At 50.0% G+C, this 115,343-nt stretch carries 84 protein-coding genes and 1 tRNA gene (2 of these 85 cut by a window edge); 40 read left to right on the forward strand and 45 right to left on the reverse strand.

The window, feature by feature from the left end; translation table 11 throughout:
• Positions 1-1,633, forward strand: partial view of a protein kinase domain-containing protein gene (locus ACN0YR_RS06690; protein ID WP_417848422.1) — the 3' portion only. The gene continues 266 nt to the left of window position 1, outside the view; the window shows 1,633 of its 1,899 coding nt (coding positions 267-1,899); its start codon lies off the left edge, out of view; it ends in the stop codon at positions 1,631-1,633.
• Positions 1,634-1,696: 63 nt separating this feature from the next.
• Here ACN0YR_RS06690 and mutM read toward each other — a convergent pair whose 3' ends face one another.
• Positions 1,697-2,536 (reverse strand): bifunctional DNA-formamidopyrimidine glycosylase/DNA-(apurinic or apyrimidinic site) lyase, encoded by an 840-nt coding sequence (mutM, locus tag ACN0YR_RS06695; protein WP_417848423.1) that lies wholly within the window; start codon positions 2,534-2,536, stop codon positions 1,697-1,699.
• Positions 2,537-2,920: 384 nt separating this feature from the next.
• On the opposite strand from mutM, the gene ACN0YR_RS06700 reads away from it, so the two are divergent.
• The 5 genes from ACN0YR_RS06700 to ACN0YR_RS06720 all read left to right on the forward strand — a co-directional run bounded on the left by ACN0YR_RS06700 (position 2,921) and on the right by ACN0YR_RS06720 (position 8,695).
• Positions 2,921-4,468: a DUF1598 domain-containing protein gene (locus tag ACN0YR_RS06700; protein ID WP_417848424.1), complete on the forward strand. Its 1,548-nt coding sequence runs from the start codon at positions 2,921-2,923 to the stop codon at positions 4,466-4,468.
• A gap of 53 nt (positions 4,469-4,521) precedes the next feature.
• Positions 4,522-5,280, forward strand: a complete 759-nt coding sequence (locus ACN0YR_RS06705; protein ID WP_417848425.1) for a hypothetical protein — start codon at positions 4,522-4,524, stop codon at positions 5,278-5,280.
• A 354-nt stretch (positions 5,281-5,634) separates the two neighbouring features.
• Positions 5,635-6,510: an SDR family NAD(P)-dependent oxidoreductase gene (locus ACN0YR_RS06710; RefSeq protein ID WP_417848426.1), complete on the forward strand. Its 876-nt coding sequence runs from the start codon at positions 5,635-5,637 to the stop codon at positions 6,508-6,510.
• A gap of 71 nt (positions 6,511-6,581) precedes the next feature.
• Positions 6,582-7,550 (forward strand): NAD-dependent epimerase/dehydratase family protein, encoded by a 969-nt coding sequence (locus tag ACN0YR_RS06715; RefSeq protein ID WP_417848427.1) that lies wholly within the window; start codon positions 6,582-6,584, stop codon positions 7,548-7,550.
• A 200-nt stretch (positions 7,551-7,750) separates the two neighbouring features.
• Positions 7,751-8,695, forward strand: coding sequence for a UDP-glucuronic acid decarboxylase family protein (locus ACN0YR_RS06720; protein WP_417848428.1), 945 nt, complete (start codon positions 7,751-7,753; stop codon positions 8,693-8,695).
• Positions 8,696-8,739: 44 nt separating this feature from the next.
• On the opposite strand, the gene ACN0YR_RS06725 is transcribed toward ACN0YR_RS06720, so the two are convergent.
• From ACN0YR_RS06725 to ACN0YR_RS06750, 6 genes are all read right to left on the reverse strand, one after another.
• On the reverse strand, positions 8,740-9,150 hold the full coding sequence (locus ACN0YR_RS06725; protein WP_417848429.1) for a hypothetical protein: 411 nt from the start codon (positions 9,148-9,150) through the stop codon (positions 8,740-8,742).
• A 309-nt stretch (positions 9,151-9,459) separates the two neighbouring features.
• A complete protein-coding gene (locus ACN0YR_RS06730; RefSeq protein ID WP_417848430.1) occupies positions 9,460-10,764 on the reverse strand; it encodes a phenylacetate--CoA ligase family protein in 1,305 nt (434 codons plus the stop codon).
• A gap of 427 nt (positions 10,765-11,191) precedes the next feature.
• Positions 11,192-12,478, reverse strand: a complete 1,287-nt coding sequence (locus ACN0YR_RS06735) for a beta-ketoacyl-[acyl-carrier-protein] synthase family protein (RefSeq protein ID WP_417848431.1) — start codon at positions 12,476-12,478, stop codon at positions 11,192-11,194.
• A 412-nt stretch (positions 12,479-12,890) separates the two neighbouring features.
• Complete coding sequence (locus ACN0YR_RS06740; protein WP_417848432.1) at positions 12,891-14,183, reverse strand: DUF1501 domain-containing protein; 1,293 nt, start codon at positions 14,181-14,183, stop codon at positions 12,891-12,893.
• Between the two features lie 158 nt (positions 14,184-14,341).
• Positions 14,342-15,946, reverse strand: a complete 1,605-nt coding sequence (locus ACN0YR_RS06745) for a DUF1549 domain-containing protein (RefSeq protein ID WP_417848433.1) — start codon at positions 15,944-15,946, stop codon at positions 14,342-14,344.
• A 267-nt stretch (positions 15,947-16,213) separates the two neighbouring features.
• A complete protein-coding gene (locus ACN0YR_RS06750; RefSeq protein WP_417848434.1) occupies positions 16,214-16,702 on the reverse strand; it encodes a DinB family protein in 489 nt (162 codons plus the stop codon).
• A gap of 314 nt (positions 16,703-17,016) precedes the next feature.
• Between ACN0YR_RS06750 and ACN0YR_RS06755 the strand changes: the two genes are divergently transcribed.
• Positions 17,017-18,039: a DMT family transporter gene (locus tag ACN0YR_RS06755; protein ID WP_417848435.1), complete on the forward strand. Its 1,023-nt coding sequence runs from the start codon at positions 17,017-17,019 to the stop codon at positions 18,037-18,039.
• Here the strand turns inward: ACN0YR_RS06755 and ACN0YR_RS06760 are convergent, their stop codons facing one another.
• The 6 genes from ACN0YR_RS06760 to ACN0YR_RS06785 form a co-directional block, all read right to left on the reverse strand.
• Positions 18,040-20,268, reverse strand: a complete 2,229-nt coding sequence (locus ACN0YR_RS06760) for a hypothetical protein (protein WP_417848436.1) — start codon at positions 20,266-20,268, stop codon at positions 18,040-18,042. It abuts the gene before it with no gap.
• Positions 20,269-20,337: 69 nt separating this feature from the next.
• The gene (locus ACN0YR_RS06765) at positions 20,338-22,365 is read right to left on the reverse strand and encodes a BatA domain-containing protein (RefSeq protein ID WP_417848437.1); all 2,028 of its coding nucleotides are present in this window, start codon (positions 22,363-22,365) and stop codon (positions 20,338-20,340) included.
• A gap of 75 nt (positions 22,366-22,440) precedes the next feature.
• Positions 22,441-23,334 carry a DUF58 domain-containing protein gene (locus ACN0YR_RS06770; protein ID WP_417848438.1) on the reverse strand — a complete coding sequence of 298 codons (894 nt, stop codon included), beginning with the start codon at positions 23,332-23,334 and terminating at the stop codon, positions 22,441-22,443.
• A 54-nt stretch (positions 23,335-23,388) separates the two neighbouring features.
• A complete protein-coding gene (locus ACN0YR_RS06775; protein WP_417848439.1) occupies positions 23,389-24,417 on the reverse strand; it encodes an AAA family ATPase in 1,029 nt (342 codons plus the stop codon).
• 258 nt (positions 24,418-24,675) lie between these two features.
• Entirely contained in the window at positions 24,676-26,187 is a 1,512-nt protein-coding gene (locus ACN0YR_RS06780) for a hypothetical protein (protein WP_417848440.1), read from the reverse strand.
• A 251-nt stretch (positions 26,188-26,438) separates the two neighbouring features.
• Complete coding sequence (locus ACN0YR_RS06785; RefSeq protein WP_417848441.1) at positions 26,439-28,130, reverse strand: hypothetical protein; 1,692 nt, start codon at positions 28,128-28,130, stop codon at positions 26,439-26,441.
• 516 nt (positions 28,131-28,646) lie between these two features.
• Here ACN0YR_RS06785 and ACN0YR_RS06790 point away from each other — a divergent pair.
• Positions 28,647-29,072, forward strand: coding sequence for a carboxypeptidase-like regulatory domain-containing protein (locus ACN0YR_RS06790; RefSeq protein WP_417848442.1), 426 nt, complete (start codon positions 28,647-28,649; stop codon positions 29,070-29,072).
• Positions 29,073-29,123: 51 nt separating this feature from the next.
• Positions 29,124-30,050 carry a DUF1559 domain-containing protein gene (locus tag ACN0YR_RS06795; RefSeq protein WP_417848443.1) on the forward strand — a complete coding sequence of 309 codons (927 nt, stop codon included), beginning with the start codon at positions 29,124-29,126 and terminating at the stop codon, positions 30,048-30,050.
• A gap of 241 nt (positions 30,051-30,291) precedes the next feature.
• Here the strand turns inward: ACN0YR_RS06795 and ACN0YR_RS06800 are convergent, their stop codons facing one another.
• Positions 30,292-30,921: a hypothetical protein gene (locus tag ACN0YR_RS06800; RefSeq protein ID WP_417848444.1), complete on the reverse strand. Its 630-nt coding sequence runs from the start codon at positions 30,919-30,921 to the stop codon at positions 30,292-30,294.
• A 569-nt stretch (positions 30,922-31,490) separates the two neighbouring features.
• On the opposite strand from ACN0YR_RS06800, the gene ACN0YR_RS06805 reads away from it, so the two are divergent.
• The 6 genes from ACN0YR_RS06805 to ACN0YR_RS06830 all read left to right on the forward strand — a co-directional run bounded on the left by ACN0YR_RS06805 (position 31,491) and on the right by ACN0YR_RS06830 (position 37,328).
• The gene (locus tag ACN0YR_RS06805) at positions 31,491-32,813 is read left to right on the forward strand and encodes a DUF5690 family protein (protein ID WP_417848445.1); all 1,323 of its coding nucleotides are present in this window, start codon (positions 31,491-31,493) and stop codon (positions 32,811-32,813) included.
• A 42-nt stretch (positions 32,814-32,855) separates the two neighbouring features.
• Entirely contained in the window at positions 32,856-33,998 is a 1,143-nt protein-coding gene (locus ACN0YR_RS06810) for a zinc-binding dehydrogenase (protein WP_417848446.1), read from the forward strand.
• Entirely contained in the window at positions 33,976-34,539 is a 564-nt protein-coding gene (locus ACN0YR_RS06815; protein WP_417848447.1) for a phosphonate degradation HD-domain oxygenase, read from the forward strand. The genes ACN0YR_RS06810 and ACN0YR_RS06815 overlap by 23 nt, the downstream gene beginning before the upstream one ends.
• Entirely contained in the window at positions 34,536-35,672 is a 1,137-nt protein-coding gene (locus tag ACN0YR_RS06820) for a TIGR03364 family FAD-dependent oxidoreductase (protein ID WP_417848448.1), read from the forward strand. The genes ACN0YR_RS06815 and ACN0YR_RS06820 overlap by 4 nt, the downstream gene beginning before the upstream one ends.
• On the forward strand, positions 35,669-36,487 hold the full coding sequence (phnX, locus tag ACN0YR_RS06825; protein ID WP_417848449.1) for a phosphonoacetaldehyde hydrolase: 819 nt from the start codon (positions 35,669-35,671) through the stop codon (positions 36,485-36,487). The genes ACN0YR_RS06820 and phnX overlap by 4 nt, the downstream gene beginning before the upstream one ends.
• Before the next feature lie 109 nt (positions 36,488-36,596).
• Complete coding sequence (locus ACN0YR_RS06830) at positions 36,597-37,328, forward strand: 3-keto-disaccharide hydrolase (RefSeq protein ID WP_417848634.1); 732 nt, start codon at positions 36,597-36,599, stop codon at positions 37,326-37,328.
• Between the two features lie 81 nt (positions 37,329-37,409).
• On the opposite strand, the gene ACN0YR_RS06835 is transcribed toward ACN0YR_RS06830, so the two are convergent.
• From ACN0YR_RS06835 to ACN0YR_RS06850, 4 genes are all read right to left on the reverse strand, one after another.
• Positions 37,410-37,835 carry a hypothetical protein gene (locus ACN0YR_RS06835; RefSeq protein WP_417848450.1) on the reverse strand — a complete coding sequence of 142 codons (426 nt, stop codon included), beginning with the start codon at positions 37,833-37,835 and terminating at the stop codon, positions 37,410-37,412.
• Positions 37,836-38,184: 349 nt separating this feature from the next.
• Positions 38,185-38,580 (reverse strand): Minf_1886 family protein, encoded by a 396-nt coding sequence (locus ACN0YR_RS06840; RefSeq protein ID WP_417848451.1) that lies wholly within the window; start codon positions 38,578-38,580, stop codon positions 38,185-38,187.
• A gap of 147 nt (positions 38,581-38,727) precedes the next feature.
• Positions 38,728-39,603, reverse strand: coding sequence for a PSP1 domain-containing protein (locus ACN0YR_RS06845; protein WP_417848452.1), 876 nt, complete (start codon positions 39,601-39,603; stop codon positions 38,728-38,730).
• Positions 39,604-39,726: 123 nt separating this feature from the next.
• Entirely contained in the window at positions 39,727-41,163 is a 1,437-nt protein-coding gene (locus tag ACN0YR_RS06850) for a sulfatase-like hydrolase/transferase (protein ID WP_417848453.1), read from the reverse strand.
• Positions 41,164-41,409: 246 nt separating this feature from the next.
• Here ACN0YR_RS06850 and ACN0YR_RS06855 point away from each other — a divergent pair, with 246 nt between their 5' ends.
• From ACN0YR_RS06855 to ACN0YR_RS06865, 3 genes are all read left to right on the forward strand, one after another.
• Entirely contained in the window at positions 41,410-42,111 is a 702-nt protein-coding gene (locus ACN0YR_RS06855) for an HAD family hydrolase (protein WP_417848454.1), read from the forward strand.
• A 55-nt stretch (positions 42,112-42,166) separates the two neighbouring features.
• Positions 42,167-42,844: a glycerol-3-phosphate 1-O-acyltransferase PlsY gene (gene plsY, locus ACN0YR_RS06860; RefSeq protein WP_417848455.1), complete on the forward strand. Its 678-nt coding sequence runs from the start codon at positions 42,167-42,169 to the stop codon at positions 42,842-42,844.
• 404 nt (positions 42,845-43,248) lie between these two features.
• Positions 43,249-43,539, forward strand: a complete 291-nt coding sequence (locus ACN0YR_RS06865) for a putative quinol monooxygenase (protein WP_145197732.1) — start codon at positions 43,249-43,251, stop codon at positions 43,537-43,539.
• 111 nt (positions 43,540-43,650) lie between these two features.
• Here ACN0YR_RS06865 and ACN0YR_RS06870 read toward each other — a convergent pair whose 3' ends face one another.
• From ACN0YR_RS06870 to rsmH, 8 genes are all read right to left on the reverse strand, one after another.
• Positions 43,651-44,697 carry a sigma-54 interaction domain-containing protein gene (locus tag ACN0YR_RS06870; protein ID WP_417848456.1) on the reverse strand — a complete coding sequence of 349 codons (1,047 nt, stop codon included), beginning with the start codon at positions 44,695-44,697 and terminating at the stop codon, positions 43,651-43,653.
• A gap of 234 nt (positions 44,698-44,931) precedes the next feature.
• Positions 44,932-46,368 (reverse strand): aldehyde dehydrogenase family protein, encoded by a 1,437-nt coding sequence (locus ACN0YR_RS06875; protein WP_417848457.1) that lies wholly within the window; start codon positions 46,366-46,368, stop codon positions 44,932-44,934.
• Between the two features lie 295 nt (positions 46,369-46,663).
• Positions 46,664-47,098, reverse strand: a complete 435-nt coding sequence (locus tag ACN0YR_RS06880) for a hypothetical protein (protein ID WP_417848458.1) — start codon at positions 47,096-47,098, stop codon at positions 46,664-46,666.
• Positions 47,099-47,182: 84 nt separating this feature from the next.
• A complete protein-coding gene (locus tag ACN0YR_RS06885; RefSeq protein WP_417848459.1) occupies positions 47,183-48,211 on the reverse strand; it encodes a DUF1559 domain-containing protein in 1,029 nt (342 codons plus the stop codon).
• Positions 48,212-48,568: 357 nt separating this feature from the next.
• Positions 48,569-50,251: a peptidoglycan D,D-transpeptidase FtsI family protein gene (locus ACN0YR_RS06890; protein WP_417848460.1), complete on the reverse strand. Its 1,683-nt coding sequence runs from the start codon at positions 50,249-50,251 to the stop codon at positions 48,569-48,571.
• The gene (locus tag ACN0YR_RS06895; protein WP_417848461.1) at positions 50,244-50,588 is read right to left on the reverse strand and encodes a hypothetical protein; all 345 of its coding nucleotides are present in this window, start codon (positions 50,586-50,588) and stop codon (positions 50,244-50,246) included. Before ACN0YR_RS06895 ends, ACN0YR_RS06890 begins: the two co-directional genes overlap by 8 nt.
• Before the next feature lie 288 nt (positions 50,589-50,876).
• On the reverse strand, positions 50,877-52,313 hold the full coding sequence (locus ACN0YR_RS06900; protein ID WP_417848462.1) for a LysM peptidoglycan-binding domain-containing protein: 1,437 nt from the start codon (positions 52,311-52,313) through the stop codon (positions 50,877-50,879).
• A 14-nt stretch (positions 52,314-52,327) separates the two neighbouring features.
• Positions 52,328-53,230 carry a 16S rRNA (cytosine(1402)-N(4))-methyltransferase RsmH gene (gene rsmH / locus ACN0YR_RS06905; protein ID WP_417848463.1) on the reverse strand — a complete coding sequence of 301 codons (903 nt, stop codon included), beginning with the start codon at positions 53,228-53,230 and terminating at the stop codon, positions 52,328-52,330.
• Positions 53,231-53,784: 554 nt separating this feature from the next.
• Here rsmH and ACN0YR_RS06910 point away from each other — a divergent pair.
• The gene (locus ACN0YR_RS06910) at positions 53,785-54,147 is read left to right on the forward strand and encodes a hypothetical protein (protein ID WP_417848464.1); all 363 of its coding nucleotides are present in this window, start codon (positions 53,785-53,787) and stop codon (positions 54,145-54,147) included.
• A 114-nt stretch (positions 54,148-54,261) separates the two neighbouring features.
• On the opposite strand, the gene ACN0YR_RS06915 is transcribed toward ACN0YR_RS06910, so the two are convergent.
• The 3 genes from ACN0YR_RS06915 to ACN0YR_RS06925 are packed head-to-tail and all read right to left on the reverse strand — an operon-like array spanning position 54,262 to position 59,348.
• Positions 54,262-55,254: a hypothetical protein gene (locus ACN0YR_RS06915; RefSeq protein ID WP_417848465.1), complete on the reverse strand. Its 993-nt coding sequence runs from the start codon at positions 55,252-55,254 to the stop codon at positions 54,262-54,264.
• 4 nt (positions 55,255-55,258) lie between these two features.
• A complete protein-coding gene (locus ACN0YR_RS06920) occupies positions 55,259-56,626 on the reverse strand; it encodes a tRNA modification GTPase (RefSeq protein WP_417848466.1) in 1,368 nt (455 codons plus the stop codon).
• A gap of 31 nt (positions 56,627-56,657) precedes the next feature.
• Positions 56,658-59,348: a HEAT repeat domain-containing protein gene (locus ACN0YR_RS06925; protein WP_417848467.1), complete on the reverse strand. Its 2,691-nt coding sequence runs from the start codon at positions 59,346-59,348 to the stop codon at positions 56,658-56,660.
• Between the two features lie 294 nt (positions 59,349-59,642).
• On the opposite strand from ACN0YR_RS06925, the gene ACN0YR_RS06930 reads away from it, so the two are divergent.
• From ACN0YR_RS06930 to ACN0YR_RS06945, 4 genes are all read left to right on the forward strand, one after another.
• Complete coding sequence (locus ACN0YR_RS06930; protein ID WP_417848468.1) at positions 59,643-60,587, forward strand: HEAT repeat domain-containing protein; 945 nt, start codon at positions 59,643-59,645, stop codon at positions 60,585-60,587.
• Between the two features lie 382 nt (positions 60,588-60,969).
• Positions 60,970-62,529 (forward strand): FAD-dependent oxidoreductase, encoded by a 1,560-nt coding sequence (locus ACN0YR_RS06935; RefSeq protein ID WP_417848635.1) that lies wholly within the window; start codon positions 60,970-60,972, stop codon positions 62,527-62,529.
• A gap of 52 nt (positions 62,530-62,581) precedes the next feature.
• The gene (locus tag ACN0YR_RS06940; RefSeq protein WP_417848469.1) at positions 62,582-63,274 is read left to right on the forward strand and encodes a DUF6882 domain-containing protein; all 693 of its coding nucleotides are present in this window, start codon (positions 62,582-62,584) and stop codon (positions 63,272-63,274) included.
• A gap of 129 nt (positions 63,275-63,403) precedes the next feature.
• Positions 63,404-63,964, forward strand: a complete 561-nt coding sequence (locus ACN0YR_RS06945) for a TIGR00730 family Rossman fold protein (RefSeq protein WP_417848636.1) — start codon at positions 63,404-63,406, stop codon at positions 63,962-63,964.
• A 41-nt stretch (positions 63,965-64,005) separates the two neighbouring features.
• On the opposite strand, the gene ftsH is transcribed toward ACN0YR_RS06945, so the two are convergent.
• Together ftsH and ACN0YR_RS06955 are read right to left on the reverse strand one after the other, a co-directional pair.
• Entirely contained in the window at positions 64,006-66,129 is a 2,124-nt protein-coding gene (ftsH, locus tag ACN0YR_RS06950; protein WP_417848470.1) for an ATP-dependent zinc metalloprotease FtsH, read from the reverse strand.
• 267 nt (positions 66,130-66,396) lie between these two features.
• Positions 66,397-69,309 (reverse strand): c-type cytochrome domain-containing protein, encoded by a 2,913-nt coding sequence (locus ACN0YR_RS06955; protein WP_417848471.1) that lies wholly within the window; start codon positions 69,307-69,309, stop codon positions 66,397-66,399.
• Between the two features lie 87 nt (positions 69,310-69,396).
• Here ACN0YR_RS06955 and ACN0YR_RS06960 point away from each other — a divergent pair, with 87 nt between their 5' ends.
• Complete coding sequence (locus tag ACN0YR_RS06960) at positions 69,397-69,771, forward strand: response regulator (RefSeq protein ID WP_417848472.1); 375 nt, start codon at positions 69,397-69,399, stop codon at positions 69,769-69,771.
• Positions 69,772-69,960: 189 nt separating this feature from the next.
• Here ACN0YR_RS06960 and ACN0YR_RS06965 read toward each other — a convergent pair whose 3' ends face one another.
• The 3 genes from ACN0YR_RS06965 to ACN0YR_RS06975 form a co-directional block, all read right to left on the reverse strand.
• Entirely contained in the window at positions 69,961-70,947 is a 987-nt protein-coding gene (locus ACN0YR_RS06965; RefSeq protein ID WP_417848473.1) for a PEP-CTERM sorting domain-containing protein, read from the reverse strand.
• A 453-nt stretch (positions 70,948-71,400) separates the two neighbouring features.
• Positions 71,401-72,132, reverse strand: coding sequence for a DUF6985 domain-containing protein (locus tag ACN0YR_RS06970; RefSeq protein WP_417848474.1), 732 nt, complete (start codon positions 72,130-72,132; stop codon positions 71,401-71,403).
• A 443-nt stretch (positions 72,133-72,575) separates the two neighbouring features.
• Entirely contained in the window at positions 72,576-73,346 is a 771-nt protein-coding gene (locus ACN0YR_RS06975) for a hypothetical protein (protein ID WP_417848475.1), read from the reverse strand.
• A gap of 438 nt (positions 73,347-73,784) precedes the next feature.
• Between ACN0YR_RS06975 and aspS the strand changes: the two genes are divergently transcribed.
• The 3 genes from aspS to ACN0YR_RS06990 all read left to right on the forward strand — a co-directional run bounded on the left by aspS (position 73,785) and on the right by ACN0YR_RS06990 (position 78,826).
• Complete coding sequence (aspS, locus tag ACN0YR_RS06980) at positions 73,785-75,554, forward strand: aspartate--tRNA ligase (RefSeq protein WP_417848476.1); 1,770 nt, start codon at positions 73,785-73,787, stop codon at positions 75,552-75,554.
• 563 nt (positions 75,555-76,117) lie between these two features.
• Entirely contained in the window at positions 76,118-77,749 is a 1,632-nt protein-coding gene (locus tag ACN0YR_RS06985; protein ID WP_417848477.1) for an alkaline phosphatase, read from the forward strand.
• Between the two features lie 282 nt (positions 77,750-78,031).
• Positions 78,032-78,826 carry a metal-dependent hydrolase gene (locus tag ACN0YR_RS06990; protein ID WP_417848478.1) on the forward strand — a complete coding sequence of 265 codons (795 nt, stop codon included), beginning with the start codon at positions 78,032-78,034 and terminating at the stop codon, positions 78,824-78,826.
• Positions 78,827-79,004: 178 nt separating this feature from the next.
• Here ACN0YR_RS06990 and ACN0YR_RS06995 read toward each other — a convergent pair whose 3' ends face one another.
• Positions 79,005-79,973: a hypothetical protein gene (locus ACN0YR_RS06995; RefSeq protein WP_417848479.1), complete on the reverse strand. Its 969-nt coding sequence runs from the start codon at positions 79,971-79,973 to the stop codon at positions 79,005-79,007.
• 291 nt (positions 79,974-80,264) lie between these two features.
• On the opposite strand from ACN0YR_RS06995, the gene cysK reads away from it, so the two are divergent.
• Positions 80,265-81,197 carry a cysteine synthase A gene (cysK, locus tag ACN0YR_RS07000; RefSeq protein WP_417848480.1) on the forward strand — a complete coding sequence of 311 codons (933 nt, stop codon included), beginning with the start codon at positions 80,265-80,267 and terminating at the stop codon, positions 81,195-81,197.
• A gap of 352 nt (positions 81,198-81,549) precedes the next feature.
• On the opposite strand, the gene ACN0YR_RS07005 is transcribed toward cysK, so the two are convergent.
• Together ACN0YR_RS07005 and ACN0YR_RS07010 are read right to left on the reverse strand one after the other, a co-directional pair.
• Positions 81,550-81,900: a cupin domain-containing protein gene (locus ACN0YR_RS07005; protein ID WP_417848481.1), complete on the reverse strand. Its 351-nt coding sequence runs from the start codon at positions 81,898-81,900 to the stop codon at positions 81,550-81,552.
• A 70-nt stretch (positions 81,901-81,970) separates the two neighbouring features.
• On the reverse strand, positions 81,971-84,226 hold the full coding sequence (locus tag ACN0YR_RS07010; protein ID WP_417848482.1) for a nitric-oxide reductase large subunit: 2,256 nt from the start codon (positions 84,224-84,226) through the stop codon (positions 81,971-81,973).
• Positions 84,227-84,507: 281 nt separating this feature from the next.
• On the opposite strand from ACN0YR_RS07010, the gene ACN0YR_RS07015 reads away from it, so the two are divergent.
• Positions 84,508-84,930, forward strand: a complete 423-nt coding sequence (locus tag ACN0YR_RS07015; RefSeq protein ID WP_417848483.1) for an RrF2 family transcriptional regulator — start codon at positions 84,508-84,510, stop codon at positions 84,928-84,930.
• 199 nt (positions 84,931-85,129) lie between these two features.
• Entirely contained in the window at positions 85,130-85,747 is a 618-nt protein-coding gene (locus ACN0YR_RS07020; protein WP_417848484.1) for a c-type heme family protein, read from the forward strand.
• Between the two features lie 314 nt (positions 85,748-86,061).
• Here the strand turns inward: ACN0YR_RS07020 and ACN0YR_RS07025 are convergent, their stop codons facing one another.
• The 3 genes from ACN0YR_RS07025 to ACN0YR_RS07035 form a co-directional block, all read right to left on the reverse strand.
• Positions 86,062-88,683, reverse strand: coding sequence for a PVC-type heme-binding CxxCH protein (locus tag ACN0YR_RS07025; protein WP_417848485.1), 2,622 nt, complete (start codon positions 88,681-88,683; stop codon positions 86,062-86,064).
• Between the two features lie 303 nt (positions 88,684-88,986).
• On the reverse strand, positions 88,987-89,451 hold the full coding sequence (locus ACN0YR_RS07030) for a hypothetical protein (protein ID WP_417848486.1): 465 nt from the start codon (positions 89,449-89,451) through the stop codon (positions 88,987-88,989).
• On the reverse strand, positions 89,451-90,680 hold the full coding sequence (locus tag ACN0YR_RS07035) for a DNA polymerase Y family protein (RefSeq protein ID WP_417848487.1): 1,230 nt from the start codon (positions 90,678-90,680) through the stop codon (positions 89,451-89,453). Before ACN0YR_RS07035 ends, ACN0YR_RS07030 begins: the two co-directional genes overlap by 1 nt.
• Before the next feature lie 321 nt (positions 90,681-91,001).
• Between ACN0YR_RS07035 and ACN0YR_RS07040 the strand changes: the two genes are divergently transcribed.
• Positions 91,002-92,516, forward strand: a complete 1,515-nt coding sequence (locus ACN0YR_RS07040) for a hypothetical protein (RefSeq protein WP_417848488.1) — start codon at positions 91,002-91,004, stop codon at positions 92,514-92,516.
• 106 nt (positions 92,517-92,622) lie between these two features.
• Here the strand turns inward: ACN0YR_RS07040 and ACN0YR_RS07045 are convergent.
• The 4 genes from ACN0YR_RS07045 to ACN0YR_RS07060 form a co-directional block, all read right to left on the reverse strand.
• Positions 92,623-92,696, reverse strand: a tRNA-Arg gene (locus ACN0YR_RS07045).
• A gap of 394 nt (positions 92,697-93,090) precedes the next feature.
• Positions 93,091-93,981, reverse strand: a complete 891-nt coding sequence (locus ACN0YR_RS07050) for a hypothetical protein (protein WP_417848489.1) — start codon at positions 93,979-93,981, stop codon at positions 93,091-93,093.
• 225 nt (positions 93,982-94,206) lie between these two features.
• Positions 94,207-95,682, reverse strand: a complete 1,476-nt coding sequence (locus ACN0YR_RS07055) for a hypothetical protein (protein ID WP_417848490.1) — start codon at positions 95,680-95,682, stop codon at positions 94,207-94,209.
• 86 nt (positions 95,683-95,768) lie between these two features.
• The gene (locus ACN0YR_RS07060; protein WP_417848491.1) at positions 95,769-97,220 is read right to left on the reverse strand and encodes a sulfatase; all 1,452 of its coding nucleotides are present in this window, start codon (positions 97,218-97,220) and stop codon (positions 95,769-95,771) included.
• Positions 97,221-97,640: 420 nt separating this feature from the next.
• On the opposite strand from ACN0YR_RS07060, the gene ACN0YR_RS07065 reads away from it, so the two are divergent.
• From ACN0YR_RS07065 to ACN0YR_RS07100, 8 genes are all read left to right on the forward strand, one after another.
• Positions 97,641-99,449: a M3 family oligoendopeptidase gene (locus tag ACN0YR_RS07065; RefSeq protein WP_417848492.1), complete on the forward strand. Its 1,809-nt coding sequence runs from the start codon at positions 97,641-97,643 to the stop codon at positions 99,447-99,449.
• A gap of 234 nt (positions 99,450-99,683) precedes the next feature.
• Positions 99,684-100,259 carry a c-type heme family protein gene (locus ACN0YR_RS07070; protein ID WP_417848493.1) on the forward strand — a complete coding sequence of 192 codons (576 nt, stop codon included), beginning with the start codon at positions 99,684-99,686 and terminating at the stop codon, positions 100,257-100,259.
• A 351-nt stretch (positions 100,260-100,610) separates the two neighbouring features.
• Positions 100,611-101,354, forward strand: a complete 744-nt coding sequence (locus ACN0YR_RS07075; protein ID WP_417848494.1) for a glycosyltransferase family 2 protein — start codon at positions 100,611-100,613, stop codon at positions 101,352-101,354.
• A gap of 68 nt (positions 101,355-101,422) precedes the next feature.
• Complete coding sequence (locus ACN0YR_RS07080; protein WP_417848495.1) at positions 101,423-103,075, forward strand: hypothetical protein; 1,653 nt, start codon at positions 101,423-101,425, stop codon at positions 103,073-103,075.
• Between the two features lie 333 nt (positions 103,076-103,408).
• The gene (gene rimI, locus ACN0YR_RS07085) at positions 103,409-103,945 is read left to right on the forward strand and encodes a ribosomal protein S18-alanine N-acetyltransferase (protein ID WP_231739955.1); all 537 of its coding nucleotides are present in this window, start codon (positions 103,409-103,411) and stop codon (positions 103,943-103,945) included.
• 415 nt (positions 103,946-104,360) lie between these two features.
• Positions 104,361-105,236, forward strand: coding sequence for an acetylglutamate kinase (argB, locus tag ACN0YR_RS07090; RefSeq protein WP_417848496.1), 876 nt, complete (start codon positions 104,361-104,363; stop codon positions 105,234-105,236).
• Between the two features lie 173 nt (positions 105,237-105,409).
• Positions 105,410-106,612 carry an aspartate aminotransferase family protein gene (locus ACN0YR_RS07095; protein ID WP_417848497.1) on the forward strand — a complete coding sequence of 401 codons (1,203 nt, stop codon included), beginning with the start codon at positions 105,410-105,412 and terminating at the stop codon, positions 106,610-106,612.
• Positions 106,613-106,839: 227 nt separating this feature from the next.
• A complete protein-coding gene (locus ACN0YR_RS07100) occupies positions 106,840-108,369 on the forward strand; it encodes an HTTM domain-containing protein (RefSeq protein WP_417848498.1) in 1,530 nt (509 codons plus the stop codon).
• A gap of 155 nt (positions 108,370-108,524) precedes the next feature.
• Here the strand turns inward: ACN0YR_RS07100 and ACN0YR_RS07105 are convergent, their stop codons facing one another.
• Positions 108,525-111,071 carry an inverse autotransporter beta domain-containing protein gene (locus tag ACN0YR_RS07105; RefSeq protein ID WP_417848499.1) on the reverse strand — a complete coding sequence of 849 codons (2,547 nt, stop codon included), beginning with the start codon at positions 111,069-111,071 and terminating at the stop codon, positions 108,525-108,527.
• Between the two features lie 1,002 nt (positions 111,072-112,073).
• Here ACN0YR_RS07105 and ACN0YR_RS07110 point away from each other — a divergent pair.
• Positions 112,074-115,343, forward strand: the 5' portion of a protein-coding gene (locus tag ACN0YR_RS07110) for a PVC-type heme-binding CxxCH protein (protein ID WP_417848500.1). 1,659 nt of this gene lie beyond the right edge of the window; only the first 3,270 of its 4,929 coding nucleotides appear in the window; the start codon lies at positions 112,074-112,076; its stop codon lies beyond the right edge, outside the window.

The raw sequence follows: 115,343 nt of genomic DNA on the forward strand, positions 1-115,343 counted from the left end.
TGGTCTGCAGCGTTGTAAGATGCTCGTCATGAGTGCAGCGATTCAAGCCTCAATGAGCAAGTGCTCGGGCTCGCAAAAGCAGATGAGAAATCTGCTCTTAGAGTCTCAGGAACGTGCGTTGTACGCTCGGCGAGTTTGTGAAATGACCGGAGGTGATCCAGAAGTGGCCTACATTTCCGCCCTGTTGCAAGATCTATTGCTTCCACATTTAATGGATGCTCATTCTGAACTCTACGAGACCTATCGGCCCGAGCAAATCAGGCTTGTCGAACTTGAGACTGGTCAGCTCAAAGGTGATCACTCAATTTTTACGGCTGCGTTGCTCTCACAATGGAACTTCGCTGAAGGGGTCGTCGCAAGTGTGATAATGCACCATTCACACGATGAGATCCTGCAAAACGAGTTGCTTGTTCGCTCAGAAATTGGAGCTGTGGCTGTCAGCGGATTACTCCCCGGGACGCTCCAACAGGAGCCAAGGGGGATTTCGCTTTTACTGGAGTATCAGAAGCAGATTCCGGAGTTTGATTTTTTGCAGGTCGCTGCAGATGTGGATGAAGAGTTTGCTTCGTTGACCGGAACATCGTCCATGAGAACAACACTCGGCGACCGCCTGAGCCGGCTCGCCTGTGCCGCCATCGAAGAGAATCAGGAGCAGGTGAACTGGGTGGAGCGAACTCTTGGAAGTTATACGTTGGAAGAGAAGATTGGACAGGGAGGAGTCGGAGTCGTTTACCGTGCGCGACATTCCATGTTGCGACGACCGGCAGCCGTGAAGATGTTGAAGACAGCAACATTAAGTCAGCAGGTTCTGGAGCGTTTTGAAGTTGAAGCACACATCACCAGCGAACTCTCAAGTCCCCATACAGTTCAGGTCTATGACTACGGAATGACATCCGATGGAACGCTGTACTATGTGATGGAATATCTGAAAGGGATGAGCTTGAGTGAGCTCGTTACGGATTACGGTCCTCTGCCGGAGGATCGCGTCATCCATCTTCTCTGTCAGGTTTGCGGTTCGTTAGCAGAAGCTCATTCAAAAGGGCTAGTACATCGTGACATCAAAGCAGAGAATATTGCTTTGACAGTCTGTGGGGGAGCTTACGATTTTGTGAAAGTTCTCGACTTTGGACTGGTCGCCGTGAAAGATGAAATTCCTCATTTACCGGACGCTTGCAAGATCATGGGGACGCCGGCATATATGGCTCCCGAAGCAATTCAGTCTCCCGATCTCGTTGACGAGCGTACGGATCTCTACGCATTGGGAGCCGTGGCCTATTTCTGCATTACCGGAAAGTTGCTGTTCGAAAATCTGTCGTTGCCTCAACTTCTACGAGCACAGATCTCGGAGACTCCAAAGTTCAGCGCGATGCCCTGCTCTGAGGAGTTTCGAGTGATTATTCAAAGCTGCCTTGAAAAAAAATCGGCAGATCGACCACAAGGAGTAATGGAACTGGCCAGCCAACTTGGACGCTGTCAGGCTGCGAACTCCTGGTCGTTTGACGAGGCTCAACAATGGTGGGAAGAGCATGTGAACAGTTCTCGAAAGAATGCGTCCCAGGTATTGATTCCGAGCCTTGGAACTCAGCTCGCTCCGACCAAGGATCAGGACGAAACGGTGATCTTCGGTGACTGATCATCTTTCGCAATCAGACTGGATTGCGAGTCGGTCGTTTTGGGCGAGGCTGGGAACTGCGGGTTATCTCTTCTGGCACTTCGGGCAGTAGAAAGTTGAACGTTGAGCCTGAACGATTCGCCGGATTGATGAGGTCTCACAAGTTTTGCATGGCTCTCCTTCCTTCGCGTACACACAATGTTTGTTCTGGTAAGATCCATTCTGATTCAGAGCATTTCGATAAGTTCCATCGTTGAGTGTCGAGCCTTCATACTGAATGGCTTCGCGAAGAATGCGATTCATCGCTTTGTGAATCCGGTCAACTCGTTGACGCGAAAGCTTCGAAGCTTCTGCTACAGGAGAGATCTTCGCTTCGTGAAGAATCTCACTGGCATAAAGATTCCCGACTCCCGCGATCAGCTTTTGGTCCAGCAACGCAACCTTGATTGCGCGTTTCGTTTCTTTCAGTCGCGCCAACAGTTCGTCGACTGAGATCTCCAATGCATCCGGTCCGAGAACGTTTTCTCCAAGGGCAACGTCAAATTCCTGATGAGACATCAATCGCAATGTCCCAAGACCTCGCCGGTCCCAAATCCAGACAGACTGCTTTTGCTTTCCGCGAGTGAGACAAAACTCGAACCGCAAATGTTCGAGGCTCGGTGGATCGGTCAGCAATGCCAAACCGGTCATTCGAGGTTCAAAGACTATCACGTCCTCTTTGAGCCGAATGACGATCCGCTTTGCCTTTCTCTCCACAGCCTCAACCTTCTGTCCGCGAACACGCTGAGTGAACTCTTCAAGAGCCGGAGTGACGTTGAGCGGTTTTTTTGTACAGGGGCAGGCCCGCAACTCTACGAGCTTGGATCCTTGCATCGCGGGGCGGATTCCGCGGACCATCGTTTCAACTTCTGGAAGTTCGGGCATGAAAGTAACTTTTTGGGGCAATTTTGGGGCTCGAACGTCGTTTCGATCTTGAGGACCTGATGATCGTCAAATGCGTTTCATCCGAACATTCGTAACAAACCTCACAACACTTGTAGCTTCTTAAGGAATTGTATCGACTGTTCTCATTCTTTTGACCCGTTTGAACAGTCTCTGCCGTAGCGATAAACTTTCCTCAAAAGTTCTTGACGTGTGCATGACATAAGACGATGCTAGGAAATGGTGTCGGTTCACATGTTCAATCGTATGCACTGATATTCTGCCGTCGCGACCCTTCTACCATTCCGTTGGAGTGACTGAACAATGAGATTTGAAATTCTAAAACAGCGCACATGTTCCGCAATGCAAATTGCGGCAGTATTGACGATGAGCGTTGTGTTCAATGTCCCGGTGTTCGCTCAGGATGCAGATGTCGCTGATGGATTCTTTGCAGCTGGCGAATTTGCCGCTGGAAATGAAGCAACCACTCGACGAACAGCCGTTGTCGAGAAAGCTCGTCGTCAGACCCTTCAAGGGGGGACGGGAGCCGATTTCGATTCGCTGATCGAATTGATTCAGGATCAGACGTCCGGACCTTGGTTCGAGATTGAGCAAGAAGGGGGAACAATCAGCGAATTCGAAAGTGGAGTTCGCGTTGATCCAAACGGTGTTCTTGCAATGACATCGAAGAAAGATCTGAGCGGCGTTCTTGCTGCAATGGGTGTTAAGGCTCGTAAAGCTTCACTGAATGAAGAGATGGCACGCCAGTCAAACTTGCGTCTCGTTTCATTGACTCGACTCGAAAAGTTGATCGCAGAGCGAATCGCCAGCGGCAAACCTGTTTTAGAATCGATGCAACAACTGGCTGGTCTTTCTCAGGTTGAATACGTTTTCGTTTATCCTGAAACCGGCGAAGTCGTCATCGGTGGTCCAGCAGAAAGTTGGGAATACAACGAGTACGGTACTGCCGTTGGAACCGAAAGCGGTCGCCCAATTCTTCAGCTCGATGACTTGGTGACTGTCATGCGAACCTTCAGCCCTGAAGGAATGAACATCTTCGGCTGCTCGATCGATCCGAAGCCAGAGAACATCAAAGCTGTGAAAGAATACGCAGCCACGTCACAAGCTCGCGGACCATTGAGCCCTGCCGGTGTGCGTCGCTGGTCCAGCAAAATTGGAGAGATCCTCGGATTGCAAGACATCACTGTTTACGGTGTTCCTGCTAATAGTCGAGTCGCCCGCGTTTTGGTTGAAGCTGACTATCGAATGAAGCTGATCGGCATCGGCCAACTTGAAGCTGGTTCAAACATTCCTGACTATTTCGAACTTCTCAAGAAAGACCCTGCTCTTGCGAGTGGTGGACTGGATGCCATGCGTTGGTGGATGACCATGAAGTACGACGAAGTTCTTCACTCCGAAAACCAGAATGTGTACAAAATCCGTGGCTCAGCTGTGAAATGTCTTTCAGAGAATCAGTACCTGAACGACAAAGGCGAACGAGTCAACACCGGAAAAGCAGAGCCTGTGAATCGATTGTTCGCACAAAACTTCACCGAGCACTATCCAGAACTTGCTGAAAAAGATTCCATTTTTGCAGACCTGCAAAGTGTCTTCGATTTGGCTTTGGTCGCTGCTTTGATCGAAAAAGATCAGCTTGATGACAAAGCGGGTTGGAACCGTGGAGTCTTCGCTGTGAACGGAGCCTACAATCCTGAGACATACGCCGTCCCACAACAGACCGAGTCTGTTGTGTCACACCGTGTCTTCAACGGCAAAGATGTTGTTCTCCAGGTCGCAGGTGGAGTCCGAGCCGATTTGGCTTCAGTGTTGAAAGACACACAAGTCGTCAAATCATCGCCAAGACTCGACGGAATCGCTGATGCCGCAATGGCAGTCGATGTCCCGCAGAACCGCTGGTGGTGGGACGCCAGGTAATTGGTGGCCGCATCTCAAGTGCGAAGCAATGTGATCTCACCAGGGAGGGAGACTTGAAATTTCAATTAACGAGGGGCGTTTGCCTCTCGTTTTTTCTTTGGATGTTCACGGTCGGAGCTTCTTTCGCAGAGGAATCGGCACCAGAATCTCAGCCTCCAGTTGCTCCAAATCTTGAAGAACTCGTCCGTTTTGTGGTCATCGAATCTTCGAATGAACCGTACCTCAACGACAAGTATTGGAACAAGACTTCAGGACGGTTTGATGGATTTCGGGTCCGTGGGCTAAGAATCTCGAAACGAGAAAAAGAAGTGCGACATGGGTTCTGTCGAAAGTACTCCGCATCGCTGGTGAATCCTGAAAAGCACTTTCGGTTCGAGATCAAAGAAACAACACTCCCCAAATTTGATGGGCAGGCCTATCTCATTGAGACCAATTTACGTGCACGATGCGAAGGGACATTTGCTCATTATGTCTACGGCGCGAAAGGAATCAATGGGACAACTATCGCCGATGCTGATGTCCGGGTTCGACTCGTGGTGACGCTAAAACCAACGGCTCAATTCTCGATTGCCGACCCGATCCCGAAGTTCTCCCTCAATGCTGAGGTACGGGATGTTGATTTCAAGCTGAAAGATATCGATGTTCGCAAAGTGGGCGTTTTAGATGGAAAATTTGTCGAGGTCTTGGGAGACGGCTTCCAGGAAGTTTTCGAGCAACTGATCCAGAATCAGGAAAAAAACGTGAAGAAAAAGCTGCAAAAAGAACTCGATGATCTTCAGGGCAAATCTCGCAAAGTCCCTCCAGAAAAATAAGACTCGATACCCTGGGGAAATTGGAATTTGTGCTGAGGGCAATGCTGATTCCGTCGGGGAAAAGCTCGATTGAGCAATGTACTGCCTCAGAGACTTTCGCTCTGCGAAGTCCCCTGCCATTCCGGTCTTTCCCGCTCTCTATGGGAAACAGCGATGTGGAATAAGTGAATTCCTGGCATGACGAGTGTTACATCAGGCGTTTCCCAGTTGGAGTAGCATCCTTCGGTGTCCCTATTCTCCAAAATTTCAGAATAGGCGAGTTCGTGGCAAGTTTGGGTATTGTACGGTTTGGGAGGTTCTGAGAAGATTGCCAATTGTATTGTCATTGGAGGACAGTCTTCAGGAGCAGGACGCTTGAACGGTCGATATCAAGATCAAGTTGTAGTCATCACGGGTGTGAACGACCGAGGGATCGGTGGTGCGATCGCTGAGCGCTTGGCTGAAGAAGGAGCAAAGCTCGCGATCCTCTGGCGCGAACGCCCAAAACGGCTTTTCAATCGCCTGAATAAACGTGGTGCCGAATACATTGAGCTTGCGTGTGATGTCACTCAGCAAACCTCCGTCGACGCAGCGATTTCCGCAATCGTCGAACGTTTCGAGCGTATTGACGTCTTAGTGAATAACGCAGGTGTTGAACATTCTGCAACGTTGGAAGAAACAAACGACGACCAATGGCAGCAGGTTATCGATGTAAACCTGACTGGAGCAATGCGAGTCATCCGTTCATCGATTCCGCATTTCACCGAGCAGTCCGGTGCGATCGTGAATCTTGCTTCAGTTCTTGGGATTGCAGGCTGTGGTGGTTTCCCAGCGTACTCTGCGACGAAAGCGGGAATCATTGGGCTGACTCAGTCGCTTGCAATGGAATTGGCTCCGCGTGGAATCCGAGCCGTTTGTGTTGCCCCTGCCCTGGTTCATACCCCTATGATCCATAAATACGTCGCCAATATGACCAGCGAATCAGAAGAACAGATTCGACAGGCCCACCCCCTGGGAATTGGCTCTCCGCAAGATGTGGCTGCTGCGGTGGCTTTTGTTGCCTCGCAAGAAGCACGCTGGATTACCGGGATTACCCTTCCCTTGGGGTGGTCGGCAGCGTTTCCACTTCCTATGCAACAGTTTCTACCAACGAAAGCTGAAGAGCCGGACTCAAGTGCGAAGCTTTTGAAGTTCGACGAATGGGCAGCTCCGGTCGAAGAAGAAAAACCTCTCCGACGCGCCACTGGCTGACGTTCATTTCGCTGCTGCGGTTCGTTATAGTTGCACTTTTCTTCGGGGCAGCTGGAAGCGAATTGAAAACGATGCGTATTCTAATTACTGGCGGTGCGGGATTTATTGGCGGGCATATTGCCGAGGAACTTGTTGCTCAAAAGCACGATGTCGCGGTCCTGGACGATCTCTCTTCGGGCGAAAGAGCAAACGTTCCAGAGTCTGCCAAGTTCTATGAAGCAGACATCACCAATGCCAAAGCGGTTTCAAGCATTCTCCAAGAGTTCCAACCAGAGAGTCTCTGCCATCAAGCTGCTCAAATGTCGGTTTCTCGTTCAGTTCGAGAACCTGATTTTGACGCAAACGTGAATATTCTCGGCTTGGTCAATGTGCTGAAGTCGGCAGCCGAGGTGGGAACAAAACGCTTTGTTTTCGCCTCGTCGGGAGGAGTCCTGTATGGAGAGGTAACCGAACCTGCTCCGGAAACGACACCTGCGAATCCAATTTCTCCATACGGAATCAGCAAGTGGGCAGGCGAGCAATACCTGAAATTTTTCACTCGTGAACATGGTATGGAAACGGTTGCACTTCGCTACTCAAATGTTTTTGGGCCGCGCCAAAACCCGCACGGAGAAGCGGGAGTTGTGGCGATCTTCTGTACGAAGATGCTCGCGGGGGAACCGGCGCGCATCAACGGAGATGGCAAGTATGTCCGGGATTACGTTTACGTGACCGATGTCGTTGATGCGAATGTGAGAGCTCTGACATCCGCAAGCCCGGGCTTCGTCGCCTACAATGTTGGGACCGGAGTTCCGACAGATGTGAATCAGATCGCATCCGCCTTGCACGCGAACTGTCAGGCAGAGCTCCGACAACGTGAAATGGAACGCACGGTTCCGAACGTCGACAACGGTCCAGCCCGTCCAGGAGACTTGCGATCAAATCTTATTTCAGCAACGAAGATTCAATCCGAACTCGGTTGGTCTCCAAGGACAGACGTTACAACCGGATTACAGCAAACCTCAGCATGGTTTGCCCAAAAACTTCTCGATCAACATTGATTTTCACAAGTCAGCTGAGTTGATAGATTATGCTGCGAAGAGTGAATCAACGAGAAGAATCCGAGATCATATTCAATTTGTCTTTTCACGTACTTGCCTCGTCACGAGCAGTGTCATGAAATCATGAGAGTGGTCTTCGCGGGCACGAAAAACAATATAATTCCACACATTCGACAGTCACTGCTGATTAAGAGGTCAATATGTCAACGATTTTAGTTACCGGTGGAGCAGGTTTTTTAGGCAGCCATTTGTGTGACCGGTTGCTAGAGCAGGGAAATGATGTCATTTGTGTTGATAACTTCTTCTCCGGGCGAAAAGAAAATATCCGACACCTCATCGGGAATCCTAAATTCGAAGTGATTCGCCACGACATCGTTCATCCTCTGTATGTCGAAGCGGATCAGATCTACAACTGTGCTTGCCCCGCGTCTCCGGTGGCCTACCAATACAACCCGATTAAAACAATCAAAACGTCGACGGTTGGAATGGTCAATATTCTGGGACTGGCGAAACGCTGCGGAGCGCGAATTCTGCATACCTCGACATCAGAAGTTTATGGTGATCCGGACGTTCACCCACAAACTGAAGACTATTGGGGCAACGTGAATCCATTGGGCCCTCGAAGTTGCTATGACGAAGGAAAACGAGTAGCCGAGTCGCTGTGTGTCAACTATCACCTTGCTCATGATGTTGAAGTGCGAATCGTGCGAATCTTCAACACGTATGGACCACGCATGGACCCCAACGATGGACGGGTTGTTTCCAACTTCATCATGCAGGCATTACGGGGCGAAGACCTCACTGTCTACGGCGACGGCTTACAAACCCGCTCGTTCTGTTTTGTCTCAGACTTGATCGAAGGATTCATTCGATTGATGAATCAGGACAAAGCAATTGGCCCCGTCAATATCGGGAATCCGACTGAGAACACGATGATCGAACTCGCCGAAGCTGTGCTGGAAGTGACGGGGTCCTCTTCCAAAATCGTTCGAGCACCTCTTCCTGAGGATGATCCGAAGCGTCGCTGTCCAGATATTACGCTCGCCAAATCATTATTGGATTGGACGCCACAGGTTGATTTGAAGTCGGGCTTGAAAGAGACAGTCGACTACTATCAGCGAACGCAATTCAACACAGAAAACTGAAACAATATCTTCGAGGCAATGAGTGTCGCTGACGATTTGAGAAGTTACGCAGCTCTTTTGCCAGAGTGATTCCTCTTGAGAATTTCAAGAAACGGATCGATCTCGTCATCGGCTTCGACAGCTGATGTACTACCGGCGGTCCGTATTTTTGAAGTCTGCGCGACTGTTGGTTTCAGAGGAACGGTTTCGTTCGCTGAATCAAACTCTTCGGACAGGTTCCAGCGTTGACTGGCGCCGAGTGCCTGCATGCAAAGCAAGCCGAGTAGAATTCCGCCCACAAAAAAGACGAGCATCAGTGACACCTGCATCAGCGTGACCACCGCATCAGGCCCTTGTGCTCGCGCGATCAGGAAAGCTCCCCCAGCGACAAAAACTCCGAAAGCTCCCATAGCCCACCAGCCGGAGAGTTCCAGTTCAATGTCGTCCTGGCGATTAGATTCAGATTGCGTCTTCATTGCGGAGTCCTTTCCTGCAAACGGGCGCGCTCATCTTGAGCACAGCTTTGTAGACTTCGATATCACGAAATCGCCGAAATTGACAAGACCAAACGCTTCTGTTCAGCAATTTTATGAACAGGTGGCAACCATTGCCGATAACCTTGCTGGAGCAAGTTTGGTTTGGAACTTCACTGTCCCATTCAGAGCAGTTTGCCCTCCCGTGCGCCCGTGAAGAACGCGGTTGAATAATAAAATTGCTGTTCGCCACGTGGCAGAACCTGCACACCAATTCGAAAGTTGCTCAAGCACCCGGTGAGTCGAAGCTTCTCAGCCATTTCGAAAGAAGCGACGGCCTTTCAACTCAAATCGTGGAAGTGCATTTTCAGAGACAAGGATCACTTCTGCATGGAAATTGAGGCGGTCTTTAATTCCCTGCTCGACCTGCTCTCTTAATGCATCCAGAGATTCGGGGACGCTGAGTCGGTGTGGAGCCGGTTCAATTTCTATTTTCATGTGCGGCATCGAGCGTCGCGTAATCACATTGACCTGGTATTCGATGATGTCAGGGATCTCACGGATGATTGCGTCTAAACTCGAAGGAAACACATTGTTTCCTCGAATGGTGACCATGTCATCAACTCGGCCTAGAATTCCCCCCTCAAGCCTCATGAGTTCGTATCCGCTCTTGCATGGTTGGGTTGCCACCTTGACGAGATCGCCTGTTCGATACCGGATTACCGGCTGGCTGGTTCGCCCGAAATTTGTGATGATCAGTTCACCAGTTTGTCCCGCTGGTACAGGAGCGTTGGTCTCTGGATCGAGCACTTCAGCGAGGCACTCAGTTTCTAAGATGAGTAAGCCGCCAGGAGCATTGGCTGGTTCCACACCTAGTGAGCCGATGTCTGTCATGCCCCAGTGATCGATGACTCGGGCTCCCCAACTTGCTTCGATTCGATTTCGAACCGCTGGAATTGCCCCTCCCGGTTCACCCGCGACAATGATCATTCGAACCGCACTTTCCGCGAGCGGAATCCCAAGTTGTTCCGCGACATCGGCGAGACGCATCGCATAGGTCGGCGTGCAGCAGACGATTGTCGCTTTCATCTCCATGATCAAGCTGAGCCGAGCTTCACTTGTCATTCCACCCATTGTCAGCGACAGGTTCCCGAGTCGTTGTGCGCCTTCAAAGGCGGCCCAGAACCCAATGAAGGGACCGAAGGAAAATGGAAACGCAAAGATATCCTCTGGAGTAATTTCGCAAATTCGATAAATCTGAGCCCAGCAATCCATGAACCAGTTCCAGCTCTCTGGGGTATCCAGCCAGCGCATCGGTTTTCCGGTCGTTCCGGAAGTTTGATGCAATCGAGAATAGCCTGTCATGGGGGCCGAAAGGTTGGTTCCGAATGGTGGAAAGGCATTCTGGTTCTCAACCAGCTCCTGTTTCGTCAGCAACGGGAGTTTCAATAGATCGTCCGGAGATTGAAACTCCGCCGCTTTCAGTCCACACGATTTAAAACGTTCCTGCCAAAATGGATTGGTCTGCTCGACAAGCGAAAGCAATTCCTTAAGCCGAGATGTTTGATAGTCAATCAGTTCGGTTCGCGAGAGCGACTCAGGATGTGGTGAGGTCATGGGACTTACTGCGGATCCAGAAACCGAGCATCAAAATGCTCTCACCTTTTGAGAGACAAAATGCAGGTTTTCGGATTAGTTCTTAGAGTGTTATCCAATGCCAGTCCTGCGTATGAGGATCATCTCGATGACTTCATAGATTGCTCGCCACGAGGCAGAACATGAAGACCAGGATTGGTTTTGCTCCAGGTTTGTGTGTATGAAAAAACGTTCTCGATCAATCTGATAATTTAGTGGAACTGGTTCGCAGACGAAATGCGACTCGTTCGTGTCACACATAGAAATGAAAAAACACCCCAACACAATTGTTGTGCTGGGGTGTTTGAGAGAGTCTTTTCAATGCCGGTCGTGCACGTTCTGCCTTTGAGGTCAGAGCGATTCATCACACAAAACCGCTCTTCACGGATATTGTAAGTGCGAAAGTGCTCTAAACTGCTCGCAGGATGGCTGCTGCACTTTGTCCCATTGTGGTCCGATTCACGCTCATTGCGACTGAAGTTTTTAGTCTTTCCGGTTCACGAACAACGTTGAGACGGCAGTTCGGGTCAGGATGTTTGTAATTGAGCGTCGCAGGGAGGACACCATGCTTGAGTGCCAAGACACTACCGGCAAGTTCAACAGCTCCTGAGCCGGCTTCAAAGTTTCCAAAGTAACTCTTCAAGGCAGTCACTGGGATTTTTTCTGCGTCGACACCAAAAGTGTTGTGGTAAGCCTTGGCTTCAACATAGTCGTCTCGGCGTGTGCTTTTACCGTGTGCGTTAATGTGACCCACTTCGCTCGTGGAGATGCCTGCTCGCTTCATTGCGGCATTCATCGCATTTGTGAGTCCACGGCCACCTGAGCCGTTCTCATAACCACGTCCATCACAGCCTGATCCAACTCCGAGGACTTCGCAGTAAATTTCAGCACCACGAGCAACGGCGTGGCTATATCGTTCGACAACAAAGACTGCAGATCCTTCTCCGACGATCGTTCCGTCACGATCTCGGTCAAACGGTCGGCAGGCACTTTCCGGATCACTTTGTGATGACAGATTGTCGTACAAACTGATTCGGGCGATATCAACAGGATGAATGTTCGAACTGCATGCACCGACGATCATGACGTCGGCAGAGTCTCGCTGAATGCAGCGGACAGACTCTTGAAGTGCCAGAATCATGGATGAATCGGCACTTGTGATTGTGTTATTTGGGCCACGAGCGTCGTTCTCAATGGCAACATGGCACGCAGGCATGTTGGGGAGTTGTCGCAGCATCCAAAGTGGTGCAATTTTTCCGAGTCCATCTTCACCCCAGCGGGTGTAACCTTCTCGTTCCGATGGATCTGCAAAATCGCGAGCAGCCTCAGCCAACTCGTCAGGCGTAAATGAAATGTGTCCTGAGCCGAATTCGACACCTAGACGTTCGGGTGAAATTTGTCCGCTTCGGATCGCGGCATCTTTCATCGCCAAAGAGGCTGCAGAAACCCCGAGTTGAATGTCGCGAGACATCACCTTCAGGAATTTCTTTTCATAAACGTGTTCAAGAGGATCGAAATCATGGATCTCTGCGGCCAGTTTGCAAGGGAAACTGTCTGCGGAGAAAGAACGGAGTGGGCTAATACCTGAACGCCCGGATACTAGATTGCTCCAGAACCGTTCATTTCCAATTCCGACCGGTGAGACAACCCCAACGCCAGTGATGACGACCTGAGGAGCCTTTCTTCCAGCCTTCATAGCTAGACCTCGCATACGGAAACTAAAAACTCAAATACTTATTACTAAATATCGGAGTTCGACCGTCGCTTCGATGAGCGACACCAGCGTGATTCAAGATTCTCGAGCAATACGTTCCACGCAACCGAGAAAATCGACCACAACGGTGCAACCTTATTATGAGCAAACGTCCACTTATCCCACGTACGTTTGACTCGGTTCCACGAGCTTAATCTTCAGAACGTTACTGACCCCTCAGCAACGACAAATCAAAGAATAAGCAACTTTTCAAGTCATGTGAGCCTTTTTCCTGACCCCTCAGGGACTCACAAGCCTTGCATTCTATTAGACGTCAAGTACTCAGGAAAGTCAACGAGTCTTTATGGGTTTCCTGAATTCAGAAATCAGAATGTCGTCATTTACAAAATTTCAATTAAATCAATATCTCGTCGATGAGAAGACCTTCGTCCACGATCCGTAGTGGTCTTCCCCCCGGAGTGATGAGTTCTTCGTTAGGATCAATCGTCAAAGAAGTGCAAATCGTTGCGAACAGGTCGTCAACGCTTATCGGACGGTCGGTAATCTCCATTCCATCCGGACTGGTCTTCCCAACGCAAACGCCCCCCTGCACTCCACCTCCGCCGATTAACAGATTGAAGTTCTTTGCCCAGTGATCGCGGCCGACAGACGGTGTTCTTTGATTGATTTTTGGCGTTCGGCCGAATTCGCCGAGGCAAATGACTAATGTTTTTTCCAGCATCCCTCTTTGTTTGAGGTCGGTGAGCAGTGTTGAGAGAGCTTGATCAACTTCACCGGCAGTTCTCGGCATATTTTGCCACAAGTTCTGGTGCATGTCCCAGCCGCCTCGCTGAACTTCAACAAACGGAACGCCTGATTCAACAAGGCGCCGGGCAACAAGGCAGCTCTGTCCGAACGGGTTCGATCCGTATTCCTGTTTGGTTTTGTCTGATTCGCCCTCAAATGTGAACGCTTTCAAACGAGAGGAGGTCATCATCCGAGATGCTTTTCGGTAGAGCTCTTGATGTTCGCGGCCAATCGATTCTGCCCCGGCTTTGACGAATTCGTTGTCCTGCTGCCGCAGCATCTCCATCCGTCGACTTGCCCGCGATCCTGCTACGGAGCCCCTCATGTTCGCAGGTAACTGCCCTGCTCGATCGATTACAAAAGGGGCGACCTCAACACCAAGGAATCCAGAACTGACAGTCTCTCCAATGCTCACGAAATTCGGAATATCGGATTCCGGATCACCCAGTTTATGTGCGACCAGTGAACCAATGTGAGGAAACTTGTTTGGACCGAGCAAACGATGCCCTGTTCGCAAATGATAACGCCCACGGTCGTGGGCAGCTTCCTTACCAGCCATGCTGCGGATGACTGAAACGTCTTTCATCATCTTCGCCATCTTGGGCCAGTATTCGGCGAACTCGACTCCCGGGATTGCCGTCTGAATTGTTTTCGTTGGCCCACCGTTCGTCGTTCCCGGTTTCGGATCCCAGGTCTCCAGCTGACTGGGGGCGCCGCTCAGAAAGACCATGATGCACGAGCGGCCTTCCTTTTTAATTTCTTCGGCATTGATTCCGATGGAGCGTAACAGGCCGAGGCAACTCATGGAGGCGAAGCCACCCCCGGCAAGTCGCAATAAATCGCGACGGGTGACGTCCCCATGACGATTCAAATTCACGTGCAGAAGATTATTGTTGAGCATGTCGTTTCCGATTCAACGTAAGTGAATGATGTTTTTGAATTGATCCAGAAATCTGAATGTGGCCTCTCAAGTCTTGTGAGTTCCCTACAATCCAGAGGTTTCAGACAAAGGTCCTGTTGACGCTGACTACATCGTTGGTCGAGACTGCGTGCTTTGTTTTATCGTTTGGTTACGAACTCAGCAGAGTTCACTAAGATCCAGATCAGGTCTACGGCTGCTTCATTTCGGTTTGCAGACTCTTTGATAAACTTGCGATACATCGTCAGTTCTTCAGCAGAGGGAGAACGGGCCAAGATGCCCAGGAATGCCTGACGAATCATCTGCTCGTCATCTTTCGTTTCGAGCAATTCTTTTTTCAACGGTCCATTAGCAAGCTTATTGTGCAGTGTTCCGTTGTTCATCATCAATAGTGCTTGCTGCACTGCACCTTCCAGGTCTCGTTGGGGAATCGACGGATTCTGATCAAAAGTGGAGTTGATGGCGTTCCATACGGATTTATTTTCGCCAATGAGTTGCTGTACGGTGTCAGCGACCTCGTAGGGGCGTAATCTCGCAGGACGAACTGACGTGAAGAGGTCCGCATCGCTGTCGATGGTGGCGATTTCGCGTTGATAGACTTTGGAGTTCAGAATAACTCGATACAGCCACTTCGGTTGAAATCCTGCGTATCGAAAAGAGGCGGAGAGTTTGTTTGCGACAAGTTGATGGACAACTTCTTTGTCTTGCCCCAAGCTGTCCACTGAGTAAAAACCATCTCCAATTAATTCGTTCCACGCGCGGTTTACGAATGCACGGGCGAACCAGTAATTGTCCGGGTTGTAGATCAGGTAGGCTGCCCCAGCGACACGACGCTGGTCTGGCTTGAGATAGGTTGGTGGCTTCTCTCCCAGGAGAAATTTCGCCTCGACGACGGACTTCTCCGACGGATCGGATTGGTCGGTCATGTAGTATTTTCCAGGGGCGAAGAAGGCTGCCATCTCGTGAAACTGTTCTCGTTTCCAGTTATCGAAGGGGTGGTCGTGGCATTCTGCACACTCGATACTGATGCCCATGAAAATGCGGGCGGTCGAGGAGGCGATGAGTTCTGGTTTCCGCTCATTGGCTAAGACAAAGTTGTTCGGTCCGTGATCCTGATGCCACCCATTGTCTTGCGACTTGGTGTTCTTCTTTCGGGTGGGAGTTGCAGAGACCATCTCTCCCACCATTCGATCCCAGCCAGTTCCCGCTTTGAATTCAGTGAACAACCAATCTTCAAGTGCCTGCGGATTCACCGTGTTCTTGTTGGCGCTTGTCTCGTAGAAAATCACAGATCGCCAGTAACGAGCTAATTTGCGAGCAAATTCGTCACTTTCCAGAAGTTCGTCAATCAGCATCGCTCGCTTATTTTCGTCCGGAGCTTTGACGAAGTTGTTGATTTGAGCAGGCGTCGGAACATGTCCGATGGTGTCGATGAAGACTCGGCGGATGAATGTTTCATCATCGATGATCGGAGAGAGCTTTGTCGATGTTTCTTTCGCAATGTACTTCTCGAGTTGCTCGTCGAGATCACTGGAGCGATAGGTTCTTCCCCGTCCGATTCGAAGGACGGGAAAACTTCCACGGATCATTTCGAGAAACTTCATCTTGTCTTCCGGTGACTTGAGATCCGGAAGGTTCGGTGGAGCTTTTTTGACTGGTCGTTTCGGTGCTGCTTCAAGAGATGAACTCAGCACTGCAACGCAAAGAAGAAAATGAACCGTTCGTCGAGAAAAAATTTCGTGCATCAGGAGACCTGTAGACGGAAACGGGTATGGAAATGAAACTCCGAAAAGGTGCCCGCAGTCAAGTCATAGTATACGATTGACAGGTGTGCAGGAGCAACTCAGTGCGGCGTTTCCGGCTCTTTCGGATGCATGACCGATTGATCCTGATTTGCAGGAGAGACCGAAGATGTTCCGCTGAATCAACCACACATAACGAGTTTTCACTTCGCGTGAAGCTCTTATCGATTGGATGCTCAACTCCTCTGCCCGTCCTGCATTCAGATCGCTTTACAGACCGAGGACCGATTTCTTTCCGACACATCGTCTCCAGGCAGAAAGTTGCCCCAGGTGTGAAGCGGGATGTGTGGTCAGCAGGTGTGTCAGCAGATCGCCAACTTTTGGAAATTGCTCGACGAGAAATGGCGTTTGATTTGGGCTTGCGAGTTGTTCTTCAGTTGCAGACGAAACGAGTTTTTCGGCTCGCTCATACAGTTGCTCCATGTGTGAGAGCAACTCTGACTTGGAAGCATAAGCAGAGCGATCGTCAATCGGCTGCGAGCCTGGTCCGTAAGTCTTCATCCATTGTTCATCAGTGTCGAGCTCACCCCCCAGAAGGAGTGAAACGAAATCGGCCCCCAAAACCAGATGGCCAAGAATCCAGGCGGGATGATTCATTCCCGGATGGGGCATCTGTGCCATGTCGGCATCATCGATGTCGTGAACTAAATCTTTAGCGTACGAAAGCGTGAAACGAAAAGCGGTGATTGTCGAATCCATAAGAATCTTTCTTGTGTCTGGTTTTTCCCCGAACATTTTTAAAGGGAGTCCATCTTCTGTCTCGAGGAATTGAGCGATTCGTCACCTGGCGGCCATCTTCTCGGACATAGGAAAAACGAATACGTTCTGTCGATGTTCATCATACTCTGCTGTGCCGGCACGTCCAGAGTTTGCCATGAAGAGCAATCTGGATACAATCGTGTGAGACTGCGTTATTCTTGCGAACATCGGTTTCTCTCCAGGTGTCCGGCTGCTTTCGACGTCGAAGTCTCTCTTCTTGCTTTTTGCTGAATCACTTCAAAAACTGGTCCATTGTGAATTCCTCCACGACTCAATCCTCAGCGACACAAAGATCACCAAACCTGCTGCCTGATTTGTCTCTTTTCGGAGTGGCTTTAATCTGGGGGATCAATCTTCCTGTGATGAAGGTCGGTCTGGATCATATTAATGTTTATGCGTTCAATGCGATTCGGCTGTTCATCTCTGCAGGTGTTCTGCTGGCGATTGCTTTCCGAGACCGACCTTGGAAAGTGTTCCAGCTTCCTGCGAAGACGAAGTGGAATATCTTTCAATATGCCGTGATCGCATCGGGTTTGTATCAGGTTTTATTTTTGCTGGGGATTGCGTATGCCTCGTCAGCGAATGCAGCGTTGATCATGTCCACAGTGCCGATGTGGACCGCATTGTTGGCGCTGGTGTTTCTCAAGGAGCGGCTCTCTCGACTGGCTTGGGGCGGGCTGTTCATTGCACTCGCCGGAACGCTCATTGTTACAGGCCAAAATGGAATCAGCGGGAATTCAGATGATTCACTCGGAAACCTGATCATGCTGGTCGCTGCACTGGTGTGGGCAATGGGGACCGTTAAGAGTCGTCAGCTTCTCGGTGAAGTCTCTCCGTTGACGCTCTCTGCAGTCTCTTCAGTCTCGATGTTACCACTACACTTTGTGATTGCCGCTCCGTACCTGGCTGGTGGAATGACGACCATGGCGGATCCTCAGGTTTGGATCCCGGTGATTTACTCCGGTGTGTTTTCCACCGGCGTCGCTTTGGTGATGTGGAATTATGGTGTTCGTGAAGCGGGAGCAGCTCACGCTGCGATCTATCAGAACCTCGTTCCGGTGATTGCAATGACGAGTGCCTTCATCGTCCGTGGAGAATCAGTGACGTCGGTTCAAATTGTCGGAGGGGTGCTGATTATCGGTGGTCTGGTCGTGATGAGAAAGGCTCGAGCGAGAAAGTTGGCTGTCGTTCGGAGCCGTCTTGATTGTGCGACTCCGGCATACGTGAACGTCGCTACTCCCATAAAATGCCCGGCTGAAAAAGTCGACAGCCGATAACTATGCGAGCCCGGCCAGTTTGCGACCTACCCAGAAAACGCCAAGGAGCAGAATCAATGTTCCGCCCCAGGCAGGATGACTCCAGATACGGAAGCGACGGATGATCGGCGCTGGCTCGGGGAGATCGGCAATTTCCTCGACCAGCGAGTCAATCTCGCTAATCGAAACGAGGCGTCCGCGGCTGATCGTTGAGACTTCTTTGAGGACGTCCAGGCGAGCCGGTTCGCCGATGCGTTCACGTTCGATTCCCTGCACCGAGATCGTTGTTTCAAGCTTGGCGCCTGTCTCGGCACAACTGGTGACCAGCTTGTATTGGCCTCCCTCTTTCGGAGTGAATGTTCCGGTAAACAATCCCCAGGAATCCTCGCCTGCCGGTGAGAGCGTGAGGGCATCAGTTTGTCCGGAAGGCGATGTGATCTGTACGATGACTGTTCCATTGCGAAGCGGCTCTCCGCCTGTACTCATGACGTTTGCATTCAATGTCAAAACGTGGTCCGCTTCAGGACGATCTGGCGAGTAGAACAGTCGCATCGATTCGCCTTGCGACATGTTTCGCTGATAGGCCATCCAGCGAACAACTTGCCCCCAGAATCGATAGTGGTACAAATCTTCAACGCCCTTCCTCCATCTCCATGCCCCGTCCGTTCCCATGAACAGCACTTTTCCGGTCCCGGAAGTCCGGGTCACGATCAGAGGGACACGACCGAATCGCGATGATTCGGTCTCATGAACTGCGAGCACTTGCCCGCCGATTTTGGCTCGTTGAGCAGAGGCGTACCACTGAAATCCAGGAAGTGAACCCCACACTTTTTCGTTCTCTCGCTCATCCATTTCGAGGCGAGTCAGCAAACTTCGGCGTCCTGATTCTGTGAGCGTAAACCGAGATGGCTGCGGCGAACCAAAACCGCGCGGAGCGGCGGGATCGTTGATGACTGGATACAACTCTTCAAGATCAGTCGCAGCGAATGTGGCTTGTTTCCCACGGAAACCTGGTAAGAAAACCAGCCCACCTGCATGGCTTCGCACAAGTTGGCGGATGTGCTCAACGTTCTCCAGATTGAGTTGTGTCGGCTCGACACCGACATCGCCGAGAAAGACGACATCGTATTCAAAAAGTTCTTTCTCCGTTGGGAACGTTTCCAGATAGCCGCGCCCCCCACCGACGTCATCAAGGTCAGGGTGGAACAGCAGGCAATTCACATCGACACCGGGGTCCCGCTCAAGTGCATTTCGGAGATAACGGTATTCCCAGCGTGGGTAAGATTCGACGACAAGGACTTTGAGCGTTTCGCTTTTGATTGATATCGGAAAGCTGAGTTCGTTGTTTGTCGGATTGATCTCGGCGTCATCGACTGGAATTTGGATGTTGAGCGTGTACTCCCCGACTTTTTCCGGCAGCCAGTTCAGTGTGTCACGAAACTGACCCATCCCCGGGACTCGAATGGTCTTCTCGATTTTGTCTCCACGTGTTCCAGTGAGTGTAACGAGAATGTCTTTGTCTCTGGGAAGCCAGCTGACCACCTGAAAGGGAATCCGTAACGTCTTGCCAGCGATTCCAAATGTGGGGGCGTCCATACTCGCCAATTCGATATCGGGCAGTCGTTCTTCGCTGCCTACACCCACAGAGTAGACGGGCACAGTTTTCATTCGTAATGCTGTCGCGGCAGCTGCGGGAGATTTTCCAGTGTTCCAGTCTCCATCAGAAAGCAGGACTATTCCCCGCAGGTTTGTATGTCGCTCGGCAGTTTTCTCAATGGCTGCATCAAGGTCCGTCCCTTTCGTCGGGTCAGAAAGGCCGGAAGAGAATGGCTCGAAAACGACGTTGAGTTTTTTTGTTGCCGGCTTCCAGATCTCCGGAACTTTCGGGGCGGCTTTTGCCTTATCGTCGCTCTGGTCAGGCGATTCGATGAACCGGGAAACGGTCGCTGCCCGAGTGAGCGGCACATCAGCAGGCTTTAAAGGATCGACGACATCCTGAGTTTGCATGCTCTCGGAGGTGTCATACAAAACCACCAGTGTCGGCTGTTCATCGGGGCGAAATTCCTGCGTCACTTCGGGTTGGTTCAAAGTGATGATCGCGAGGAGTATCAAAGAAAACCTGAGTGCTTCCAGCAATCCCATTGAGCGCGAATACGCGCTCCTCTTCCAACTGATCCAGCAGCAGATTGCAGCCGCAATCAGGACCAGCAGTGAAAGAATCAGAGTTGTGGTTGTCCAGTAAAAAGTCATTCGAAAAGCTAAATGTGCGGAAACGGTTTTGAATTTAAAAGTCTCGAGGTCGTGACGAGTCGTGAGTAACTATGAAGCAGTAGAAGGTTGCGGAGTTTGAGGAACTCCCGGAAATTTTTGAGTCGTTTGTTGGCGGTCAGGAATGCAAAGCAACGCTTCGAGTAACAGTGCTGCGATCATGATGATCAGGAAAGTCCTCCAGACTTCGCTTGCCAGCGCCATCGCAGATCCTGCTTCGTCGTTGATTTTTGTGTAGTTGATTCCGCTCAAAGTTCGTTGTAAAGCTTCATCGCTTACGATGGCAGCTGCATCCTCGGATAAGGGGCGATTCAAAGCAATTTGTATCCCATCGTGAGAATAGAGTCCGGCAGAGGTGCGGCGTTGGGAAAGAAGCTGATCGGCGGAGAGATCGTCGAGTGGCTTCCACTGATCGGTTTGTGATGCGTTCACCTCGCCACAAATCAATTGTTGAGCAGCACCTAAAACTGCGGCTCCCCGGGCCAGCGCTCGGTGGATCATGATGTACAGGACGATTCCGTTCTCTGTGAAATTTGATGCAGAATCAATCGGAAGAGTCGAGCAAAAATATGCCGCGCCCTGTTCGGATGGGACTTTGCAAAGGAGGGGAACTGCTTGCGCGAACTGGGCCAGCAATGTCAATTCGGAGTAGTTGAGTTCGCAATACTCAAAGATGTTTAATTTTCCGACCGGAAGAGGTGAGCCACTTAATGTGTTTCCAAGAAGGTCGGAATCGGTACGCCAACGCTGTACGGCGAGCGGTTCAGCTTGCACGTTCACCCAGTTCCCCCAACTCGCTCCGAGGAACTTTTCATCTCCCGGTGATTCGGTCGGAAAGAAGATGATCGACTTTCCATCCGCAAGAAATTTATTCACCTGGTTCGCGAGAGGTCCCGTCGGTAGCGGCGCATGCCAGAGAATGAGAGCTGTCTCATCCCAGGGTAACGCCGGGGCGGATGCACTCGGTAAGACGACTGACTCATAGGTCAGACTTTGATCGACTCCATTTGAGGCGACGAGGTCCAGGATTTTCGAGACCTGCTCATCATCCGAGACGATCACCGTTTTTTGAATTGCAGGTTCGGAATACACAAATCGATAGATGTTGTCAGCCGGATTGGCATCTCCGGGAATTTCGACACGTCCCCAGCCACTCTTGGAATCATCATCAAGCGGAAGAGTGTGACCATTTCTAACGACTTCCGAGCCACTCATTTCAACTTCAAGTAGCGATCTTGCCCCGTTGATCACAATGTTGATCGGAATTGTTTGTCTCTCGTCGAACTTTTCGCTTCTTGTTAAGCGGATGTCCATGACCAGTTCCGCACCAGTTGACGATTCGCGGCGATGAACTCCACTGACGCTTACGGAAAGATTATTCGCTGCCGTTTCAGGGTAGTTGAGCAAATAGAGTCGCACACCTTCGCGGTCCGAAAGTTGTGTGCGGATCGAGTCCCAACGTCCACCAGAAGGATTCCAGTCAGACTCTCTGAGATCGGAGCAGACCCAAACGTCTGTGCGTCCGGTTTCATTCGCGACAATGTATTCGGTGACCTGTTCCAGAAGCTCAGGAATGTCCGCAGCTGTTGCCGTCGATTGTGTTTCAGGAAGCTCGAGAAGTTCACTCGCCGAGTTGATTTCGATTGGTTCAGAGCTTGTACTCTCGAATAAAACCAATTGTGTGTTTCGACCCGTATTGGTGATGAGGTCGGAAAGTTTTTGGAGTACGGTTTCTCGCTTGGAGAGTGAACTGCCTGTCCCCTGCTCTTCCATACTTGCTGAACGGTCCAGCACGATAATCGTGGTTTCGGGAGTGGTTCCGGCGGAAAGGCCCAGCCACCCCCCTGCCATCGGTCGACTCACTGCGAAAATCAAGCCAGCAATGGCGAGCATTCTGGCAAGCATGATCAGGAGATACCTCAACCTTGCCATCCCGCGTGACATCTTCCGGGCTTGCAGCAGAAACATCGTAGCAGCCCAGTGAATCGTCTTATGGCGATTCTGGTTGATCAAGTGGATCAAAATCGGTAGCGCGATCAAGGGAAGAGCGAACAGAAGGTAAGGCTGTAAGAAAGTCATTGATGTAAATTCGAGTCTTTCTGTGCTGTCTGTTCTTGATCGTGATTGAGATGTTTTAAAGGATTCGGTGAATGATTATTTCTTACGTTTTAGTAAGAAATTCGCCAGCACTTCTCCAACGTCTTCTTCGATTCCAACGCGATGATAATCGACCACGGAATCTTTCATGATATGGCTGAGGTCTTCCAGATATTGCTGGACTGCCGCTCGATATTGCTTCGCGATCGTTGTTGGATCAACCAGCATCGGAGCCGCACCTTCGAGGTCAACGAATCGAACCGGTCTGTCAAACTGAAAGTCGATTTCATTTTGTTCGAGTAAGTGAAAGACTGCGACATCATGTTTGCGGTATCTTAAATGTTGAAAACAGCTCTTGAGAGTTTCAGTGTCGAGGAACAAGTCCGAGATGATTACGATCAGAGCTCGCTGAGCAATCTTCTCGGCTGCACTGTGAAGTGCCTCTGCGAGTCCGGTTTCTCCCTCCCCTTCCATCTCTGCGAGTTCATCGAGAATATGCCGCAGGTGAGCGCCACTTCGTTTTGGGGGAATCTCTTTTTTGAATTCTGTGCCAGCACAATATAAGCCAACCGCATCACCTTGAAACGCTGCAAGATACGCCAACGTTCCAGCGAGTTGACGCGCATAATCGATTTTGCGTTTTCCGACTTCGTTCGTCCCATCGATTCCGTAATTCATCGACCCGCTGACGTCCACAATCGGACACAAACGCAAATTGGTATCTGCTTCGTACTCTTTAATGTAGAAGCGGTCGCTGCGCCCCCAGGCTCGCCAATCAAGACGGCGGGTGTCATCGCCGGGGACGTACTTTCTGTACTCAGAAAACTCCAGACTCGATCCGCGCGTGGGACTCCGGTGACGCCCGGAGACACTTCCGATCATCGGAATACGAGCATCCAAAGGGAGTCCGGCCAGCCGGGAAACAACTTTGGGATCGATGAAATCACGCATCAGACGAAACCGCACTTTGAACAATTGGAACAGGAACGCTTTGACGAGTTCGCACTAACTTGCGTTCTCGGCATTCAGCTCATCGACCAATCGACGGATGACATCATTACTACGGATTCCTTCGGATTCGGCATTGAAATTGGTAAGAACTCGGTGTGAGAGCACCGGTTCTGCCACAGCTAAAACATCTTCCAGCCGTGCCATGTAACTTCCATTGAGGGCAGCATGAGATTTTGCGCCGAGAATGAGATATTGCACTGCACGCGGTCCCGCTCCCCAGGCGACAAGCGGCTTGAGCCAATCAGGAGAGTCGTCAACTTTCGGACGTGTGCGGCGGACCAGGTCGACCGCGAATTCGTAGATGTGCTGCGGAACCGGGACTCGTCGGACAAGTGACTGGAACTTGAGAACAGATTCAGCATCCAGAATGGAACTCAGCTCAGGCAATTCGCCACCTGTTGTGGTCCGGGCGATTTCAATCTCTTCGTCACGACTGGGGTAATCGACGGAGATTAAAAACATGAAGCGGTCGAGTTGTGCTTCGGGTAACGGGTAGGTTCCTTCCTGCTCGACCGGGTTTTGTGTCGCCAGAACAAAGAATGGAGGCGAGAGTTCGTAAGGGCGACCAACGACTGTGACGCGGTGCTCTTGCATCGCTTCAAGCATTGCCGCTTGTGTTTTCGACGGTGCTCGGTTGATCTCGTCTGCCAGGACGATATTGGCAAAGACCGGACCTTTGACGAATTCAAATTCTCGCCGTCCATCTTGCGTCTCTTGCAGAATGTCCGTCCCGGTAATGTCCATTGGCATCAGGTCGGGGGTAAACTGGATTCGGCTGAATGACAACGACATCGTTTCCGCGAGCCGACGCACGAGCAACGTTTTTGCCAGTCCTGGAACCCCCATTAACAATGAGTGCCCGCGAGCGAACAGGCAAATCGCAATTTGCTCGATGACCGCCTCTTGACCGACGATCACTTTCGCCAATTCTGCTCTGAGTTTTGCGTATGTATCGCGAAGTTCATCAATTGCGGCGACATCGTCCGATTGGAGTTCCTGATTGATTTCAGTTGTCGAAGACATTGTGATCCTGTTCGTGCCCAAAGAGGAGCAGTTTGTATAACGAAAATCTCGAACTTCAGCTGAACATTTCGCGTGAGCAGCTGTGTTCGATCTTGATTTGATGTTTCAAATGAAGTGAATCGAGTAAGGATTTAACAGGGTGACTGACATGCAATGCAAGTCAGAGGAGAATCTTGCAGCTTAGGACGAATGATTTTGAAACGACGAAACTGTTTCTCGGGATCTTTTTTAATTGAACTTCGAAGAGGCGTTGAGAGACTAATCCGGAATGTGGAAACTGAATTGCCCCTGATTTTGCATATTGATTGTGACGTTTCGCCCATTAAAACCGAATTGTTTCTTGAGCGTCTTCCAAGCTTGAATTTGTTCAGGCTCCAGAATTGTTGTGAGCTCTTTTTCTTCAATGCGAGCCAAAGGAATCGCGATTTGCACGACTTCGTACAAATATTCGTAGCCTTGAACCTCGTTTTTCGGAAGCCTCTTCTGCAGCAATTTTTTGAATTGCTCCCGCTGTTCTGTTGTCAGCCAAAGTTCATAGTCCAGAAGTGTCACCAAATATTCTGCGCGGGCATCGCGCTCCTCCTGGTCACGTTGAGTCAGATCTTTTCTGGAGTCGATGCCCATTTCGGACAGCGTATTTCTCCAGAGTTGATGCTGTTCTACGGATGACGAGCTTGGAGTCGAAACACTGAATCCGAAGTTTCCATTTCCAAACTGCTGTTGCTGCATCCGTTCTTCCCACTGCTCCAGGTTTCTTTTCGTCGATGCCTTCCAGTCTTGCATGCAGTAGACAACGGTCCCTTTGGCAGCGATTCTTAAATGGCGAAGCTGTTGTTCATCGAGATCGAATTCGTTTTTGAAATAGTGAATTCGAACTTCGGCCATTTCGGTAAGCCGATCCTTCTGAGAGTCAGTCGATTCGTCGAGAAGTTTGTACCAACCATCAACACCCAGATTGGACATAAACGTAATGTATTTTTCGCTGTTGGGGCCTGAACTCGAATTGTTTCGGACGTGATCTAAGCGCTTGTTCTGGATTTCGCTCAAAGCTCCATCAGACAAATTCGACAACAGTGGAACAGGCGACTCATACTGCAGGTAATAGTTCTGAGGATTCAGGGAGTAAAGTTTCAGCCTCTTTCTGGAAAGACGGCCTTCTAGGTGTTCTTCAATGACTTTTCGTTGATCAGTTGTAAAGTACAGTTCCGCGTCTAATAGGTTGATGACCCTGTCACGTTGAGAGAGAGTTAACTGATCGACCCGTTTTCGCTTGGCAGCCTCCAGCTTTTCGTTTTGAGGTTGAGTCAGAATGTCTCGAACTTTTAAGTCCCAGTCATTCCCCTCGAACTGAAGTGTGGCGGCACCATCCGTGATGAATCGAATCGGAAAATAGTCCGCAAATCCGCGTTGCTGTTGATTTGCATTGAGCCTGGTCTTCTGCGACGTTTTGACCTGCTCGGCAATGAGGGCGTCGTACTTCTTGATTTGCTCGTCGGTTAACTCGCAGGTCTCTTCGACCCAATTCTTTTGTGCCTGGGCGTACGATTCGAGACGTTCCTTACGTGCTTGCATCTCCTTCTCTGGTGGAGGTGGAAACTGCTGAGCTTCTCGAACCATCGGTGCGGGGCGTTTTTGACCGGTCAGCCCACGAAAGACGTCTTCCAGGAAATCGCTCAGCCCATCGTAAGCGTAAGTTGATTGCGGAACGCAGCAGGTGAGAGCCAGGACAAGAACGATCTTCAGTGAGAACTTCAGTCTGAAGGCGCTCATGCAGGAGTTGTGAAAGAAACTCCTCCGAGACCTCAAGCAGGAATCGACATCCGCAAGCGGGTCGACATTGAGATCAAGATGGTTCTTCGAGTTCTGAATGTGAATCCTCAACGTAAAATTCGACGAGTCGGAATCAATACGAACAACGCGATGCAGATCTTAGTGAAAATTCTAAAGAAGAACGGAAAAAATAAAAAAACGAGTTGGTATCGTGAACGAAATAATACCAGATGGAGACTCTTCGGCTCAAATCAGTTCGATGTCTGCTTGGGAAGTTTGAAAATAATTGACCCTTCGTCAGGGAAATTCAGGATCGCAGTGGTCTTGTCCTGGAACACAAATTGACGCTTCAGTTCTTGCCAAACTTGAATTTGCGGTGCATCCAGAATCTGCTCGATTTCGGTGTCCGAAATCGAATTCAAGGCGAATGCGACGAGAACAATTTCATTGATCTCCGAAGACAACTCTTCTGGCTGAACCGCAAATCGAGATTCAAGCAAATTGTACAGCGACTCGCTTTGTGCTTGCGATAACCACAATTCTCGGTCAAGTAAAGAAACCAGATACGAAACCTGACTCACTCGTGTCTGTTCTCTGAGGATTTGTTGATACTCTTCGTAACGTGGACCAAGGTTTTTGATGACTTCAGTGAAGATGGGGTGCGTCAGAATTGTGGTGTCATTTAGCTGTGGGAAGACAATTTGAATCGCTGAAGCTTTCCCGAGTCCCCTTTGCTCAAGGCGATTTTGAGTTTTCTGGACATTGTCTCGGACTGTTTTCTTTTGGTTTTCAACGAGATATTGGGCTACGCCAAGCTGTGCAAGTTCGAGCTGTTTCAACTCTTCCTCTGTTAATTTCAGAATCGCTGCCATCTCATTTGTGTGGAGTTGCAGGTGATGTCTTACTCGTAGCTTTGTTTCATCAAGGGAATTTTGGATCGCTTCATCGAATGAGAAGTCTTTGTCGGATGTTGAGAAATTGATCTGGATGATGTTGAGTGCTCGTGGCTGATTGCCACGGAGCAGAACGTTGTCAATTTGAGTAATTCGCTTCAACTCGGTTCTTTGAGGTGGACTCAGTTGGTCTTCTGGAAAATCTTTCAAAAGCTTGAAAGTGCTGTGATAGTCGAAAACGACTGAGTCGAGCTTGGTCGTGTAGAACGGGTAATCGGAATCTTTCAGGTAAGCTTTGAAATGGTTTTTGAGACTCGCTTCCTGATCGGGAGTGAAGTGAAGGGTTTCAGTCAAATCACAGTAGCTGTGGTCGACGAGAGCGGAAAGGAGCCGATCGTTTCGTGAGATCTGCTCTTCGGTGAACTGCTCTCCCTGATTTTCACTCAGGAGATCCTTGATTTTCTCGTGCCATTTTGAGTCATCTGAAAACCGACCATTCACCCCATGAGTTGTCAGCGTGATCGGCAAGACATCTCTGAGAGTGAAATGGTATTTCGCCCGATTCTCTCGTAACTCTTCTAGTTCCTTCTCAATGAGTTGAGCGTAAGCACGTTTTTGCTCCATGCTTAAATCGCAACAGTTCTCAACCCAGTTCGCTTGAGCCACAAGGAAGGCCCGGATCCGGTTTTCAAAGCTCCCAAGTCCTTTCTCTTTGAGTCGATGGTCGAATTGTTGAGGCTGAGACCGAACAAGTGCCCCGCCTCTCACGACAAAAGGCTGCTGAATGCGGAAGTTTTGGCCATTTCCCCTGACACGAATTTTCTGAAATCGCTGGATCGGGATTGGTTGAGGAATCACTCCATTTGGATTGCGAATTTCAAGTTGTGGGACGGCCTCTTTTTGTGCAGAAGCAAAATGAGGAGCACAAATTATGAAGAGCAAGAACAAGAACGAGAAGAGGCACCGCGGTGCAAGGGGGGCACCACAGATCCTCTTGCTGAGCAGGAATGGTAGAAGCGTTGTCACGCGGCAGAGTTGAGTCTGCGTCATCGGCATCACCTTGGTCAACGAGTCCACTTCAACTTGCCCAGTTCATTGAAGTCGAGAATACCGCGTCGACTTCAAGATTACCAACAGATTCTGTTCAAAGAAGAAAAGTTGCAACCCTGACGTCGAGTGTGAATTTAATGAGATCGTTCCTGGAAATATTAATTGCAGGCTGGCTGCCAGGTGTGCATCAGATTTGAAGAGACTCTTTACAAAAGTCGCTCCTCAGTATCTTGAAATCGGAAATCTGTGAATGTTTACCAAATTGAATGATCAAAAAAAGCTTATCTGTCTTGACAGGTTATTTCCGTTTACGAAACAATGGAGGTTTATGTGATGAGGTCGGGATCGAGAAAACAAGTAAAACCCTGACAAATGGTAGCCGAATTCTCTGCTACTAAATCAACACCCTTCATTTCGATTCAAGCATGGAACCTAAACTCAATTCCTCTCTTTCTCCTCCGAGCTTGATCACTGAATCATTTCAATAATTTTCATTCAAATTTGGCAGGACCGTTCATGCAGCCCTACAAAAAAATCGAGTGCGTGACTGTTTGTTTTTTGACAACAATTTTATTCGTCGGCTGTGGTTCCAAGAATCCTCTCAACCGACAGTCCGTCTCCGGGACTGTCACATTGAACGGGCAACCGGTTGAGTCTGGATCGATTGAGTTCCAACCTCAGGGGGCAAAAGGAACGATGTCTGGGGCGGTGATTGCAGATGGAAAGTATTCAATTGCGACGGCACAAGGCTTACCCCCCGGGAACTACACTGTTCGCATCTACTCTGCCGATGAGACTGCAGAAAGAGAAGAAGTGCCGGGAGAATCAAACAAGTTGGCGGTCGAGAAAATTCCAGCGAAATACAATACGGAAAGCACTCTTACTAAAAGCGTAGAAGCGGGCAAGGATAACGTCTTTGATTTCGAAATTCTAGCTGAATAGATCTTGTATTAAGATCTTTATATTTCGTTCCCTTTATTAAAGGATAAATTCATGCCTTACCGTAAACGAAGAATGGATGGGTTTACACTCATCGAATTGCTAGTGGTTATTGCAATCATAGCAATTTTGGTCGCACTGTTGCTTCCCGCAGTCCAGCAAGCTCGTGAAGCTGCACGGCGGACTCAGTGCAAAAATAATTTGAAGCAAATCGGCATTGCGATGCACAATTACCACGAGGTCAACAACGGCCTTCCGGTTGCACAGTATAGCTGTTGCTGGGGAACTTGGGTGGTGGGCATCATGCCATATATTGAGCAGACCGCTCTTTACGATAGATACGAGAAAAATCGTAAGTATGGAATCCCTTCAGATACAGCTCGCTACAACCATTCCGTTAACTTACCTGTTGTGCGCACCCGGTTTAAGACACTTTCTTGCCCAAGTGATTTGGATAATGCACCCTTCTCAAGTATTACGAATCACAGCTATGCCGTGAATTTTGGAAACACAGGCTACGCTCAACAGGCGACATTAAACGGAGTTACATTTGGAGAAGCGCCTTTCCGAATTTCCGGGAATAATACACCAGCCAGGAATAAACGATTCCGAGATGTGACAGACGGGACATCATCCACGATGATGGTCGCCGAAGTGCTTCAGGGACAAGGCAGAGATTTGCGAGGTTTCCTGTGGTGGGGAGATGCTTCTCAGTTCACAACATATCTACCACCGAACAGCTCAGCTCCAGATCGAATTTATTCATCTTATTACTGTAATAACCAGCCCGAACAGAATTTGCCATGTGCGGTTTCCACGACTGCCAATCCGACAATGTTTGGGTCGAGAAGCAACCATGTTGGAGGAATTCAAACCGTTTTGGTTGATGGTTCAACTCGCTTTGTTTCAGAGAATATCGACCTGGGACTTTGGCGAGGACTAAGTACTGCAAGAGGAAATGAAGTGATTGGCGATTTCTAAAACACGTACATCAATTTCATGAAAAGTTCCAGGAATCAGCAGTTCAGTCCAGTCCGTTTTGTACTCCTGAGTTGACATTCAGAGGAGCTTGAAGAGCAGGTCTAAGTACCCTCGAAAAGTTCGATGACTTGTCATTCGGGACAACAGGAGGATCAACAACAATTCCGTTTTTCACAATGACAATTCTTTCACAATGACCTTTCAGAGTCGCCATGCACAGCAAATGTGTGTGGCGATTTTTTTATTGGCACAATTCAACAACCATGAAACGCTCAGGAGTTGTCTTGTATGCGGCAGCCAGTTTTTGAAGAGTTCCCCAGCGTGTGCTGTGCTGCTTGCGTGCAAGTTTGGGGCACTCTTTTGGAAGATTTTCCAGGAGAGATTTTCGGATCACCATCGCGCGGACCTTTCGCATACGGATATTGCCATCGGCCTCACTGGTCAGACAAATGACAAACTGATCGCACGAGACCGGAAGCCCCAAATCAGACCGGAGAGCCCCGGTTGCGAATTGTTCGGAAATTTCATTCAGCACAGCATTCAGGTAATACCAGTAGTCTTTCTCTGGCAACGGCAGGATAGGATCTTCAAGAGTTGTCTTCTTAGCTGCCTCGATGACTGCTTGTGCCGCTTGAGAATTAGGAAACAGCAGTTCGCAGCGAGTTTCATTCAGTGTCCGGATTTTGAGGTTTCCGTCTCGAATGATATTCAGCGAAACATTCAGGCGATCAAAGAACTCTCGCTTCTCCCAGTTTTTCGCAGCACGACGTTTCCCGAACAACCAACCGACGAACATGAAGATCGCAGCTGTCACAATCTTGACCCAATGGTCCTCCAGCTTTTCAAATAAAATATCCAGGAATTCGACCATCGTGGTGATCCATTATCGTGCGGCGTAACGGTTTTTTGAGAAGACACAATCTATCACTTCGAAGTTCGGCAGTGCGAGTCTGCTGAGTGTCGATCTCATGAAAAGCAGACATCGCGGAGACTGGCAACACGAAAATGTTTGAAAGCGTTTTATCGCATTTGATGATGTGATCCTCACCCACTCTCTCGCGGAGAACATTCTAGAACCAGTCCGAAAACCTCTGGAATCGTCGCTTTCCTCAACGTTTGAGAGAGCAATTTCAAGTTTCAGGACCAGCTCTATAGAGCATCTTTCGAATTGGTTTGCAGGATCTGCCTCGTGGCGAACAGCATTTTCACTAGCGAAATGCGTTCTTCACGGGCACACGGTAGAGCAAACTGCTCTAGAAGTCGTGAAAATGATTGAGGTGGACTGCTGCAGAGAGCATGGTGGGAAATTCGAAGGAAAAAAACAGTATGAACTTCGAAATTGCTGGTCAATTCTTTACACAAAATTAATGCGAACTTACTACTCTTTTTGGTGTAGTCTTCATAAATTCGTTGTCGAGTTCGTGAGCAAAACGGCGCACTATGACTGAGAACCAAATTTCAGAACATGCGAACAGAAACCACGTCGGCTCGCTGATCTTGGCGGCGACCGCAGCGTTCTGTACTTACTTCTGCATGTACGCGTTTCGGAAGCCGTTCGCTGCAGGCACATACGAAGGGCAAGAGTTTCTGGGTCTAGGGCTGAAAACCGTTTTGGTGATCTCCCAACTTGCAGGCTACATGGTCTCCAAATTTATCGGGATTAAAGTTGTGGCAGAGATGCCCGCTAAATACCGGGCCTCTTCGATTATTGGACTGATTCTTGTCGCTGAGTTGGCTTTGGTCGGATTTGCTTATGGCCCACTTCCCGTCAAAGTGATCATGCTCTTCTTTAACGGGTTACCGCTGGGCATGATCTTCGGAATCGTGCTCTCTTACCTGGAAGGACGTAAGCAAACCGAAGCACTCTCTGCTGTACTCTGTGCCAGTTTTATAATTTCTTCTGGTGTCGTGAAATCGGTCGGACGCTGGTTGATTGAAGCTCACGGTGTCAGTGAATTTCATATGCCGATGATGACCGGAGCGATCTTCCTCGTCCCATTGCTTCTCTCTGTACTGGCCTTACAGGTAACGCCTCCTCCTGACCAGACAGATCGAAAGCTTCGTAAAGTGCGAAATGCGATGGATCGGAAACAGCGCAATCAATTCCTCGCGGCGTATTGGCCCGGGCTGGCGTTGATGGTGCTGGTGTATGTTGCCTTAACGGTCATTCGAACAATCCGTGATGACTTCGGTGTCGAAATCTGGCAGGCCATGGGAGTCACTGAAACTCCGTCCGTTTTTGCCCGGTCGGAAATGGTTGTCGGATTGTGCGTCACGGCGTTAAATGGACTCGCTGTCTGCTTTGTGAACAACGTGACGGCGATTCGAAATACCGTTGCCATGATGTGTCTTGCGTTCCTTCTGGTTGCCGCTTCTGCGTTTCTCCAATCCAGCAGTCAAATCTCTCCGTTTGTATTTATGGTGTTGTGCGGTGTCGGGATGTATCTCCCGTATGTGGCATTTCATACAACCGTTTTTGAGCGACTGATTGCAGCTTCGAAGCATCCCTGTAATTTGGGGTTTCTCATGTACCTTGCCGATGCCATTGGCTACTTGGGGTATGCGACTCTTTTGATGGTCAAATCGAAGGTTCCAGACAGCGATCAGATCCTGCCATTCTTTCGGTTTTCGATGATTTTTGTAGCTGGTCTTTCTATTGTCAGCTTGATCGGGGCCGTTTTCTTCTTTAGCAAGACTCTGGAAAACGAAGTGCTTGCCGAGGTGGAAGTTCTTCCTGAACCGATTCCTCAACCAGAACTATGATGAGAAATCGTTTCGTTTAATCGCAGACTGGACAGAAATACGTTGCTGGAATCAGGCCCACCCGATACCGACTCAGAATTTTCGCTCGCTGCCATCTTTCAAGAGGCTGGTGAGCCGTTAGAACTGTTGCGGTTTCCAATCCCAACACCAGTTGCGCATGAAGCGCTCGTTCGAATTGAATGTTGCACAGTTTGCGGAAGTGACTTACACACCATCAGCGGAAAAAGAAAAGAGCCGACCCCTTCAATATTGGGGCATGAGATTCTCGGTGTCGTCGAACGTCTTGGTTCTCCACCGTTGTGTGACGTTTCAGGAACTTCACTCGAAGTCGGTGACCGGGTGACCTGGTCGACCTGTATTTCATGCGGAGAATGTGCTCGCTGTCTTTCCGGATTGCCTCAAAAGTGTCATTCGATCGCCAAGTATGGGCATGATATCGCTGAAGGAAAATATGCGCTCAGTGGAGGGCTCGCAGATTTTATCCTGCTTCGCGAAGGTTCGGCGATCGTAAAGGTCGATCCCGCGCTCCCAGCGGAAGTCATCTGCCCCGTAAATTGTGCGACAGCCACTGTGACAGCGGCCTATCGAGTTGGGGGAATCATCGAAGGTCGCCGAGTTCTGATCTTCGGAGCAGGAATGCTGGGGCTGACAGCTGCTGCGTTTGCGAAATCAAATGCTGCCGCTCATGTGACTGTTTGTGATACAAATGCAGAGCGTTTACAGCTTTCGAGACGGTTCGGAGCCGATTCAACAATCGAATGGAGTAATAACGACGAAGAGTTCAGCGAGCGTGCTTCTGCATGCTCTGTCGATGGAAAGTTCGACCTGATTCTTGAACTCTCTGGTTCCTCGGAAGCTGTTGAGACGGCCTGCCGATTGGGAGCCATCGGAGCCAGTGTCGTGTTGGTGGGGTCAGTGATGAAGTCACCAATGGTTTCTCTTGATCCGGAAAGCATCGTTCGACGCTGGCTTTGCATCCGTGGAGTCCATAATTATGCTCCTGTAGACTTGCTCACAGCAATTAATTTTCTCAGTGACTCTCATTCCAGATTTCCGTTTGGCGAGTTGGTTGAAAAAACATTTTCGCTCACCGATGTGAATCAAGCGATTGAGTTTGCTCAGAACGCAAAACCGGTTCGCATTGCGATTCGGCCAGGATTCCATGGCAACACCGACAATTCGTGAACTTCTGGATCTGTTCGAGAGACATGGCAACTCTCAATATGGCGGGGAGAATGTCACTCAGCTTGAGCATGCACTTCAGGCCGCGACACTCGCTGAGGAAGAAAATGCATCTCCTGAATTGATCGTCGCTGCCCTGCTCCACGATCTTGGACACTTGCTTCACAACCTCCCGGAGAATGCTCCAGATCAGGGAATTGACGACCACCACGAAAATTTGGGGTATCGATTTGCCTGTCAATTGTTTCCGCAAGCTGTGACCGAACCGATCCGCATGCATGTTGTGGCGAAACGTTATCTCTGTGCGATCGAACCTGACTACTTCAGCACGTTGAGTCAGCCATCGGTTGTCAGTCTGGGACTACAAGGGGGACCGATGAATGAACATGAAATTTCTGATTTTGAACTGAACCCATTTGCTCAAGACGCCGTTCGTCTGCGACGTTGGGACGATACCGCCAAAGATCCCACAGTCAAAACGTCACCACTCTCACACTTTAAAAAATATCTTAGTGAAGTCGCTTTCAAAAGGAGCGTGGAATGACTCCTCAATATGATGTTGCCGTGATTGGAGGCGGTATAGTCGGCTTGGCTCACGCCTTGATGGCATCTCGACGTGGGTTGAAGGTGATACTGTTTGAAAGGAGTTCGAAGGCGCAAGGGGCTTCCGTTCGGAACTTTGGCATGATCTGGCCCATCGGGCAGCCAGCCGGCGAACTTTACGAAGTCGCAATGAAGTCTCGCGATTACTGGATCATGCTCGGAAAGGCGGGTGTTCTGGAGGTCGAAGAATGCGGCTCGATTCATCTCGCCCATCATCAGGACGAACTCGATCTGCTCAGCGAGTTCTGTGAGCAAGGAACGCATGAATGCGTGATGATTTCCGCAGAGGAAGTTCTGAAACGCTCACCACTTGCCAACCCGACTGGCTTACTCGGCGGAATGTTCAGCCCGACGGAATTGCGAGTCAATCCCCGCGTTGCCAGCGCTCAAATCGTTGATTGGTTAGTGAAAACGCAAGGGGTTGAGGCTTGCTTTGAGACACAAATCACTTCCATCAACGACAAGACAATCCAAAGCGCAGATGGAAAACGCTGGAAGGCAGATCAAATCATCGTTTGCAGTGGGAGTGATCTTCAAACGTTGTATAGCGAGATTCTTGAAAATTCGGGACTCAAACTTTGTAAGCTGCAAATGCTCAAGTCGGTTGCCCAACCTGAGATCAAGTCTGGCGCACCACACCTGGCAAGCGGACTGACCCTGCGACATTATTCTTCATTTGAAACTTGTCCCTCGCTTGAGAAACTGAAGAGACGCATCGCGACGGAATCCCCTGAACTGGACACGTTCGGGATTCATGTGATGACTTCGACGTTTCCGAATGGAGAAACTATCCTCGGTGATTCACATGAATATGGCGATGCGATCACTCCGTTTGATAAATCAGAAATCGATGAGCTCATGCTGCGAGAACTTCGCAAAGTTTTTCAGTTGCAAGACTGGACGATTCAAGAACGCTGGCACGGGATCTACGCCAAACATCCGAGTTTGCCGGTCTTCGAAGCACAAGCAGAGGATGGCGTACAAATTTTTGTTGGCCCCGGCGGGGCCGGAATGACAATGTCGTTCGGATTGGCCGATCGGGCATGGAATACTTGGACTGGAGAAATAAAATGACAAAGACGTTGAAACATCTCAATGCAATCGTATTTGACTGGGCAGGAACAACTGTGGACCACGGAAGTTGTGCTCCGGCAATTGTGTTTCAGGAAATTTTTCGTCAACGTGGAGTGAAAGTGACAGCCGCGCAGGCTCGCGAGCCGATGGGGATGGCCAAGCGGGCACATATCGCCACGGTCGTCGCCATGCCAAGCGTTGCCAAATCCTGGGAAGAAAAATATGGCAGCCCTTGCAGCGATGCTGATATCGACGCGATGTATGCAGATTTTCTTCCGTTGCAAAAGAAGACGCTTAAAGATCACAGTCAACTCATTCCAGGTGTGGCGGAGGCCATTCAGGAGTGTCGTGCGCTCGGCTTGAAGATTGGATCGTCGACGGGCTACACACACGAGTTAATGGAATCTGTCACAGCGGCAGCGAAGGAGCAGGGTTACGAGCCCGATTGCCTCGTTTGTTCGGAAGATGCCCCGGCAGGCCGCCCTGCCCCGTATCTTCTCTACGAGGTTTCAAAACAATTAGAGGTCTATCCGTTGTGGTCGATGATCAAAGTGGATGACACGCCAGTAGGGATCGAAGCGGGTCGCAACGCGGGATGTTGGACCGTCGCGATCACTCGGACCGGCAATTGTGTCGGACTCAGCGAGCAGGAAGTCGAAGCGATTTCACCAGCAGAACTTCAAGAGAAGTGTCAGGCTGCTGAAGAGCGTTTTCATGCAGCGGGGGCGCACATTATCATTGAGTCTGTTGCGGATATCGTTGAAGTCGTTCACGAAATCGAAGCACGCATGGAGCGAGGAGAAATGCCGGTCTGATCATTTCGAATCGTGCCCATTCACGTTCGCCAGGACGTTACTCTAGAAATCAGGACTCTCAATGAAGCCTTTCATCATATCCATTTCGGCCATTCTTTTTCTTGTTCAAATGCCTTTGCACGCTGCGGAGCGAACGGGCGTTGGCGCACAGGCTCCCGAAGGTGCAGAAGTTCTCTTCGATGGAAGTCGTGAAATGCTCGATGAGAAATGGACATATTGGAAAGGTCCGCGATTCGCCTCTTCGTTGCCGATCAAATGGAAAATTGTGGACGACCCCGTTGATGACGGAACGGTTCTCATGACAGACGACCCTGTCGCTGCTGGTGGAAAGTACGGGACTGCGGACATCGTCACAAAGAAAAAATTCCGAGACTTTCGAGCCCATGTTGAGTTTCTCATTATGAAACCGGGAGGCAACAGTGGAGTCTATTTGCAGAATCGTTATGAGATTCAAGTTCTGGATGGTGACAAGACAAAGCATGGAATGGGGGCGGTGATTAATGAAACCGAATCACCCTACGACGCATACAACGGTCTCAAAAAATGGAATTCTTACGACATCATCTTCCGCGCTGCTCGATTCGAAAATGGGAAGCGATCTGAAAAAGCGATGGTCACAATGTACTTCAATGGAAAGAAGGTACACGTGAACCAGGAAATCAATCAGGTTTGGGGCGGACCGAATTCCGGAATCGATGGCGGCAACGACGGTGGGCGTGGAATCACCGATGTTCCCGGTGGACTGAAGCTTCAGTGTGAAGGCCACGATGTTCGCTATCGAAACATCTGGATCAAAGAACTGGATTTAAAATCGGCAGAGACTGACATCGCTGTCGAATAAAACATATTCGTGCTTCTTGTGTCAGTTTCGAATGACACTTGATGAGGGACAGAGAACGTCGAGACTAACAGAGGATTTGCTTTAGTCTTTTGGCTCGTTCAACAGCGACTCTAATTGCTGCGTTGCATCTTCAGTCGCGGGATAGATGAGTGGTTTTCCGCGGACTTTGGTTGGAGTCGCGTAGTAGACGTTTTCGATCTTCACGACCGGAACGAGATATTTTATACCGGGACTCGCTGAGAGTTCCATGACATTGTGGAATCGAATTGAGTCTTGCTCTGCATCTTCGGGCCAGGACTTCTCGATAGTGAACTTCTTGAGTCCATCGTCAAATTGTCCTTGGACAATTAAGTCTGAGTTCTGGACCTGAAACCGGTTCAGAGTCGTTGGGTTCGCTGTGGTGAGCGTCATCCATAATAAAATGGAGAGCCAGATTGCTCCGAGAAGCATTGCGATCGTCAGCCGGGAAGATGGAGGGCGAACCTGTGGTCGATCACTCTCTGGCACGAACGCACTCCGTCAGTCGTTGGGGATCTCGTTGAGTTCAATTCTCGCATTCAATCATCACGGACTGAATACACTATAGAGTCTGAGGGGACCTCTGAGAGCAGTTTGCTCTTCCGTGGCCCTGTGTCGACCACGTTTCCCCAGTCAAACTGCTGTTCGTTACGAGGCTGATCGCGAACGCCAATTCGATAAATACTGGAGAATTGATTTTGGAATTTGCTCTCTCAAGCACTGAGAAAAATGACCATTCCAGGAATTTCAGGACTGGTTCTAACCAGAATTGCTCCGGGCGACCCACCGTGAAAATCCACGATGAGTCGTCTTCGCGATGAATTGTGACTTTGGGTCTTTATTCTGAATCACTCTGGGGGGCAACAATCTCGTAGTTGTGATCAAAGGCATCTTCGAAGTCATACACATCGAAGAAATCACTCAACTGATCTCGATCTGTTTTCCGCATTTCTCCTCGCTCAATCATGTCGAAGACAATGCGTCCGAAATCGCCAGTGCTGTGGACTCCCCAATGGGCAAAGACATGACTTGTCAAAAGACCATATCGAAGGATTCCCAACTCACGCACACCATGCATGAGTTCCTGACCTGTAATGTGGGCGTCCTCTTCATCGTTGAGCGAAGAACTGCGGTCCAACTTATTTTGAGTATGGTGCAGCGCTTCGTAGATAAAGCGGTACGCATCCTGGTGGTATTTCGTTTCTAAGGGGGCAGTTGGGCTTGGCAGACTCATTGAGCCACTCCGTCTCTTGAAACACCGATTGGCGGGGATGAATGTAACAGTGGGGAAATGAATATCATCGTGTTCTGAGGATACTCTGTACTAACTATACTACGTGTGGTGCAATTGAGGAAAGGTCTTCCATGAAAATGTTCTCGCTCATTCGGCAGATTTCGCATCCTCGGGAGGGGTCTTTTCTTGTGGTGGTGTTTTTTGTGAACCACCACTAATCACGGTAATAATATCGGCAGAATCGACAAGAATTCTACGGTGGTCTTCGAATGAGACAAGAATCTTTTGTGCAAGAATTTCCTGCGCGATCACTTTCCCTTTTCCTTGTTTCGTGAGCACCATTTTGCCGATCTTGGGAAGTTCTCGCCGATACGATTCGTAAGTGTCGTATTCGTACCGCAGGCAGCACTTCAGCCTTCCGCAACGCCCTGATATTTTATTTGGGTCCAGCGAAGCTTTTTGCATTTTCGCCATTTTCATCGAAACCGGAGGCATTTCGGTGAGATGCGTATTACAGCAGACAGGCTTCCCGCAATCCCCGTAATCTGCCATGAGCTTGGCTTCGTCCCGAATTCCAATTTGCCTCATCTCGATGCGAGTATTGAATTTTTGAGCAAGTGTTTTCACTAACTCGCGGAAATCGACTCTCGATTCGGACAGGAAGTAGAAAATCACACGTTCACCGCCGAACAATCGCTCCACATCGACCAATTGCATCGGCACTTTCATTTCTGCAATCGTCTCTTTGCCACTCTGGAAAGATTCTTGCTCGCGAGCCCAGCCCTCTGTGCGAGTCTTCTCGTCCTCCTGTCCCGCGACCCTGAGAATCTTTCCACTTGCGTCTTCTTTGCCAAGATACTCCTTTGTCCGCTCGTTGGCAGAGCAAAGGATTTCTCCCCATTCTGTTCCGCGATGGCTGCGAACAACCACCTGGTTACCACGTTGAAATTCTTGCGGTCCCTTGGCACTAAACTCACCCAGGAATCGCATTGTTCCGTAACGCACGACATATTTGTTTGCCATAATTCACTCCAGAATCCAGAATAAAAAAGAGTTGGCGGGACTTCTTTGCTTTAACAAAACTGATCAAGCGAGCGTCATTCATGTGGATGACAGCGGTCTGACAGCTTTGTTAATGTTACTTCGTCATCCAGCTGCTAAGTGTGGAAAAGCAGCCTTGAGGTCGAGTGTGTCACCATTTTCTTTCTGGAGTTCAAGCAGCGACTGAAAGAGCTTAAGAGACGTTGCTTGCGTGTCTGGATTGTCGAAAAGATCGTCGAGTTCGTTCGGATCTTTTGTGACGTGGTACAGACGGGCCTTGCTGATTTTCGGATACAGAATCAATTTGTATCCATCCTGTTTGACCATTCGTTGAAGGTCAATATAGCCACCATAAATCGCTGGGTAATATGTCTTGGTTCGTTCGCCGCTGAGAATCGGCAGGAGACTATGGAAGTCCACATGCTTCGGCTTTTTGACATCTGCAAGTTCCAGAGTCGTTGGCATCACATCCTGTAAGTAAATTGATGTGTCAACCTTCTTCCCTTTAGGGACGCCCGGACCGACCACCATGAACGGAACTCGAATGCTGTGGTCGTACATATTTTGTTTGCCGATCATTCCATGGTGGCCAACGGCCAGTCCGTGATCAGCAGTAAAGAAGATCCAGGTGTTATTCCGTTTGCCAGATTTCTCCAGCCCATCCAGGATGCGACCAATCTGGTGATCCATGTGGGAGATGATTGCGTAATATTCCTGTCGGTTCACTCGCACGGAATATTCGGTTCTGGGAAAAGGGGCGAGTTTTTCATCGCGTTGATTCTTCCCGAGACCGATCTCTTCGTGATAAGGATACAGCGGTTGAAAACTTGCCGGCACTCTGATTTTGTCTTCAGGGTACATGTCGACAAATTTTTTGGGCGACTGCCTTGGATCATGCGGAGCATTGAAGGCGATGTACATGAAGAAGGGAGAGTCTTGAGCCTTTGCGTCTTCGAAGAACGAAAGTGCATCATCCGCGACAACAGTGCTCCAATGTTTTCCACCTTCCCAGAACCCCCCAAATTTTTTGTCGTAGGGACTCCACTGATCTGGTTGGCCTTCCACTGGACGGCTGTAGCCTACTTCAGTCTGTTTAGGCATTCCGCCACGGATGTGGTCAGTCACGTCAAATGTTTTCGCAGCGTCGTATTTCACGTGCCACTTGCCGGTCATGTATGTCCGGTACCCTGCGGACTTCATGTGCTCCGCCCAGAACCGGCCATTCTCAACTTCTTTTTTGAGATCGGCGTTCACTTCGTTCGCGTGCCAGATGTAGCGACCAGTGTTGATCATCGTCCGCGATGCAACGCAAATTGCCCCATTCCATCCACCCATGTTGTAACACTGAGTAAAGGTTGTCCCCTCTGACACAAGTCGATCGAGGTTTGGGGTGCGGATCTCGTCATTTCCAAGGGCATGAATCGTGTCGTAGCACTGGTCATCTGCAAAGATGAACAGGATATTCGGCTTCTCAGCCGCGAACGCAGAGCTCGAACCAGAGAGCACAATCGCAGCAAAAATATGGAAAAGACTTTGTTTCATCAGGGCAGATTTCTGTTCGCTTTTGGGAAATCAACGATTTCGAGCATGATATCACGCTTTTGGTTCTCGCCTGTAGACTTGCAGACTACTATTCTCACAAATTGAAGGCTAGGCAACTTCCCAAAGAACTGACTTGGAAGGCTGAATTGAGCCCCATCAATTTTTCCAACATTGAGAGCCCAGCCAGATGATATCGGATTCTGGGGACGGCTCAGATCATATCCCTTACTAGAGTTTGCTTGAATAATGATGTCGACTGTATGTCTCTTTGATATTGATGGAACATTACTCAACTCCGGTGGAGCGGGCCAACATGCGATGGAGCAGGCGCTCCTGGACGTTTTCGGTGTGACAGGTCCATACGAGGATATTCGCGCTGCCGGACGGACCGATAAAGCGATTACCACGGATCTCTTCAATCATCACAAGATTGATCTCTCCGAGGAGAATTGGAACAGCTTTCTCGAATCGTACTTGGCTCACCTTCCAAACTCATTGGCAACTCAAAAGGGCAACGTGCTCCCCGGAATCGTGGACATACTAAATCGGTTGAGCGAAGACGAATCGGTGTCGCTCGGATTGCTGACGGGGAATCTTCGGGTTGGTGCGGACGTCAAGTTGCAACATTACAAATTGGATCATCATTTTGAGTTCGGCGGGTTTGGAGACGTGCATCACAACCGGGATGACGTCGCTCGACTTGCACTCCAGGAAGCGATCCGGCATTTGGACTGCGATGTTCCCGGAGAAACTGTCTGGGTGATCGGAGATACTCCTTCCGATGTCACCTGTGGACGCGCCATCGGAGCACGCACGATTGCGGTTGCCACGGGTATCTATGACGCGAAAGTTCTCAGAGACGCAAAACCCGATTATCTGTTTGACGACTTCTCCGATGTCGCGAAGGTCGTTGATTGTCTGATGGGACTGGCGAACGCTGCCGAGTAACCAGCGATCAAGTAAAAAAATCTCAAGTCGGAAGCACCCTAAGAAGGAATCAAGAATGTCCCCCGGTGTTGCATTTACGCTCACTGCTGCAATCGCATATTTGATCGGATCGATTCCGTTCAGCCTGTTGATCGCAAAATTTGTTCGCGGAATCGACTTACGCGAACAAGGAAGTGGCAACGTTGGTGCAACAAATGTTGCCAGAACGATGGGAGCCAAATGGGGAGCTGTTGCGCTTCTTTGCGATGCCACGAAAGGCATGCTTTCGGTCGGCCTGATTCCGTTGCTCCTTCCGGTCGATGAAACCTTGATCATTCATCAACAAGTCCTGGGAGCGATCTTCGCTGTTCTCGGACATATGTTTTCGATCTGGCTTGGAATGCGTGGCGGGAAAGGTGTTGCGACGGCATTGGGGGCAGTTGTGATTCTCTCTCCATGGACAACACTCATTGCCTTTATTGCATTTGTGATTGTGTTCGTTCCGACAAAACTTGTCTCATTGGCGTCGATGCTTGCAGCTGTCACCTACGCGGTGACGCAACTTGTGCGATATCAATCCGAACTCTTCTCCGAGCGACTCTGGAGCTTGGCGGTGTTCAGTATTGGAGTTCCTTGTCTGATCATCTTTCAACATCGTGCAAATGTTGTCCGGTTACTCAAGGGGACTGAATCAAAACTGACATTAGGAAAGAAAAAAACGGACCCTGCTCCGCAGGATGAAACGAGCAAGTGATCTCACGAATGACGATGCTCTCCGTACTCAAGCATGGATTCATGTGAGGCGTCGCTGTGGAGATGAGGGGAAATGAATAGAGTTCTCCGTGACCAGAGACCGGACGCATGCTTTTGTCGGCGAGGTTCTTGAACTCACTTTTTTCTGCGTCTCTTCTGTGTTAGATTCCTTGCTCCAATACACCAACAGAGTCAAATTCTAGAACACTTTCGTGTTTCTTGTGTCCGCGAAATGAGCGTCTTGTCAGGTGATTGGCTGTGTGCCACGAGACAGGACTGCTACACCTTTATCAAAACCTCTCTAGAGAGCAGTTTGCTCTACCGTGTGCCCGTGAAGATCTCATTTCTTCAATGAAAATAATGTTCGCCACTGGCAGAACCTAAAACCAATTCGAAAGATGCTCCATGTTTATTGTCACTGTCAATTTCAAAGCCAAGCCAGACAAAATCGAAGAGTTCCGCGAAGCGATTCTCTTTCAGGCAAAAAGCTCTCGGGACAACGAGGCGGGCTGTCAACAGTTTGATGTTGTCATTTCGCAAGACGACCCCTCCCGCTTTTTCGTCTATGAAATTTACGACGATGCAGCTGCTTTTGAAGTTCACAAAAACAGTCCGCACTCAGCGATCACCGGCGAAAGAGTTCCAGATTTGATCGAAGAGCGAGATCTTCAAATTTGGACCAAGATTGACGGGTGAGTCGTCCAATCGGACGCGGTCGCTCGTTCGGAGTCAGATTGTTCTTTCGCGAGTCGGTCGGTCTTTCCCATCGGCGATGGAGGTCGCAAAGACGATTTCCATCGTAGAAAACTATCGCGCGTCATCTTGAAGGCTGTAATCGTCGATTTTCTTATGTAGCGTGTTTCGATTGATTCCCAGCTTCGCAGCAGTTTTGGTTTGGGTTCCCTGACAGCTCCTCAGTACCTGGAGGATCAGCTCCTTTTCCACGAGCCCCATGACTGCTTCGTGACACTTTCCATCTTCTGCGACTTCATTGAGTCCACGTTCGACAAGTTCGGCACAAAGCGATTGCAGTTCTGACCGCTCGATACGGCCCAAGCGAATGGGAGCTTCTCCGCGAACATGAGAGGGAAGCAAGTCAGCGGTCAGTTCATCGCCATCTGCTAAAACTATTGCACGTTCGATGTAGTTTTGCAGTTCACGAACGTTCCCGGGCCAAAGGTAAGACTTGAGGAAATCGAGTGCATCCTGAGAGACCATTCTGATGATCCGCTGATTCTCGATTGCGTACCTGTTCACAAAAAATTGGACAAGTTCAGGGATGTCTTCCCGGCGTTCACGCAGCGGAGGAACGTAGAGCGGAAGAACGTTCAATCGGTAATACAAATCTTCTCGAAACCCATCGGTTTCGACCATCTCTGCCAAGTCCCGATTTGTTGCAGCGATCACTCGACAGTCAACGGTCACGGTTTTGGTGTCACCGACTCGCTCAAATTCATGCTCTTGAAGCACTCGCAAAAGTTTCACTTGAAGTGTCGGGCTGACAGAGTTGATCTCGTCGAGGAATATGGTTCCTCCATGTGCGGCTTCAAAACGTCCTGTGCGGTTTTCGATGGCGTTGGTGAACGCCCCTTTGACATGTCCGAAGAGTTCACTTTCCAAAAGGCTTTCACTCAATGCCCCGCAGTTGACGCGAATGAACGGACCGGTTGCACGCGGACTGAGATCATGAACAGAACGGGCTGCGAGTTCTTTCCCTGTCCCTGTTTCGCCAAGAAGCAATACTGTCGCTGAGCTGTTAGCGATCTTACGCAGGTGGCGAAAGAGTTCGCGCATCCGTTCGCTTGCTCCAATGAAGCCTTCGAACGGTGGGGAATCCAATTGTTTCGAATCCATGAATACGAATCGTGCAGATAGAGGCAGATAAATGTCAGACTGCCTAGATTGTATGCAGATTTCTCAGATTACGAAGCTTTGAGAGGAAAAGTCTCACAAAAAGTAAACGGAATCCATCGGGAATTAGGATGAATGCTCGAAAAAGAAGCACTGGACGGTATCCATGGAGTCGTTGGGGCATTGTGGCGGCTTTGATGAGCGACACACCTTGAGTGTGTCGCTCAACACTCAGTCTCAATGTGCCGGTGGTGGACTGTTTTGGAACGCTCGATTTCGGAACATGAACTCGATGATGTTCCCTTCGTGCGGTTGCAACCAGTTGAGTTGCATCGTTTTCACGCGACCGATGTTCAAGCGGTCGATGTGGGTTGCATCGAGGAGTTGCCGAGACCATGCCTCGTCTTCGGTAATCGCGGAACCAACTAATGTTGTGCCGATCGTTTTGATCATTTTCGCTTGTGGGCATTCAACCACCGAGGCAAATGGGAACATGTATTCCGTGTTTGCCAGGAATGGTTCAGGGCTTGAGCAGTGAACAATTGTTGGTCGCAGGAAATCGTATCGTTCGTGTTTGACCCAGCGATCACCGTCACGGTATTTGGCGGTGACTTCTGTCACGCCATGATCTTTGAGTTTGTCCTCGATCTGGTCATTCATCGCTTCGGCGACACCCTTAGTGGTAAAGGCAGCCAAGGAGGCGTTTGGATCGGACATCGGCAAAGGTGCGATAGGTCCAAGTTTCTGAGCGATGGCATCTGCGATTTCTTCGGTATGCCGCGACGCCCAAATGCTTGAGGCGTTGATGCAGCTTCGCCCGGAATTTGCGAAAACGCTATCAACGAGAATATCAAGGAAGCTTTCCCACTGATCGACGACATCGTCGCCAATCAGGATCTTTGAGAACCCGGGCCCGTGTGGTTGCACTCGTGGATTGGAGGCGTATTGGTCGATCGTTTGTTGTCCGCCGAAGATCATTGAACGGTCACATGTTTCCATGACAGCGGCTCCACAATCGCGAGGACCGGGATACAAGCTGAACGCTTCACCGGGAATTCCAGCTTCGGTCATCGCAGCGAACATTCGGTACGGCGTCCAAGGTTCCTGCGAGCCCGGTTTAAGAACAAGACCAAGTTGCAGGGGAATGAGTGGCAGCCAGAGCGTATGGACACCTGGTGAGTTGTTGGGCAAGACCGCCCCGAGTACGGGGGAAGTGGCCTGGTAACTGACCATCACTCCACGATCTTCCATACCGTATCCTTTGGTGAGGATTTCGAATGGAAGTCCACGTGTGAGTGAATTGAGAACGTCCTTCATGTGTTGCATGACAAAGGCGTTCTTCTTCATGTTCCCTTCGCACATGTGTACCGGAAGGCCGGTCGTGGCTGACTGAATCTCGCAGAACTGCTCGGGAGTTTGTGTCCCATTCCCTAGCGGAAGCTCAGCTTCCATGAACAGCTTGCCGGCCTGAGCACACATCTCACAGAGTTCGTCGATGGAGAACTGCAATAAAACTTCCCGCGCCCGGGCAGCTTTCCGCATGTCCATTTTGATCAGTCCTCCGTTGGCCTGATCCATCTGAGCGAGTTCTTCTCCCGTTTCAAAATGAATGACAGGAGCCTTCTCCATCGAGGTATACGGCTTCCCCCAGCGAATCACAGGAATTTCAAGCATGGTTAGTCACTTTCAGTCAAACGGCAAATTTTTGTAGTGTCACACCCGGTCAGATCGATACGAAAGCGGAGAGTGAGCTCACTACCATATCTACTCTACTTTGGATTAAGCCAAATAGGGTATCGTTCTCGGCTGTTGGGGAAAAGGAAAGGAAGCCGTTGCCAATTTTTTCTTCCTAAATCCGAGCGAACGGGAAGGCAGACGATCTGAATAACAAAAAACGCAGCACCACAGTGAAAACCGTGGTGCTGCGAGAGTTTGACTCATGAAAAATGAGAAGAACTTTTGTCGGTAATTACGGAGGGGTTCCGCCGCCGCCTAGGTCTGGTGACAGGAGGCCTCCAGCTCCAGTTCCTTTCTTGAGATCTAAAGCAATTTCTTTATCACCATCGTCTCCGACAGTGAATTCGAAATATTCGACGTTGGGGGCAGGCGAAGCGCTGTCAAGTGGGACTGAAACTCGAACCGTGTAGCTTCCCGGAACGATTCCGTCATCGTCGTCGTAAGTTCCGACGGTAAAGCTCCCGTCTTCAGCGACGAGTGCAGATCCCGCACGTACACGCTCATTACTATCAAGCGGGATCAGGTCGATCGTTGCAGGACCAAATGGTGATCCATCAATGGTGAGCTTCCCTGAGGCGGGAACTGTTTTGAGCTTGTCCATTTCCAGGTCAGCTCCACCAGAGCAACCGACCATGAATGCCAAGCTGTAAAGTAACGGCAATCTCATTAACAAAATTCTCCAGTATGAATTTGAAAAGTTGTTGTGGAGCCAAAGAGTTCAAACAAAAGAGTTCAAACAAAAAGACATTTGTTACGGAACAGTTACGATGCTGTCAGCATCGGTTCCATTGATCGTATTCAACGACATCCACAAGCTCTTAGGACCAGATGGGCCTTGGTTGTGGGCTCCGTGGTAGTCCATGTTTTCGCTGAAGAATTTCACGGCGCCATCTGCCATCAGAAAGTGTGCTCCTCCAACGTGAACACTACTTGGACCTGGCCAGTCCGAATTAATCGCATGGGCAGCGATGTAGTATGGCCCCATTGCATATGGTGCATTCTTCCACCATGTCGTATCTTCACCAGCCATCCCGTCAGGATTTGTGATTTGATAGGCCGTGTTTGTGGCGATGACGTTATGAGTAATGGAAACCGCCCAGTTTCGGAACACTGTTTCCCCTCCACCACGTCGAGGAGTTCCTGCGCCTCCACGTCGACCACCCCATTTTTGCCCTGTCGAGTTGACCTCTCCGACTGCGATGGTGTTTGAAGTTCCATCCACGATATCTCTCATGCGAACTCGAGATTCCAGTGAGAAGACCCCTTCGTGGACCTGACCTTTGCGTCGCCACCAGTCAAAACCTTGAGAGCCACCGTAGTTCGTTACACTGAGGTTGTAGATTGACGAAGTGTCGATTTCGGAGTCAGAGGGGCACTGAAAACCAGGGATGCTCTGAGCAGTGATGAGATCGCCACTTGGCAGCGTTTGCCCATAAAATTGTTCTTCAGTGTCGATTGCGTTGTAGAGTGGTGTTTGGTCGATGAATGGAAGGATCATCACCATCCAACTGTGATTTCGTGGTTCCCCATTTGCACGAGAATTCTTTGTCGGCCAATACGCGTGCATGTCATTTGGGAAGATTCCATGTGTGTCATGGTAGTTGTGGAGAGCCAACCCGATTTGTTTCAGGTTGTTCTTACACTGTGTCCTACGGGCAGCTTCACGAGCTTGTTGAACAGCTGGGAGTAGCAGGGCGACTAAAATTGCAATGATCGCGATGACCACCAGCAATTCAATCAATGTGAACCCTCGGAAATTTCTCCGACTTTTAAGCATCATCGTTAACTCCAGTTTTAGAAAAGGGAAATCGCAAAAATAGAATGAAGGGTGAGTACCCTGTCAAAAAGAATGTCAAAGCAAGCGGGATTAGGATTAAGTTATGAGGATTGGTTTTGGTCTGGAATTTCCAACTTATCGGATAGCCATTATCAGAATTGATATTGGTGCGGATTGATGAGAAGGTGGGTTGATCGTAGTAGGCCCCAACTTAGATGTCAACGACTTTTGATGCATTGTGGCTGTTTGGCATAAAACAAGCAGGAGAAGAGACGATAAGGTAATCCAGCCTGAGTTGAACGAGGCAGGTCCTTTGAACAGTTGGTCTCTTGAAGAAAACGTGCCAATTCCTCAAAGTTTTTAGAAACCCGTCGAATTTAAACAATCCTTCAAGATTCTGGCCGCGTACGGAGCTGCAACTGTGCCGCCGAATTGGGAACTTCCTCGGGGTTCGTCGACACACACGAGTACGAGAAACCTTGGGTTCTCGGCGGGGGCTCCGCAGATGAAGGAGCAAACGTTCTTGTTCGAGAAGTACCCTCCGTTGGGGTTCACTTTTTGTGCGGTTCCTGTTTTCCCGAAGACTGACAATTTTTCCAGCTGTGCCCGTTTGCCGGTTCCGCGCTCAACGACTTCTTTCATCGGATGCTGAACAACCCAGTCAGCGACCGGTTGAGAAATGACTTGCGAGACCACAATCTGCTGAGGCAAAGGGGATTCGTGACTTGTCCGAAGAAGAAGGTGCGGACTTTTTTTCTTTCCCCCATTCGCCAAAATCGCATGGGCTGAAATCATTTGAATCGGAGTGACAGCCAGTTCGTGTCCCATGGGAATGGAACCGGTTGAATAGTTGTTCCAGTTTCGCAGCGGGCGCACAATGCCCGGGACTTCACCCGCCAGTTCGAGGCCCGTTTTCTTTCCGAATCCGAAGGAACTGGTCAACGAATAAAGTTGTTCGTTCCCGAGTTTTTCTCCAATCTTCGCCATCCCGATGTTACTCGACTTCACCAGCACATCGGTCAGGTTGAGTTCGCCGTATGGGTGATGGTCATGCAGCAGGCGTCGCCCCATGTAATAGGAGCCCCACTCGCATTGGAAAGTTTCATTTGTGTCGAGGACTTTTTTGTCGAGTCCCCAGGCGACAACGAGTGGTTTGAATGTTGATCCAGGTTCATAGACAGCTGAAATCGCCAGATTCTTCCAGGCATTTTCCGGAACATCTGCAAGATTTGACGTAGAGAAACCTGGTCGCGATGCCATCGCCAGAACTTCTCCAGTTGAAGGGGCCAGAACGATGGCGCACGCTCCAACCGGATTGTGTTCTTCAACAAGATCATCCAAAGCCGCTTCAGTATGCAGCTGCAAGACCGTATCAAGCGTGAGGACAACTGTGTGGCCATGCCGAGGAGGCTCGGTCACCTCTTCGAGGACTTCCAGGACGTTTCCACGTGCATCGCGAACGAAACGTCGGACACCATCTTGCCCACGCAAGTACGAATCAAACGCCTCCTCTGCCCCGCCCTGCCCGTTTCCATCGATGTCTCGTAATCCAAGAACATGAACCGCGAGTGATTCCTGTGGATAAAATCGTTTGAACTCATCCCGTAGTCCGACCATCTCTTTGGGAAAGTCAAGTTGCTGGATTGCCGCCGTCTGATCTGGGGACAACTGGCGTTTGATCCAGAGGAATTTTTTTTGTGAATGCGTTTTGATTTTCTCTTCAAGCTTGTCAGCTTCCAAATCAAGAACTCTTGCGAGCTCATTCGCAATGGGCTGCGGATCGTCGATGGAACTCGGATTGACGAATAAGCTTGATACGCTCGTCGTTGTTGCCAGCAAGCGACCTTTCCGGTCCAGTAAATCGCCGGGACGTGCCGGGATCGGTTCATGGCTGATCTGTTGTCGCGCAGCGCGGGAAGCAAATGTTTCTTGCGAATACAATTGGATATGCATGAGACGTAGCGCAAGCAGACCCCATACCCCCAGTACGAGAATCTGCACCAGATATTCGCGTCCCGTCCAACTTCGCTGAGAGTCACTCATTGCGACGCTCCTCCCCGGCCCCCTTGAGTCTCCATTCCAGGAGCGGCGGAGTCGCCTCGGATGGTTCTTTCACGGAGCGGGTTTCGGTGAGCTCGATGGAGGAATTCCACTCCCGCAAAAGACGTGGAGGCGCACCGAGTTGCTGAGTTTTCAAGAACAGCTGTGAACGTTGCTCAGCGAGAGCCTGGAGCTGGTAGTGTTGCTCGCTGATAGCCCTTTTGAGAGACAGTTTCTGTTTTTCCAGCGCAATCCCCATGATCGAAATCAGGGTTAATATCGCCAATGTTGCTGCAAACCGGAAAAACATAGACTCACCATGGAATGTTGCCCCTTCCATGGGAGTCAATCCTTCATCCGCGAGTTCTGCGACTTGATCTGTTGAGAACTGATCCTGAAATCTGAATTTGCTCTCTCGCTCGCTCTCTCAAACACTGAAAAACGAATCTTTCAGAGGTTTGGTACTGATTCCCGGCCAGTGGTAAGAAAGAAACGACCTGTTGTAGTCCGGGTCCATCGCCCCGTTTGGCTCGTCCGGGACAATGGTCCCGGCCTACGTTGGGTTGGTCGTTCGTTTTCTACTGTTCGCCCGCAAATCAGCGATCAAAGACTCAGAACATGTAAAGAGTTATCGGATCGTTTCTCCCGACGGTGCGAGGACAACTTGGCTGGCATCGTGAGGAAGTCGTAAAACCATCCCGATTTTCAGGGTATTCCCATCCTTCAGGAGATCTCGGTTCATGCCGACAATTTGTGACCAGCGAGCTGTCCGCCCAAGGTGGTTTTCTGCAATGTCGGTCAATGTGTCTCCTTTTCCGATGCGATAGAGCGGCTGACCGTCCTGAATGAAAAATCCGGGAGCGAGAAGAGATTCCGGCGATGGCTGAGCATCAACAATCCCTGCCATTTTAGGATAGCGTTGATCAAGGACCTTCGAGTCTGGAACCAACACAAACATTCCGGGTTTCATGCGGTCCGGGCGAGGAATGCGGTGTTTGTTGTATTCCGCCAAGGCAGCGAAGTAACGGGCTGTCCCAAAGTGTTGACGTGAAATTGTCCAGTAATTTTCACCACGCTGAACTTCGTGAACCGTCTCTTCTGCGATTTGATCTGTCGCGTCGCTCGGTTGCTGATTCTGAACGACTAGTTCATTCGCTGGTGGATTGTACACCTGTTTTTTCGGTATTGACTGCGCAGTGTTCAGGGAACTTGACGGATTAGGAACGTTCGGTGTGGTCTCTGGGATCTCTGTCGTCGGTGAAAAAGGGGCGGGCTGAGAAAGTTGTGGCGCCGGGCTCGGTTTGAGCGTTTCGACGGATTCGATTTCGAAGCTTTGACTCGGGGCTGGAGTTGCAGCTGGTTTTGATTCAACAGGATTGGCTGGAAAAATAGAGGCTGTCGGAGGAGCCATTCTCGGAGCCGAGTCACTTGGAAATGAAGGTGGAGCTGGCTCATTTCCCAAAGGTGGAATCTCTAGGTCTGCACCGAAAGCGGTCTCTGCACCTTGCGCGGACGTTCCAGAATTTCCGGTTTGTTTCAAGAATGGATCACGATGAACTGTCGAGGCCGGAGCTTGTCCCTGTTCGGTTTGCACAGGTGCTACAGGTGTTGTCTGCACTGGTGCAGTCTGAATGGGGACGGTGAGTGCCGTTCTCGGTTGCGGAGTCGGATTGGTCGGTTGAGTAATTTCCGCAGCTTGAATTTGTCCCGAATTCAGGAGTCGAGAGTTCATCTCCAGGGTTGGTGGAGCATCGAGTTCTTCAACTCCGTCAAAGTTCTGGCGAGGAAATGATGGGGGATTCTCTTCATTACTTTGAAGTGGAGCCGCCTGGACTTTTGTGTCAAAGAGTCCGGTCGCAACGTCAACTTGCGTGCTTTTTTGAGGCGTACTTTTCAGAAGTGCAGGTTCCTCGACTTTCTTCGGAAGGCTCCACTTCGGACTTTCCGCAGGAGTCGCTGAATCCTGGGCAATCGCTGCTCCTGTGAGACAATCCTGCGAGATGAAGATCGTCAGTACGAGGGCAACTCGAATGAATCGGTGTGAATCATGATTTCTTGAAAACATGGGAGTTCCTTCTCTTATTCAGCTCGTTCCGCGACGCGAATTTTCGCGGAGCGAGAGCGTGGATTCATACGTACTTCCGATGGTGTCGGAGCAAGTGGTTTGCGGGTGAGGTTATTCCAGACCTCTTTGTTTCGAAATGCGTCCTTGACCATTCGATCTTCGATGGAATGGAACGTGATAATGACCGCACGTCCGCCGGGGCTCAGTCGTTGCGGGAGGACTTCCGTGAGAAACTGTTCCAGTTGGTCCAGCTCGCGATTCACAGCAATCCGCAAGCCCTGAAAGACTCGCGCGACGCTGGGGGATTTTTTTTGACTCGTTGGTCCGGTGACCGAGTGGACCAGCTCGACAAGTTGGTCAGCGGTTTCGATTGCTCGCGCAGCTTTTCTTCGTTTCACAATCTCCGCAGCAATTTTGTCTGCATCCCGTTCGTCTCCATATTCGGAGAAAATCTGTGTGAGTTCTTCTGTCGATGCAGTCAGCATGAGGTCTTTTGCAGGACTTCCGGTGGAAGTGTCGTACCGCATGTCCAGTGGGCCGGAGGTGTCGAAACCGAATCCTCGCTGAGGGTCTGCGAGTTGATCTGAGGACAAGCCAAGATCGAGGAGAACGCGATCGACAGTTTCTAATTCGAGTGTGTCCAATACCGTTTCGAGTTCGGCATAGCTGCACTGATGAAGTGAGACGTTTGGTCCGGACACAACTTGAGCGGCGCGATCAAGCATTGATTGATCACGATCAAGTCCGATCAGTTGTCCCTGGTGATTCATGGCTTTAAGGATGTGTTGACTATGCCCGCCTGCACCGAGCGTTCCATCAACGATAATCAGGCCGGGTTGAATGGCGAGTTGCGTAAGAACTTCATGAAGCATGACCGGAATATGCACCGTCCGATTTGACGGCGATGGGCGCGGCATCACGTTGTCCTGAAAGTTATGTGGACAGGCTTTCTGATTTGACGAATTGCCGACGGAGTCGCTGCGAACTCCAGTACGTCGAAGTGTCAATTCGAAACGGATGTCACACTGGGTAGGTTGTGGGGAATGAAGCCGAGGTTTGCGGAATCGCGTCGGCAGTGGGGGTAGGAATCTTGAGCATTATCTACAGAGTTCGGCAAATTTCTGGAAGAGCAATTTAGGCAGCGATTTATTGGGCATGTTCGCATTGACTGCAATAATTGCCGAAGTTTGTGTGCTTTATGGATTCTGCGTCGGCGTCATTTGCCGAATGAGCGGTGAGGTTGCGGCAAAATTTGCCAGACTTCGCAGTTTTCTGTTTGACATTCTCTGCCGAACGTTCGATTCAAAATAGATAGTGCCCGCGGGCCGGTTTGTTTGATTCTTGACAGCCTCTCTTTTGTGACGTGTCCACTAAATTTGTCACATGTTGGCTTGTCGTATCTCAAAATGAAACATTCACGACAAAGCGCGGTCGATCAAAAATTTTTCTGCACGGCGGTCGGGAGATCATAATGAAACGGATGATGACATTGAGTTTGGGAGTCGTGCTATTGGTCGCGAGTGGATGTGGAACTGTACGAGGGGTGCGTCTGGCTTCGATTGAGTCAGCCTGTTTCGGTACGAACACTTCCGAGCAAAGCCTCACTGCTCCTCCGGTTGAATACATTCAGCCAGTTGAAGAACCTCGAGGGCTTGCTCCTGTGCCTCCCAGTGCAAGTGACCTTCCGATGGAGCAAGAAGAGTTGCCTCCGCCTCCGCCAGCCAACTTTGAAGTCACATCCGGACTTCAACGTACTGTCCGGAAACCAATATTGATTCCGATTCAGCAAACTGCTGCCCGCTGGAGTGATACCGTTTTGACGAAGTTGCAGTAGTATTTTCGTGCCCGTGAAGAATGCGTTTCACTACTAAGATTGCTGTTCGCGACAAGGCAGAACGCGAACAGCAATTTGAGAAAAGCAATAGGGAGAACCGCATTCGCGATCGGGTCAACGCTTTCGCCAGAGCACTTCGTCGCTGATCTTCAATTGCTTCTGGATCGATTGAATCTCTTTTCGGAACCGTTGCGCGTCGACGGGATAGCCCTTCGTCGGTTTCAGTTCTGGAGAATGTGACCTCCAGAACTGGTTGAACTGGTGCATGGCCAGTTCACGAACATACTTCGCGACAATCGAGGCTGCGGCAACAGGGAGATGTTGCTCCCCTTTCGTTTGAAATCGGAACTCAGTCCTGTTCACTCGATAGCGGCTGACCGCTCGACTTTCTTCAAGGCAGTGAATATTCGCATCACCGACGATAGGAGAGAGGAACTCATCGTACCGATTCCGTCCGCCGTGCTTGTCGCCAATTACTAAAGTTTGCTGTGGTTCACCTGCATTCCAGGCTCGTTTCAGTAAATCGAACGTCAGTTTGGACAGTGCAATGCCTTTGCTCCCGTGCAGGTCGAGGCATTCGTTGAACTGAACTGCTGGGACAATTTGTGCCTGGATGCAATCACAGACGAGTTGCGACTTCTCCATTGTTCTGGAAAGCCGATCTGCGAAGACGCCCACCAGATCATCGTTCGCAACGATCGGTAACTCTAAGTCCATTTCAAGCCATGGAATTGTCTTAAAGCTGCTGTTTACCAAATCAGGTTGGTCAGACAGATCTTCCCACAGCGATTTCAATGATGTGGTCGAAACGCCAGCGACTCTCAACAGAGACAATGCAGATGTCTCCAGTGATTGAAAACCGTATTTTCCTTTATTCACTTCTTTCGAATCAGCGATATGCAGTTTCGCGTGCCGGCACGTTGATTTAATGTCAACGACATCTTTGAGAAGATCAGCGAAGTCACATTCGTCAGGCGAGATCGGCGTCTTCCAGGTTGTCGCAGCGATCACCAGCGGTCCGAGGTTTGGTCCGTATCCGGCTTCATCCATTCCGAGGAAGAATCCTGTGGAATCGATGTCGTTTTCCATCTCGAAGAGTCGATTCACTCGATTACTTTCCTATGCAAAATCGGCTGAAAATGCGGTCAAGAATATCGTCGGTATAGACGACGCCGACAATTCTTCCCAGGTGATCAAGAACATCGCGCAACTCCATGGCAACGAGTTCATCGCCTCCCGCATGTTCAACGATTTCCAGTGCTCGACATAAAGAGTCATGAGCATGCTGCAAACTTTCTCGACACCGAGCAGCTGTCGCCCCGGTGAGTTCGGCGTCGACATTGGAGTTCATGAGCTCATCGAGAATGGCGTTTCGGACATCCTGAATTCCCTCACCAGTCTGGACCGAAACGTTGATGAGATCCTCAGCGGGGACATGGTGGAGAGTGTCGGCTTTTGTGCTGATTTCTATCACAGACTTGTTTGCTTCACGACATGAAAGTAACAGCGACCGATTCTCGGTTTGCTCTTCGGGTGTCGCGTTGGCAGGCGAACACCAGACAATCAGATCGGCTCGTTGATATTGATCAGCACGTTGGTTCCCGGCAATCTCTTCGATGCCGTCGCGAGCGGATTCCCAACCAGCGGTATCAATGAGCGTGTAAGTCACACCACCTTCGTTGTGGACGGTTGCTGCCAGGTAGTCTCGTGTTGTCCCTGCAATTGAAGAAACGATCGCAGTTTCTGCTTCGAGCAGTGCGTTGAAGAGCGTACTTTTTCCCGCATTGGGCAACCCCGCAAGCACAACGCGGGCATGACCGGTTGAGAGCATTCTCTCTTGAGATTGTTGCAACAGTTGCTGCAAAAACGTGTCACCAGAACGCAATTTCTCCAGGAATTCCGGACGTTGCACGAAGTCGATGTCTTCTTCCACGAAGTCGAGACCCGCTTCCAGGTCAGCCAGGTGCAACAAAAGTTCTTCACGTAGTTCGCTGATTTTTGAGGAAATTCCCCCTGCGAGTTGGTCGAGCGCGGTTTTGAGTTCATTGGGATTGGCTGCATCGATCACACCAAGAACAGCTTCGGCCTGGACCAGGTCGATTCTTCCAGCGAGAAAGGCTCGCAATGTGAATTCGCCACGTTCGGCAGGTCGTGCTCCAGATGTGAAAATCCGTTCGAGGATTTCATTCAACAAAGGAGGAGAGCCAACGCAGTGAATCTCAGCAAGTGGTTCTCCTGTGAAACTCCGGTGAGTCGGCCACAAATGGACATCAACCGGGAGTTCCAGGTCTCCTTCGCCCAGACGGATCGAGCAAGGATATCGACGGGCGTGAGTTGGGTGAAACTGAGGGCTGGAGGTTGAAAGGATTCGCTTGAGTACAGCGACCGTATCACTGCCACTCACACGGAGGATTCCACGCGCTGCCGGTCCCGAGGCAGAGGCCACCGCAGCGATGCAAGCATTCGAAGAAACGTTCAAGGCATTCACAATTCAGAAATTCTATGTTGACTCAATTAGGAAGAAGTTTCTGAAACTCGGGGAGCCCGCGTAATGAATTCAGATCGGGGTCGGTTCGCATCAGCTCGAATTCTTCAAAGCCATATTTGATCGATTTTTCAAGTGCCTGAATTGCTTTCGCTTCATACTCTTTTATGGTTGGCATCGTCTTGGAAAGATCAGGAAGTTTTCGTAGAGATTCGATGGCTCGACCGAACACGCATGCGGTGTTGTAGGCGAAAATGTCATCTTTGGGAAACTTGCCTGTCGAATCCAGAGTGAACTGAACAGCTTCTTCCGTTTCTCCCTGAATCGCCTTAACGATGCCAATCCCGGTAATCGCCTGACCATCGAAGCTGTCTATGGCATAGGCTTTTTGAAATGCTTCACCAGCTTCATCGAACTTTTTTAATTTCAGGAGTGTATTCCCTATTCCTGAATGTCCAACTCCCAGTTCAGGATCGATTTCGACAGCAAGTTCAAAGTACGTAAGCGCATTCTCGTAGTTTTCGACACGCGAATGATAGTACGCAGACTCAATAGAATTCCAACCGGGGGAATGGCTCATCCAGAGGCGAATACCATCGTTCGCGGCATCCAGACCGCTTTCGTTCTGCGTTTCAAAGCATTGCTGACGATAATCTTTCAAGAGTTCTTCTGCACGGCGAGTCCCAATCCTCCCGAGTGCGTAGCAGATTTGTATTGCTTCATCTTCATTTGCATCTTTGATCAAATTGAAAATGGCCTCGGCTGCCTCGTCACTGGTTTCCTGTGTGAGGAGCGCAATTCCCGTCTGGCGGAGGATTGGCTCTTCGGAGTGAACAGCTCGCTTGGCAACTTCAAGTAACTCTGGCATCGCTAAAGCGGAAACGAGATTGTAAATCAGGACTCGTTCTTCTGGCTGGAATTCCTCCTCGTGTTTTAACAGGTCGCGTATGATGCGCTCGTCACCAACATGCTCCAGTATCGCCAGGAGTTGTTCACGATCGCTTTTCTCCTCACTGCGATAGATTTGTTTCAGCACCAGAGTCGCAGCTCGTTGATCGCGGGTTCGGCGGAGAATCTCCAGGACGTTCTCGGTGACATTTCCTTTCGCCAAACGGACCAACGCATAATCGACCGCAATTTGCTCACTTTCCGCGTCTGCCATGTTGACCAGTGCATCGAATGCGACAGTTTGCGCCTCTTCAGAATCGTCTTTGAGTGCCGCTTCAAGAAATTCGAACAATCGCTCATGACCGACAGCAACGAGTCCCTTTAGAGCGGCAGAACGAACTTCCGGGCTCTTATGCGAAAGTGCTTGGACCAGGTACGGGGACCATTCGCGGCGGTAGTTTTCGGTCAGGAGTTCAATTTGCTTCGCAGGAGGAACATTCACTGCTTGTTCGGTATACAAACGCTCGATGGACGAGGTTGCAGCTTGTTGATTGGACCTCAACAGCGCGACCATCGCACCTGCGGCGTCTTTCTGATCTTCTTGAGTCGCAATGTTGACCAACATCGGAATCGCCTGAGGGTGACTCTGTTGGCCGATCGCCAGAAGGACAAAAGGTCGAGTCGATTCATCAGCGGTGTCATAGAGCTCGCTAAGCATCGGGTAGATGTTTTCGAAAGTCGCGAGATCCTGTCGAGTCTCCAGTGAGGCCAGTGCAGCACGTTGAGAGAGGGGGTGTCCGGATCTGATTTCACGTTCGATGTAACTTGGATCGATGACAGCAAACAGGTCTTTTAAACTTGCTTGTACGGCGTCAGCGACGTCAGCGAAAAGGAATCGTCGGTGGCTCGCGTCGATTTCTTCCTTAGCGTTGACGTTGGGAAGATTTGCGAGTGCCAGATACTGCATGTCTGGAAATGCAGGAAAGAATGAATAGAGCTGATTCGCAGGTTCGAGAGTTGCCCGATGAAGCAGCCAGTCGACCAGGTCCACATCCATCTCTGAGGCAGTTTTCGACCAGCGAATGACAATTCGACGGACTTTTAGGGCGGAAAGCTTCTTCAGTGCGTCTGCAAGGTCTTGAGCATTCACTGTGTTTAATGAACCTTGAATTTCCAGCAGCCCCAGCGAGCCCTCTGGACCAATTCGCTTTGATGTCAGTCCCAATCGTGCTCGCTGTTCCGATCTCAAATCGTGAGTCAGCTGCCCGCCTGATTCCAACGGAATCGTCAGGTTGAGTTCTGAAATTTGATTTGTCTTTTCGACTTCCAGAAACAGACACCAAAATGAAGCAGCACTTTTTTGGGGAATCGTCAGCTGTGGCGGAGTCGTCATTTCGTTGATGGAGAGGACCTCGCGGTCCAGCTTCACTGGCATCGAGTGATACTTTTCTGGACGGTCTTTCAGTCCATAGGTCTCTCCCCAGCCAGTCAGAGTAATCTCGTCGCCGTTGATGGTGACGAGGTTTTCGGTCTGATTCAGAATGGTCACTCGGACAGCAAGGTAACGAATGCCGAATTCAGCATAGGCATTGTCCGTCCCGAGGTAAGTACGATTCACCCAAACTTGAACCGGTTTGTCCAGGTTCGCCGTCAGTTCGTCCGCACCTGTGAGGCGAGATTCCTGTCGGATTTCCTTGATCACTTCATCGACAGGAATCACTTTCAGAGGTTTTGTCTCGCCATCTTCAGCGACGATCACACCCTGGAGCGATGTGCAGAGGAACACCCAGGAAACGAGAAAGACTCGCCAATTGTTATAAATTTCCATCGTGGATCGACCATTGCAAATTCTGAATATGCGAGAGGATATTCTACTCATCTTGCCTGAAAAGAGAGAGCCCGAAATCGAATTCAGCTCAAAGATCAACAAGAAACGCTGGCAATCTGCCAAGAATTTTCGTGTCTCATCTGGCTTTCGCGGCCTGATGGTTTTCTGAGTACGAAGAAACCTCCATTGCAAAGAGAGTGAATTACAGAGTATCAATTGTCTCACGAAGTTCGATTTTGACCTCCCTGACTTCGGTAGGCTTTCCTGAACTCCGCTGTTTTCACGGATGAACTGATGCGACAATTTACTCTCAGCCACGTTTCACTTTTACTCCCTCTCTGCGTTGCCTTCTTGAGTGGATGCGGAGGGGCCGATCAATCTGCTCCTCCGGCCAGTCCGCCAAAGGCTACTGGGACGCCACCAACAACCGCCGCCCCTGCTCCGCTCCCCACTGATTCCCCTGGCTCAGTCTCGGAATTGGCCTCTTCCGGCAACAAAATATCGAGTTCCGAGACCACTCTTACTCAGCCTGAGACTCCGGCAAGAGCACCGCTCAAGTTGCCATCGACAAAAGAAATGAAAACCGTCGAAATTGAGAAAGCTGCCGTTCCAGCACCGACTCAAAAAGTTGAATTCGACAAGAACCTCGTCGACGCCTTCGAGAAACTTGTGACCCCTGCAAGTTCGATCGAAGCCTGGGAGAAGGCGCACCAGACTGTGCTCGATTTGGGAGAATCGGTCGTCCCGCTACTGGCAGATCGACTCATTAATGGAAACAACATCGAAAGAGAGACGGCTGCTTCAACTCTGATTTCGTTTGGTCCTGATGCAGAAGGAGCAATTCCCGAACTTCGCTCAGCTTTGAAGGATACCGTCCCGTTCGTCCGTGCAAATGCTGCCATTACACTCGTTCAGTTTCCGAAAGAAGCTCCTCGAGCGGTCTCGGTGTTGGTCACTCTTCTGGAGCATGATGATCCAACGCTTCAGCAAATGGCAGCGATGAACTTGTCCTTCCTTGGAGAAGATGCCAGTCCGCATGTCGCCGATCTGACAAGAATACTGGAAACAACAGAAGGACCGGAGCTTCTGCTTCCCGTTGTCGAACTCCTTGGTCGCATCGGTCCTGCAGCTGAGACAGCTGTTCCCAAACTCAAACAAATCGCGTTTGAGCAGAAAGGCGAAGTCGGAGCAGCTGCCAACTCTGCCATTCAGCTCATTCAAACTGAATCTCAAGAGTGAACCGCTTGATGAAGATGCTATGTTCCACCGAGCATACAGATCTCAGTTGGAATATTATATTGTTTAGCGGGACTCCAGTCCCGCAGCAACATTTTCAGTAAGCTGGCTGCTTCAGCGATCGCCAGATTTCTGAAAAACGTCGCCAATTCAAACCTTAGAGCAGTTTGCTCTACCGTTTGCCCGTGAAGAACGTATTTCTCTAGAACTGATCCTGAAACTTGAAATTGCTCTCTCAAACGTTGAGAGAAGCGGCTATTCCAGAGGTTTTCGGACTGGTTCTAGTAAAAATGCTGTTCGCCACGAGGCAGAACCTGCAACCAATTCGAAAGATGCTCTAAAGAGCGAAGCTTAACAAAGGTTCCCACACATGCCTGTCGAGCAAATGAGTCGAGAGAAGTCGCTTGAGGCTCTTCGGGATCGGAAAGAACCATGGGACCTTCTCGTCATTGGCGGAGGCGCAACTGGTGTTGGAATTGCTCTCGATGCCGCCAGCCGAAACCTTGATGTGCTTCTCCTCGAACAATCAGATTTTGGAAAAGGAACCTCGAGCCGAAGCACGAAACTGATTCATGGAGGTGTCAGATATTTACAACAGGGAAATCTGACATTGGTCAGCGATGCACTTCAGGAACGGGCGCGGCTCATCCGGAATGCTCCGCACCTTGTTCGTGACCGTTCATTTCTTGTTCCGTGCCATAGTTTTTGGGAGCGGATTTTTTACGGCACCGGGATGAAGCTGTACGACTTCCTTGCAGTTCGCGACAGTTTTGGAAGCTCGCGCTGGCTTTCAAAGAGTGCAGTCGCGGACATCGCCCCAGCGCTGCAGCACAAGCAGTTGAAGGGGGCAGTTCTTTATCATGATGGTCAGTTTGATGATGCCCGATTGTTACTGAGCATGGCTCGGTCCGCTTTTGACCATGGAGCCTGCCTGTTGAACTATGTTCAGGTGAATCAATTTCTCAAGGATAGCTCGGGAAAGGTGATTGGTGTTGAGGCCTCTGACCAACTGACTGAAGAAAGTTTCGCTCCGCATGCTCGGTCTGTCATCAATGCAACAGGTCCATTTTCTGATACCGTCCGAAAGCTGGACGACCAGAATGCAGACAAGATGATCGCACCCAGCCAAGGCGTTCATCTTGTCGTTCCGATTTCGTTTTTCCCGGGCGAAGCAGCGATGATCGTCCCGAAAACGCCCGATGGACGAGTGATCTTCATTATTCCGTGGCACGACCACGCCATCATCGGAACAACTGACACAGAGATTCCGGAGGCAGTGCTGGAGCCGACAGCTCAAGAGGACGAAATCCAGTTTTTGCTGGATACATCAGCAGATTACCTCGCCAAACCACTCTCTCGAAGCGACGTCTTAAGTATTTATACCGGCATTCGTCCTCTCGTGAAGAACAGCAGCGCCGGTCGGACAGCCTCTCTTTCTCGGGACCATCATATTCAAACCTCCTCTTCTGGAGTGGTGACCATTGCAGGCGGAAAGTGGACGACAGTTCGCAAGATGGCGGAAGATTGTGTGGACGTCGCTGTGAAGCAGGCGAATTTGTCTGCGAAAGAATGTGTGACAAAAAATCTGAAGCTGCACGGACATCAGGAAAATTTGAATGTCGATGACCCGCGCAGTGCTTACGGTTCAGACTTGATTGCTTTGGAACAGTTGGAAGCGGAGCATCCTTCGTTGGCAGAACCCTTCTCGAAGTCACTCAGCCTGAGACCCTCTGAGGTTGTCTGGGCAGCGCGAAATGAGATGGCACAAACTCTGGACGATGTGTTGACGCGGCGTTCAAGATGTCTGTTTCTTGATGCTCGAGCAACGCTGGCAATTGCTCCTGATGTCGCTCGACGACTCGCTCAAGAACTCAACAAGGATGAGAGTTGGGTGACCGATCAAGTGGAGAAATTCGAAATCATCGCTCAACACTTTCTCCCATGATACGATATGATTCTTTGAGAAATCCGATTGGCTCAGCACCGTGAGGCTCTCAATGAATTCATTTCGAGACCTGTTTGCAAAACATGTCGGGACCGCGTTTGCACATCAACTTGCTCTGGCAGATCATGTCGAGAATCGAAACTGGAATCTCGATTTAAGCATCGGGACAGTCAGCTTTGGAGACGGTCTGGAATATCCCGTGCAGTTGCTCGGTTCAGAAGCATTGGGAAACAATCAAACCTGGATGTGGGCCTGGGCCAATGACGGAATCGATCCAAACCCCGAAACAATGACGCTGGTCCATCAACTCAAAGAATACGGCGAGAAAGAATCTCTCCCTGAACTCTATGAGCCCTCGTTCTCTTTGAATCGAGCGACGGGACACGAACTGGCGATGGTGGCCTCTGGGATTTCCGGAAATGTTTGCTACTATTGCGGCCCTTACGAAGGTGGAGCCGTCTACTTTGTGATCAAAGACCTGCCGGATTCGTTTTTCGAACCTGCTCCCCCAGAGCGGGTCATTCGAGTTCTTTCAGAAGTGATAGCGACATTCGAAGTCAACCATCGCACGATGGCAGAATCATTTCTTGAAAGTCAAAACTACGATTGCAATCGATTGGATTCAAAGCTCGAAGCTTCCCGGGGAGCGACTCACGTTTCGATTTTATTTGATGAGCAAGGACGGATCTCAAATATGAATGGAACGATCCCTCCACGGAAGCGCTGGTGGCAATTCTGGAAGTGAGAGAAAGTCGCGAGGCTTTCATTTTTCTTTGATCAAGTGGTCCCTGTTCGTCTCGCAAAATAAATCTTATTGACAATCACTCTGTACATGTGACCTGTACACTCAGTACCCATCGCGAACACGTTTATGTTGAAAATTGATTCTGTATGTGTCTTTTGCGGATCGAATATCGGAAACGATCCGCAGTTTTCGAGCTCTGCTCAGGACTTAGGTCATAGACTGGCGGAGTCCGGGATTCGTCTTGTTTTTGGAGGGGGACACATCGGCCTGATGGGTGTCGTTGCCGATGCGGTTTTGGAGAAAGATGGCGATGTAACTGGTGTGATTCCCGCCTCGCTGGAGGAGAGGGAATTGGCCCACCCCGGTGTTAAGGAGATGCACATCGTCGAATCGATGCACATTCGGAAAGCGTTGATGGCAGAACTGTCAGATGCCTTCGTCGCCCTCCCCGGAGGGCTGGGCACGTTCGAAGAACTCTGCGAAATCATGACGTGGGCGCAATTAGGGATTCACCAGAAACCAATTATTATCTTGAACGTCAACGAGTATTACTCATCGCTGTTGAATCTCATTGACCATGCGATTGAGAAAGAGTTCATGAGCCAGAAGCACCGTGAACTCTTCCACGTCGCAGAATCTGTCGACGATCTCATGCAAATCTTGAAGAACAGAATCCAACCGGACACATAATGTGCCCGGCAAGACGAGCCCAAAAACTATTCGGCGAAGTTTTATTCGTCCGTTCCCTGTTTAAGATTGTCCGCTTCCTCTTTGCTCACAGCTTGCTCAGCAGAGCGCTTGGCGAGTGACGTCCCCGGTTTGAGTTCCGGACCTTTGCGGAATTTGTCCATGATGGCTTTGAGTTCTTCTGCATTCATGACTTCTTTCTTGAGGAGTTCCTGAGTCATGTATTCCAGAACATCGCGCTTCGAAGTCACGATTTCTCGAGCCGTTTCCATACAGGCATCGATCATTCGGCGAATCTCAAGATCAATCTCCCGCAGAGTCTGCTCACTGTGAATAAAGTCTGCACCACCTTGGGGAGCTCCGTTGAGGAAGGGGGAGCGTTTCGATTCACGGTAATTGACTCGCCCAAGTTTTGGACTCATGCCGAATTCCATGACCATTCGGCGTGCCAGCTCGGTGGCCCGTTCGAGGTCATTTTGCGGACCGGATGAAGTTTCTTCGAAGATGATTTCCTCAGCCGCGATTCCGCCCAAGGCGACGCAAATTCGATTTGTGAGTTCCGTTTCAGTGACCAGGTAGCGGTCGTCCTCTGGTCGCTGAAGAATATAACCCAAGGCTCCAAACCCGCGTGGGATAATGGAGATTTTGTGAACCGGGTCAGTTTGTGGAAGCGTCATTGCGACGAGTGCGTGTCCTGATTCGTGGTATGCGACTCGCTGCTTTTCGTCTTCGTGAATGAGTCGGGACGACTTCTCAAGCCCCGCGACAACACGCTCGATTCCTTCTTCGAACTCGAGCATTGAGGCAGCACTTTTGTTCCCGCGAGCAGCCAGTAAGGCGGCCTCGTTCACAAGGTTTGCAAGATCGGCTCCGACAAATCCGGGAGTCAACTTTGCAATCCGTCCGAGATCGACATCGTCATCCATTTTGATCTTTTGAGAATGAACGTGAAGAATCGCCTCTCGGCCTTTGTAGTCTGGACGGTCGACAAGAACGTGCCGGTCAAACCGTCCCGGTCGCATCAGTGCGGGGTCCAGCGTTTCGGGCCGATTCGTGGCCCCCATCACAATCACACTTTGATCAGAGGAGAAACCGTCCATTTCTACGAGTAACGCGTTCAAAGTTTGTTCACGTTCATCATGCCCTCCCTGCATTCCGCTGCCACGCGTTTTGCCGAGTGCGTCAAGTTCATCAATGAAGATGATACTGGGAGACTTTTGAACGGCCTGAGCGAACATGTCACGTACTCGAGCAGCTCCGACTCCCACGAACATTTCAACAAAGTCCGATCCAGACAGACTGAAAAATGGGACGCCTGCTTCACCCGCGACAGCTTTCGCGAGCATCGTTTTTCCGGTTCCCGGAGGTCCAACAAGCAGTACGCCTCGCGGAATTCGCCCGCCCAGCGCCTGATATTTTCCTGGAGTCCGCAGGAACTCGACAATCTCTCGCAGTTCGCCGACTGCTTCTTCGATGCCAGCGACATCATCGAATGTGGTTTTGACATCATCCTCAGCCATCAATCGCCCGCGACTGCGACCGAACGACATTGCCTGTCCGGGGCCACCCATTCGCTTCAGGAACAGGATAAAGATAATCAGCAACGTCGCCATCAGCAGAATATATACGACGGTTCCCCACTCTGTTCGCGGAGCCGCACCGTTGTAGTCGATTCCCTTTTCTTCGAGGAGTTTGGTCAAGGCCGCACGATCCTCGTCCGGAATTCCACCGACAGGGACTCGAAACCGGGTCGTAATTTTCTGTTGCGGTTTTCCTTCTTCCAGCTTTGAATCTTTATCACCGGGCTCTTGCTTCTCGGTTTCCGCGACCTGCTCTGCTGGCTCGGTTTTCTCTTCTTTGGGCTCTTCCTTTGTCTTCTTTCCGTCAAGGTTGAGTTCCTTGAGTGGTTGGTCCTGAAAGGTGATGTACTGCGTGCCGAGTCTCAGGCCAAAGACGTTGTCTTTGTGGAACTCACCAGACTTCACTTTGCTAATGAGTTTCCCGAAAGAGATGTCGGTTGCCGAAGATTGCTCGTTCACCCACGACCAGGCGATCACCAGCACGATACTGCCGATTAGTAAATACCAGAATGTTGCCCCAGAACTTTTCTCGTTCTTCGATTTCTTGCGAGGCTCATTCCCTGATTCATCTGGTGGGGTTGCGTTCATATCCATATTTCCTCGCTCAAGCAAATCTAAGATTGGTTTTCACGTTCTGCCTCGTGGCGAGGAGTCAATGAAGTTGTAAAGTTCGCTTTCGACGGCAGCGGTTCCATCGCTCAATAGAAGAAAACCACCATGAAACAGGTGAATTTGTCGAAAGCGGTAATCTTCAAGTGATAACGAGAAACTCTAGGTCCGAATCGGTGTGGCGTCAACGCGTTCTGGTGACTGAGACCAGGCTCAGGGCCGTGAAATGTTTCGCATCAGGGAATGCTATTTTGTTTTTGTGACACTCGATTTTGAGCCATTGCGAATATGGAGCATCACCGGTTGAGTTGCATGTCCCCCAGCAGCAGAAGAGGTTAAATGGAATAGGCGAGATTGCTCTGGAACCCAATTCGCTGCGGTAATAAAGAATTCTCGCTGACTTTGATCACTGAGAAGTAGCAATCCGTTCAAGCCGATGTTGTCGACGAAGACACCATGCGGCAGATTGCGACCCGCCTCTTCCTTCCCCAGGGAGATTTCACCCTTGAAGTCGAGACGCTCGGCGTTGACCTGAAGCATAATGGTTTCGCCTGGTCGAATTTCGAACTCAAGCGGTCCATTTTCCGGAGCTTTCACTGGCTGTGCTCCCTCCTTAGCAGCGACGATCTCAAGTAAGAGTTTCGGTTTTGCATCCACTTTCAGTTCTGTAAATCCAGCGATGACGTGCTCAAGCGGGCTGTCATCAATTTTTGCGGTCGCGACAACTTTCAGTTCTTTGATTGCATCAGCAGCGAGCGGCTTTGCATCGGCACTTGCATGGATGACACCACGGGCTGAGATTTGTCCCGGTTCAATCGTAATTGGTGATGTCACGGTGTATCCCTCGGGAACGCCGGTGAAATTCACCTCGATCGGATCATCAAAATTGTCGAGACGATCCGCTGTCAGCCGAATCTCGCTTGTTCCGCCAGCTGCGATGGTGGGTGATTTATCGAGAAGCGTGACTGAAAAATCTGGCTTCCGTGGTCGAATTGTGAGCGTGTACTTGAAGTTCTCACCATTGATGCCGCGTACATCACGAAGACGGACAACATACTCACCACTTTTGGGAGCAGTGAAAAAGAGTTTCGAATCTTTACCCAATTTCCGATGTGCATCGTCATCGTTTTGATAGAAGACTTTGAATTCTGGAAGTCCGTTCGGGATCAGTTCCGTCCCGGGAGGGTGTGGTTCAACGATGTAGCAAGGCTCACCCAGTGCATGTGCTAACGGTGTTGTGTCGAAGTATCCCCAGCGTTTTCCGGTTCCGGGATAGACATTGAATCCAGAATCGGGGCCACGTGGATACAACCACAGCTTGACCACTTCGCCGTTCGCGTAAAGGTACTCGTTGAGTTCCATTTCCTTCCAGTTGAAGATCCGGAAGTCGGTCGTTTGATCGGCCGTCTTTCCTCGGAATGTGAAGTAACTATCGCGGACAGCTTGAAGAATCAGTCGTTGTACTGGCTCCCCTTCCGGAGTCAGGATGTCGATGAAGGAATCCAAGTCAGATTTTGACTGAGCAGCATTCACTTCGAAGACCCATTCTTCACCCGCATTTGCAGAAAATTTGAAGCAGTCTGCATCGCTTTTCTGGTCCGCCAGATGAGTGACACCTTGAATCGCAACGGGGAGAGTCACAGCTTGGGCCGTTTGAGCCGTCTGGTTCGGCTCTTGCTCTGTGACTGTTTTCGGTGTCGCTTGAGGCATTGGTGTTTTAGGCGAAATCACCACCGGGGTTGATGGCGCTTTTCTTTCAGGCTTTCGTTTTGAAATCTCAAAAACTTCAACCGTTCCATCGAGACGACCGGTTATAAATTTCTTGTCGTCCGGAGCGATGGCCATCGCCATCGCAACTTCAGGTTGATTCTTAATCAGTTGTGTTTCGGTATAGTTTTTGGTTTCCCAAACTTTGATGGTTTTATCTTCTGCAAGCGAAATGAGATGCTTTCCATCGGACGTGTAGGAGAGGTTGACGATCGGACCTTCATGTGCGAATCGTGAAAACAAAATCGGGTTGATTTGCGGCGACTTTCGAGAGATCAGTTGCCAGACCCGAATCCGATTGTCAGCACCACCGGCAGCCACGAATTGACCATCAGGTGAGACTGTTACGGCGTACTGCTCTTTCTGTGGTTGACCCAGAGTGTCAAGTCGCAGGCCATCGCTGACACGCCAGACTTTGCATGTTGAGTCCGCACAGGCAGAGACAAGAAGTTGGCTGTCGGGGGTGAATTCAAGATCGTAAACGGCTCCATTGTGGCCGGTCAGTTCTCGTAGTTTCTCGCCTGTCTGAATGTCCCAGAGGAGGATTGTTTTGTCGTAGCTGCAAGTTGCCAGAATCTTTCCATCAGGAGAGACTTCGGCATCGAACATGATATCCCGATGTCCTTTGAATTCCTGAAGTTTTTTCTCCAACGGCCACTCCCAGAGCGTCGCGACTCCGCCCAGCCCGGCGACTCCGGCTGATGTAACCACCTTGCTGCCGCCCAGACAAAAATGAACCGAGTTCACTTTACCTGGAAAGTCACTGAGTTTTGCGACTGGAAGCCACTCACGAACTTTGTTGTCATCGTCGATGAACTGCGTGATGAGTTCACGTGAAATTTCGACTTCACCGTATCTGGCAACTGCCCGAGCATCTCCATTCGCTGACCAGTCCATCGCCGTGATTGGGCGTCGATCGGTCTTTGACTCAATGGTCGGCACTTGCAATGCCAGTGGATCTGGAGTCGCCCCCTGTGGTCCTTTCGCTCCTTGTTCAATCCAGAGTTGAATTTTCGTGATTTCATCCTGGGTTGGGGCGGGCTCGTCCTCGGGAGGCATCTTCGGTTCAGCAACACCTGTCATCAGCCGGTAGATCTTGCTGCTTTCCGGATTCTTCGCGAGAAATGCCGGGCCACTCTCGGTTCCTTTTGCTAACGAAGCGTAAGACTCCAGCGAGAATTCTCCCTCACGGTCTTCATCGTTGTGGCAGCCTGCACAGTATTTTCGAAAGAGAGGAGCCACATCCTTTTCGTAACTTACGCTGCCTGCGGCGACCGCAGTCCCTTGCTCATTGCCCTGTTTTGTGTTTTGATCTGTGCCCTGTTCTGCTTCGGAGAACGCGGGTGCGCTCGCGAAGCACAGAACACAAAATGCAGCGACAATACTTTTCATTTGAAATCTCTTAACAGATCAAATTGTTCAGATGAGAAGTATGTTAAAGAAACTGCTTGCAAACCACAAAGAATGAGTACCTAATTCATGACCAAGAAAGTTCTCGACGTCGGAAATTGCAATCCGGACCACTCGTCTCTGACACGCTTATTGAAGAAAAATTTTGAAGTTGATGTCCTGAGAACTCATGGAATGCGGGATACTCTCGACCTCTTGAAGAATGGAGACGTTGACTTGGTCCTCGTGAACCGGGTCATGGATCGAGATGGCGCTTCGGGATTGCAGATCATTCAAGAAATGAAAAGCAATGCTGAGTTGTCTTCCGTTCCCGTGATGATGATCACGAATTACGAAGATGCTCAGCAGTCCGCGATTGAAGCCGGTGCCGAACCTGGTTTTGGAAAATCGGCACTCACCCTGCAATCAACACTCGATAAACTGGAACCGTTTTTAGAAGAGTAAAAGGCAGCTGGGTCGTCTTCTTACAGCTTCGGACCGCAGCTTTCACCAATAGATTTCACCGATAATGCTCTGCCGACGAATTCTGAAGGTGTGGGAATTATTTTCCCGGCCCGGGTAGATCGAATTGCCCTCGACGTTCATGGTCATCCACTTCGAGGCGAATCAAGTTGGTTTCGTGCTTCGCAGTTCTTAACTCACCAACTGTTCGCTGCTTTGCTTTCTTCGACGAATGACGAGTCGGGTTAAAGCTCCGAGAGCAGCGATGCCGAGTAGTGCGAACGAGCTCGGTTCTGGTACAGCTGAACCGGTATCGAGTGCAGACATTTGAGCCTCTGAATGTGAGATAATGACGTCTCCATTCAAAAGTCCGATGCCTAACGCACCCAAATTCACTCCCACATCGGAAAATGTCACGTGAATCGCGTTCACATCGATGCTTCGTGAACTCAGCGAATCGCCGGAGTAGAGTTGTTCATTCAAGATGACTGAGATAGAACCTTGGAGACTCGCCAAGCCTGAGACCGAGCTGTTTATAATGATTGGTGTATTTGCTGGAGCAGACGCGTCGAGTACGAATTCCACACCTAAAACAGAAAGGACTGCTTGAGTTCCACCTACTCCGCCAACTCCAGCAATTGTTGTGGAACCAGTGTCAGAAAGTGCGTTGAAGTCACCCGATACAGCAGCATTCGATTCAACGGCTGTCGCTTCCAGAGAGATAAACGTTTCTGCGCTAGTAACTAGGTCAACTTCCACGAGTGACAAAATGGACAATGACACATCGTTGACGGTTGCACTCGCAGTCGTTGATCGACCCCCGAGTCCCCCGTCAACGTTTGATACTGAAGTTGTTTCGAGTAATCCTGTATCCAATGAAATGAAGTTCACTGTTCCCAAGAGCCCGCCGACATTTAAGGCTCCGAGGGCGCTTGCTGAGTCGTCGTCATTAAAGAGATTGTAAGCAGCTGGTGCCGTCCCGGAAGAAGTTGAGAATGGTCCTAATCCCGCAGTAATGACTGCGACTTCAGCAACAGAAATTCCTAAATTGACCTCAACTCCATAGGCGGAGCTTTCTCCAGAGATAACACCTGCGTGAGAAATGTTGTTCCAACATGGCACGATTGTCGCGAGAGCGACTGCTGGAAGAAAAGCAAACCGCAGAAGTGAGGCTGACATGCTGATTCAATCTGTCTGGAGTACAACTGATGTAGGGCCTACGCATCATAAAATTGAAGGACACTCTGTTCCTGTTCTTCAAAATTCATACGTAGATGTCGAACTCTGGTTGGAACCCAAGACCGAACTCTTGCCAATTGAATCTCAACAAAAGTTGCTCGTTTCGATGTTGCTCAATCTTCAACCAATAAAACACGACTATCCAGTTAGTTCATAAGTCACCAAAATCGGTAAGCAAGAAAAAATCAGAATACACATCGTTTTTTTTAGCATTCGTGGAATTATTATTGGATCATTTGCATCAGATTGCCCAGTTTGTTGCCTTTATGCATCATCGGGCGGCAGTGAATTCCAGTGTGAATCCAATATCGGTCTTTGCGTCCTGCTTTGTGACGATCAGCAAATTTTCTGATGCAACGCGTTCGACGCGGGCAGGTGTGAGAGCAAGCAATTCTATAGAGAGGTCTCTACCAGAGTTGCGAAGTTTTGATATGCGGCCTGCTCTTCCTCAGTGAAAATCTCTCTTTGGAAATTCGCTTCTGTGAGGATGTCTTCAGGGGAATAGAGGTCGTTGCCGATTGCGATGGGCTGTCCTTCATGAAGGATCATTTGCAGGCCATGTTCCATGTCCCAATCGACTTCCCAGCCGAAGGAGATCGAGGACAACCCCGGAATTGTTTCCGGACTGAGGTTCATGCCATCAAAGCGAATGCAGCTGGTGAGGTCCTCAATCGATTCCGGCGATTCCGGACAATCGTCTTCCTCTTCAAACCATTGCGGTTCGTTTTTTCGCAGGTTGATGTAGTACCGCAATATGGCGTCACAGGCTCGTTCGCAAATTACATTTTCGTGCGCAACAAAAAATTCCCAAGCTGTCACTTGTGCAGGCGACGGAATTGCTGCCTCTTTCTCTTCCGATTGGCTAACTCCGACTTCATAAACTCCCAAAGACTGAAGTGCAGCGAGGACGTCAAAGTTGCGACATATTTGCGGTAACTCGCCGGGCTGTTGTTCCCATTTTTTGACGAGATCGCGATGCTTCGGTTCGAGGTCCTGCAGTTGCTTCTTGCTGTCAGGATGCCAAAAGATTTCCATCGCGGCAAACTTGCGGAAGCACATTAAGTCTTCCCCTAAATCATCGGGAATCAAGCGACCAAATGCGGGGTGGTTCGTGGTTTTTGCCATGAGAGATTATTCGTAACTTGAACTGTACAGCGGGGCAGAACCGCAAAGTTGTGTAAGAGAGATCATGTATTGAGATCGCTCACGCTGGCACTTCATCAAAATCAAATTGCAGGCCCGCTTCACGTTTTGTGAACCCGGTTTTGTAATGAAAGCAATGTACCAAGTGGGGCGAGGGAGTATCTCGATCGAACCGCCCAATCGCAGCTTTCTCTAAGAATGAGAAACCGCAGCTGGCAACTCTCGTTACGGAAAGAGTGGCGAACAGGCAGACGTACAAGTGAGCGGTCTTCGAAATACTGAAACGAGTGTGAATTGATCAAAATCAGTGAAATGGTCGGCAATGGTATGTCATCCGACTGATCTTTCTCAATCGACATCAGGATCGATATCGGGATGTTGCAGGGAGAACAAGTCGTTTACGACCGCTCCTGCGGCACCTTCACTTAGCGAAGTTGCCCGGCTCGTAATGCCGAGTTTGATGAAGTTGGTCGTGAGAACATTCCCTGAGCCGGGGAGGTGACCGTCACTTGTTCCTGAAAACTCTGAAGTTCGATTTTCGAATTCGCTTCAGCTTTTCGTTGTGGGATTTTTTGCCAATTCCCATCATCAGCGGGGGCAGTTGACTGTTGAGGGGCAGCTGGAACCGGCGTAATCGGGGCTTGGGCTGTCACTTGCGGGTAATATGGGACAGCAGCTGTCGTCGTCATTGGGATTGGCACAGCAGAGAATTGATTCCCCTGGCAGCATGGTTTCGCAATGGCAACTGTTCGTGGTGCGTGATAGCTGACCGTTTGTTGCGGCACGAGTCGTGTATGGACTCGCGGAACGTTTTCGACGACCTGGTAAGGGACGTCTCGGTATTGAACCTGCTGTTGGAGCTTGGTTTCCGCGACGGTTTTCGTCGTCAGCTTAGGAACCCAAACCATTTTGTAACCCCCTTCGTCGACAGTCACTTGTTTATGCGTGGTGACTGGTACGTTGACCGAGACTGCTTCACGGCGAACGTGTGTGCGAGTGACCGGTTGATAAGTCGTTACTTGTTCCTGGCGGTATGTTGTTTGAACTTGTGGGCAAACTGGTGCTCGAACGACTGGGACGGGGGGCGTCGCACAGCGGTTGCACGGATTGAAGCCGGGAATACCAAATTGGGCGTGACCCGTGGCTGGAATTCCGATTGCGAAGGCTGCACATAATACGACTTTTTGAATTAACATTTCATCCACTCCCAGACCTTCGCAAACTCATGGCGCGTGCCACACACTCATGTGTTCGTAAAAATCGTTCCAATAAGGCCACTCGGAGCGACTGACCGCGGTCAGATTCAGGGAGTTCTCAACCCGGCAGCCGCCCATGTGACATAAGTGGAATAAATCGAAGAAACGCTATGAGTCGAATCTCACGAACAGATTGTTCTCCGGATGGCCCATCTGCTCGCCTCATCCGGAACGATTACGTGATTTCGCCGACCTTTTTCTTGTCATAACCCCGAAAACCGCCACGGATTCGGCAGACCAACATTGAGTGAAGCGGGCGGTCCCCTATAATGCCCGCTTCGTTTTGCCGGAGATCTGTTCTTTTGAACACTTTCTCTTTTCTACTCTGCGCTGATTGCGCTGTCGGCAAATATCAGTAATTTAGAGGAAATCAGTTCCGTGTTACGTACTGCGACTTGTGGAGAACTTCGTGCCGACCATGTTGGACAAACAGTCACACTATGCGGTTGGGCCGATAAATACCGTGACCATGGCGGAGTTGTGTTTGTCGATCTGCGAGATCGTTACGGCATCACTCAAATCGCATTTCGCATGGAGGAATCGAGCGAGACTCAAAAACTCGCTGCCAGTGTTCGTCACGAAGATGTTATCCAGGTGACCGGGGAAGTCGTCAGCCGTGGAGACGAAAACAAGAACCCCAAGCTCGCGACGGGAGACATCGAAGTTCGCACAAGCGAACTGAAGATCCTGAATCGCAGCTTGACGCCCCCCTTCGAGCCGCGTGGCGAGCACCTGGCAAATGAAGAGTTGCGTTTGCAATACCGGTTCATTGATCTCCGACGCCCAGCGCTTCAGGAGATGATGAAGGTTCGTCATCAGTTGACGACTTCGGTCAGAAACTATTTTGACGAACTCGGTTTCCTCGATATCGAAACGCCGATTCTTGGTCGCAGCTCACCTGAAGGAGCACGTGATTACCTTGTGCCGTCGCGAGTTCATGAAGCCAGCTTCTATGCACTCCCGCAATCGCCGCAGCTGTTCAAGCAAATTCTGATGGTCGCCGGGTACGATCGGTACTACCAGATTGCACGATGTTTCCGTGATGAAGACCTGCGAGCAGATCGTCAGCCGGAGTTTACGCAGATCGATATCGAGATGTCCTTCGTCGATTTGGAAGACATTCTCAGCACGGTCGATGGGCTTCTTGCCAGAATGGTCAAAGACGTTCGCGGAACTGAACTCAAAACGCCACTTCCGAGATACACACACGCGGAGGTCATGGAACGTTACGGAACCGACAAGCCAGACTTGCGTTTCGGCATGGAACTCACAGACATCTCCGACCTCGTTGCAGAGAGCGGATTCGGCGTCTTCAAAAACACTGTTGAGAGTGGTGGAAAAGTTCGCGGATTGTGCGTGAAGGGAGCAGCAGACAAATACTCACGACGTATTCTCGACAACGATATGAAGAAAATTGTCGGTGAATACGGAGCCAAAGGTCTCGCCTACTTCAAAGTTGTTGGGAGTGGACTCGAATCCTCGATTGCCAAGTTCTTCAATGAAGACGAGCAGAAGGCGATCGTGGAACGAATGAGGGGCGAAGATGGAGACTTGCTGGTTTATGTCGCCGACAAGTACGAAGTGACCTGTGCCGCCCTCGCTGCACTTCGAAATCATATTGCGAAAGATCTCGAACTTTACGATCCGAAAGAATTGAACTGTGCGTGGGTTGTCGAGTTCCCGTTGGTGACACGGAACGAAGAGGAAGACCGTTGGGACGCAGAGCATCATCCATTCTGTGCAGTCCACCCGGATGACCTCGAATACTTCGAGAGTGATCCTTCCAAGATTCGGGCGTTGTCGTACGACCTTGTTTGCAATGGCTACGAAGCTGCCAGTGGAAGCATTCGTATTCATGATCCTGCAGTTCAGCAGAAAATTTTCGACCTCCTCAACATCGAGGCGGAAGAAGCTGAACGTCGATTCGGTTTCCTATTGCAAGCTCTTCGGTACGGGGCTCCGCCGCACGGTGGAATTGCTCTCGGATTGGACCGCTGGGTGATGATGTTCATGGGAACCGACAACATTCGCGACGTCATTGCCTTCCCGAAAACTCAAAAGGCATCCGACTTGATGATGGGGGCGCCATCTGCCGTCGACGATCATCAGCTGCGAGATTTGCATATCAAGGTCGACTTGCCAGAGTAATATTGTTTCCTGTGAAGGCGGTCTATGCGTAATGAAATTACGGCGACCGCCGGTCAGGTGACTCAGAACGAAATTCCAAGGATGCGCAGCCAAAGAATTCGGCGTAAGTCTTGGCGAACGGTTTTAACAAAAGTCACAAGCGAACTACCGGTAGAACGGGACCATTGTCCCGTTCCGTTCGCTTGATGCTATCACGTTAAGCGGCGCGCTCTTCTCCTTGCGCATGGTGCCGAGCATCTATGAAGTCATGAAAGTGGCCTCCACAGTGACACATGGAGCATGTTTGATTTAGGTCTTCAGTGTCCCATTTCGCCACTGATATTTCACCCGGAGCGAGGCGACTGCTGGCCAACCGTGGCATGCTCTAACGGACCCATTCTTTGCTTCGTCGAAAGCACCTGAGTTGTGAACTTCGTTCTTTGAATTGTTTGAAGCTCCGCGATGGCAATGAGCTTGTGTCTTCTCCAGGGAAGAGAACTTTTTTCGCTTATCTTGACAAGCTTCTGTAGAATGATTCGACTGGAGCCAACAATTTCCTTCCTAAATTTTGCACCGAGATCTTCATGCCCCGTATCTTCCTCCTGCTTACTTTTGCATCGCTGCTGATTCCACAAGCAAACGCCGACCACATTTTTGAATTGCAAACCAACGCCATCAAAGATGGGAAAGCGGAGTTTGGTCATTGGGGATGGGAAAAAGATAAGTACATGCTCTGGGGGACACATTCCAATCGGCTCATCCCGGTGTACACCTTCGGAACACTCAATTCCGGAGAGGGGATCAACCTGCAATCCTATGTCGGAAAAAACAGTATCTATCGTTCTGAAAAGAAACTGACAGATCTTTATGGTCAGGTTCCCGAAGGGACAGTGAATCCCAAGGCAGAATATATGGACCAGACTGATGTGTTCCGGATTCAGAAAGCGGCACTTAAGGCTGGGAAGAAGAACATCATCCTCGTGGTCTTCGACGGGATGGATTGGCAGACAACGCAATCTGCCAGCATCATTAAGCTGAATAAAATCGCATATGAATCGGGACGCGGAACAGGATTCCATTTTCAAGATTATAAGGCAGATGGAACGACTCAGTTCACAACGATGGTGACAGCACCCTATGTCGATAATGTCAAAATCGATGTGGACGAACAGACCATTTCTGAAGATCCAAATTCTTTCCGTGGCGGCTACGCCTACGAATTTGCAGGGGCACAAGCTTGGGATACTCCAGCAGAGCCCGAATATCTGATGGGGCGAAAAACAAAAACGGCCCCACGTCAGCCATATACGGACTCTGCCAGTTCCGCCGTCAGCATGACTGCTGGGATTAAAACATATAACGCAGCAATCAACATTGATCACAACGGGAAGATGGTCGACACAATCGCACATCTGGCACAAAAAGAAGGTTACAAAGTCGGTGTTGTTACGAGTGTTCCAATCAGCCACGCCACTCCAGCATCTGCATATTCACACAATGTGAAGCGACACGATTATCAAGACCTAACGAACGATCTTCTTGGGGTGAAATCGGTCAATCATCCGCAGCAACCGCTTCAGGGTGTGGATGTTCTGATCGGTGCAGGATACGGAGAGGTTCGCAGCAAGGATTCTGGGCAAGGGAAAAACTTTGTTGAAGGAAACGCGTATCTGACAGCTCAAACGCTTAATGAAATCGATTTCCGCAACGGAGGAAAGTACGTCGTCGCAATTCGTCAACAAGGCGTTGACGGAGCCGAGCAATTGAAAGAAAAAGCGGAAGAGGCCATCGCCAGAGACAGCCGTCTCTTTGGCTTTTTCGGAGTCAAAGGAGGGCACTTGCCGTATCAAACAGCTGACGGCGACTTTCAGCCAGCTATTGGTCGTAAGAAAACGGCTGAGAAATACAGTAAGGCGGATTTGAGAGAAAATCCAAATCTCAGTGAGATGACCGAGGCAGCACTCTCAGTTCTGGAGAAAAATGAAAAAGGCTTCTGGTTGATGGTGGAAGCAGGAGATGTCGACTGGGCGAATCACGACAACAACATCGACAACTCTGCTGGCGCGGTAATGAGTGGCGATGCTGCTGTTAAAGTGGTCACAGACTGGGTTGAGAAAAACAGCTCCTGGGACGAGACCGTCATGATCGTGACAGCTGATCATGGTCACTTTCTGGTCCTGGAGAAGCCAGAATTGCTGGTTTCGCCCGCGGAATAACACATTCCCGTTGCCAAATTGTGAAACTCTGTGATAAACAGCGAGGTTGAAGCTCAATCAACCTCGCTGTCAGAGGTATTGCAGCGATCGAATTGCGTTACGACGGACGCAAATTTGAAGGCGAACAGCAGAAAAGTGATCACCAGGAATTCGTCGCTCAGGACCATTATCTGAGTGACTCAGGCGGGCTCAAGGCTCCTGCCTGCAACGATTCATTCCTGTTCGCTCACCAGAGTGCGTTTCAGAAGGACGTGCGTTTGAAAATGCGTCATGGAGGACGCAGTGGCATCGTTTAAGGAGCATGTTGGTTTTAGCGGATTGCTTGGGGTCGGTTACGGACTCGGAGCGACCTTTCTACTTGGATTTTCGCCAACGCAAGGCGCGCTCGCTGGTTATCTCGCCGGTGTCGGTGGAATGCTTCCCGATCTCGATTCTCCGACCGGGAAACCGGGACAGGAGATTTTTTCTCTGACCGCAGCTGTTGCTCCGCTTGTTTTGATTGGAAACGTTCTCAAATGGGCCAAGTTACCGACGGATACCGAAACCGTCATGTTGACGATGCTGCTGATGTACTTCGCCATTCGGTATGGTGCAGCTTGGTTTGTCGCCAAGCTAAGTGTGCATCGTGGAATGTTCCATAGTATTCCGGCAAACGTGATCGCTGCCGAGGTGACGTATCTCTTTTATCCCACTGAAAGCATTGTCGTAAAATGGCTGATGGCAGGAGCCATTGCCGTTGGATTTTTCTCGCACTTACTTTTGGATGAAATCTATTCCATCACCTGGTCTGGAGCGATGCCCCGGTTGAAGAAGTCGTCCGGCACCGCAATCAAATTCTGGGGAAAAGAATTCGGCCCGTCAGCATTTACATACGTCATGCTGATGTTTCTGACATTCGTCACGTTGGAAGATGCCGGAGTCATTTCGACAACGCGAGAACTTCAAGCGTCTCCGGCGGAAGAAGAAATTGACGGAGAGTCTCCCGAGACGCTATTGCCCAATTCCGTCGAATCGCGAGCAGTTCAGGAGGCACGCCATATTCGTGATGAACTTTCAGATGCTCCGAAGTTTCAATAAGCCGAGCGGGAATCAGGCTGTGAAGGAACCGGCACGCTGCAATAAAGAAGACCTGCTGCCAAAGAGTTCAAGTAATAGTCGTGTTCAAAAAATAAGCCGGGACCATTGCCCCGGCTTATTTTGTAAATTCTTTTCGATCACGTGTTCAGTTGATCTCTGAGTCAAATTGTCCAGCGTGTCACCGAGGAACAACTGGTGGCATTTCTATGGCGATTTTCGTTTCGACAGGGGGCAGAATGTCTGAGACTTGCGTCTCCATTCCCGAAGCAATCCGTTCTTTTCTCGCAGTTTCAACATAGAGTGTTGCTGTGAGCGCGAGAAGTTTATCCGCATCTCCTGGACGGACTCCGTCTAAATCCTGGGCAATCTTCTCCACCCATCCCGGTTGATGAGACATCGCCATCGACATCATTTCAACGAACAGGCTGATCTCTTCAAAGTTCCGGTCTGCAATTCGATTGCTGACTGGTGAAATCAACCTTGCGATTGCTTCAATCGCATTCGATGGAAACGAGACATACAAATCGAGCTGATGGACGATTGTTCCATTCTCCCGAAAGGTCGGCTTTAAGTGCATCATGGCCATCGCCTGGACCGACTTTTTGATCGCAGGACTTTTGAATTCTCCATGGCAAGTTACGACGTAGTGTTCAGGTGTGTTTAATAATACGTGAACAGTTCCGAGCGTCCCGTCTTGCGTGTCTGTTTCAAATCGCGTTTCAGATTCCCTTTTCATCTGAACATTTGAAATGTTCATCGCACGCCAAATGCTGACTGCGACATCTGGATGATTCGTGAAGAATTCATAACATCGCCGATCCGATTCAAGTTCAATGACGGGAAGTCGGCGATACAGACTTAAATTATTCAGAATATGCTGTGCATTCGCTTGAGACTGTGGCTCCATAAGATGAAGGGGAAACTCTGAGACCGCGATTCGGCGAACTCGTCGGCTCGACGTGCCGGCCTCAAGCGTTTTGATCAGGATTGGTGAACCAACCTGCTCTTGCGATTTTTCCCCGATTGGAATGACGGACCCGGTCTCTGGCCGATTTTCGGCGAAAACTGAGCCGGCAGAGACAGCGATGGTCCCCACACTCAGTAGACACCAGAGTCCCCCGACAAATTGTGCGCGCAGCGTTCCCATTCGTTCCCCCCTGACAGTCCGACTCGGCAAGAATCACCGAAGCTGGATGCCCCCCAGCTGTGATGGAACCGTACTTCCAGAATAATCGGCAAAGTCACTGCGATTCCGTCAGTCGAAATTCCGATCTATGCAAAAGGACGCTCAGTCCGGATGGTTCATCTCCGTTTTGAGAGAAAAAACAGGCCGGAAAACGTCTCGGATGAATTTCGTCTTGTTTGCATGTTCTGCAGCAACGATAATTCAATCACGCATTAAGCGTTTTTTCTAACATTGAGTGGAAGGAGTCGGAGAATGCATTTCTTTAAAGACAACGCGGAAGCCATCGGGCGGACACCATTGGTTCGAATCAACCATCTGACGAAAGGGCTGAACGGGACCGTACTTGCTAAAACTGAAGGGCGCAACCCTGCCTATTCGGTTAAGTGCCGCATCGGGGCTGCGATGATTGCCGACGCAGAAGAACGTGGAGTTCTTAAGCCTGGAATGAAAGTCGTCGAGCCTACGAGCGGGAATACCGGGATCGCTCTCGCATTTGTTTGTGCTGCAAAAGGCTATCCACTCACTTTGACGATGCCGGATACAATGTCTGTCGAACGCCGATTGATGCTGAAAAGTTTTGGCGCAACTTTGCTGCTGACTCCCGGAGCGGATGGCATGGGCGGAGCAATTTCCAGAGCGGAAGAGCTTTCGCAACAAGCCGATTATTACATGCCGCAACAGTTTAATAACCCAGCGAATCCAGAAATCCATTTCAAAACCACAGGTCCGGAAATCTGGGAAGCAATGGACGGGAATGTCGATATCCTGGTTTCCGGTGTTGGCACTGGGGGGACAATTACTGGTGTATCGCGGTACTTCAAAGAAGCAAAGGGGCATGCCCTGCACGCGGTTGCCGTCGAGCCGTCTGCGAGTCCGGTACTTTCGGGCGGTGCACCTGGAAAGCACAAAATTCAGGGGCTCGGAGCTGGTTTTATCCCTAACACTCTAGACATGAATATGGTCGATGAAGTTGTTCAGGTCACCGATGAAGAATCTTTCGAGATGGCTCCTCGTGTCGCTTCTGAAGAAGGAATCACTTGCGGAATCAGCGGCGGAGCAGCCATGGCTGCTGCTTTGCGAATCGCTGCCCGACCGGAGAGTAAGGGGAAGAACATCGTCGTCATCCTCCCGGATAGCGGAGAGCGTTACTTGTCGACTTCTCTCTTTGACCACTGCCGAGACTAACTCTATCTCAGCATTTTCGAAAATGCCCTCCTGGAGAATCTTGAAATCCGTACGAATACGAGCAATTCAGCAGGAGTTGTAGTTCTTAGAGCAGCTTGCTCTACCGTGTTCCCGTGAAGAACCCATTTCACTAGATCCAGTCCGAAAACCTCTGGAATAGCCACTTTCCTCAACATTTGAGAGAGCAATTTCAAGTTTCAGGATCAGTTCTAGTAAAATTACTGTTCGCCACGAGGCAGAACCTGCAAACTACTTCGAAAGATGCTTTAAAAAACGCCGAAGAGACATTTCGTCTCCTCGGCGTTTTTTGTTTTTTGAAAAAGCGAGGTCGAAGCTTTATCGAGTTGTATCTTCAAGCTGATGACGACGCGTCTTTTTCAGGAAGTAGAATTGTCAACAAGAACGACGAATCTTCAATGGCTTCGACGGAATGTTCTTCGGCAGTTGACAGATATAACATTTCACCTGCTTCCAGATGTTTTGTTTCTCCCATGGATGTGAACGCAAACTTCCCTTCGATGCATTGGACAAGGATTTCTCCAGGTGCAGAGTGATCCTTAAGAACCTTCCCGGCCGGGAGCACCATGCGGATGACTTCGAGAGTTCCTGTTTTCACAAGAGCTTTGGTCGAAGCCTTCTGTAAGTTGTCCCCCAGAGGACGAACATCAATAATTTCGCCCGGTTGTGCATGTGGGATTGCCATTTTTTGCTCCTTGCTTTGATGGATGTTGAATCGCATCGATTGACCCGATTCGTCTGAATGGAAATGTTGATCAGTTTTCTTCTAGATGATGCTCCGTCACTTCAGATCCATTCGGACGAAATGAATGACCGGTCCGTAAACCTGCGACGAACAGCACCAGTGCGACCGCTCCTAAGAAAAAGATTGTATCTCCCGGGACTCTCATCCAGCGAAGAGTTTGCATCAGGTCGGTTTGCATGAATTCGCTACTTCGAGCATACCAGTAACTGTGCTCGACAGACGCTTTTGTCTGCATGAGCCCAACGGGTAACAGGCTCAAAATACACATTGCCATTAAGCCACCGTTGAGCGACCAGAACGAGAATCTCAACATGCCATCTTTCCACTCTCGTCCAGGAATCAGAACTCGTAAGCAGACCAGCATCAGGCCGATCCCCAACATTCCGTAGACTCCAAATAACGCAGCATGACCGTGGAGCGGTGTCGTATTTAAGCCTTGCATGTAGTACAGAGCAATGGGCGGGTTGATCATGAAACCGAACAGTCCCGCGCCGAACATATTCCAGAAGGCGACTGAGATAAAGAAGTAGATCGGCCATCTATATCTTTGAACCCATGGGGATGTTCTGGATCGCCGCAAGTCTTCGGTAGCATCAAAACCGACCAAGACCAGCGGGACGACCTCCAACGCGCTGAAGACAGATCCCCACACAAGTGCAACGGTCGGTGTTCCCGAGAAATACAGGTGGTGGCACGTCCCGATAATTCCGCCGGCGAGGAAGATCGTCGCTGAGAGCAATGCGGCAGCCGCTGCGATGCCCGGACGAATGAGATTCAGACGCATGAAAAGAAAAGCGATCACAGTTGTGGCGAAGACTTCAAAAAATCCTTCGACCCACAAGTGTACGACCCACCAGCGCCAGTATTCCACAATCGACAAGTGTGTATGTCGTCCCCAGGTCAGCCCGGCTCCGTAGAAGAGTGCAATCGCCCCTGTTGCGACAGCCAGTAACGCAACAAGTTGTCGAGTTTCACCAGTCTTTCGCAAGGCGGGAAGAAGGACGCGGATCATCAGGAACAGCCACAATAGCAGGCCGATCATCAGGCCGATCTGCCAAACGCGGCCAAGGTCAACGTATTCGTATCCTTGATGTCCCAGGTAGAAAGAGACTGCATCCGACATCTTGTTCTGAATACTCAACCATTCACCCGTCAGCGACCCAACGACTACGAGCAATAAGGCACCAAACAGGACATTCACACCGAGCGCTTGCCCTTTCGGTTCTTCACCACTTACAAGAGGACCAATGAACAGACCGGCTGCCAGCCAGGCTGTCGCAATCCAGAAGAGTCCCATTTGAACGTGCCAGGTTCGGCTTACGCTGTACGGCAGCCAATCAGAAAGAGGAAAACCATAGAACCCATCCCCTTCAACACCGTAGTGTGCGGTGACGACCCCCAGCAGCATCTGTACAAGAATCAGTGCGGATACAACCCAAAAGTATTTAATGGTCGCCTTCTGAGAAGAGGTTGCTTCCCAGAGTGCCAGTGGGTCCGAGTCCGGAGGAGGCAGTTCTTCCTCTTCGGATCGCTTGACTGCGTACCACCAAGCCATCGACGCAATCCCTGCGAGTAGAACGATGATGCTTACGCCTGTCCAAACGATGTTGTCCCCAGTGGGGCGATTCCCGATGAGTGGCTCATGCGGCCAGTTGTTTGTGTAAGTGGAGATGTCGTCCGGTCGATCGGTCGACGCAGCCCATGCCGTCCAGAAGATAAAAACTGATAACAAACGGACGCGTTCGGGAGTGGTGACCGCGTTCGGAGGAATCGCGTAATCAGGATTTCCTTTCATGAAGACATCAGTGTAGTGATCGAGATTGGCTTGAAACGCTTCGAGCCGAAGCGGGTTAAGCGTGACGACACCTGTCGATTGATCGAACGTGTTGGTGTGCAAGAGTTCCGTTAAGCGAGCTACCAGTTGGCCTTGCCGCTCTTCTGACAGGTTTTCGTAATCGCTCTGAAATTCTTCATCCGCCCATCGATTGAGAATGAACAGCGCTTCCCGATGAAGCCAATCTGCCGTCCAGTCCGGAGCGACATAACTTCCATGTCCCCAGATCGACCCAACCTGCATTCCCCCCATGGACTGCCACACATTCTGCCCTGCTGAAATCTCACCTCGCTCTATGAAGATCGTTCCATCTGTCGAAACGAACTGGTCCGGAATTGGTGGCATTTCCTGATAAATTCGCGTTCCGATCCAACCGAGAACGAGAAATGAAAAGACCATGACAAGGGTGAAAGCGATCCATAAACGCCGCATTGCTCTTCCTTTGAATTGTCCCAAGAGGTTTGTCAGTAGATTTGTGTTTCAATGAGTTCCGTAACTTCTTTTGATCCGTTCAACCGAAATTTTTATAAACTGCACGTTGAGGTGTAGATTTCGTTCGCGAAAAAAAACGCTCATGGCGCAGGTCATAAAAAGAATAAGTCGTTCATCCAAAACGGATTGAAAGTGAATCTGAGAATAACTCTTGAAATGTTCACGTCAAGGTGTAGAATGAGCCGAGTTTGAAAATTTCGTTTTTCAGGAGGAGTGTTTCTGTGTTACCAAAGACAGCAGAGTATGCCCTACGTGCTGTTGCGTGCCTGGCTGGAGAGCCGGAGTTGGCAATCGCTGCTGATTCCCTGTCAACGAGAACTCAGATCCCGCGAAGATACTTACACAAGGTGCTTCAGGATCTTGTGAAGGCCGATCTTGTGCAGTCTCGCCCCGGTCCCGGAGGCGGGTATCTGCTGTCTCAATCTCCTGCAGAAATAACAATTCTTGACGTCGTGAATGCAGTCTCACCGCTTGAGCGAATCCATCATTGCCCGCTGGGACTTCCTTCTCATACATCCTTGTGTCCGCTGCATCAAGAACTTGATAAAGCGTACGCTGCCACGGAGCAAGCTTTTTCACGTGTGACCATCCAGAATATTCTTGAGTCGACAAATCCAGTTGTTCCCTTATGCGAGATTTCCTGATTCGTGCCCAATATGGATTCAGTCGAATTCGGAGTAGAGTATCTTTCGAATTGGTGTACAGGTTCTGCCTCGTGGCGAACACCATTTTTATTGATGAAACGCATTCCTCACGGGCAGACGGTAGAGCAAACTGCTCTAGAGGCCAATCAATCGACAAGAGTTCCCACCCCATTACCTTCCTCATCTTTAGGAGAGCGCTGTGACCTTCCGAAATATTTTCCCCCGATTCGCAACGATGAGTCTGATTTGCGTTTTGGGAGCTGCGATGTTGATTGCTGAAGAGAAGAGTTCCACGAAATCCGAAGCTGTTGAAGAGCAAAAAGAGATCCCGCGTGTTTCACTCGAGGAAGCACGTGAGCAAGCCGAGCTCATGCATTTCATCTACAATTCAACTCTTGAAACTCTTCATGACCGCTATTTCCATGGAGACCGTGCGATGGTCCCGGCACGTGCAATGATAGATGTCTTTCGTGATATGGAACGTCGGACACATACAAAAGCACGATGGATTTCGGCGAGTTTGAAACCGATGAGTATCGACAATAAGCCTGAAACGGACTTCGAGAAACGGGCAGCGATGGAAATCTCCAAAGGAGAATCGAAGTTCGAAACCGTTGAAGATGGATATTATCGACGTGCGGGGAGTATCTCCCTGAATCATGGCTGTATTGGATGCCATGCTGGTTTGTCGAACACATCAACCTCTCGTCAGTTCGCCGGATTGGTGATCAGCGTTCCTGTGAATAAAGATGTGGTGCTGACTCCAGCTTCGAAGTCATCGCCAGAATCAGCGCCAAAAACAAAGAAATCAGAGTAGGCATGGCGAGAAGATGTAGATCGATCCAATCGACTGCGGTGTTGGAATCGAGTTGAGATGTCGTTCGCTGTGATGAGCAGGCTCGCTGGCCCGCTCATCACAGATCGTCGCTTGCAAGACTCCTCTCTTTGAGCAGTTTCAATACTTGCTGTGCCCGTGAAGATCACTTTCATGACTTCATGGACTGCGCGCCGCGAGGCCCGGACGCGAATACTCAATCGAACAACGCGATGAGTGGACCACCCTGCTCTACTGAGGTTTGACGCCAACCTGCAATCTGCGAATGCTGCTTTGTTTTTCTCGCCTTGGGCGAGTTACTTCTGGTCAATCTCTGCTTCAAGGAAAGCGATAAGGTCGCGGAGCTCACGGATTGTCAGTGTGTTGGCAATCCCGCTGGGCATGAACGAAACATCAGAATCGACCATCGCTTCGACCTCATCACGATCAAAGACCCGGTTCTGCCCGTTGGAGTCTCTAATCGCTTCTTTGGTGTAAGAACGTAATCGGATACCTGTGAAAGTTCGACCATCTTTCAAAACGATAATGCGCGGTTGATACTCAGGAGCCATTTGTCGACTTGGCTCAAGGAGAGATTGCAATAACCATTTGCGATCCTTGCGTTGGCTCACACTGCTTAAATCTGGTCCGACGACATTTCCGCGACCATCGTGTCGGTGGCAGTTTGAACATTGTGCTGACTTCGCATGGTGAAACAGCCGGCGTCCGTTGTCGACGTCGACCGGCGCTTCGATGGAGTCCAAGAGGTCGAGCCAAGCTTGCGTCTCTGTGAATTTAGGACGTCCCTGTTCTAATACTTTAGGGCTCAAAACGGATTGAATGAAATCTGCAGATTCAGGATGCTTTGTGGCAGCCTCTTTCAGAATCGCGATTTGCTCTGGCGAAAGTTGAACTGCCCGAAGGCTGCGTAAAGCTTCTTCGCGAATGACTTTTTCATCGCTCGTGGACAGGCTTAACAACAAGTCCAGATATTGTTCAGCAACAGTTGCCAGGCCAGTGATCGCTTCGACTCGGATCGTTTGGCTTCGCTGAGGGTCAGCGGCGATGTCGCTCAAAATTTCGTGGGAGACAGCTGCATTTGCGGAAAGTGTGCGGACCACTTCCAGCGACAATGTTTCGTCATCGACTTCAAGCATCTCTTTCAACAGCGCGAGAGTCAGCCCTTTCGGGAAATTTTGTCTTGCGGTGTTGCCATCTTTCGGGGGAGATTGTGATTGAACCGGTAGTAGCCTCAGGGCGAATGCGCGTATGCGTGGGTCGCTGTCGGCATCATTGACGCGAGCCAGCATTAACTCAGGATTGCGTATTCCAGCTTCTCCATTTCCATCAAGAATATTAAAGGTCGCAATGGCAGCTTCGAACAGTCGGTAGCTGAGATCGCTGCGATTCATGTATTGCTCAACGTCCATTTTGAAATCTTTTGCTTCAGCAGTTGTGATCCACCGTAGCGTCTCAAATTGCACGTCACTGTTTTCGTCCTGAAGGAACTCACGTCCCCATTCGCCGGGATCGGTTTTCGATAACTTTAACGCGATGACCGCTTGCTTTCGGTCCTCAGCAGACCAGCTCAATACTTCTTTTAATGTCCATTTTGAAGTTAGTGGTGCGAGTGCGATGAGAGTGGAGCGTGCGAGAAACGGATCATCGCTGCCTGCGAGTTTGAGGAGCGACTTCAAGCCTTCCTGATGGTGACCGCTTCGGAGTTGACTCGCCAGTTCGGCTTCCGGTGTGACAGGTTCGAGATCGAGCGGTCCTGTCCAGTCTGCTTGGTCGAGGTCGATTTCTAATTTCCAAACACGACCATACCCATGAGATTCATAACGCCCATCGACCCAGTCAGCGAAATACCATGTCCGTTTTTGTCCTGTGCCACCCTCTCCTCCGGGGACGCTTGCAATACAACTTGGTCGGAAGTATCGGCTGCCTTGAAGCAATGTGACAGGCTCCGAGGTATAGCTTGCCCCTTTGGGTTGGAGCGGCAAGAAATCGATTTTGTGGTCAGCCCAAGAGGGAACCAATAATCCGCGACCGAGAGGCAAGATCCCGCAAGGAGCTTCTCCCGAGGGATGAATCATGGGAAGTGTCCCGGCTAACTCGCCGTTCCACGCGATGAAGGGGTGATGTGCTTCTCGTCCGTATGATCTCTCATAGCCATAGTCTCCACCTTCGATGATGTGAAGTACTCGGCATGGCGGTCTCTCTCCCGGATCGTTCTCGGCTGCAAAAATCTCACCGTCGCTACGAACGCAGATTCCAAACGGGTTCCAGAACCCGTAGGCGATTCGCCGTAGATTTTTTCCGTCGGGTGAGCATCGAAAGATCCCCCCTTTGCTGGCTCCGATGACTGATGACTTATCAGTCCCGGTTAAAGTCCACGGTTTCGCAAAATTTTCTCCCAGTCCGAAAACAAGATCGCCGCTCGGATGCCAGGCGAGTCCTTCGAGACCGTTGTGCGGGTAGTCGGCTTCCGAGTCGAGATTGATGATGACTTCTTCAACATCGGCGACCATGTCTCCATCGGTATCTTTGATTCGCAGAATTCGACCCCGCTCTGCCAGATAGACCCAGCCCTCCTTACCAAGTTCAAGATCCATTGTGGCGACGGTGGAGTTGTAGAACACCTGCCGTTGTGGTGGTTGTCCTGCATCGCGACTTTCCGTGAAGACAAGTATTTCATCTTGTTTCGGTCCAACATAATCGGTCGGCGGAAAATGAGTGTGCGTCGCAACCACCCAGATTCGGCCCTGTTCGTCGACATCAATTCCTGTCGGCGTCGCCAACAATGGGTGTTCTGCCACCATCGAGAGCTTCACGCCCGGTTGTAGGATCTGTATGTCTACTTCTCGTTCTTCTGCTTTCAGTACTCCGGGCATGCAAACGTAGAAACAAATCAGAGCGGCATATCGTGGATTGATCATAAGGACAAATTTCAAACTTTCACTTGTTCAGGTTTTGCTATCAAAAAACGATCTTACAGCGTTTTCAATGTTTGTCGTACCGTGTCGACTCTTTCCAGGACAAATTTCATATTTTCATATTGGTCCTTGCGTTCTGTTTCGTGGAGATGAGTGCTTCATCGCATGAAAAGCTCTCTTCACGGACACGAGAAACACGAAAGTGTTTAGAACAGTTTTGAAAAATGTACGTGAACAGTCTCGTGGAGATGAGTGCTTCATCACATGAAAAGCTCTCTTCACGGACACAGAAAACACGAGAGTGTTCTAAATTGTTTCGCCAACGAAATTGGGCATGCGGCGATTTCTGGTCATTACCTCGTAGTAGTGTGTTGCTTGTGTTGAGATTGGATAGACAACCTGTTGTTGTCGATCATTCACGACAACACCTCGGATTCCTTCCGTGATGAGATACCAGACGCCACGGTCGCAGCCGAACGAAGCGGGGACGACGACTTCGACTGGCTGCAATGAGCTCCAGTTGCCTGCATCGAGGCTCTCGAATGGACACCAATGAGTTCGAGGAAGAAGAGACTGCGAGGTGCGGTTTCCCCATGGGAGGAATCGTAGTTGGCCCTCCATCCAGACTGGCAGCCTGGGGAAGTCGTGTTGATCAAAAAACAGCAACTCTTCGTCAGAGTCTTTGGTCCGACGGGCGATGCGTTCTTGAAGCCGATAGGATTGAATGAGTGCGTCAGGGACTTCACGGCGTAAAAGCGAGATTCCGAACATCAGAAACAGCTCTTTCCATACACATCGCAAATATCGTAATTGTGAGCGTCGTCCAGATAAATTTCCGTGAGCGGAAGTGTTTCACCGCTGCGGATTGTGAAGCGTCCGAACTTGTCATTGACGAGCCGCTTGATTGCGTCGATTCGTGGAGGATGAGTCACGAATAACGACCTTTGATGAGCGCCAAGAAACTGCAATTCGTCCGCAATGATATGCATGTGGCTGAGTCTCATTTGCTTTAGCCAACACCGTTCAAACAGATGTTTCGCGACTGGCAGAATCAATTCGGATGCGTTGCTGGCTTCGGGGAGTTTGCACCGCTCAGAGCAATGTCCTCCTTCCTTGTAAGACAACGATACAGTCAGGCGTTGTGTCACGTACCGATGCCAGTGCATCGCTTCAACGAGTCGTTCAACATTACGGACGAGCCATGCCTGCAGTCGGTCTGGATCATTGGTGGATTCGCCAATACTCCCTCCGCGTGCGATCGCTTTATGCATGGGGCGTTGTGTAGAGATTGGCGTGAGTGCTTCTCCGTGGAGTTCCCACCATAAAGCTTCGCCGGTTTTCGTGAGCAGTTTATTGATGAGTTTCGAGTCTGCACGGCGGAAGTCGCCGCAGGTTTTAATGCCATGGGCTGCAAGTTTCATGGCACTTCGATTTGCGATTCCTGTAATTTCACGAACGTCAATCAGTTCAACAAAATCTGCAATTTCCTCTGGATCTAATAAGACGAAGCAGCCGAAGGGTTTGCCGTGGTCCGAAGCCAGTTTGGCGAGTGTGCGCGAACGAGAGAGCCCGATGCTGATGGGAACGCCTGTCTGCTTCAGAAGAAGATCCTGTAATGCTCTCGCTGCCTCCAGGATTGTGCCTTTCAATGCCTGCGGGAGATATGAGGCATCAAAGAAAAATTCGTCAATTGAATAATACTCAACGGTTGGACTGACAGAGTTGACACATTCCAACATCTTTCTGGAGAGCACTTCATACCAGTAAAAGTCTCGTTTGACGTACACCCCGTGAGGACAGAGTTTCGTTGCCTCCCAAATCGGAACACCGGTTTTCACTCCGTATGCTTTCATTTCGTACGACTTCGCAATGACGCACGCTCCCTGATTGCCAAGAATTCCGACCGGAATGTTTCGCAACTTGGGATGCCGTACCCGCTCTGCCGATGCGTAAAAGCAATCTGCATCAAGGTGGCCAATGATGTTTAGTCGTGACGGCATTTCGGCATTGTAGTATTCGTTTGTACAGGTGCAAGGGTGAGAGGGGGTGATCGAGCATCGTCGACTATTTCATAAGTTGATTGATTCGTTTTTAACGGGCGGTCGGGAAGCAGATCACAGACTGAGGGAATTCGCGAATCAGCATTGAGGTAAGGAGCGTTGAGTGAGAATGAGTAAAAAGTTGTCGAGAGGCTGCGGGGGCAGTCAGGCAACCACAAACGGCAAAGAGAAGATGGACGTGCCGAAACTCAAATCTCATTGTTGTTCGTGAACTCGATTGTGTATGATGTTAGAGAATGAGTTTCTATAAGGAGCTTCTCAATGTCTCGGACGCACTCACACAACCGTCGACAGTTTTTGTCTTCAGCCGCTTCCACGGCAGCTGGTCTTTCCTTCCTCTCTCATCTCCCGCACGTCTCTCGGGCGGAAGCGACACTGACACCGGGGATGGTTCGCTTCACCGATGACATCGAACCGCTGGTGCGGTTGATCGAAGAGACCCCACGGCAGCGGTTGCTGGAGCAAGTTGCTCAGAAAATCCAATCGGGAACGACCTATCGCGAAGTGCTGGCCGCCCTGCTCTATGCTGGTGTTCGCAATGTGCAGCCACGGCCATCAGTCGGGTTCAAGTTTCATTGCGTGCTGGTCGTCAACTCGTGTCACCTCGCCAGCCTGGCTGGACCGGACGAGGATCGCTGGTTACCGATTTTCTGGGCGATCGACTATTTCAAAGATTCACAGGCAGATGAAGCCCGACGTAGCGGTTGGCACTTGCAGGCGGTGAATGAATCGCAAGTCCCCACCAAAGAGAAAGCCCGGCAAGCATTCATTGAAGCAATGGAGAGCTGGGATGTCGAACAGGCTGATGTCGCCACCGCCGCGATCGTCCGGCATCTACCAAGGAAAGACGTTTTCAATCTGTTTGCTCAGTATGCCGCTCGTGATTTTCGCTCGATCGGGCACAAAGCGATTTATCTGGCAAATGGCTGGCGAACCTTGGATGCAATTGGCTGGGAAAATGCCGAGCCTGTGCTCCGGTCGCTCACCTTCGCCTTACTCAATCATCAGGGAGAGTCAAACCCCTCTGACAATCAGCACGCTGTCGACCTTGCATGGCGAGTCAACGAGCCGAGAGCGACAAAACTCGGAGAGGATTGGAACAAAGGCCAACTCGATGACAAGTTCACGCGTGAGCTAATTCAAGAAGGACGAACTGCCGCCCCCGCGAACATTTCCGAACTGGTCGCTTCCGCGATGTCAAATGGGGTTGGCCCTCAGTCGGTCTGGGACGGAGTTTTCATGAGTGCAATGGAACTCCTCATGCGACAACCTGGCATCGTTGGGCTGCACGGGCTGACGACTGCAAATGCCGTCCGCTTCATCTACGACAATACGGACGATGAACTGCTGAAACGGAAACTGTTGCTGCAGGCCAGTTCCTTCAATCCGTATTTCCGTGAGTCAGCCAAGGGGCGCGGTCAACTCAGTCCGATGAACTATGACACCTGGGAAGAGAAAGCGACGGATGAGAAGCCGGACGTTGAGTCGATCATCGCGGAGATTTCTTCGAACAAGCTCGACGCATCGATGCTCGTGCGAAAATATCTCAGCAATGGTGGCGCTCCCGCTCCCCTGATCGACGAAGCTCGCCGCCAGATTTTCCTCCGTGGCCGTAATGCTCACGACTACAAGTACAGTTCAGCTGTTCTCGAAGACTTTTCTCACCTCAGCCCAACCTGGCGAGATGATTACCTGGCGTTGTCGGTCTTCAGCCTCAAGGGGTCAAACGACCGCCAAAGCCCTCTGGTCGAAAGAACCCGGGCTGCTATTGGCTGATAACAACTCAGAATGGCCAGTCAGCTCGAACAAGCCCACTGGCAGGGCGCTGGCACGGCAGGGCGCTGGCAAAATCGAAAATCGTCGTAAGTCGTTTGATAACAAATACGCCAGGAGGGATTCGAACCCCCGACCTGCGGATTAGAAGTCCGCTGCTCTATCCAACTGAGCTACTGGCGCATGGTGAGTTATTCATGCTATTTGATGTTGTCTCTGATGATGAGCTTGGTGAGACACATCGAGACCGCATCCGGTGCGCAACTTCAACCCTATTTCAAGCTGAAACCTTGCGATGTGGGGGAGTATGCAGATTTCGGGGAGTCAGTGCAACTGGTCGAAAGAGTTTTTGATGACTGGATGGTTTTGCTGCAGAACGTGAGGGAAAAGATGGAGGGAGCGAAGCTTGGTTCCTCACCTTTTTTCGCTCCCTCAAATTCACCAATCGCGACAACATGTCTTTCGCCAAAAAGTGGACTTCCCCTCCAAATTTCCGGCATCAGCGATTCAGGCATCCAGTCAGATGCATTCGTTCGTGAGGGCCGCAATAAAGTGGTAGTCCGGAATTGCTGAGAACTCACTCAGATTTTCTGGGTCGGCTGACGAAGTAAAGAGTTTTTCCGTCTCGGCTCCAGTCGACAGCGACGTTGTCACGGTCAGTTGGCTGGCCTTCCAAGGGAGATGTTTCGACGTTCGCTGCTGGTTTGAAACTGTGAATTTGAGCTCCCTTGCTCCATTTGACAGTGGTGATTCGGTCCCCGTCGGGATGCCAGGCGAACTCGTTTCCGTAGCCACCCTTGTATGCATAACAAACTGTCAATTTCGGTTCATCTTCGGAGATATCAACGATGGCGGTTTCATAAGTCCCATCTGCGAGGGTTCCTTTGAAGCAAAGTTTTTTCGAGTCGGGTGACCAGTCCGAATTCCAGTAGATCGATCTATACGGGTTGTCTGCTCGCGGTTGGATCGTTTTTTTGGAATTCGTCAGGAGATCGTAGATGATGAAGTTGCCACGCGAGGTGTAGGCGAGTTTTTTGCCGTCAGGAGACCACTGGATTCCCCAGCCGCTTGGATCAATAATCGTCGAGGCAACACGATCGGCTGCTTGAATGCAGACTCCTCGGGGATCATAGCTGCTATAGGCCAGATATTTTCCATCAGCTGACCACGTCGGCATCGCTCCGTAGCCGACACTCTGGGTTTTTGATGTTTTGATGTCCAGGATGAAAATTTGGGCATCACCACTATTCTCGCCTTCTTGCCATCCGTCAAAGGCTATGCGAGTTCCGTCGGGCGAAACATCTGGTGATCCAACGCTTGGAAAACCTTCCATGTCAGAGATCATACGAGCATTCTTACCGTCGACATCGAGTGCGTAGATGGCAGTCAGTTTGTCCTGCGCTATTGAGTGCGTGGTCAGGACGAACAGCGAAAGACTGACTGCGACTGTTTTCAGAGTTCGTGACATGCGAGTTGGCTCCTTGCTCATTGTCGAAGAATAGAACTGATTCTGATGCTTGTCTTGCTTTTTGTTTTGGGTCCCTCAAACACTCTGAAGATTCATCATGCCGTCGGTTTCCAGACTGGGCTGGTTGGGGGTTTGATCGTACTCGACACGTGTGAAAATCTCCACGATTATTTTTTGCAGATTTCGCAGTGCATGGATTTTAGTATTTGTCAGATTTTTGCCAGATTACAGTTCCGCTTCAATTTTGATTTGCATCCAGTGCTCCACAAACTTGTAGAGCAATAATTGGTTGAAGCCCCAGTAAACCGGGATTGCAACAAACGGAAAGGCATAGGGTGAAATGAACACGGCTGCGATTGATCCGCTGACTACGACGGCAGTCAGCCCGAGTATCACCGTCAATGCTGTTCCAAGTCCTTTTAGTGAAATCGGGACAAGCCCTGAGAGCATTAGCAACGGGCCACTCACGTAAATTGCCAAGGCGATGCAGATGACGGTGACCGTCGCACCCGGGTGAAGGAAGTACAAAACGACTGCAACCAGTCCTGCGTAGATGAAGTCGGGAGCTGCCAGCCAGAGTGTTCCCCGACGCCACCCTCGGTAGATGTCGAGCCCACTGTGCGGAGTCAGTACGAGTGACGAGAGCGTTCTCGCTTTGACCTCTTTGTCGAAACTATGAGCGGGGTAATTCATCACGTTGAAAAGTGTGGCGCCGCTAACAACAAGGGTGAGGCCCATCAAACTGTAAAATATGCCACTGCTCACGCAAAACGTAACGAGCAAAAATGCGGTTCCGTACAGGATCAGTCGACCGGTGGTGTTGTTATGCCCTCCGGCGTAGTACACATAAACTTCCCAAGCCAGAGCGTCATCCCAGCATCGTTCTGTTTGCGATCGTCGTTGCGTTGGTTTCTTTTTCTCTTTCATCCCAGCCAGGGCCGGTTCAGGAGAATCGCCAATAGAGTGATACAACTGGTGTTGGTATCGCCACAGCCAGAAAAGTGAGAGTCCAAAATAAATCAGTATTGTTCCAAGGGTTTCCGCTGAGACTGGTCCCATAAAGAAGTAGTCGAAGAGCCTGGAGTAGATTGAAAACTCTGCGAAGAGTTCGGTCACGCGCATCACAGAAATCGGAATTTTGATATTCAGGAGAGACAGAAGAACGATCATGAGCCGCCCGGAAAGCAGGGTGATCTCGATAAAGAAAATGGCTCCCAACCCTGCCCAGTCCGCGGATCTTCGGTTGTCCGAATTGTGAGAGTAAACCATTGATCGTGAGGCGGCGGCTGCGAAGACGAACAGGAGCGTCACCTCCAGAACAATGAGTTCGTGAAAGCGAATGCCACCAAGTGTGAAGATTAAGTACAGGAACGGAATCCGAACTACCCAGACAGAGAGAAACCCGATCCATATCTGGGCAATTCGAGTGAGAGTCCACTCCCAGCGACGCGTTCCCGTCAGGTAGATCAGACTCAGGTATCCTGAACTGGCATCACCAACAGTCTCTCGGTTGAGTCGCCCCGCAAGATAGCCCAGCAACAGCAGGCTCGTGGGGTAGAACCAATACGTCAGCGTGCGTCCCAGTTGCAGCGATTGCACCTGAGTCGTGTTCTCAATCCAAATGATCAACCAAAGAAGCGTCGATAAAACGAAGCCTGCACGTAAGAGGGACAAATCAAGCCGTCGTGCTTGAAGTGGCATCGTTGATCGAAGAATTTTCAATACACGTGGCACGGAGCTTGTCACCCTTCCTCAATCAAAATCGTCTGTACGAATGTTGTCTCGAATTATTTCGTTGGCGGATCATACTCTGGGTTGAGCTTGGGAAGTTTGGCCCCTTGCTGTTTCAGTTCTCGAGCGAGTTTCTGCTCCAGTTTTACGAGTTGTTCTTGATGTTCGCTGGACAAATCTTTCGACTCGGAGAGATCATCTGCGAGGTTGTAGAGTTCTTTCTTTCCCTCGTACCACTGAATCAACTTCCAGTCTCCATCTCGAATGATGGAATAGGGACCGGGAGCATGGCGATAATGGGGAAAGTGCCAGGTGAGGACTCTATCGTCTTCCAGTTGATGTGATTCGTTCTTGAACAACGGCAGCAAGGAAACACCATCGATGGCGCGATCGTCGGGGACGGAGACGCCGACAGCTTCGCAAATTGTGGGGAGCAGATCGATGCTCATAATCGGTTCGTGCGAAACTGTTCCGGCAGGGACGACTCCCGGCCAGCGAGCGATGAAGGGGACTCGAATTCCGCCTTCGTAGGCATAGCCCTTGCCTGATCGCAGTGGCGTGTTATCCGTCGGACCTTTCAGTCCTCCGTTGTCTGAGGTGAAGATGATCAATGTATTGTCGAGAAGTTTCTGTGATTGCAATTCGTCCACGATCATTCCGACGGCATCATCGACACTTTCGACGAGGGCTGCGTATTTTGCTTGAATTTCTTTCTTTCCCTCCTTGCGGTACTTGGCTGCGACTTCATCAATCGCCTGGATTGGCGTATGGACCGCATATGGGCAATAGCTCAAAAAAAACGAATTCTCTTTGTTCGCGCGAATGAACTGCTTCGCTTCGTCTCCTTCACGATGTGTGAGAAACTCATCTTTCTTTCGCGGTTTGAAACTCTCCTCGAAAGAGTAGCGTGGGTGTGAATATGGATCGAAATAAGATGGTGGTTGTCCCAAATCACAACCGCCGATATTGATGTCAAAGCCCTGTGATAGTGGATACCAGTCCGGATCTCCCAAGTGCCACTTGCCGATGTGGCACGTTTTATATCCTTCGTGTTGAAGTAACTCCGCAACTGTGATTTCTTCGTGCTCCAGCCAATATGGATTTGGTGGACAAAGAAGCTTTTGTTTCTTCCCGCCGACGTATTCAGTTGGATTCGCTTCGGGCGTTCCGATATCGCCTCGCTGAAATCGTGCACGAATCCAGTCGGTCACTCCGATGCGGCCGGGTAATCGACCTGTCATCACCGCGGCACGTGTTGGGCTGCAAACAGAACAGGCGGCGTATGCGTCGGTGAAACGCATTCCTTCGGCTGCCAGTTTGTCGATGTGGGGAGTTTTGTAGTAATCTGATCCCTGACATGAGAGGTCCATCCAACCCATGTCGTCAACGAGGATCAGGACAACATTCGGTTTCTTGTTCTCAGCAGCTTCTGCCAAGTCTGTCAAGATTGTGAAACAGCAGAACAGACTGAGAATGGTGAAGACGTTTGAGATGGTCAAAGTTTTCATCAGCGAGACCTTACATTGTTCTGTTTATGGATTTGACTCAGTTTTAGAACTGATCCTGAAACTTGAGATTGCTCTCTCAGGCGTTGAGGAAAGCGGTTGTTCCAGATGCTTTCGGACTGGTTCTAGAATTTCCTGCTTCAAACTTTACTGAGCTGTCATGGAAAATACATGCTACCGGAACGAATTCCGGCTCTGCTCTGATTTGGTCCGGCTGATTCCGGTTGATGATGTGACTGGCGATTGTCGGTAAGAATTTTTCTTGTGTTGGCCTTTCCCACTCGCGAATCAGGATTTTGTTTAATAAGCTGCTCTCTCGCGTCTCATGAAGTCGGAAAGTTCCGCGATCATAACTCCTGATCACAGATTTGAATGAGAATCAGTCATCGTCAACCCCTTCGCAAAACGGATTGAAGAAGCACAATGAGCACAGTTGCACAATATGCCCTGACCTGGGATCTCGATTCACTTTATCCTCACCCGGAGAAGGATGAGTTCAAAAAGATTTTCGACGAGTACAAAAAAGATTTGAAACAACTCGCTGATGATTCTGAGTCTCTTCCTGCGATTGCTCCGGAAGTTGCATCTGTCTGGGCGGATTTCCTGGATCGTGTGGTTGATGTTTTCGGTCGCTCTTCTGATTTGAATGCCTTCATTGGCTGTCACGCTGCCGCAGATGCAGGAAACAAACTGTTTCAACAGATGGAAGCTTCACTGGCCGCCTTGGGGCCGCTTTCCAATCAAGTTTTCACAAATGTGGAATCTGCTTTTCGAGATCTTTCGGACGAGCAACTCAATGCTTTCGCAGAGGCGGACGATCGGCTTGCAAAAGTGAAGTTCTTTCTCGAAGAATGTCGCTCAAATGTACAATTACGACTTCCTAAAGATCTGGAAATGCTCGCAGCGGAATTGGGTGTCGATGGGATTCATGCCTGGGGGCGGATGTACGAACGTATCTCCGGAGCGTTACGTGTCGAGTTAATGGAAAAAGGTGAGATCGTTAAGAAATCGCCCGGTCAGGTGCGGGTTGATCTCCCCGACCGCAAGACGCGGCAGAACAACTTTTATGCTATCGAGAAGGCATGGAACACACAGGCAGATAACTGTGCTGATGCGCTCAATCATATCGCCGGAACTCGCCTTGCGAAGTATCGACGACTCGGAGTCGAAGACCATCTCACGGTTCCGTTGCGATACAATCGGATGCGGCGCGAAACGCTCAACACGATGTGGGATGTCATCACCAACCGAAAAGAACCTCTCCTGAGGTACTTCGAACGGAAGGCGCAACTGCTCGGCGTGGAGAAGATGGCCTGGTACGATCAACTGGCACCCATCCCGCAGGCATCACAAGGGACAGGAGATTCCCTCAGCTACGATGACGCCTGCAACACTGTCATCAAAACCTTTCATGGATTCAGTGATCACTTAGGCGATTTCGCTGAGAAAGCACTCAACGAAGGTTGGGTCGAAGTTGAAGATCGTGAAGGGAAACGACAAGGCGGATTCTGCACCGGGATGCCGACCAAGAAGCAATCGCGGATCTTCATGACATACAAGAACAGCGCTGATGATATGTCGACGCTCGCTCATGAACTGGGGCATGCCTACCATTCGCATGTCCTGCGTGAGCAGCCGTTCTTGCTTCAGGACTATCCGATGAATCTGGCCGAAACGGCATCGACTTTTGCTGAAGCCGTCCTTGGTGATCAACGACTCGCAGAGGCCGATTCGCCGGCGAAGAAGCTGGGGATTCTCAACAACATGCTGAGCGATTCAGTCGCGTTCATGATGAACATTCACGCTCGGTTCATTTTTGAAAATCAATTTCACGTTGAGCGTGCCGAAGGAGAACTGTCGGCAGAGCGGCTCACCGCGATCATGCTCGATGCTCAGAAGGAGGCATACTGCGATTCCTTTGAAGACTGGTCCAATGCATTCTGGATTTCGAAGCTGCACTTCTACATCACCGGATGGCCCTTCTACAACTTCCCATATACTTTCGGCTATTTGCTTTCACTGGGTGTCTATTCAACAGCAGATGAATTCGGAGATGATTTTCCGACCAAATATCGCGAGCTTCTCATTGCGACAGGCTGTATGAATGCTGAGGAGGCTGTTCAGTCGACTCTTGGCTACGATCTCACCAAACCAGAGTTCTGGAACAAGAGTATTGATATCATCGACGCTCGTGTCGAAGAATTCTTAAAAGTGAGCGAAAATATGATTTAGGACAGAAATGTCCAAATTTAACTGTCGACATCTGAAAACGCTTAGAGGTACACTGAGAATGTGTCCCACTAAGCGTTTTTTTATTTCGCGGAATGCTTGGGAGCCACGGATTGCAGAAGTGAGTGGACTCTTTATTTGAGTGTGAACTTCTGCCCTCGCACATGGTTTTATCTGGTCTCAAACGAAAGAGTCTGGAAAGCGATCAATAATTTTCTCTCGAAAGGTTCCGATTCCATGATGAATAAATCTTCGCGCGCACTCGCCATCTTCGCGATGTTGCTAGTGTCTGATGCATCTGTTTTTCGTCCCAGCGCCACGGCGGATGAGCCAGCGAAGGCAGCGAGTGAAGAAGGCAGCCCGCAAAAAACAAAGAGTGTTGTAGAGGCTCGACAGCAAGCAAAGCTGCTGCATGAAACTGTACACGGTATGTTGCAAATCGTTCATCGAGATTTCTTTGATGAAGAGGAGTCGCTGAAGATTCCGTCGGCGTCATTTGAAGAAGTGTTCGAAGAATTGAAGCACGCGCAAGGCGTGTCGATGCGATGGATTTCCGTGAATACCGAGGCGATGAACGTTGATAACGAGCCGAAATCAAAATTCGAAAAAGATGCCGTCAAGGCCTTGATCACAGGCAAGGAAGAGTATGAAAGTGCAACGGACGAAGTTTTTCAGTACGTCGGAACCGTTCGTTTATCTTCTCGCTGTTTGAAGTGTCATGTCCCGCGACGTTCCAACAACAAGGATCGAGCAGCCGGACTTGTGATTTCGATTCCATTGAAGAAAACAGCAGCTGATGCGGCAGCCGAGTGAGTCCCGAAGGCTGTTTTCGGCTGTGTCACTTTCGGAAGAGTCGACTCTGAGACAGATTCCTCACGAATGAGTCGTGAGGAATTCAAAAAAAACTCATTGTCCTGCCCCGGGAGTCGGCTTAAACTATTGCTGAACAAGCGTTTTACGTAACTCATCAATCGCAAGAGCGGCGCAGTTGAGCTGGACATTGTTTGGTCGTCTGTTATGACAATTTCCAGCGGAACGAGAGGTTTCGGAGACCTGTCATTTTGGCTGTGAAATTATTAGAATTTTGTGATTCTTGCGGCTTCTCTGAGGGTACGGACAGCTCAGTACAGACAGTTTTGCATTTTCAGCGAATTTGGATCACAGATGTCATCACGAGTTTTAACCGCGCTCCCCGTCTACAACGAAGTGAATCATGTTCACGGCGTGCTGGATGAGGTGCGTCGATACTGCGATGAGATTCTCGTGGTGAATGACGGGTCAACTGACGGGACGACTGAACTTCTTGACGAAATCGAAGGAATTCATCTGATTCACCATACTGTGAATCAAGGGTACGGGGCCGGTCTGAGAAGCGCTTTCAACTATGCGATCGAGAATGAATACGATCTGCTTGTCACAATCGACTGTGATGGTCAGCATGCCCCGAAATTGATCCCGCAGATGGCAGCTGCCGTCGAGTTGGATGGAAGTCAGCCGTGGGATATCGTCTCTGGGAGTCGATATCTGCAAGAACTTGATACAAATAGCGTTCCTCCCGAAGATCGGCGGGCCATCAACTTTCGTATTAATCAGCAACTGAAAGAGTGCTTTGGTCTTGAATTGACAGACTCTTTTTGTGGATTCAAAGCCTATCGCGTTGCTGCCCTGCCCTGTTTCGAGATCACCGAACTCGGATATGCGATGCCGTTGCAGCTTTGGGTTCAAGCTGTGCGACATGGGTTGAGAATCACGGAATTTCCAGTTCCGCTGATTTATCTTGAGGAAGAACGTTCATTCGGCGGTTCTCTGGATGATTCTGAGAAGCGGATGGCCTATTATCAACAGATACTGAAACGAGAGATGGAATCGCAAGACGTTCCCTGCGGGGAGGGGCGTTCCTCTTCCTGACTGCCCAACTCAAAAGACACGCACGCACTCGTCCGATTCACTCACTTTCTGCCGCCACATTATTTGTTATGTCTGCATCGCGTACATTAGCCACGCTCGAAACTCGTCGATATCAAGCTCCGCAGCAGGATGGAGAAGTCCTCGCTGTTCCGGATCTGCCGACAGCGATCCAGAATGCGAAACAGAACGCAGAGCAACTTGCGGCTGAGAAAATCGAAATCGGCTCTTTTCCACTATCCGAACTCCGAAAACGAGCGCGCAGCCAAGTCATCACCAAAGCGGTTGAGTGGACAAACTCCATTATCGGGCAAAATCTCGCCTGTGCGGAGTGTTCCCACCATGCGTCACTTTTGTTTGTCACTGGCCATCAACCTCAACTGGCTCATCCAGGAGTGTGGGCGAAGAACTTCGCAGCAGCAGGAATGGCACAAAGTAGCCAGGGAATCGGACTGAACATCATTGTCGATAACGACACGGTGGGAAAGCAATCGATTCGTGTCCCGGATGGGAGTCGCCGTGAACCTAAAAATATCGATGTCAGCTTCGATTCAGAACTGTCCCAGCAACCTTGGGAAGAACTTCAAATTCGCGCCCCTGAAGTTTTCAACTCGTTCTCAGATCGTGTGAAAGAACAGATGGCACAGTGGGACATCGATCCCCTTGTCTCTCAGATGTGGCCGGATGCGGTGGCATCAAGTCAAAATAATACCTCAATGGTCGCTGCTCTTTCGGCTGCTCGGATGCAGCAGGAACGCCGTTGTGGAGGTGGAAATTTAGAAATTCCGTTGAGTGAAATTTGCAAGACAGATGCATTTCTCATTTTTGTGGGCCACCTTCTTTTCAATGCGGAACGATTTCACGCGAGCTACAACTCGAACGTCGAAGCGTATCGGCGTGAAAATGGAATCAGAAATGATCGGCACCCTGTTCCGAATTTAGAACAGTCCGGCGATGCTGTTGAGATGCCCTTCTGGTTCTGGAGAGAGGGAGACTCTGAACGAGGACGAGTCTTTGTTTCGCGTACCGAAGATAACATTAAGCTTTTGTGTCGAGGCAAAGAGATCCTGTCAGCGACACCTGAAACATTGCTGGCTGAACTGGAGAGTCTTCAGGTCACAGGGAAACTGCGCACACGAGCATTGACGACGACACTCTTCGCACGGCTCTGTCTGGCCGACCTGTTTATTCATGGGATCGGAGGAGCAAAGTACGACGAAATGACGGATCGGCTGATCGCCGATTTCTTTGGAATTATTCCGCCGCATTTTCTAGTCCTCTCTGCAACACTCCACCTCCCCGTCGATTCATTCGATGTGACGGAAAGTGAAGTCCGTGAACTCAAAGCCAAGCTGAGAGATTACCAGTTCAACGCTGATCGCTATTTGACTGACGATCTGGCTGGTTCACTCAAAGCGAAAAAAAACGAATTGATTCGGGAGCATTGGTCCGCCCAGACGACGAATCTTCCAAAACGCGAACGCGTCAAGAATCGATTCCAAAATCGGAATCGTCACCGCGAACTCAACGCCGTGAATGACTCGCTATTCAAGTTGGCGAAACCGCAAGTCGATTCTCTAAAGCGAACACTTGCTGAAAAAGAATTGCAACTGAAAGCGAATTCTGTTCTTCGCAGTCGTGAATATTCTTCCGTCTTATTTCCGGTCGAAGCTGTCAGCTCTCTGGCGACCGAATTGCTCGAGCCTGCTCAAGTTCAAGCTTGAGGCTGTTGATTCCCGTCGGGGTATTTTCCGTCTGGCCATTCCTTCAGAGACTGCTCGCCACGACGGGAACGTGAAGACTGGTGTTGGTATTCTTGAGAATTGTTCTCTGATTCGCTTTTCATACCACGACGGTTTTGTTGGTCCTGTCAAGTCAGTTGTGTTCCAATTCGGCAATTTACGCGACTCGATCACGAGACCTTCAGAAATCCTCTTTTCCGACTTCACAGCAACCGTGAACCTGTGTTAGTCTGATTGAGTTGATTGAATGATCATCAAGGCGTTCGAAGACGTTTTTTGTTTGAGCATTAGTTTTAGGTTGGCATGGAGGCCATCGTGGAGCCAAGTTCCTCATCAGAACAGCACCTGGATGTGCAAATTCGTTGGTTAATTCGTCGGGACATGCCAGATGTTTTGCGGATTGAAAAATCGACGTATGGACATCCCTGGACTGACGAAGATTTTTTGACCTGTCTCAGACAACGCAACTGCATCGGCATGGTTGCTGAGTACGACCAGAAAATCGTCGGGTTTATGATTTATGAACTTCATAAGTCTCGTCTACATATCCTGAATTTCGCAGTCGACCCGGATTACCGTCGGCATGGAATCGGGACTCAGATGACTCTTCGTCTCGTTGATAAGCTTTCTCAACAGCGACGTAACGAAATTCTGATCGAAGTTCGTGAACGCGATCTCGAAACACAACTCTTCTTTAAGCAACAACACTTCCGAGCGGTTTGTGTTCTGCGAAGTCATTTCGACGATACCGAAGAAGATGCCTACACAATGCAGTTCCGGCTCGACGCAAACAGCGGAGCAGCTGCCGAATTTGCACCACACAATCGGATTTCAGAAATCGACGTAGCGTAGGGCAAACCAACATTGTTCTATACGTTGTGCCTCCTGGCGAGCAGTCTATGAAGTCATGAAGATGAACCTCGCGGGTACGACAAGTTTTGAAGATGCTCTGGCTTGTCACTGCATTAATATTTGAAGAGTTGCGTAAAGCGTTTCTTGGAAAGAGTTTAACCACAACGAGATTCACAAAATTCAGCGAACTGCTCGGTTTTCTCACGAGTCATATGCACTGAATCTGTTCCAAGGTCGGTTCTTCAGGAATCGGCGATACTGAAATAAAGTCTGTAAAGACAACTTGCCCCCCCCTTAAGCACTGCCCAGAACTATTCCGGGCGGTGTTTTTTTGCATTATTCCTTGCGTCACACTTAAAGTTGGTCGCGTTCGTCTTTATCGTATCCGTTTTCAAAGGCATATTGGGATCATTCTGTGAACGACGCAATTTCAAAAGCTAAGGTGCTGGTGGAAGCGCTTGGATGGATTCGAAAGTTTCGTGATCGTTATGTGGTCGTGAAACTGGGGGGAAGCGCGCTCGATGATCCTGATTCGGTCCGTCGCTGCTTATCCGATGTCATCTTCATGGAAGCGGTCGGAATGAGACCGATTCTTGTTCATGGAGGTGGAAAGTCAATCAGCCGAGGAATGGCTGAAGCTGGGATTGAGCCGCGTTTCGTTCAGGGACGTCGTTATACAGACGAAAAAACATTAGAGATCGCAAAGAAGATTCTTGCAGACGAAATCTGTGAATCACTTGTTGACCAAATTAAAACTCTCGGTGGCAAATCAGTCGGATTGCATGTCAATTCACAAAATGTTCTGACGGGGCAACGGCTTCAGCTGGAAGATGAGAACGGGGCTGCTGTCGATCTTGGTCGTGTTGGATATGTCACCGGAATTCGCAGCGAACTCTTACATGCAACCTGTCGCGCCGGTGTGATTCCAGTCTTGCCATCGATCGCCCTCGATGCCGATGGTGGAGGACTCAACGTAAATGCCGATACCGCAGCCGCAGCGGTTGCGAAGTTGATTAACGCCGAGAAACTCGTTTTTCTGAGCGATGTCCCCGGAATTTATCTCGACAAAGATGACCCTGCGACTCTAGTTCAGCACCTCACCGTGAGTCGTTGTCGAGAGTTGATCGCTGATGGCACAATTTCCACCGGGATGGTCCCCAAGGTCGAAGCTGCGTTAGAGGCCCTTGAAGTTGGCGTCGGAAAGATTCATATCATCGACGCTGGAACTCCTCATTCGCTGCTTCTCGAAATCTACTCCAATCTCGGCGTCGGTACTGAAATCGTCGCGTGAGTGAGTTGGTCCGAGTGTTTTAGCGTCGTTTTTTCCTAACTCCTAGTTCCCGGAGCAATTCCAATCCCGGTCTTAATGTTCCGCCTCGTGGCGAGCAGGCTCTGAAGTCATGAAAGTGATCTTCAAGGGCACGGCAAGCATTGAAATTGCTCTAATCACCAGATCCTAATCAAATGTCACGATCCAGCCAGGAAACGATTTCTCTCTTCGATCAGTACGTCATTCCGAACTACGGACGCTATCCAATTAGCCTGGTGCGTGGTGAGGGGAGTCACGTTTTTGATGCTGAAGGAAAAGAATATCTCGACCTGTTTCCCGGTTGGGGATGTAACATTTTGGGCTACTCTCCTGAGAGAGTGATTCAAGCAGTTCAAGAGCAAGTTGCTAAGCTGATCCACGTTCCAAATACCTGGTATATGGAGCCTCAAGGCGAATTTGCCGAAGCGATTTGCACACGAGGATTTGGGAAAGCTTTCTTCTGCAACAGCGGGGCCGAGGCCGTTGAAGGAGCAATCAAGCTCGCGCGACTTCATACTCCCAAAGATCGCTACAAGATCATTACTTTCGAAAACGGATTTCATGGTCGAACTTACGGAGCGGTGACTGCAACTGCTCAACCAAAATATCATGAGGGCATCGGTCCGATGATGGCGGGGTTTACGTACGCACCGCACAACGATCTGGATGCTGTGCGGCAACTTGTCGATAAGGAAACCGCAGCGATTCTCATCGAACCTGTACAGGGCGAAGGTGGTGTTAACACACCGGCTGATGGTTTTTTGCAGGGGTTGCGTGATATCTGTGATGAGAATGAGATGGTCCTCATCTTTGACGAAGTGCAAACAGGTATGGGGCGAACCGGTCAATGGTTTGCCTACCAAACATTCGGTGTCCAACCGGATATCATGACAATGGCGAAGGGAATCGCAGCTGGTGTGGCTTGTGGTGCGATCATTGCCAAAGACGAGGTCGCACCCTCACTTCGTCCGGGAATGCACGCGAGTACTTTCGGCGGGAACCCGATTGCGATGGTCGCCGGAAAAGCGACTGTCGAGACCATCGAAGCAGAGAACTTGCTGGAGAATTGCCAAAAGCTCTCAGCACGCTTCGAAGAGTTTTTCACGAACCTGAAAAATGAAATTCCTATCATCGAAGAAGTCCGGGTCTGTGGTGCGATGATTGGTGTTGATTTGAACATCACCGCCACGCCTGCGGTGAAAAAAGCAATGGATCGTGGGCTTCTTCTGAACGCGACACACGACACTGTGATCCGATTGCTTCCCGCACTCAATGTGACTGATGCAGACATCTCTCAGGGCTGTGACATTATCGCAGATGTTCTGAAAGAGATGGCAGATGAAGTTGGCGCCGATTAATGCAAAGCCCATCTTTTGCCGGAGACTTCAAGTGTCCGGCAAAAGATTTGCGAGCCCAATTGCTCCTTGATCTGCACATTATGCCAGTAAGAATCGACCCGGTTCGATTCCTCTTGACGTCGTTGAGCGATTCGTGATAACGGAAACTCGAAATTTCAACGTAATCATCATTCCCTGCGGTTGGTTGAATGAGATGCGTTAGGTTATCGATCGAATTGTGAGTTTCCATGTGGTTGCGAGAACAGTTAGCTCGCCGGGTTGATGGATCGTCGCTTGGCCTGTTTCGAATTCTCTGGGGCTTATTGATGGTCTGGGAGTCGATTCGAAAACTCCCCAAAGCTGATGGAATGTATTCACCTGAATACTTCCATTTTACCTATTCCCTGTTTCCATTTGTGAAACCGCTGCCCGAAGTCTGGATGATGCAAACCGAAATTTCGGTGATGCTTATCGCAGCGATTCTGATCACGATTGGTTATTACTATCGTGCTGCGTCCGCAGTTTTTCTGGTCATCTTCACGCATCTGTTTTTGATCGAAAAGATCTACTACAACAACCACTTCTATTTAACGATCTTGATGAGCTTCTTAATGATGCTCTGTGAGGCTGATCGCTGCTATCGGCTGCCGTTGCCTGGAAAGTGGGGCCGGAAGAAAGCGACTGATCTTCACGCTCAAACTGTCCCCATGTGGAATCTCGTACTATTGCGCAGCCAGATCGTGATCCTCTATTTCTTTGGAGGTGTTGCGAAACTGAATAGCGATTGGCTGGCAGGTGAACCTGTCCGATTTTGGTTTTCACACAAAGACTCCAGCCACATGCTGTCAATGTTTTTGACACAAGGCTGGTTTATTTACGTGGTCTGTTGGACTGGGTTGATTCTTGATCTGGTTGCCGGATTTACGTTGCTTTCGAAACGAACTCGCGTCTTCACGATGCTGTTACTCATCGTGTTTCATGCCACAAACTCGACGCTGTTTCAGATTGGACTCTTCCCGTTAATTGGAATCGGGTTGCTGCTCCTGTTTGTTGAACCGGACCTTCCGCGAAAAATTTTCCGTTGGATCGGCTCTAAAATGGGGAAGGTTCCTCAAACAGTTTTAGAGACGCCCATTACAGCCACCCGCCCTGTGCAATTAGCGAGTTGGGGATTGACAGCCTTTGTGTGTGGATGGATTTCGTTTCAGGCAATTCTTCCGATGCGAATTTTAACCTACTCAGACGATCCTGGTTGGTCGGAAGTCGGGCAATGCTTTTCCTGGAGGATGATGCTGCGTCATAAGGATGCGTTCTTGAAGCTCAAGTTTGATCCACCAGAGGCAGAGAGGTATCTGGAAGAGCATCCGGAAATCCTGCCACATCTCAGCAAAGTTCATGTTGAAAGAATGGTCAAAAATCCGCATTTCATTTTGCAGTACGCCCATAGCGTGAGCGACGCTCTCAAAAAAGAAGGCTGGGAGGATGTCAAAATTTCATGTGTTTCGATTGCCTCGATGAACGGGCGGCCTTACCAGTTGATGATCAATCCCGAGACGGATCTCGCCAAGGCCTCGTATGGGATGTTTGAAGTCCCCGATTGGATTGTCCCGTTAGATAAGTATCAACGACCTGGGCAGTACCCAAAAACGCCAGAAGAGCGGAGAGATGTCATCGCTCAAGTCTACAAAGATCAAGTGCCGGAAACAGAATCAGAATCACTCTTGAAATCTCCGGTGAAGTATGCATCGGCAATTGAATATTCTGGATCGATCCAGTAATTGCCCATCGTCGATGCGATCGGGAGCAAATCAAATCTAAGTCTATGGGGCATCTCACAACTATTTAAAATGCACTCTAAACGAAAATAGCCCCCGGTCAGCGACCGGGGGCTAAGTGCTCGATTCAGTTCAGATCAAAGATGACCTGATCTTAATTACGGGACAGTGATGTCTGAGCCGTTGATGCGAATGGTTCCGATGACATCTCCGCTATCTTCGATGTCTGAAACAGTTCCGCCACCAGTCACTCGGACTTTGTTGTTCATCCCAGCGTCATCCAGGAACAAGTCGTCGATCGACCCAACAGCGATTCCTGTTCCCGTGACTTTGCGGATTTTGTTTCCGCCGATAGTCACGAAGTGATCACCACCGAACTGGCCGTAGGCATCAATTCCGATATCTCCGCCCTTGATGTTGTTGTTGTTGATGATTGCATCCAGGTTTGCCCCATCAAATGCATGAACCAGGATGTTACCTTCTTGGACATTCTTGAATCGGTTATCGAGAATGTCGACAACGAGGTCTGATCCGCCATATCCATCGATGTGAACACCATCGAACAATAGATCCTTGAATTTGTTGCCTTCAACAATCGCGTCGAGGTAGCTACCGTCGTACGCATTGATTCTGACTCCATCTTCGGTGGTGTTTCGTCCGAGGATGTCGTTTCCGTGGAAGTCGAGATACAGCTCAGAACCTGAATACAGATCTGCCTCGAATGCCCTGTGAGTCATGCCGTCAAAGATGTTGTGATGGACAACAAGATCCACGACAGAATCGTCATTGAGGAAAACGTCAATTCCGTCGCCGGTGTTACCGCGACCTAAGAACCGGTTCCCGGCAACCATGGCGTTCATGTAGCTGTTGTCATCGAGATCAATATCAATGGCATCGTCATTGATATCATCAAAGATGTTGTCTTCAACGACGAGATCAAGATAGGTGGTGTCATCAAGATCGATCTCAATCCCATCTCCGGTGTTTCCTCGACCGAGAATCTTGTTTCCAGCAATGATGGCGTTCAAGTAGCTGCTGTCATCGAGGTCAATCTCGATGGCATTGTCATCGACATCGTCAAAGATGTTGTTCGAAATGTTGGCGAACAATGATCCATTGTCATCAACATCTAGATCAACTCCGTCATTACCTTGGCCAACAAATTCGTTGTTGCGAATATCAACGTGAACTTCTGAATTATCATTAACTTCGATGATGACTCCATCACTGTCAGTCATTGAAAAGAGGTTTCCGGCGATATCGAAGTAGGCCAAAGCGTCATCTGAAGTCTCGATGTTGATTGCTTCATCACCATTGGAGAGGAATGTGTTATCGATAATGCATCCGATAGTGGTTCCATTATTCGCTCGGATGTCGATCAAGTCGTCACTAGCATTCATCAGAGTGTTGCCAGCGATTTCGAATGTGCCTGGATTGGTTCCGAAAATTGAATCTTGACCACCATCAAGGGTTAGACCGTAGATTCCGTTGTGTCGTGCCAGGTTGATGACATTGCCGTTGTCATTAAGACGTTGGAACGTGAACGCTTCTCCTTCAGCAGTAAAGACTGCGTTCAGATTTGATCCTGCTCCAACAACATTCATTGATCCACCACCACCGATCAGGATTTGTCGGTTGTTGAGGTCAATGGCTCCGGCTGGACCGCCACCGAAGGCGAATGGTCCGTCGACGCCGTCAAGAATGTAGGTTCGTCCATTAGGACCGTTTTCAATGATGTTTCGTACGTTGTCTGCAGCTGTCAGTGTCACGACGTCGTCCAGGACGGTTCCTGTTTTGGCGTTCACACCCTGGAAGATGTTTCCAGCTTGAGCAACGTTTGTGATGATGTCGATGTCACGCACGATGGGGGTAACCATACGGCGATCGAGTAGACCGAGCTTAGGTTGTTTGCATCCATTGCCACCGAGTGGAATACGGACGCTGAGGAAACCTTGGCTGACTGAACCACGAACATCGTCGTATTCGTATTGTCCGCTCAGTACCAATCGTGAATCGTTTCCGAGTGCTGGCAAGTCATAAAGACGAGCTTCAACACGTGCCCGTGGACCAGCAATGTGCTGGAAGCCTGATGCGTCGTTGTCGAAATGGAAGTATCCACCAGCTGCCCAGATTTCCATGTCGCCACCGATACCGGGAATTGACTGCCCGGCATAGTCGTCACGCCACAGGATGTGCTCAGCTTCTACGTCAACACCGTAGTAAGCTCGTTCCTGGTTTCCTTGGACAAGGATTTGATTTCCTTGAAGGAATGCGTTTGCTCCACCAGCTCGTTGTGATGAAGTGTCTGGGAGATAAACGTTTGAACGTAGTCCCCAGTTAATGTCCAACAATTCCGCACCCAGAGTCGCCTGGTGGAAAACGTTGTTGTGGTCAGTGTCTCGAATGTCGTAGAAACCATACGCACCGAAGATACGTTGGCTGGCAGTGATTTGGCGATAACCAATACCAAAGTTTCCTTCCCAAGTGTCTTTGTCGGAGTACATCATGCGGATGTCACCGAACAGCAAACTGTCGCTGTCACTGAAAATCGGGAGGAAGGTTCGAGTTTGGCTTCGTTCTTCACGATCGCCTCCGCGCCCCTCAATTTCCAGATAGGCATCCCAGCGGTTAGTCTGGGCGTGAGCGGCGTTTCCGCCAACGAGGAGCGAGGCTACGGTAGCCATGCTGAAAATTAAGCGTTTCATAATAACGGTCCCTGTTCTAACACATAGAGCGCAAAGTGCGGTGGTATGCATCAAGGAATCGGACGAGCGTCGTAGTAGAAGTGATGATGTGGGGGAGCGTACGGAGAATCGGAGTAACCGTTGCAGTTTGACTGACTTTGATTGTCAGCCAGTTGAAACACTCAGTTCTGAGTTGTTGTAACGTGTTGTTTTTAATTGGGTTACGTTAAATGCCGGTAAAGTGTGAACAATCGATTGCAACGGTTGTAGTGGTTCATCTCGCAAGTCTTGCCGTCCTCATTGTCTGTCTCGGCATCGAGCTGCAATTCCTGCCGGTTGATCCGATCGTAATTTCTTGGAGAGAGATTAACGGTTATTCGGGTTCTTCAGATGGAATGCATTTCAACGGGGAGCGTTGTGGCAGAATTGAGACGCAGCGTTGAAAACTTATTTCGATGTAAAGTTTGTCAGCCTGCATTTGAATTTTTCGTGGCTACTCGTGTTGCATTTCTTGTTACAACCGTTGCGAAAACAGCCATGGTGAAACCAGCTGCCACCGCACGTTGATGAACTCTTCCTAAAGTCGATGAAACACTTTTGAACTGAGTCACAACTGAGCAGTAGTCATAACTGAGCAGCAATTGAGTAGCAGCAGCAATTGAGTCGCAGCAGGCACGAGTCGCAGCAGGCAGAACGACCTTCTCATCGTTCTCTGAAAGGACGATCCCGGACGAACTCAAACAGTTCCGACTTTGTGTTTGAATTCGGCTCCGATGCATTCAGAATCTTCCAGATTGAGCAATCGCCTCAAGAGGGCGAAGCGGCCGGAATCGCATCAACATTCGTGATTCGGTAGCGACTTGCCCTGCTCGTTCGGTACACTCCTTGTGAAAAATTAGACTCTGAATCGCCAATGAACCCGACGTTTTTTGTGCTATCAGAATTCACTCTCGCGAACACTTATGATCTGGATCTGCATCAATTGAAATGCAGCAGGGTCGCATTGCTGGACATCGACAGAATATGACCACATTTGTGCGCACAACACTCTTCTTCCTCTGCGGAGTCTGTTTTCCAGGTGGCCCCTTGGCCTCCGAATCTGCTGAGCCAAAGCTGAAATTGAATCAGGGAGACCACGTTGTCTACATCGGCAACACTCTGGCAGACCGGATGCAGCATCATGCCTGGTTGGAAACTTACTTGCACGCACTGCACCCCGAAGCTGATCTGACATTTCGGAACCTTGGCTTCTCTGGAGACGAAGTAACGACGCGACCACGATCCGCAAACTTTGGCGACCCCGATCAATGGATGGCGAAGTGTGAAGCGGATCTTGTCTTTTGTTTCTTTGGATACAACGAAGCGTTGCGCGGTGAGGCGGACTTGAAAAAATTCGAGGCCGATCTGGCAGCGATGATCGAGAAGATGAGTCAGCAGAAGTACAACGGAGAGTCTGCTCCACGGCTGGTGATCTTCTCACCGATTGCTCATGAAAACCTCGGAAGTCCGCATCTTCCGAATGGCTCTGAGAACAATCGTAAGCTTGCCATGTATACCGAAGCGATGCGAAAGATTTGCAAAGCGGGCAATGTTCAGTTTGTCGACTTGTTTTCGATGACTCAAGAACTTTACGCGGCTGCGGAAAAGCCACTCACCATGAATGGTATTCATCTTCTTGATCATGGAAACCGGTTGGTCGCTCAGCAAGTGCTGAAAGCACTTTACCCTCAAGCGAAAATCCCAGGCGATGATGAAATCAGCAAACTGCGTGAGGCTGTTCTTGATAAGAACGACTACTGGTTTAACCGTTACCGCGTGGTCGATGGCTACAACGTTTATGGTGGTCGTTCAAAATTGGCTTGGTTTGGGCAGTCCAATGCAGATGTCATGAAACGCGAAATGGAAATTTTCGATGTGATGACAGCCAATCGCGATCGCCGTGTCTGGGCGGTCGCACGGGGAGGTGATCTGGCCGTCACAGATGACAATCTTCCTGAAGAGCTCAAGGTGAAAACGAACAAGCCGGGACCGCTCGAAGATGAAAAGTTCCCGTATCTGGATGCGACGGACGCCATTTCCAAAATGGAAGTTCACAAAGATATGAAAGTCAACTTATTCGCATCCGAGAAGATGTTTCCGAGACTCATTAACCCGGTTCAAATGTCTGTCGATTCTGATAGCCGTTTGTGGGTGTCGGTCTGGCCATCCTATCCGCACTGGAATCCGACTCAGAAACGTGAGGATGCGATCGTTATTCTTCCAGACGAGGACAATGATGGTGTGGCAGATGATTGCATTGTGTTCGCAGATGAGTTGAACAGCATTACAGGATTCGAATTTTGGGGCGGCGGAGTTTTGGTGGCGGCTCCTCCGGAAATTTGGTTTTTGAAAGATACGAATGGCGATGACAAAGCGGATGTCAAAATTCGCATGCTGCAAGGAATTTCAAGTGCCGACACTCATCACTCTGCCAATGCAATGTTGATCGGTCCCGATGGCTGGCTCTACTGGTCGCGTGGTGTGTTTAATGTCGCCAACTTTGAAACGCCGACGAAAACGTATCGTTCGGGACAGACCGGCGTACACCGCTTCAACCCGCGGACATTCGAAACGGAGTTTCATTTTCCTATCGGCCCAAATCCACACGGTGATGTCTTTGATCGTTGGGGATACCAGTTTGCCAGCGACGGAACGAGTGGAACTGGTTCGTATATCAATATCGGAAAAGGTGTCGGAAACAAAAAGTGGTACGAGAAACGAGTCCGACCCGTTCCGGCAACAGGTTTGCTGTCAAGCAGCCACTTCCCCGAGGAGCTCAACGGCAATTTTTTGATTGCCAATGCCATCGGTTTTTTAGGAGTGCTGCAACATGAAGTGAAGTACGACGGTGCGGACATTACTGCAGTCGAAATTGATCCGATTCTGGTCTCGTCAGACCAGAACTTCCGCCCGAGTGATATGGAAATTGGCGGCGACGGAGCTTTGTATATTGCAGACTGGCACAATGTTCTGATTGGTCACATGCAGCACAATATGCGAGACCCCAATCGCGATCACGATCACGGTCGCATCTACCGAGTTACGTCCCCCGGGCGACCGCTTGTGAAGCCAGCAAAAATGCGTGGCAAACCGATCAAAGAAGTTTGTGAAAACTTCTTCGCTTACGAGAATGGAACTCGCTATCGAGCCCGCCTGGAACTGAGTGGACGTGAAACGAAAGATGTTGTTGAGCAAGTCAGTCTCTTTGCTGCTCAGTTAGATCCACTCAAAAGTCCGAAAGAACGCGACGAGGCACAGGCGCTTCTCGAATGCTTGTGGGTCTTCGAAGAGCACCGTGTACCGAATGAAGATTTACTCAAGAAAATTTTTCAGGCGAAAGAACCCAAAGTCCGCGCCGCTGCGATTCGAACTCTCGGGCACTGGAGTGGTAATGTGCCTGAGTGGGATTCAATTTTGATGGCGGCAGCCAAGGACTCCTCTGCACTCGTCCGCGCTGAAGCAGTGAAATCGGCAGTAGAGTTCAAAGGGGCAACTCCACTTGAAGTGATTTTTCAGGTGATGGCTCAGCCCGTTGATCCTGAACTCACAACCGTCATCAACTATGCCAAAGGGCAACTCAATCTGGATCAGATGATTGAAGAGTCAATCGCCTCGGGGAATCAACTCTCTGCGGCTGCGACGAGTTATGCCCTGATGAATGCGTCGATCGACAGCTTGAATAAGCTCGAGCCTTCTGCTGAGATTCACCGCGCCATTCTCGCTCGTGATGAAGCGAACGAAGTGCAGTTGGAAGCTGCTCTCGCTGGATTGTCCAAACTGACAAAAGAAAGCGAAACCGATTTGCTGATGCAGCTGCTCAATGAGGCACAAAGCAATCCCAACGGAAACGTGAATACTCTCGGGAAATTGCTGCTCAAGCAACCAGCTTCCGCACTGCAAGTCAAACAGAATGAAATTGAAAACATTGCGATCAACGGTGCAACTCCGGCAGTCAAGCGGCTGGCTTATGCCGCCTGGGTTGCTTCAGCAGGTCCAGACGATGCCTTTCTGACTGCGTCTGCATCGAAGGAGCGCCTCCAGGATTTTCTCGACGCTGTCCCGACTGTGGATGTGAAAGTACGGGGCGAATTGTTCAGCAAGGTCGAGCCACTCATTTTCGATTTGCCCGGAAATTTGAAAGCAGAAAAGGGAGCCGGAACCTCCTACGAAAATGGAATCAAAGTCGAATACTACTATCCGAGTGCTTCCAATGTTGCACTGGAGACTCTGGCGAAAATGGTTCCCAAAGACTCG

The organism is Thalassoglobus sp., assembly GCF_048270125.1.
GTDB lineage: Bacteria > Planctomycetota > Planctomycetia > Planctomycetales > Planctomycetaceae > Thalassoglobus.

Coding starts and splice junctions, on each gene's coding strand:
- ftsH (WP_417848470.1), bottom strand. CDS start 66,129: ATGAACGCAACCCCACCAGATGAATCAGGGAATGAGCCTCGCAAGAAA.
- ACN0YR_RS06855 (WP_417848454.1), top strand. CDS start 41,410: ATGATGTCGACTGTATGTCTCTTTGATATTGATGGAACATTACTCAAC.
- ACN0YR_RS06715 (WP_417848427.1), top strand. CDS start 6,582: ATGCGTATTCTAATTACTGGCGGTGCGGGATTTATTGGCGGGCATATT.
- ACN0YR_RS06845 (WP_417848452.1), bottom strand. CDS start 39,603: ATGGCAAACAAATATGTCGTGCGTTACGGAACAATGCGATTCCTGGGT.
- ACN0YR_RS06790 (WP_417848442.1), top strand. CDS start 28,647: ATGCAGCCCTACAAAAAAATCGAGTGCGTGACTGTTTGTTTTTTGACA.
- ACN0YR_RS06895 (WP_417848461.1), bottom strand. CDS start 50,588: ATGGAAGGGGCAACATTCCATGGTGAGTCTATGTTTTTCCGGTTTGCA.
- ACN0YR_RS06800 (WP_417848444.1), bottom strand. CDS start 30,921: ATGGTCGAATTCCTGGATATTTTATTTGAAAAGCTGGAGGACCATTGG.
- ACN0YR_RS06820 (WP_417848448.1), top strand. CDS start 34,536: ATGACTCCTCAATATGATGTTGCCGTGATTGGAGGCGGTATAGTCGGC.
- ACN0YR_RS06795 (WP_417848443.1), top strand. CDS start 29,124: ATGCCTTACCGTAAACGAAGAATGGATGGGTTTACACTCATCGAATTG.
- ACN0YR_RS06975 (WP_417848475.1), bottom strand. CDS start 73,346: ATGTTAATTCAAAAAGTCGTATTATGTGCAGCCTTCGCAATCGGAATT.
- ACN0YR_RS06815 (WP_417848447.1), top strand. CDS start 33,976: ATGGCAACACCGACAATTCGTGAACTTCTGGATCTGTTCGAGAGACAT.
- ACN0YR_RS06830 (WP_417848634.1), top strand. CDS start 36,597: ATGCCTTTGCACGCTGCGGAGCGAACGGGCGTTGGCGCACAGGCTCCC.
- ACN0YR_RS07100 (WP_417848498.1), top strand. CDS start 106,840: ATGTGGTTGCGAGAACAGTTAGCTCGCCGGGTTGATGGATCGTCGCTT.
- rsmH (WP_417848463.1), bottom strand. CDS start 53,230: ATGCCGCGCCCATCGCCGTCAAATCGGACGGTGCATATTCCGGTCATG.
- ACN0YR_RS06720 (WP_417848428.1), top strand. CDS start 7,751: ATGTCAACGATTTTAGTTACCGGTGGAGCAGGTTTTTTAGGCAGCCAT.
- ACN0YR_RS06900 (WP_417848462.1), bottom strand. CDS start 52,313: ATGTTTTCAAGAAATCATGATTCACACCGATTCATTCGAGTTGCCCTC.
- ACN0YR_RS06760 (WP_417848436.1), bottom strand. CDS start 20,268: ATGACTTTTTACTGGACAACCACAACTCTGATTCTTTCACTGCTGGTC.
- ACN0YR_RS06745 (WP_417848433.1), bottom strand. CDS start 15,946: ATGCACGAAATTTTTTCTCGACGAACGGTTCATTTTCTTCTTTGCGTT.
- ACN0YR_RS06740 (WP_417848432.1), bottom strand. CDS start 14,183: ATGCTCAACAATAATCTTCTGCACGTGAATTTGAATCGTCATGGGGAC.
- ACN0YR_RS07065 (WP_417848492.1), top strand. CDS start 97,641: ATGAGCACAGTTGCACAATATGCCCTGACCTGGGATCTCGATTCACTT.
- ACN0YR_RS07080 (WP_417848495.1), top strand. CDS start 101,423: ATGTCTGCATCGCGTACATTAGCCACGCTCGAAACTCGTCGATATCAA.
- ACN0YR_RS06925 (WP_417848467.1), bottom strand. CDS start 59,348: ATGGAAATTTATAACAATTGGCGAGTCTTTCTCGTTTCCTGGGTGTTC.
- mutM (WP_417848423.1), bottom strand. CDS start 2,536: ATGCCCGAACTTCCAGAAGTTGAAACGATGGTCCGCGGAATCCGCCCC.
- ACN0YR_RS06965 (WP_417848473.1), bottom strand. CDS start 70,947: ATGTCAGCCTCACTTCTGCGGTTTGCTTTTCTTCCAGCAGTCGCTCTC.
- ACN0YR_RS06770 (WP_417848438.1), bottom strand. CDS start 23,334: ATGCGTGATTTCATCGATCCCAAAGTTGTTTCCCGGCTGGCCGGACTC.
- cysK (WP_417848480.1), top strand. CDS start 80,265: ATGCATTTCTTTAAAGACAACGCGGAAGCCATCGGGCGGACACCATTG.
- ACN0YR_RS06730 (WP_417848430.1), bottom strand. CDS start 10,764: ATGACCTCACCACATCCTGAGTCGCTCTCGCGAACCGAACTGATTGAC.
- ACN0YR_RS06880 (WP_417848458.1), bottom strand. CDS start 47,098: ATGAGATTGCCGTTACTTTACAGCTTGGCATTCATGGTCGGTTGCTCT.
- ACN0YR_RS06885 (WP_417848459.1), bottom strand. CDS start 48,211: ATGATGCTTAAAAGTCGGAGAAATTTCCGAGGGTTCACATTGATTGAA.
- phnX (WP_417848449.1), top strand. CDS start 35,669: ATGACAAAGACGTTGAAACATCTCAATGCAATCGTATTTGACTGGGCA.
- ACN0YR_RS06840 (WP_417848451.1), bottom strand. CDS start 38,580: ATGAGTCTGCCAAGCCCAACTGCCCCCTTAGAAACGAAATACCACCAG.
- ACN0YR_RS06930 (WP_417848468.1), top strand. CDS start 59,643: ATGCGACAATTTACTCTCAGCCACGTTTCACTTTTACTCCCTCTCTGC.
- ACN0YR_RS07105 (WP_417848499.1), bottom strand. CDS start 111,071: ATGAAACGCTTAATTTTCAGCATGGCTACCGTAGCCTCGCTCCTCGTT.
- ACN0YR_RS06960 (WP_417848472.1), top strand. CDS start 69,397: ATGACCAAGAAAGTTCTCGACGTCGGAAATTGCAATCCGGACCACTCG.
- ACN0YR_RS06875 (WP_417848457.1), bottom strand. CDS start 46,368: ATGCTTGAAATTCCTGTGATTCGCTGGGGGAAGCCGTATACCTCGATG.
- ACN0YR_RS07025 (WP_417848485.1), bottom strand. CDS start 88,683: ATGATCAATCCACGATATGCCGCTCTGATTTGTTTCTACGTTTGCATG.
- ACN0YR_RS06910 (WP_417848464.1), top strand. CDS start 53,785: ATGAAACGGATGATGACATTGAGTTTGGGAGTCGTGCTATTGGTCGCG.
- ACN0YR_RS07030 (WP_417848486.1), bottom strand. CDS start 89,451: ATGTTCGGAATCTCGCTTTTACGCCGTGAAGTCCCTGACGCACTCATT.
- ACN0YR_RS06780 (WP_417848440.1), bottom strand. CDS start 26,187: ATGAGCGCCTTCAGACTGAAGTTCTCACTGAAGATCGTTCTTGTCCTG.
- ACN0YR_RS06995 (WP_417848479.1), bottom strand. CDS start 79,973: ATGGGAACGCTGCGCGCACAATTTGTCGGGGGACTCTGGTGTCTACTG.
- ACN0YR_RS06765 (WP_417848437.1), bottom strand. CDS start 22,365: ATGACTTTCTTACAGCCTTACCTTCTGTTCGCTCTTCCCTTGATCGCG.
- ACN0YR_RS06805 (WP_417848445.1), top strand. CDS start 31,491: ATGACTGAGAACCAAATTTCAGAACATGCGAACAGAAACCACGTCGGC.
- ACN0YR_RS06985 (WP_417848477.1), top strand. CDS start 76,118: ATGCCCCGTATCTTCCTCCTGCTTACTTTTGCATCGCTGCTGATTCCA.
- ACN0YR_RS07005 (WP_417848481.1), bottom strand. CDS start 81,900: ATGGCAATCCCACATGCACAACCGGGCGAAATTATTGATGTTCGTCCT.
- ACN0YR_RS06750 (WP_417848434.1), bottom strand. CDS start 16,702: ATGGATTCGACAATCACCGCTTTTCGTTTCACGCTTTCGTACGCTAAA.
- ACN0YR_RS06955 (WP_417848471.1), bottom strand. CDS start 69,309: ATGAAAAGTATTGTCGCTGCATTTTGTGTTCTGTGCTTCGCGAGCGCA.
- ACN0YR_RS06850 (WP_417848453.1), bottom strand. CDS start 41,163: ATGAAACAAAGTCTTTTCCATATTTTTGCTGCGATTGTGCTCTCTGGT.
- plsY (WP_417848455.1), top strand. CDS start 42,167: ATGTCCCCCGGTGTTGCATTTACGCTCACTGCTGCAATCGCATATTTG.
- ACN0YR_RS06865 (WP_145197732.1), top strand. CDS start 43,249: ATGTTTATTGTCACTGTCAATTTCAAAGCCAAGCCAGACAAAATCGAA.
- ACN0YR_RS07035 (WP_417848487.1), bottom strand. CDS start 90,680: ATGCCGTCACGACTAAACATCATTGGCCACCTTGATGCAGATTGCTTT.
- ACN0YR_RS06785 (WP_417848441.1), bottom strand. CDS start 28,130: ATGACGCAGACTCAACTCTGCCGCGTGACAACGCTTCTACCATTCCTG.
- ACN0YR_RS07070 (WP_417848493.1), top strand. CDS start 99,684: ATGATGAATAAATCTTCGCGCGCACTCGCCATCTTCGCGATGTTGCTA.
- ACN0YR_RS07055 (WP_417848490.1), bottom strand. CDS start 95,682: ATGCCACTTCAAGCACGACGGCTTGATTTGTCCCTCTTACGTGCAGGC.
- ACN0YR_RS07040 (WP_417848488.1), top strand. CDS start 91,002: ATGTCTCGGACGCACTCACACAACCGTCGACAGTTTTTGTCTTCAGCC.
- ACN0YR_RS07010 (WP_417848482.1), bottom strand. CDS start 84,226: ATGCGGCGTTTATGGATCGCTTTCACCCTTGTCATGGTCTTTTCATTT.
- ACN0YR_RS06935 (WP_417848635.1), top strand. CDS start 60,970: ATGAGTCGAGAGAAGTCGCTTGAGGCTCTTCGGGATCGGAAAGAACCA.
- ACN0YR_RS06725 (WP_417848429.1), bottom strand. CDS start 9,150: ATGAAGACGCAATCTGAATCTAATCGCCAGGACGACATTGAACTGGAA.
- ACN0YR_RS07075 (WP_417848494.1), top strand. CDS start 100,611: ATGTCATCACGAGTTTTAACCGCGCTCCCCGTCTACAACGAAGTGAAT.
- ACN0YR_RS06870 (WP_417848456.1), bottom strand. CDS start 44,697: ATGGATTCGAAACAATTGGATTCCCCACCGTTCGAAGGCTTCATTGGA.
- ACN0YR_RS06890 (WP_417848460.1), bottom strand. CDS start 50,251: ATGAGTGACTCTCAGCGAAGTTGGACGGGACGCGAATATCTGGTGCAG.
- ACN0YR_RS06940 (WP_417848469.1), top strand. CDS start 62,582: ATGAATTCATTTCGAGACCTGTTTGCAAAACATGTCGGGACCGCGTTT.
- ACN0YR_RS07060 (WP_417848491.1), bottom strand. CDS start 97,220: ATGAAAACTTTGACCATCTCAAACGTCTTCACCATTCTCAGTCTGTTC.
- ACN0YR_RS06775 (WP_417848439.1), bottom strand. CDS start 24,417: ATGTCTTCGACAACTGAAATCAATCAGGAACTCCAATCGGACGATGTC.
- ACN0YR_RS06735 (WP_417848431.1), bottom strand. CDS start 12,478: ATGAAGGCTGGAAGAAAGGCTCCTCAGGTCGTCATCACTGGCGTTGGG.
- ACN0YR_RS07095 (WP_417848497.1), top strand. CDS start 105,410: ATGTCACGATCCAGCCAGGAAACGATTTCTCTCTTCGATCAGTACGTC.
- ACN0YR_RS06970 (WP_417848474.1), bottom strand. CDS start 72,132: ATGGCAAAAACCACGAACCACCCCGCATTTGGTCGCTTGATTCCCGAT.
- ACN0YR_RS07050 (WP_417848489.1), bottom strand. CDS start 93,981: ATGTCACGAACTCTGAAAACAGTCGCAGTCAGTCTTTCGCTGTTCGTC.
- ACN0YR_RS06700 (WP_417848424.1), top strand. CDS start 2,921: ATGAGCGTTGTGTTCAATGTCCCGGTGTTCGCTCAGGATGCAGATGTC.